97 protein-coding genes and 3 pseudogenes (2 of these 100 only partly in view) are annotated in these 114562 nt (G+C 69.6%); 49 read left to right on the forward strand and 51 right to left on the reverse strand.

Going from position 1 to position 114562, the window contains the following annotated elements:
- Window positions 1-2167, reverse strand: the 5' portion of a protein-coding gene (locus WMF45_RS40940; RefSeq protein ID WP_437711578.1) for a hypothetical protein. 608 nt of this gene lie to the left of the window's left edge; the window shows 2167 of its 2775 coding nt (coding positions 1-2167); it begins with the start codon at window positions 2165-2167; its stop codon lies beyond the left edge, outside the window.
- A gap of 329 nt (window positions 2168-2496) precedes the next feature.
- Between WMF45_RS40940 and WMF45_RS40945 the strand changes: the two genes are divergently transcribed.
- The gene (locus tag WMF45_RS40945; protein WP_437295277.1) at window positions 2497-2769 is read left to right on the forward strand and encodes a DUF2277 domain-containing protein; all 273 of its coding nucleotides are present in this window, start codon (window positions 2497-2499) and stop codon (window positions 2767-2769) included.
- Window positions 2770-2808: 39 nt separating this feature from the next.
- Here the strand turns inward: WMF45_RS40945 and WMF45_RS40950 are convergent, their stop codons facing one another.
- Entirely contained in the window at window positions 2809-3564 is a 756-nt protein-coding gene (locus WMF45_RS40950) for a TetR/AcrR family transcriptional regulator (protein WP_437711580.1), read from the reverse strand.
- Between the two features lie 68 nt (window positions 3565-3632).
- On the opposite strand from WMF45_RS40950, the gene WMF45_RS40955 reads away from it, so the two are divergent.
- From WMF45_RS40955 to WMF45_RS40965, 3 genes are all read left to right on the forward strand, one after another.
- A complete protein-coding gene (locus tag WMF45_RS40955) occupies window positions 3633-4340 on the forward strand; it encodes a TVP38/TMEM64 family protein (RefSeq protein ID WP_437711582.1) in 708 nt (235 codons plus the stop codon).
- A gap of 49 nt (window positions 4341-4389) precedes the next feature.
- Complete coding sequence (locus WMF45_RS40960; protein ID WP_437711584.1) at window positions 4390-4935, forward strand: AAA family ATPase; 546 nt, start codon at window positions 4390-4392, stop codon at window positions 4933-4935.
- 201 nt (window positions 4936-5136) lie between these two features.
- Window positions 5137-6030 carry a class I SAM-dependent methyltransferase gene (locus tag WMF45_RS40965; RefSeq protein ID WP_437711586.1) on the forward strand — a complete coding sequence of 298 codons (894 nt, stop codon included), beginning with the start codon at window positions 5137-5139 and terminating at the stop codon, window positions 6028-6030.
- An 18-nt stretch (window positions 6031-6048) separates the two neighbouring features.
- Here WMF45_RS40965 and WMF45_RS40970 read toward each other — a convergent pair whose 3' ends face one another.
- A complete protein-coding gene (locus WMF45_RS40970; protein ID WP_437711588.1) occupies window positions 6049-7332 on the reverse strand; it encodes a hypothetical protein in 1284 nt (427 codons plus the stop codon).
- A 282-nt stretch (window positions 7333-7614) separates the two neighbouring features.
- Here WMF45_RS40970 and WMF45_RS40975 point away from each other — a divergent pair, with 282 nt between their 5' ends.
- From WMF45_RS40975 to WMF45_RS40990, 4 genes are all read left to right on the forward strand, one after another.
- Window positions 7615-7842 carry a hypothetical protein gene (locus WMF45_RS40975; RefSeq protein ID WP_437711589.1) on the forward strand — a complete coding sequence of 76 codons (228 nt, stop codon included), beginning with the start codon at window positions 7615-7617 and terminating at the stop codon, window positions 7840-7842.
- A 183-nt stretch (window positions 7843-8025) separates the two neighbouring features.
- Entirely contained in the window at window positions 8026-8550 is a 525-nt protein-coding gene (locus WMF45_RS40980) for a hemerythrin domain-containing protein (RefSeq protein ID WP_437711591.1), read from the forward strand.
- A 49-nt stretch (window positions 8551-8599) separates the two neighbouring features.
- Window positions 8600-9067, forward strand: a complete 468-nt coding sequence (locus tag WMF45_RS40985; RefSeq protein ID WP_437711593.1) for a hypothetical protein — start codon at window positions 8600-8602, stop codon at window positions 9065-9067.
- A 75-nt stretch (window positions 9068-9142) separates the two neighbouring features.
- A complete protein-coding gene (locus WMF45_RS40990; RefSeq protein ID WP_437711595.1) occupies window positions 9143-10000 on the forward strand; it encodes a CAP domain-containing protein in 858 nt (285 codons plus the stop codon).
- 25 nt (window positions 10001-10025) lie between these two features.
- On the opposite strand, the gene WMF45_RS40995 is transcribed toward WMF45_RS40990, so the two are convergent.
- The 22 genes from WMF45_RS40995 to WMF45_RS41100 all read right to left on the reverse strand — a co-directional run bounded on the left by WMF45_RS40995 (window position 10026) and on the right by WMF45_RS41100 (window position 52597).
- Complete coding sequence (locus WMF45_RS40995) at window positions 10026-10718, reverse strand: tRNA-uridine aminocarboxypropyltransferase (protein ID WP_437711597.1); 693 nt, start codon at window positions 10716-10718, stop codon at window positions 10026-10028.
- A 72-nt stretch (window positions 10719-10790) separates the two neighbouring features.
- Entirely contained in the window at window positions 10791-11600 is an 810-nt protein-coding gene (locus WMF45_RS41000) for a thioesterase II family protein (RefSeq protein WP_437711599.1), read from the reverse strand.
- 211 nt (window positions 11601-11811) lie between these two features.
- Window positions 11812-13428, reverse strand: a complete 1617-nt coding sequence (locus WMF45_RS41005) for a (2,3-dihydroxybenzoyl)adenylate synthase (RefSeq protein WP_437711601.1) — start codon at window positions 13426-13428, stop codon at window positions 11812-11814.
- 36 nt (window positions 13429-13464) lie between these two features.
- Window positions 13465-14196, reverse strand: a complete 732-nt coding sequence (locus WMF45_RS41010; RefSeq protein WP_437711603.1) for a VOC family protein — start codon at window positions 14194-14196, stop codon at window positions 13465-13467.
- 30 nt (window positions 14197-14226) lie between these two features.
- A complete protein-coding gene (locus WMF45_RS41015) occupies window positions 14227-15372 on the reverse strand; it encodes a Gfo/Idh/MocA family oxidoreductase (protein WP_437711605.1) in 1146 nt (381 codons plus the stop codon).
- Window positions 15369-16559, reverse strand: coding sequence for a cytochrome P450 (locus WMF45_RS41020; RefSeq protein ID WP_437711607.1), 1191 nt, complete (start codon window positions 16557-16559; stop codon window positions 15369-15371). The genes WMF45_RS41015 and WMF45_RS41020 overlap by 4 nt, the downstream gene beginning before the upstream one ends.
- A complete protein-coding gene (locus WMF45_RS41025) occupies window positions 16556-18859 on the reverse strand; it encodes a methyltransferase (RefSeq protein WP_437711609.1) in 2304 nt (767 codons plus the stop codon). Before WMF45_RS41025 ends, WMF45_RS41020 begins: the two co-directional genes overlap by 4 nt.
- A gap of 20 nt (window positions 18860-18879) precedes the next feature.
- On the reverse strand, window positions 18880-21042 hold the full coding sequence (locus tag WMF45_RS41030) for a methyltransferase (RefSeq protein ID WP_437711611.1): 2163 nt from the start codon (window positions 21040-21042) through the stop codon (window positions 18880-18882).
- Window positions 21039-22148 carry a saccharopine dehydrogenase NADP-binding domain-containing protein gene (locus WMF45_RS41035; protein ID WP_437711613.1) on the reverse strand — a complete coding sequence of 370 codons (1110 nt, stop codon included), beginning with the start codon at window positions 22146-22148 and terminating at the stop codon, window positions 21039-21041. The genes WMF45_RS41030 and WMF45_RS41035 overlap by 4 nt, the downstream gene beginning before the upstream one ends.
- Entirely contained in the window at window positions 22145-23884 is a 1740-nt protein-coding gene (locus WMF45_RS41040; protein WP_437711615.1) for an ABC transporter ATP-binding protein, read from the reverse strand. Before WMF45_RS41040 ends, WMF45_RS41035 begins: the two co-directional genes overlap by 4 nt.
- Window positions 23881-25653, reverse strand: a complete 1773-nt coding sequence (locus tag WMF45_RS41045; RefSeq protein WP_437711618.1) for an ABC transporter ATP-binding protein — start codon at window positions 25651-25653, stop codon at window positions 23881-23883. Before WMF45_RS41045 ends, WMF45_RS41040 begins: the two co-directional genes overlap by 4 nt.
- Window positions 25650-31190, reverse strand: a complete 5541-nt coding sequence (locus WMF45_RS41050) for an amino acid adenylation domain-containing protein (protein WP_437711620.1) — start codon at window positions 31188-31190, stop codon at window positions 25650-25652. The genes WMF45_RS41045 and WMF45_RS41050 overlap by 4 nt, the downstream gene beginning before the upstream one ends.
- 257 nt (window positions 31191-31447) lie before the next feature.
- Window positions 31448-37993 carry an amino acid adenylation domain-containing protein gene (locus WMF45_RS41055; protein ID WP_437711622.1) on the reverse strand — a complete coding sequence of 2182 codons (6546 nt, stop codon included), beginning with the start codon at window positions 37991-37993 and terminating at the stop codon, window positions 31448-31450.
- A gap of 82 nt (window positions 37994-38075) precedes the next feature.
- A complete protein-coding gene (locus WMF45_RS41060) occupies window positions 38076-39455 on the reverse strand; it encodes a salicylate synthase (RefSeq protein WP_437711624.1) in 1380 nt (459 codons plus the stop codon).
- A gap of 670 nt (window positions 39456-40125) precedes the next feature.
- Window positions 40126-43530 (reverse strand): ABC transporter permease, encoded by a 3405-nt coding sequence (locus WMF45_RS41065; protein ID WP_437711625.1) that lies wholly within the window; start codon window positions 43528-43530, stop codon window positions 40126-40128.
- Window positions 43527-44414, reverse strand: a complete 888-nt coding sequence (locus WMF45_RS41070; protein ID WP_437711627.1) for an ABC transporter ATP-binding protein — start codon at window positions 44412-44414, stop codon at window positions 43527-43529. Before WMF45_RS41070 ends, WMF45_RS41065 begins: the two co-directional genes overlap by 4 nt.
- Window positions 44415-44434: 20 nt before the next feature.
- The gene (locus tag WMF45_RS41075; RefSeq protein WP_437711629.1) at window positions 44435-45751 is read right to left on the reverse strand and encodes a hypothetical protein; all 1317 of its coding nucleotides are present in this window, start codon (window positions 45749-45751) and stop codon (window positions 44435-44437) included.
- A gap of 175 nt (window positions 45752-45926) precedes the next feature.
- A complete protein-coding gene (locus WMF45_RS41080; RefSeq protein ID WP_437711631.1) occupies window positions 45927-46865 on the reverse strand; it encodes a ferric siderophore ABC transporter substrate-binding protein in 939 nt (312 codons plus the stop codon).
- Window positions 46862-47314 carry an ExbD/TolR family protein gene (locus WMF45_RS41085; protein ID WP_437711633.1) on the reverse strand — a complete coding sequence of 151 codons (453 nt, stop codon included), beginning with the start codon at window positions 47312-47314 and terminating at the stop codon, window positions 46862-46864. The genes WMF45_RS41080 and WMF45_RS41085 overlap by 4 nt, the downstream gene beginning before the upstream one ends.
- A 2-nt stretch (window positions 47315-47316) precedes the next feature.
- Window positions 47317-48075 carry a MotA/TolQ/ExbB proton channel family protein gene (locus WMF45_RS41090; protein WP_437711635.1) on the reverse strand — a complete coding sequence of 253 codons (759 nt, stop codon included), beginning with the start codon at window positions 48073-48075 and terminating at the stop codon, window positions 47317-47319.
- 88 nt (window positions 48076-48163) lie between these two features.
- Window positions 48164-50968 carry a TonB-dependent siderophore myxochelin receptor MxcH gene (gene mxcH, locus WMF45_RS41095; protein ID WP_437711637.1) on the reverse strand — a complete coding sequence of 935 codons (2805 nt, stop codon included), beginning with the start codon at window positions 50966-50968 and terminating at the stop codon, window positions 48164-48166.
- Window positions 50969-51205: 237 nt separating this feature from the next.
- Window positions 51206-52597: an MATE family efflux transporter gene (locus WMF45_RS41100; protein ID WP_437711639.1), complete on the reverse strand. Its 1392-nt coding sequence runs from the start codon at window positions 52595-52597 to the stop codon at window positions 51206-51208.
- Window positions 52598-53094: 497 nt separating this feature from the next.
- Here WMF45_RS41100 and WMF45_RS41105 point away from each other — a divergent pair, with 497 nt between their 5' ends.
- A complete protein-coding gene (locus WMF45_RS41105; RefSeq protein ID WP_437711641.1) occupies window positions 53095-53460 on the forward strand; it encodes a hypothetical protein in 366 nt (121 codons plus the stop codon).
- An 89-nt stretch (window positions 53461-53549) separates the two neighbouring features.
- Here WMF45_RS41105 and WMF45_RS41110 read toward each other — a convergent pair whose 3' ends face one another.
- Window positions 53550-54224, reverse strand: a complete 675-nt coding sequence (locus WMF45_RS41110) for an HAD hydrolase-like protein (protein ID WP_437711643.1) — start codon at window positions 54222-54224, stop codon at window positions 53550-53552.
- 521 nt (window positions 54225-54745) lie between these two features.
- On the opposite strand from WMF45_RS41110, the gene WMF45_RS41115 reads away from it, so the two are divergent.
- Window positions 54746-55441, forward strand: a complete 696-nt coding sequence (locus tag WMF45_RS41115) for a hypothetical protein (protein ID WP_437711645.1) — start codon at window positions 54746-54748, stop codon at window positions 55439-55441.
- 132 nt (window positions 55442-55573) lie between these two features.
- On the forward strand, window positions 55574-56587 hold the full coding sequence (locus WMF45_RS41120) for a formylglycine-generating enzyme family protein (RefSeq protein ID WP_437711647.1): 1014 nt from the start codon (window positions 55574-55576) through the stop codon (window positions 56585-56587).
- Between the two features lie 84 nt (window positions 56588-56671).
- On the opposite strand, the gene WMF45_RS41125 is transcribed toward WMF45_RS41120, so the two are convergent.
- On the reverse strand, window positions 56672-57337 hold the full coding sequence (locus WMF45_RS41125) for a TetR/AcrR family transcriptional regulator (RefSeq protein ID WP_437711649.1): 666 nt from the start codon (window positions 57335-57337) through the stop codon (window positions 56672-56674).
- Window positions 57338-57546: 209 nt separating this feature from the next.
- Between WMF45_RS41125 and WMF45_RS41130 the strand changes: the two genes are divergently transcribed.
- The 3 genes from WMF45_RS41130 (at window position 57547) to WMF45_RS41140 (ending at window position 61402) form a co-directional block, all read left to right on the forward strand.
- A complete protein-coding gene (locus WMF45_RS41130; protein WP_437711651.1) occupies window positions 57547-58764 on the forward strand; it encodes an FAD-dependent monooxygenase in 1218 nt (405 codons plus the stop codon).
- 75 nt (window positions 58765-58839) lie between these two features.
- Entirely contained in the window at window positions 58840-59220 is a 381-nt protein-coding gene (locus WMF45_RS41135; protein ID WP_437711653.1) for a BlaI/MecI/CopY family transcriptional regulator, read from the forward strand.
- A gap of 1 nt (window position 59221) precedes the next feature.
- Window positions 59222-61402 carry a penicillin-binding transpeptidase domain-containing protein gene (locus WMF45_RS41140; protein WP_437711655.1) on the forward strand — a complete coding sequence of 727 codons (2181 nt, stop codon included), beginning with the start codon at window positions 59222-59224 and terminating at the stop codon, window positions 61400-61402.
- Between the two features lie 57 nt (window positions 61403-61459).
- On the opposite strand, the gene WMF45_RS41145 is transcribed toward WMF45_RS41140, so the two are convergent.
- Complete coding sequence (locus tag WMF45_RS41145; protein WP_437711657.1) at window positions 61460-62653, reverse strand: FAD-dependent oxidoreductase; 1194 nt, start codon at window positions 62651-62653, stop codon at window positions 61460-61462.
- Between the two features lie 90 nt (window positions 62654-62743).
- Between WMF45_RS41145 and WMF45_RS41150 the strand changes: the two genes are divergently transcribed.
- Entirely contained in the window at window positions 62744-63754 is a 1011-nt protein-coding gene (locus WMF45_RS41150; RefSeq protein WP_437711659.1) for a LysR family transcriptional regulator, read from the forward strand.
- Between the two features lie 24 nt (window positions 63755-63778).
- Here the strand turns inward: WMF45_RS41150 and WMF45_RS41155 are convergent, their stop codons facing one another.
- The 4 genes from WMF45_RS41155 to WMF45_RS41170 all read right to left on the reverse strand — a co-directional run bounded on the left by WMF45_RS41155 (window position 63779) and on the right by WMF45_RS41170 (window position 66451).
- Window positions 63779-64747: an endo alpha-1,4 polygalactosaminidase gene (locus WMF45_RS41155; protein ID WP_437711661.1), complete on the reverse strand. Its 969-nt coding sequence runs from the start codon at window positions 64745-64747 to the stop codon at window positions 63779-63781.
- A 1-nt stretch (window position 64748) separates the two neighbouring features.
- Entirely contained in the window at window positions 64749-65372 is a 624-nt protein-coding gene (locus WMF45_RS41160; protein ID WP_437711663.1) for a glutathione S-transferase family protein, read from the reverse strand.
- Window positions 65373-65469: 97 nt separating this feature from the next.
- The gene (locus WMF45_RS41165) at window positions 65470-65961 is read right to left on the reverse strand and encodes a DoxX family protein (protein ID WP_437711665.1); all 492 of its coding nucleotides are present in this window, start codon (window positions 65959-65961) and stop codon (window positions 65470-65472) included.
- Between the two features lie 337 nt (window positions 65962-66298).
- Window positions 66299-66451, reverse strand: a complete 153-nt coding sequence (locus tag WMF45_RS41170) for a hypothetical protein (protein ID WP_437711667.1) — start codon at window positions 66449-66451, stop codon at window positions 66299-66301.
- 94 nt (window positions 66452-66545) lie between these two features.
- Between WMF45_RS41170 and WMF45_RS41175 the strand changes: the two genes are divergently transcribed.
- The 8 genes from WMF45_RS41175 to WMF45_RS41210 all read left to right on the forward strand — a co-directional run bounded on the left by WMF45_RS41175 (window position 66546) and on the right by WMF45_RS41210 (window position 73326).
- The gene (locus WMF45_RS41175) at window positions 66546-67493 is read left to right on the forward strand and encodes a hypothetical protein (protein ID WP_437711668.1); all 948 of its coding nucleotides are present in this window, start codon (window positions 66546-66548) and stop codon (window positions 67491-67493) included.
- A 229-nt stretch (window positions 67494-67722) separates the two neighbouring features.
- Complete coding sequence (locus WMF45_RS41180; RefSeq protein WP_437711670.1) at window positions 67723-68424, forward strand: hypothetical protein; 702 nt, start codon at window positions 67723-67725, stop codon at window positions 68422-68424.
- A 317-nt stretch (window positions 68425-68741) separates the two neighbouring features.
- Window positions 68742-68957: a hypothetical protein gene (locus tag WMF45_RS41185; RefSeq protein ID WP_437711672.1), complete on the forward strand. Its 216-nt coding sequence runs from the start codon at window positions 68742-68744 to the stop codon at window positions 68955-68957.
- Complete coding sequence (locus WMF45_RS41190) at window positions 68954-69361, forward strand: HNH endonuclease (protein ID WP_437711673.1); 408 nt, start codon at window positions 68954-68956, stop codon at window positions 69359-69361. Before WMF45_RS41185 ends, WMF45_RS41190 begins: the two co-directional genes overlap by 4 nt.
- Window positions 69362-69497: 136 nt before the next feature.
- Complete coding sequence (locus WMF45_RS41195) at window positions 69498-70652, forward strand: trans-sulfuration enzyme family protein (RefSeq protein ID WP_437711675.1); 1155 nt, start codon at window positions 69498-69500, stop codon at window positions 70650-70652.
- A 278-nt stretch (window positions 70653-70930) separates the two neighbouring features.
- Entirely contained in the window at window positions 70931-71689 is a 759-nt protein-coding gene (locus WMF45_RS41200) for a nucleotidyltransferase domain-containing protein (protein ID WP_437711677.1), read from the forward strand.
- Window positions 71690-71855: 166 nt separating this feature from the next.
- Entirely contained in the window at window positions 71856-72452 is a 597-nt protein-coding gene (locus WMF45_RS41205; RefSeq protein WP_437711679.1) for a dihydrofolate reductase family protein, read from the forward strand.
- A 76-nt stretch (window positions 72453-72528) separates the two neighbouring features.
- A complete protein-coding gene (locus WMF45_RS41210; RefSeq protein WP_437711681.1) occupies window positions 72529-73326 on the forward strand; it encodes an alpha/beta fold hydrolase in 798 nt (265 codons plus the stop codon).
- Between the two features lie 9 nt (window positions 73327-73335).
- Here the strand turns inward: WMF45_RS41210 and WMF45_RS41215 are convergent, their stop codons facing one another.
- The 5 genes from WMF45_RS41215 to WMF45_RS41235 form a co-directional block, all read right to left on the reverse strand.
- Entirely contained in the window at window positions 73336-74559 is a 1224-nt protein-coding gene (locus WMF45_RS41215) for an MFS transporter (protein WP_437711682.1), read from the reverse strand.
- A gap of 264 nt (window positions 74560-74823) precedes the next feature.
- The gene (locus WMF45_RS41220) at window positions 74824-75459 is read right to left on the reverse strand and encodes an HD domain-containing protein (protein WP_437711684.1); all 636 of its coding nucleotides are present in this window, start codon (window positions 75457-75459) and stop codon (window positions 74824-74826) included.
- Between the two features lie 81 nt (window positions 75460-75540).
- Complete coding sequence (locus WMF45_RS41225) at window positions 75541-76548, reverse strand: GlxA family transcriptional regulator (RefSeq protein ID WP_437711686.1); 1008 nt, start codon at window positions 76546-76548, stop codon at window positions 75541-75543.
- 179 nt (window positions 76549-76727) lie between these two features.
- On the reverse strand, window positions 76728-77348 hold the full coding sequence (locus WMF45_RS41230; protein WP_437711688.1) for a glutathione S-transferase family protein: 621 nt from the start codon (window positions 77346-77348) through the stop codon (window positions 76728-76730).
- A gap of 96 nt (window positions 77349-77444) precedes the next feature.
- On the reverse strand, window positions 77445-77864 hold the full coding sequence (locus WMF45_RS41235) for a winged helix-turn-helix transcriptional regulator (protein WP_437711690.1): 420 nt from the start codon (window positions 77862-77864) through the stop codon (window positions 77445-77447).
- Window positions 77865-78011: 147 nt separating this feature from the next.
- Here WMF45_RS41235 and WMF45_RS41240 point away from each other — a divergent pair, with 147 nt between their 5' ends.
- The 3 genes and pseudogenes from WMF45_RS41240 to WMF45_RS41250 all read left to right on the forward strand — a co-directional run.
- Window positions 78012-78818 (forward strand): SDR family oxidoreductase, encoded by an 807-nt coding sequence (locus tag WMF45_RS41240; protein WP_437719631.1) that lies wholly within the window; start codon window positions 78012-78014, stop codon window positions 78816-78818.
- A gap of 427 nt (window positions 78819-79245) precedes the next feature.
- On the forward strand, window positions 79246-79950 hold the full coding sequence (locus WMF45_RS41245; protein WP_437711692.1) for an NADPH-dependent F420 reductase: 705 nt from the start codon (window positions 79246-79248) through the stop codon (window positions 79948-79950).
- A gap of 57 nt (window positions 79951-80007) precedes the next feature.
- Window positions 80008-80173: pseudogene (locus WMF45_RS41250) on the forward strand (GFA family protein); the annotation flags it as partial.
- A gap of 468 nt (window positions 80174-80641) precedes the next feature.
- Here WMF45_RS41250 and WMF45_RS41255 read toward each other — a convergent pair.
- From WMF45_RS41255 to WMF45_RS41265, 3 genes are all read right to left on the reverse strand, one after another.
- Window positions 80642-80893: a hypothetical protein gene (locus tag WMF45_RS41255; RefSeq protein ID WP_437711694.1), complete on the reverse strand. Its 252-nt coding sequence runs from the start codon at window positions 80891-80893 to the stop codon at window positions 80642-80644.
- A 258-nt stretch (window positions 80894-81151) separates the two neighbouring features.
- Entirely contained in the window at window positions 81152-81640 is a 489-nt protein-coding gene (locus WMF45_RS41260; protein WP_437711696.1) for a nucleotidyltransferase, read from the reverse strand.
- 445 nt (window positions 81641-82085) lie between these two features.
- On the reverse strand, window positions 82086-82310 hold the full coding sequence (locus tag WMF45_RS41265) for an addiction module protein (RefSeq protein ID WP_437711698.1): 225 nt from the start codon (window positions 82308-82310) through the stop codon (window positions 82086-82088).
- Window positions 82311-82732: 422 nt separating this feature from the next.
- On the opposite strand from WMF45_RS41265, the gene WMF45_RS41270 reads away from it, so the two are divergent.
- Entirely contained in the window at window positions 82733-82987 is a 255-nt protein-coding gene (locus WMF45_RS41270) for a hypothetical protein (RefSeq protein WP_437711700.1), read from the forward strand.
- Between the two features lie 706 nt (window positions 82988-83693).
- Here WMF45_RS41270 and WMF45_RS41275 read toward each other — a convergent pair.
- Window positions 83694-84116, reverse strand: a complete 423-nt coding sequence (locus WMF45_RS41275; RefSeq protein ID WP_437711702.1) for an HNH endonuclease — start codon at window positions 84114-84116, stop codon at window positions 83694-83696.
- 514 nt (window positions 84117-84630) lie between these two features.
- On the opposite strand from WMF45_RS41275, the gene WMF45_RS41280 reads away from it, so the two are divergent.
- From WMF45_RS41280 to WMF45_RS41300, 5 genes are all read left to right on the forward strand, one after another.
- Complete coding sequence (locus tag WMF45_RS41280; protein WP_437711704.1) at window positions 84631-85707, forward strand: WYL domain-containing protein; 1077 nt, start codon at window positions 84631-84633, stop codon at window positions 85705-85707.
- Between the two features lie 668 nt (window positions 85708-86375).
- Entirely contained in the window at window positions 86376-86933 is a 558-nt protein-coding gene (locus WMF45_RS41285; RefSeq protein ID WP_437711706.1) for a DUF6431 domain-containing protein, read from the forward strand.
- Window positions 86934-87056: 123 nt separating this feature from the next.
- Window positions 87057-88448: a DDE-type integrase/transposase/recombinase gene (locus tag WMF45_RS41290; protein WP_437711708.1), complete on the forward strand. Its 1392-nt coding sequence runs from the start codon at window positions 87057-87059 to the stop codon at window positions 88446-88448.
- Window positions 88435-89256, forward strand: a complete 822-nt coding sequence (locus tag WMF45_RS41295; protein ID WP_437711710.1) for an ExeA family protein — start codon at window positions 88435-88437, stop codon at window positions 89254-89256. Before WMF45_RS41290 ends, WMF45_RS41295 begins: the two co-directional genes overlap by 14 nt.
- Before the next feature lie 562 nt (window positions 89257-89818).
- The gene (locus tag WMF45_RS41300) at window positions 89819-93064 is read left to right on the forward strand and encodes an FG-GAP-like repeat-containing protein (RefSeq protein ID WP_437711712.1); all 3246 of its coding nucleotides are present in this window, start codon (window positions 89819-89821) and stop codon (window positions 93062-93064) included.
- 46 nt (window positions 93065-93110) lie between these two features.
- Here the strand turns inward: WMF45_RS41300 and WMF45_RS41305 are convergent.
- Window positions 93111-93326 (reverse strand): annotated as a pseudogene (locus WMF45_RS41305) (phosphoenolpyruvate carboxykinase domain-containing protein); the annotation flags it as partial.
- Between the two features lie 126 nt (window positions 93327-93452).
- Here WMF45_RS41305 and WMF45_RS41310 point away from each other — a divergent pair.
- From WMF45_RS41310 to tnpA, 4 genes are all read left to right on the forward strand, one after another.
- The gene (locus WMF45_RS41310) at window positions 93453-93866 is read left to right on the forward strand and encodes a helix-turn-helix domain-containing protein (RefSeq protein ID WP_437711714.1); all 414 of its coding nucleotides are present in this window, start codon (window positions 93453-93455) and stop codon (window positions 93864-93866) included.
- 91 nt (window positions 93867-93957) lie between these two features.
- Window positions 93958-94755 carry a TauD/TfdA dioxygenase family protein gene (locus tag WMF45_RS41315; RefSeq protein WP_437711716.1) on the forward strand — a complete coding sequence of 266 codons (798 nt, stop codon included), beginning with the start codon at window positions 93958-93960 and terminating at the stop codon, window positions 94753-94755.
- A gap of 153 nt (window positions 94756-94908) precedes the next feature.
- The gene (locus tag WMF45_RS41320; RefSeq protein ID WP_437711718.1) at window positions 94909-95160 is read left to right on the forward strand and encodes an addiction module protein; all 252 of its coding nucleotides are present in this window, start codon (window positions 94909-94911) and stop codon (window positions 95158-95160) included.
- Between the two features lie 42 nt (window positions 95161-95202).
- Window positions 95203-95529: an IS66 family insertion sequence element accessory protein TnpA gene (tnpA, locus tag WMF45_RS41325; protein ID WP_437711720.1), complete on the forward strand. Its 327-nt coding sequence runs from the start codon at window positions 95203-95205 to the stop codon at window positions 95527-95529.
- 155 nt (window positions 95530-95684) lie between these two features.
- Here tnpA and WMF45_RS41330 read toward each other — a convergent pair whose 3' ends face one another.
- Complete coding sequence (locus tag WMF45_RS41330) at window positions 95685-96197, reverse strand: hypothetical protein (RefSeq protein WP_437711721.1); 513 nt, start codon at window positions 96195-96197, stop codon at window positions 95685-95687.
- Entirely contained in the window at window positions 96194-96598 is a 405-nt protein-coding gene (locus tag WMF45_RS41335; protein WP_437711723.1) for a hypothetical protein, read from the reverse strand. Before WMF45_RS41335 ends, WMF45_RS41330 begins: the two co-directional genes overlap by 4 nt.
- Before the next feature lie 624 nt (window positions 96599-97222).
- On the opposite strand from WMF45_RS41335, the gene WMF45_RS41340 reads away from it, so the two are divergent.
- Complete coding sequence (locus WMF45_RS41340; protein WP_437711724.1) at window positions 97223-97438, forward strand: hypothetical protein; 216 nt, start codon at window positions 97223-97225, stop codon at window positions 97436-97438.
- Between the two features lie 111 nt (window positions 97439-97549).
- Here WMF45_RS41340 and WMF45_RS41345 read toward each other — a convergent pair whose 3' ends face one another.
- Window positions 97550-99424, reverse strand: coding sequence for a metallophosphoesterase family protein (locus tag WMF45_RS41345; RefSeq protein ID WP_437711726.1), 1875 nt, complete (start codon window positions 99422-99424; stop codon window positions 97550-97552).
- 232 nt (window positions 99425-99656) lie between these two features.
- Here WMF45_RS41345 and WMF45_RS41350 point away from each other — a divergent pair, with 232 nt between their 5' ends.
- Together WMF45_RS41350 and WMF45_RS41355 are read left to right on the forward strand one after the other, a co-directional pair.
- Window positions 99657-99893, forward strand: a complete 237-nt coding sequence (locus tag WMF45_RS41350) for a DUF433 domain-containing protein (RefSeq protein ID WP_061616646.1) — start codon at window positions 99657-99659, stop codon at window positions 99891-99893.
- Entirely contained in the window at window positions 99893-100261 is a 369-nt protein-coding gene (locus tag WMF45_RS41355; RefSeq protein WP_437711728.1) for a DUF5615 family PIN-like protein, read from the forward strand. Before WMF45_RS41350 ends, WMF45_RS41355 begins: the two co-directional genes overlap by 1 nt.
- A gap of 255 nt (window positions 100262-100516) precedes the next feature.
- Here WMF45_RS41355 and WMF45_RS41360 read toward each other — a convergent pair whose 3' ends face one another.
- A complete protein-coding gene (locus WMF45_RS41360; protein ID WP_437711730.1) occupies window positions 100517-101521 on the reverse strand; it encodes a LysR family transcriptional regulator in 1005 nt (334 codons plus the stop codon).
- Between the two features lie 71 nt (window positions 101522-101592).
- Between WMF45_RS41360 and WMF45_RS41365 the strand changes: the two genes are divergently transcribed.
- A complete protein-coding gene (locus WMF45_RS41365) occupies window positions 101593-102090 on the forward strand; it encodes a DUF4260 domain-containing protein (protein ID WP_437711731.1) in 498 nt (165 codons plus the stop codon).
- 55 nt (window positions 102091-102145) lie between these two features.
- Window positions 102146-102583, forward strand: a complete 438-nt coding sequence (locus WMF45_RS41370; RefSeq protein ID WP_437711733.1) for a hypothetical protein — start codon at window positions 102146-102148, stop codon at window positions 102581-102583.
- A gap of 63 nt (window positions 102584-102646) precedes the next feature.
- Here the strand turns inward: WMF45_RS41370 and WMF45_RS41375 are convergent, their stop codons facing one another.
- Window positions 102647-104521, reverse strand: a complete 1875-nt coding sequence (locus tag WMF45_RS41375) for a cytochrome-c peroxidase (protein ID WP_437711735.1) — start codon at window positions 104519-104521, stop codon at window positions 102647-102649.
- A gap of 321 nt (window positions 104522-104842) precedes the next feature.
- Here WMF45_RS41375 and WMF45_RS41380 point away from each other — a divergent pair, with 321 nt between their 5' ends.
- The 3 genes from WMF45_RS41380 (at window position 104843) to WMF45_RS41390 (ending at window position 108180) form a co-directional block, all read left to right on the forward strand.
- Entirely contained in the window at window positions 104843-105685 is an 843-nt protein-coding gene (locus WMF45_RS41380) for a hypothetical protein (RefSeq protein WP_437711737.1), read from the forward strand.
- A 23-nt stretch (window positions 105686-105708) separates the two neighbouring features.
- Window positions 105709-106164, forward strand: a complete 456-nt coding sequence (locus tag WMF45_RS41385; protein ID WP_437711739.1) for a hypothetical protein — start codon at window positions 105709-105711, stop codon at window positions 106162-106164.
- Between the two features lie 717 nt (window positions 106165-106881).
- Complete coding sequence (locus WMF45_RS41390; protein WP_437711740.1) at window positions 106882-108180, forward strand: hypothetical protein; 1299 nt, start codon at window positions 106882-106884, stop codon at window positions 108178-108180.
- Between the two features lie 310 nt (window positions 108181-108490).
- Here WMF45_RS41390 and WMF45_RS41395 read toward each other — a convergent pair whose 3' ends face one another.
- Window positions 108491-108826, reverse strand: coding sequence for a cupin domain-containing protein (locus WMF45_RS41395; protein WP_437711742.1), 336 nt, complete (start codon window positions 108824-108826; stop codon window positions 108491-108493).
- A 677-nt stretch (window positions 108827-109503) separates the two neighbouring features.
- Between WMF45_RS41395 and WMF45_RS41400 the strand changes: the two genes are divergently transcribed.
- The 3 genes from WMF45_RS41400 to WMF45_RS41410 all read left to right on the forward strand — a co-directional run bounded on the left by WMF45_RS41400 (window position 109504) and on the right by WMF45_RS41410 (window position 111374).
- Window positions 109504-110196, forward strand: coding sequence for a hypothetical protein (locus WMF45_RS41400; protein WP_437711744.1), 693 nt, complete (start codon window positions 109504-109506; stop codon window positions 110194-110196).
- A 74-nt stretch (window positions 110197-110270) separates the two neighbouring features.
- A complete protein-coding gene (locus tag WMF45_RS41405) occupies window positions 110271-110879 on the forward strand; it encodes a GyrI-like domain-containing protein (protein WP_437711746.1) in 609 nt (202 codons plus the stop codon).
- A 108-nt stretch (window positions 110880-110987) separates the two neighbouring features.
- Entirely contained in the window at window positions 110988-111374 is a 387-nt protein-coding gene (locus WMF45_RS41410; RefSeq protein ID WP_437711748.1) for a VOC family protein, read from the forward strand.
- Window positions 111375-111496: 122 nt separating this feature from the next.
- Here WMF45_RS41410 and WMF45_RS41415 read toward each other — a convergent pair whose 3' ends face one another.
- Window positions 111497-112009 carry an NADPH-dependent F420 reductase gene (locus WMF45_RS41415; RefSeq protein ID WP_437711750.1) on the reverse strand — a complete coding sequence of 171 codons (513 nt, stop codon included), beginning with the start codon at window positions 112007-112009 and terminating at the stop codon, window positions 111497-111499.
- Between WMF45_RS41415 and WMF45_RS41420 the strand changes: the two genes are divergently transcribed.
- Entirely contained in the window at window positions 111986-112183 is a 198-nt protein-coding gene (locus WMF45_RS41420) for a hypothetical protein (RefSeq protein ID WP_437711752.1), read from the forward strand. The genes WMF45_RS41415 and WMF45_RS41420 overlap by 24 nt on opposite strands.
- Before the next feature lie 6 nt (window positions 112184-112189).
- On the opposite strand, the gene WMF45_RS41425 is transcribed toward WMF45_RS41420, so the two are convergent.
- Window positions 112190-112447: a hypothetical protein gene (locus WMF45_RS41425; RefSeq protein ID WP_437711754.1), complete on the reverse strand. Its 258-nt coding sequence runs from the start codon at window positions 112445-112447 to the stop codon at window positions 112190-112192.
- A 690-nt stretch (window positions 112448-113137) separates the two neighbouring features.
- Between WMF45_RS41425 and WMF45_RS41430 the strand changes: the two genes are divergently transcribed.
- Window positions 113138-114370, forward strand: coding sequence for a flavin-dependent oxidoreductase (locus WMF45_RS41430; RefSeq protein WP_437719632.1), 1233 nt, complete (start codon window positions 113138-113140; stop codon window positions 114368-114370).
- Between the two features lie 16 nt (window positions 114371-114386).
- On the opposite strand, the pseudogene WMF45_RS41435 reads toward WMF45_RS41430, so the two are convergent.
- Window positions 114387-114562: pseudogene (locus WMF45_RS41435) on the reverse strand (SDR family oxidoreductase) (its annotated part continues 189 nt past the right edge of the window); the annotation flags it as partial.

Raw genomic sequence — 114562 nt, forward strand, 5'->3', positions numbered from 1 at the left:
ACATGCCGATCTTCTGGTACATGTTGCGCAGGTGGGGGATCTTGAAGCTCTGGCCGTTCTCCTGGCCGATGCTCGCGCCGTCCGTCCCGAAGAAGCCGGGGAATTCGCTGGTACCGGCGTTCCCGTCCGGGTCCAGGGTATGGCAGGAATTGCATGAGAAGGTCCCGGCGCCGCCTTCGCGGAAGAAGTGATCGCGCCCGGCCTGTTGATCGGTGTTCAGCGAGTTGTCCAGGTTCCGGATCGGGTTCGGCGGATACGAGAGCTGGAGGATGAAGTCCGTGAACGCCTCCATGTCCTCGTCGGGGATGGGCGCGTGCCGGCCGAGCAGGTTGGTGAAGCCGCCCTGGAATTTCTCGAACGCCGCGCGCTCGTCAAAGGCCCCGCTGTCCGGCTGCGCGGTGGACGCGTCGTTGCCGCCCGTGCGGTCGCCGCGCCAGTGCATCGGGCCGTGGTTGGCCATGCCGCGCAGGCTCTGGGTCGTCATCGGCCCCTTCATGGGCTTCAGCGAGGTATCGGCGGGGAACGGCGGGTTGATGTTCGTGAACGGCCCGGGGTTCGTCACGGTGTCCCCGTCGGGGTTGCCGAGGTCCCATGCCAGGCTGTCGACGTCGCCGAAGACGTGGCAGCTCGCGCACGACGAGTCGCCGTGGGCCGACGAGAAGCTCGCGTCATGGAGGAACCTCCGCCCACGGACCACGCTCTCCGGCTCGGGGTTGTGGAGGGCGATGTGGGCCGTCTCGGCGTTCGTCGACGTGTTGACGATCGAGATGGAGTTGTCGAAGCGCGTGAGCACGTACAGGCGGCCGCGCGGCTGATCGAGCGCGAGCCCGCTCGGCCCGCCGCCGGTGACCTGGATCTGGCTCGCGAGGCTCGGCGTGAAGGTGTCATTCTCGATCTGGGCCGTCTGGAAGACCCCGACCTTGCTCGACCCGAACGCGGCGACGTAGAGCTTCGAGCCGTCGCTCGTCACCGCCATGTCGACCGGCGTGGCCAGGCTCTTCGCGTTCTCGGCGTTGGGCACCGGCGCGCAGCACGTCGCGTAATTGATGTGTTTGTTCAGGTGCCGCGGCAGGACCGAGCCGCCGCTGCCGAGCACGGAGATCCGGCTCTCGTGCAGGTGTCCCCGGACGCTCGTGCCGGCGAAGGTGCCCGGGCCCTCGAAGCGATCGAGGTTGAACGCCTCGGTGTTGGAGACGTAGACCTTCCCGTTCGCCGGGTTGACGACCATGTTGTAGAGGACGGTCCCGACGCCGGTGAAGAAGCCGGCGCTGCCGGGCCGCTGGACAGGGGGATTGGCCGTGGCGTCGATGACGAAGACGTCCTTGTCGGGCAGCGAGAACATGACCGAGTCGTCCCAGGGGTTGCCCCCGGCGTCGACCCAGTGGGTCCCGTCGTGCTGGACGATGAGCGACGTCGTCAGCTGCGGCTCCCCGAGGTAGTTGGTGAACGGCGGCAGCATCCCGCCTTCGTCCTCCACGATCGCGCGGTGCACGGCGGTCGTGCGGTTGCCGGTGTGGAAGCCTGCGGCGTACACCGAGCTCCCATCCGGGCTGACCGCGAGCGCCCTCGGCGTGTCGGTGAAGAAGGAGAGGATCGTGAGGGGCGTGCCTCCGAGCGATGGTTGGGTCGCGACGGCGTTCGCGTTGAACACCCAGACGTCGGCGCGGCCGACCCCGGGCGTCGTCAGCTGCGGATCGAACGGCGCGTTCTGGCCCCGGTGGGCGGCGGTGATGAACGCGCGCGACCGCCCGGGACCGCCGAAGACGATGTCCCGTGGTTCGTCGCCGACGAGGAGCGTGCGCACGACCCGCGGCCGCAAGGGGAACGAGACGTCGACGACGCTGACGCTATCGGAGAGGTGATTGACGACCCATACCTCGCCGTCGTTGCGCGCGGCGACGGCGACGGGCTCCAGGCCGACGGTCACGGATGAAATGTGTGTCAGACCACCCGACGAGACGTGGAAGATCTCCAGACGGCCGTCGGGTGTATTGGCCGCGAAGAGCAGATGACGGCTTGGTGAGAGCGCGAGCGGTCGGACCTGACCGCTCTCGAAGAGGGTGTACGACGGAGCCGCCTCCGCGCTTGCTCCGACAGCGAGGCAAACGAGCGTGGCGGCGGTGAAGAGCAGGCGATTCTGGGAGCGCAGTGCACGATGTGGGCGCATACCGACCTCCTTGCCAGGGGGCTTTGGCAAAAGGACTCCTCAGTGTAGAAGTGCACGGTTATCCTTGAGGAATCAAGAATTTCCTGATGCCGTTAGTGTGCTCCCTGTTGGGCAGCCAACAAGGGTGATGTCGTGATGCGGCCGTGTCGCGTTTGTCTCGTGTCTCGCCGGGGTTATCGCCGCGTATCTCGTCGTGTGTCTCGTCGTGTGTTTCGCCGGGCATATGCGCGAATTGCCTACACGGTGGCCGCGTCAACGACTGTGGTGTGCGCCGGCGTGGATCGAGACTAGGATCGCTCCCCCTACACATCGAGCCTCGGGAGATCGCCATGTGCCGGAACATCAGGACGCTGTTCAACTTCGAGCCGCCGGCGACGGAGGAGGAGATCCGGGCGGCGTCGCTGCAGTTCGTGCGGAAGCTGAGCGGCTTCAACCGGCCGTCGCAGGCCAACGAAGCGGCGTTCGCGCAAGCCGTGGAGGACGTCGCGGCCGCGGCGCGCGTGCTGATGGCGTCGCTGTCCACGACCGCCGCGCCGCGGGACCGCGAGGTCGAGGCGACCAAGGCGCGCGAGCGCTCGCGGCTGCGCTTCAGCCGGGGCTGAGGCGCGGGACCGCCGCGCCGAGCTCGGGTGGCCCTCCGGCTATCGTGTCGTGCCGCGCGCCTTGCGCGCCGCGCTGCCGCGCCCCTTGCCCTCGCGGCGAGGGCCCGGCGCGGGCGGCGCTCCTTGCCGTGATGGCGCCGATTGCGGTGATTGCGGTGATTGCCCCGCCCTCGCGTCCCGGGCGCGCCGCTCCGGCAAACACACGACGCGCGCGGCGATGGCCATGCCCTCGAGGAAGGCCTCGCGCGTCGCGGCGCCGTGCTTCAGGCCGCGCGCCGAGGAGACCAGGGTGTCCGCGAGCTGGCGCCCGGTGACCCCCGCGGGCGCGTAGGCGGCCGCGAGCCCGGAGGCGCGCAGGGCCTCGGCCACGGCCTCGACGAACCGCCCCTCGTGCTCGGCGACGAGGGGGCCGACGAGCTCGTTCGCGGCGGTCGATAGATCCGCCGCGTCGGCCCCGAGCGCGCCGACGAACCGGCCGATCCACGCGTCGAACGCGGCCACGAGCCGCTCCTCCAGGGGGCGCTCCGCGTCGGCGAGCGCGGCCGCGGCACCGGCGAGCGCGGTGTCGAGGAAGTACCCCACCGACGCGCGAAAGAGCTCCTCCTTCGTGGCGAAGTGGAGGTAGAGGCCCTGCCGCGAGACGCCCGCCGCGCGCGCGACCTCGTCCATCGACGTCTTCCGGAAGCCGAAGCGCAGGAACACCGTGAACGCCGCGTCCATCAGCTTGCGGCGGCGCAGATCCTCGGCGGGTCTGTCGGTGGAGCTCGGGCCGCCCTCGTTCACGATGGTCAGCATTGACAATAATAGACCAAATTGTCAACAGGAACCTTGACGGTGCGCAGGTGGGCTGTCAGTACCGTCGTGTGCGCCAGCCCGCCTCCCCGGCCGATCCCGCGCTCTCCCCCTCCCGCGCCCGCCGGGGGGTGAAGATCGGCGTGGTCGCCGCGGCCGCCGCGCTCCTCGTCGTCGCGCAGCGCATGGGGTTGTTCGAGATCTTCGGCGAGCCCGCGCGCATCAAGCTGGCGCTGCTCTCGCTCGGGCCGTGGGGGTATGTCGCGTTCGTCCTGGCCTACGCCGCGCTCCAGCCGTTCGGCGTGCCGGGCACGGTGTTCATCGTGGCGGCGCCGCTCATCTGGCCGTGGCCGGTGGCGTTCGCGCTCTCGATGGCGGGCACCATGGCGGCGAGCGTCGTGGGCTTCTCGTTCGCGCGCTTCGTCGCCCGCGACTGGGTCGCCGCGCGTGTGCCGGCGCGCTTCCGCGCCTACGACGAGGCCCTGAAGCGGCGGGCGTTCCTGACGGTGTTCTTGCTCCGCCTTGTCCTCTGGATGCCGCCCATGCTCCACGTCTTCTTCGGCGTCTCCGGGGTGCGCTTCTGGACGCATTTCTGGGGCTCGCTGGCCGGGTACGCCCTGCCGCTCCTTGCGACTGCCTATTTCGGTCAACGGGTCTTCGACGCCCTGCGCGACGCGCCCCCGTCGGCGTGGGCTGGAATGGGCGCCGCCGCGGCGGCCGTCATGGTCCTTGGTTGGCTCGCCAGGCGCTGCTCCAGGCGCGGTGTCGTCCCTTCCTGACACGCTTGGCATCACGAGAGGGCGTGTCTCGCGCGAACGTGCGCGCCGCTTGCTCGCCGACAGCACGGCGGGATACCGTCGGGTAATGGCGCGAATCCACCTGATCATCGGCCCCGTGGGCGCAGGGAAATCGACGTTCGCACAGCGGCTCTACCGCGAGCACGCCGCCCTCCGGTTGAACCTGGATGAATGGATGGCGCGGCTGTTCCGCCCCGATCGGCCCGAGACAGGGATCATCGAATGGTATCACGAGCGCACCGGGCGCTGCATCGAGCAGATCTGGAGCCTGACGAGGAGCTCGATCGACGTCGGCACGAACGTCGTGCTGGAGATCGGCCTGATCCGCCGGCGCGACCGCGAGCGGCTGTACAAGCGGGTGGACACTGCGGGGTACGAGCTCACCGTCTACGTGCTCGACGCGCCCCGCGAATTGCGTCGCGAGCGGGTCGAGCAGCGCAACCGCGAGAAGGGCGATACGTTCTCCATGGTGGTTCCACCGGACATGTTCGAGCTGGCAAGTGACATGTGGGAGCCGCCCGAGGAGCCCGAGCGCAGCGGGCGCGACATGCGGTTCATCGACACCACGGGCGGCTGATCCGAGCAGGGGAGTCCCGGCCGCCACGGGCGGCGCGACGCGGCCGGCGCGACCGGACTGGGCTCGGCGCAGCGGCCTGACCGCCGAGCCGCTCCGGACCGTGTCCGGCCTGGACGGCGACGGCGCCGCTCGGGGCTGCCGCGTCGGGCTGCCCAGGCCCTCGCGCGTTGAAAGCCCGCCGCCGGAGGCTATGCACGAGGCATGCGTGAGCGTCGCCCCAGCCAGACGGCATCCATCGTCGCCCTCATCCGGGCGCTCGCGGACCAGGGCCTGACCGACGTCCCGGGCTTCGAGGATCCGGTCGTCCACCGGCTCCTGTCGCGCGGGTGGAGCGCCGCGCTGGCGCTGTTCGCGCGCCGGCTCCGGGGCCTGGACCCCGCGAAGCGCGCGCGCGCCCTCGGCCGGCTCTCCGCGGTCCCGCTGCGCGTGATGGCCATCGACATCGAGCTCGAGCGCGCGGTGGCGCTCGGGTGCCGCCAGGTCGCGAGCCTGGGGGCGGGGCTCGACACGCGCGCTTTCCGGATGAAGGCGCTCTCGGCGACCCGGTTCTTCGAGGTCGATCACCCGGCGACGCAGGCCTTCAAGCGGCGCAAGGCGGCGGGGCTGCCGCCGCTCGTGGAGCAGCTGACCTACGTGCCCGTCAACTTCGAGCGCGACGCGCTCGCCGCGTGCCTCTCGGCGGCCGGCCATCGCGCCGACGAGCCGACCGCGTGGGTCTGGGAGGGGGTGGTGATGTACCTGTCGGACGAGGCGCTGCGGTCGACGCTGCGGGCGCTCGCCGACGCCTCGGCGCCGGGCAGCGTCCTCCTCGTGTTCTACATGGAGCCCCCCGAGCCGCGCCGGGCGCAGCGCGTCCTCCGCCTGCTCACGTGGCTCTGGAGCGAGCCGCTCATCGGCCTGCGCCGGCGCGAGGTGATGCTCGCGGAGGTCGAGCGGGCCGGGTTCCGAGCGCTGCGCGACACGGGCGCAGCGGACTGGGCTCGCCAGCTCGGCGCCCCGTTCGCGCCGTCCAACCCGGCCAGGAACACGCGGCTCCTCGTCGCCGAGCGGCCCGGCCCGGGCGCCGCCCCGCCGCCCGTGCGCCCGCCGGCCTGACCCGGCCGGCGCCGCGCCTCAGCTCCACGTCGCCGAGCGCCGCGGGTGGCGGGTCTCGATGGCCTCGGCGTGCCCCCGCAGCCCGCGCGCGGCCGGGAGGTTGCCGTGCTCCTCGAAGACGTCGGCAAGGGAGAGCCCGAGCACGACGATCTGCTGGGGCTTCTCCAGCGCGCCGACCGTCGGGGCCACGGAGCCGAGCAGCTCGAACGCCCGCCGCCACGCCATCGCCGCGGCGTCCGGCATGTCGGCGTTGAGCGCCGCGTGGCCGGAGCAGCGGTGCATGTCCGCCGCGAACTCGTGGCTCCCGCGGCGGTTCGCGAGCTCCCCCGCGCGCGCGTAGGCCTCCGACGCGTCCAGGAAGCGGCGCTGCTTGCTGTGCAGGCTGCCGAGCGAGGCGTAGGCCTCGGGCACGATCGCGAACAGGCCGCGCCGCTCCGCCTCCTTCAGCGCGGCGACGAACACCCGGTGCCCCTCCTCGACGACGCCCGCCGCGATCAGCGAGCGCGCGCGCTGCATGGCGATGTGGACGGCCTCCTCGCCCAGCCCCCGGCTCGCCAGCATCTCCTCGGCTTGCTGCTGGAGCTGCGCGGCGTCGGCGTGCCGCCCCGCGTGAAAACACGTGTCCGCCTCGTGCAGGAGGCGCCGCGCGGGGAGGAGCTCCGGGGCGCGGAGGGGCGACTCGGCGGCGATGCGCTGCTCCAGATCGGCGGGGAGGCGCCGCCCGCGCGCCGAGAGATCGGTGATCACGCGCTCGAGATCGGCGATGGCCGGGCCGTCGGCCTCCGGCCACACGACGCGCGACGCGCCCTCGCCGAGGCGCGCGAGCAGGTCGCCGACGCTCGAGTGGGCAGGGTCGACGAGGACCCAGCGCACGAGCGCGAGGTCGGGGCAATGCGCGAGCCAGAAGAGGTCGCGCGCATAGGCGCGCGGGTCGTCGATGTGCTGCGGCGCCAGCACGACGACCGCGGTCCCGTCCGGGGCGCCGGCGGCGACGTGCGCCGCGAGGGCGCTGGCGAAGGTGTCGAGCGGCTCGCGCAGCGGGCCGTCCTCGGGCGCCGCGAGCGCCGCCGGGGCGCCGAGCTCGCGCGACAGCGAGCGCTCTCGGGCCGCCCAGCCGCGGCTGGGCCCGTAGACCGGATCGGCCAGGACCCAGACGGGACGGGGCGCCGGGCCTGCTTCACCGAGCGCCCGCAGCAGCGCCAGCGTGTGGCCGTGGACGTGTGCCGGCACGATCACGTGCAGCAGGCGGGCTCGCTCGCCCGTGAAGATGGCGCTGAGCGCGCTGGCGAAGTCGTGGGTCATGTCGCGGTTCCGGGCGGAGTCTTGCTCCGATCGCCGCGGAGGCCAAGCGAAGGCGCCCGCGTTGCGGTGCGGGGCCTCCCCTGCCCCTCCGCCACGAGCGCCCGCTTCCCGGATCCTCGGCGGGCGGCGATTGCGCGTCGCAGTACGCCACGGTCGAGGCGATGTGTCTCAGGGGCGCGATCCCCTGGATCCGAGGGTGTGGTGACGAGGAGCACGCGCGGGCGCTGGGCGCGGTTTGGCCCGGGCATTGCTGACATGGTCGGGCGCGGAGGAGAGGATACCGTGAAAACAGGGATTCGATCGCTGCTCCTGGGCAGCATGGTCATCGGTTGCATCGGCGTGATCGGTTGCGGAGGCAGCAAGCCTCAGCCGGAGGGACCGGCCGAGAAGGCGGGCGAGGCCGTGGACGACGCCGCGCGCGACGTCAAGGACGAGGCGAAGGACGCCGCGGAGTCCGCGGGCGACGCCGCCGAGAAGGCGGGGGACAAGATCGAGGACAAGACCGACTAGCGGCCCCGGGCGATCTCGGGCCGTTCGCGTGGCGAGGGGCGAGCACGTGCGCTCGCCCCTCGCTGCGCCTCGAACCATGGCAAGGCTGGCCGGGGCAACCTCGCGCGCGAGATCGCCCGGCCGGCGATGAAACCCGAACAACCCCGGCCGCGCCGAGGCGCGGCGCACCATGGAGGAAGGAAGATGAAAGCGACGTCATTGCTCGAGAAGCAGCATCGCAAGGTGGAGTCCCTCTTCAAGCAGCTCGAGAGCGGCAGGTCGGATCCGGCGCTCGTGCTCGCCGAGCTCGCCAACGAGCTCGCCGCGCACATGGCGATCGAGCAGGAGACGTTCTATCCCGCGGTGCAGCAGATCAAGGAGGACCTGATCCTCGAGAGCTTCGAGGAGCACGCCATCGCCGAGCTCGCGCTGAAGCGGCTGCTCTCGACCTCCCCGGAGGATCTCTCGTTCAAGGCGCGCGTGACGACGCTGAAGGAGCTCATCCAGCACCACGTCGAGGAAGAGGAGAAGGAGCTCTTCCCGGCGGTCGAGAAGGCCGTGGACGAGAAGCGGCTCACCGAGCTCGGCAGGTCGATGAAGGCGGAGTTCGAGCAGCGGCTGCTCGAGGGCTACGAGACGCTCCTGCCGGCGGGCTACAAGAAGACGTCAGCGGACCAGGCGAGCCACGCGATCCACGAGAGCCACGCGAACGGCGCGGCCCGGGCCTGACGAGGCCTGATCGCGGAGAGAGGTCGAGCGGCGGTCCGGCGGTGGGACAATGGAAGACGCGATCGGCTGGGTCAGCTCTGGCATCCTCGTCCTGACGGTCGGCAATCAGGTCTACAAGCAGTGGAAGAGCAAGACGAGCCAGGGCGTCTCGAGGTGGCTCTTCGTCGGCCAGCTGGCCGCGTCGATCGGGTTCGTCATCTACAGCTGGATGCTCGACAGCTGGGTCTTCGTGGCGACGAACTCGCTCATGGTCGCGAACGCGCTCGCCGGCGCGACGATCGTCTATCTCCAGCGGAGGCGCCGCGCGCCTCGGCCGGCAGAAGATGAGGCCAGGGCCCGGCGGGTGTTCAAGTTCCCGCGGGCCGCCGGCCCGCGGGGGCGACATTCGAGAGCCGGTCGCGGCGCGCTGGCTGTCCTGTCTCGCACGAGTGGAATTCGAAGCAAACGAACACACATTCATGCGACACGCGCGCTTCTCTCCGCACAGACACGCGGGAAGCCCGCCAATCGAGCCTGAACCGAACAAGCATGCAAAAGTGAAGCAGGATCGGTCGATGTTGAGCATGCGTCGAATGCCCCCTAGACTCGACGGATGCTTAACACTCGGACTCCTTCATGCGCCGTCGCGCTCGCCGCGACGTTCATCGGTGCTGTGCTGTCGGGCTGCGTCGGTGAGGTGGGCGACGGGTCAGATGGCGAAGGCGGCGGGCCGTCGAGCGGCGCTGGCGTCGTGATCCACCCGGGAGACTCCGGCAGCGGGCCGAGCACCAGCAGCGGCGGCTCGACCGCGGCGGGCGCCGGCGGCTCGTCTGCCCAGGGCACCGGTGGCTCGGCCACGGCAGGCGCAGGCGGCTCGTCGGCCGAGGGCGCCGGCGGCGCCAGCAGCTCGGCTGCGCAGGGCACAGGCGGCGCTGGGGGCTCGGCCACGGCGGGCGCCGGCGGCTCGTCGGCCGAGGGCGCCGGCGGCTCCTCCGCGCAGGGCGCCGGGGGCTCGGCCACGGCCTCGACCACGGCCGGCACCGGAGGCTCGAGCGGCGAGGGCTCCGGGAGCGGCGCAGGCGGCTCGGGCGGCGCCACCGGCGCGGCGCAGCTGTGCGTCGATACGATCAACCAGCACCGCGCCACGCTCGGCCTGCCGCCCCTCGCGCGCTGGGTCGAGGCGGAGTCGTGCTCCGATGAAGAGGCCGAGTCCGACGGGAACACCGGCGAGTTTCACGGCGCGTTCGGCCTTTGCAAGGAGAACGCCCAGAACGAGTGCCCCGGGTGGGATGGCCCGCCGGACTCGATGATCGTCCCGTGTTTGCAGCTCATGTGGGACGAGGGGCCGGGCGAGGATTTCGAGAAGCACGGCCACTACATCAACATGAGCAGCACCCGCTACACGAAGGTGGCTTGCGGGTTCCACACCTTCCCGGACGGCAGCGTCTGGTCGGTGCAGAACTTCAAGTGACGGGCGCGGCGAGCGCTCACGGACCTCATCCGTCGAGCGCCGTCCCCCCGCGGGCACCGGCGGATTCATCTTCTTCTCCCAGGACCGCCGCGCCCTCCTCGAGCTTGCCGGTGAGCCGCACGCGCGTCGCGCGGTGCACCCACACGTCGAACGCCTCCATCATGCGCCGCTCGATGGCCGCGCCCTCGAGCAGGCCGAGCGCGCGCGCGACGGCCTCCAGCGTCGACAGGGCGCCCTCGTGCGGCGCGCGGCGCAAGCCATAGCGGCTCGGCGCGCCCTCGGGCAGCGTGACCGGCTCGGCGCCGCGCGCGTCGGCGTCCCGGTGGACCGCACGGCGCGCCTGGTTCCAGTTGCCGTCAGGGACGAGCAGCACCACCGCCTCGCCGCGCGCGTCGTCGGGCGTGAGGGCGCGCGCCTCGGGCGACGGGAAGAGCACGAGCCGGCGGCCCTCCGGCAGCGGCGGGCGCGGCCGCGGCGCGATCTCGCCGCGCACGCGCACCTCCGCGCCCTCGAGCAGGCGCGCGACGAGCCGGCCCGTGTTGGTGCTCCTCGTGCGCTCGATCCGGTGGGTGAGCAGCACGACGCGCGTGCGCACGGAGAGCCGGGGCAGCGCGCCGCAGAGGCACATCGCCTGCGGCAAGCCGCAGCCGCGGCAGCGCGGCGTCCCGCGCGCGCGGATGGGGGGCAGATCGGGCGGCTGCAGCGGGAGGAACGTCATCGCGTCCGGGCCGGGCGTTCTCCCACGCGCCGGCCGTCCCGGTCAAACGGCCCCGCACCGGACAGCGGGATCTCAGGGGAAATAGCTCCAGGGCATCTGCGCCTGTCCGAGGGAAGCCGTCGACCTGGAAGGGAGCCGGAACACGCGCAGCACCTCCGAGACGAACGCCCGTGGATCCTGCGTGATGTAGAAGTGATCGCCGGCCAGCGCGCGCAGCTCGACCTTCCCTTCCAGCCAGTGCTTCCACGCCTCCACCTCGTCCAGACGGGCTTCATCGTCGGCGGATCCGTGGAGCAAGAGGGTCGGCGTCCGGAGACGCCTGGTACAGCGGTCCAGCGCAAGACGGTAGCTCTCCGAGGCGAGGAAATCGCCGCGCAGCATCGGCAGGAACACCTCTCTGAGCTGCACGTCGGTGCGGAATTCCGCGGGACACCCTCCCAGGCGGATCAGCTCCTCGACGAACCCGTCGTCATCGAGCGGGCTGAGCATGCGGCGTGGGATCAGATGGGGAGCGTGGCATGCTGACAGGACGAGGCCGGCTGGCGCCCGGCCCCATTGCTCGAGCAAGCGGCAGGCTTCGAACGCGATCTGCGCCCCCACGCTGTGGCCTACGAGGAGCCACTGGCCGCTGGGGGGCTCCGCGCACAGCTCGTGCGCCAGCTCGGACGCGGCGTGCTGAACGCTCCGCATGCCGGACTCGTGCAGACGATGGTCACGCCCTGGGTAGGTCACGAGGGACGCCGAGACGTCCACATGCGACAGCGCCTTCCAGCTGCGGAAGGCGCTATGGCTCCCACCACCGAAAGGGCACACGATCAGGTGCGGGCTGGACGGGGCAGACGCGCTCATGATGCGGCGCAAACTTCGGGCAGATCTGTTCATGGGTTCTCGGGGCGGTGTGGATGTCTCGAGGAACGATCGGCATCTGAACCGAGGTCAAGCCGTCCATCAGGACACCGATCACGTTGATCGAGCGAGAAATGGGCCGCCAAGGCGCCAAGGACGCCAAGAACAAAGCACAATCTTGGCGTCCTTGGCGCGCTTGGCGGTTCAAATTCCTGCTCTTTTCTGGGGTTTCAACCCATTGGTCGCTCTAGGTGGGCATGGCCGGCGAGGGGCCGCAGACCTGCTTCGCCAGGGCCCGCTTGTTGACCTTGCCCACGCTCGTCTGCGGAAAGCTCTCCAGGACCTTCAAACGATCGGGCAGCTTGAACGCAGCCACCCCCAGGCGGCTGAGATAGGCGTTCACCTCGGCGAGCGTGGGCGCTTCGCCGCGCGCGATGATGCAGGCACAGGTGCGCTCTCCCATCGTGGCGTCCGGGACGCCGACGATGGCGACGTCACGGATCGCCGGGTGAGCCATGAGGTAGTTCTCGAGCTCCTCGACGGGGACCTTCTCCCCTCCCCGGTTGATCACGTCCTTGCTCCGGCCTTCCACCACCAGGTGCCCGCCGGGGAGCCGCCGCACCAGATCTCCGCTCCGATAGAAGCCGTCGACGGTGAACGCCCGGCGATTGTACTCCTCCGCGCAATAATATCCGCGGATTGTGTAGGGACCGCGGACCTGAAGCTCGCCGACCTCGCCGTCCGCCACCTCGACATCCGAGGCGTCGACGATCCTCACCTCGTCGTCCTCGGCCATCGGGCGGCCTTGCGTGTCGATCACGGCGGCCTCGGGGTCGTCGAGCCGCGTGAAGTTGAGCAGCCCTTCCGCCATGCCGTAGACCTGCTGCAGCCCGCAGCCAAGGACGGGCCGTACGCGCGCCGCCGTCTCGGCCTTGAGGCGAGCGCCTCCCGCCTGGAGCCACCGCAAGCTGCTCAGATCGGCCTGCACCCACTCCGCCGCCTCGAGCCAGAGCAGGACGAGCGGCGGGATGAGGGCGGTCACGGTGATCTTCTCCTGCTCGATCAGCCGAAACGCGGACTCGGGGCTCGGGTCCTTGCAGAACACCACGGTGCCGCCGGCGTACAGGGTGCCGAGCGCGCCCGGGCACCCCAGGGCGAAGTTGTGCGCGATGGGGAGGCTGACCAGGTACCGGGTAGTCGCGTCCAGGCCTGTCACATCGGCGCTGAGGCGGACGTTGCAAACGTAGTCGTCGTGGGTACGGGGGATCAGCTTGGGAGCGCCGGTCGTGCCGCCCGACAGCAAGAGCAGGGCGACATCGCGCGCGTCCGGCCCGGCCAGGATCTCCGGCGGCGCGTCCACCTCGGAGAGCGGCACGAACTCCTCTGCGTCGCCCACCACGAGGACATGCCGGAGGCTCGCCACCCGCTTGCATACCGAACGGGCGAGCGACCGGTAATCGAAGCCGACATGCATGTCGGCGATCACATAGGCGACCGACTGGGAGAGCTCTGCCAGATGCACGATCTCGGTCTCTCGATGCGCCGGCAGGGCCAGCACCGGGATGGCCCCGATCCGGAACAGCGCGAAGCACAGGGGAAGAAACTCGGCGATGTTGGGCAGCTGAACCAGGACGCGCTGCTCCTCCGCGATGCCGAGCCGGCGCAGCCCCGCGGCCATGCGATCCGCGCGCTCATCGAGCTCCTGGTACGTCCAGCGACGCGCTCCGTCGACGACGGCCACGCGCGCCGGCGTCGCTCGGGCCCGCGTGCGCAGCACCTCGCCCAGGCGCTCGCCTCGCCAGTACCCCGCTTCCCGATAACGATCCACGAACTCAGCGGGCCAATCGACACATCCACTCAACATGGGAGCTCCCTCGCTTCCACCGACGTTCGTCGGCGCTCACTGTCCTGCGCTTCGATGCGCGCGGCCCGGGTCAGCGTTCGGGCGGGCGGGCAGCACGGCCGCGCCGTGCAGGAGGGTCGGGTCGAGATCGGCGGTCAGGCCGGTGATCTCGATGGCGCGGACCCCCGTCACCTCGGCGGGCTCGAGCGCGAACGTCGGGTCGTCACCGACGATCCGGCGCACCGCCTCTCGATGCTCGGCGCGGACCCCCATGCGCACCCGGCTGAGCCTCCTGGCCCCGTTCGGATGGCGGTTCTCTCTCGGATGTTGAGGCGGATCGTAGGGGGTCACGATGAACGGGAGACGATCGTTCGCCGGATAGGCAAACTTGAAGCGGATCTCCTGGCCATCGGGCTTCGTCCGCCGCCACCCGATGGCCCTGCCGACGGGGATCCCTGCCTCCCGCAGCGCGGCGAGCTCACGGTCGAGAGCGTGCGTGTCCACCACGACCGCCACGTCGCAGAAGCCCTCACCGTGCTCGGACCAGCGGATCATCCGCCGGCCCGAGCCGCGCCCGGCCATCAGCTCGATCGGCCACTTGAACCACCGCGCGCTGCGCGGCGTCGTGAGCAGCTCGACGATGGGGCCTTCCGTGAACCAGATGTGCGCGTGCTGGGCTTTTCGCTCGGGTGTCGCGTAGTCCACCTTGAACCCGAGCTCTCTGTAATCACGCACGGCTTGATGAATGTCGCGCACCCATACCAGGACGTGGCTGCAAGAAGTCGCCATGTTCAGTTCTCCCGAGCGCCGGGCGCTCGATCAACGCGCGCCGCTCCCGGCTGCATCGAAGGCCGCAGCGCGCGCCGCCGCACGCAGCTCGCCGACAGGGAGCGGCTCCGGGGTCTCCGGACGGATGAGCTCGGGCATCCCGATCCGCTCCGTCAGATCACGCCACGCGAGCGACACGCCGAGAGCCCACTGGCCGCTGCGGATACGGCGGGGCGGGTCGGCGATGTCGCCGCACAGGTCGTGCAAGGCGACGACCACAGCATCGGGCCACGTCCGCGCGAACACGTCGTGATAGCTGCGCGTGTGCTGGTCGCCGAGGATCGACGTGCTCTCCACGGCGAGGCGGTCCGTGCCGGGGCCGCTCATGATCAGGCGCCCTGTCGGGTCGCGCGGCGAGTGCATGCGTGGATTCCAGAGGACGGGTCCGTGGGTGTCGGCCAGGGTCAGCACGCCGGCGTCGCATCCGAGCGAGATCCGGTGCATGAGCAGGGAGTGATTGTCTGGATCCTCGGGGTGGACCTGGTTCTGCACGCGGAGCGTCACGGGCACGCCGCCGAGGGTCGCGCTCAGGCTCTGGAACGGCTGGCCGGCGACCGGCGACGGCCGGTCGCCTCGCGGCGCGCATTCGGAGAACGACCACGGGCGCAAGTCACCTGCGGCGCGGCCGATCACGTCGAGCAACGGATAGGCGACCTGGCTGTTGCAAGCGGCGTCGATGAACTGGATGCGCTGGCGCTTCCTGATGTACTCAGCCGCCGCAAGGAACTGCCGGATCGGGCGCACGTTCGGGTACAGCGTGTTGACGGCATACGCGGCGCCCCCCCGCTTCGCGGCCTTCAGGCACGCGGTGATCTCCGCGGCGTGCACCGGATGTTCCTGCAGCACGTGGATCCCGCGCTCGAGCAGCGTCCTGGCCAGATCGGAGCCTGGGCCGCCGGTCGCCCCCGATCGCACCACCACGCAGACGATGTCGATGTCGCCGGGGATGTCCTCCACCCTGGTGTAGAGCGGCGCTCCGTAGCGCTCGGCGCACTTCCTGGAGAACTCGCTGCCGCGCCCGAGCACGCCGGCCAGCGTGAACGAGCCCTGCGCCGACGCGACCGCATCGAGGTAGATGCGCCCGAAGGCGGTGCCGGCGACGACGACGCGCTTCTTCTTGCCGCCGCCGGCGCTCACCAGGTCACCTGCATCGTGAGCGGCCCGCGGAAGAACGTCGCGGTCTTCCACTGGACGTCGGCGTCGAGGCGCAGATCCGGCAAGCGGGTCACGAGCGCTCTCAACGCTTCCTGGAGCTCGACCCGGGCCAGCGACGCGCCGATGCAATAATGCATCCCACAGCCGAACGCGAAATGCGCCCGCGCGTCCCGATCGAAGTCGAGCCGGTGTGGATCGGAGAACTTGCGGGGGTCGTGGTTGGCCGCGCCGACCGACGCAAACACGGGCTCACCCGCGCGCACCAGCGTGTCGCCCACCTGGACGTCCTCGGTGGCGTAGTGCGGAAACATCGCGGCGGACGCGAGCGGCACGAAACGGAGCAGCTCCTCGACCGCCTGCGCCACGAGGCCAGGATCCGACCTGAGGCGCGCGAGCTGCTCCTGATGGGTCAGGAGCGTGTAGATGAAGTTCGGGATCTGCGAGGACGTGGCCTCGTATCCCGCGATCAGGATGGCGATGCAGAGCTGGACCAGCTCGCGCTCGTTCAGGCGGTCGTTCACGTCGTGCGCCTCGATGAGCGCGCTCATCAGGTCGTCGCCCGGCTCGGCCCGGCGCAGGCGGATCAGCCCCATGATGTACTGGGATAGTTCGCCGAGGTTCCGCTGCGTCTGCTCCGCGGTCTGCGTGTTGGTCGAGAGCAGAGAGTCGTTCCACTCCTTGAACCTGGACTGATCCGCCACCGGAACGCCCAGGAGCTCGCAGATCACGGACATCGGGATCGGAAGCGCGTAGTCCCGCACGAGATCCGCTGGGGGGCCTTTGGCCACCATCCTGTCGATCAGCTCGTTGGCGAGGTCGCGGACGTGCGGGCGCAGCTGCTCCACGCGCCGGTTGGTGAACGCCTGGGTGACCAGGTTGCGGATGCGGGTCAGCTCGGGCGGGTCCATCATGACGATCCCGCCGGCGATGCGCGGGAGCGCCCTCGGCGCGTCCGCGCGCTTCGTGGCCTCCTCGCGGCTGAACCGGCGGTCGGACAGCACGAAGCGGACGTCCTCGTAGCGGGTCGCGAGCCACGCCGGCTCGCCGTAAGGCAGCTTGACCTTGAGCAGCCCGGGCGTCTGCTGAGCGCGGGAATACGCAGAGGCGAGCGCGATGCCGTCGAAGAGATTGAAAGGATACTGGATGGGGGGATTCGTCGCGGTGGTCATTGCGTTCGTCCTTGTGATGCCGCCGTGGAAAGCGGGCGGGAATCGAAGCGCCGGCGGCGCGCCGCCCAGTCGCGCAGCCGCTCGCGGTCGAGGGCGACGCCTGCGGCGAGCGGCAGCTCATCCACGATCTCGATGCTGGCGGCGGCTCCCAGGCGCTCGCCGAGATGCTCGGAGAGGTGCTCCGAGGTCAGCAGCGCCCGATCCATCTTGGTCCGGGCCGCGAACACACGATGGCCGAGCCGCTCCAGCGGGTGGCCGTCCCGGGGCAGCCCGAGGACGCGCTGGAGGCCAGCGCCGTCCAGCGCCGCGTTCCACTGAGGCAGCGTGAGGAACGTCGACTCCGTCTCGGCCCTGCCGTCGCTGGCGTCGTCCAGCATGAAGGCCTGGGAGGCCATGACCCAGAACTCTTCGACCGTGGGCTCGGTCAGGACGAGCCAGCCGCCGGGGCCGAGCAGCTCGTTGAGCCAGCGGAGGGAGGCATCCGTGTTCCGCGCGGCGTTGAGCACGCCCCCGCCGACGATCACGTCGAACGAGTTCGGGACAAAGCCCTGGTCTCTCGGCGCGACGTTGATGTCGTAGAGGCCAAAGCGCACGCACCGGTGCCCGGCGAGCCGCGGGGCGGCCTGATCAAGGAAGTACCTGGAGACGTCGGTGTAGAGGTAGTCGACCTCGGCACCCGAGAGCTCCGGTAAGAGCGACTCGGAGGTCGCCCCCGTGCCGGCGCCGACCTCGAGCAGCCGGATCGGCCTCTGCCCGGGCCATTCCCTGGCAATCCTGCTCACGAGGAGGCTCACGGCGCGGTGCTGGTACCGGGCGGCGATGCTCTCGCGATACAAGGCCCTGGCGAGGTCGGTGCGCCCTTCCGGGAACAACAGGTGGACGGCCCGCACCGCGCCGGAGATCAGGTCGGGCAATCGATCGGCGTTCCGGACCGCGTAGTCGATCGTGCCGGCCGCGCCGACCGTGGCCAGCCACTCGCCCTTCAGCTCGTCCCATGCGCGCGCCAGCGCGGCGTCCGAGAAGTCGCAGACCGGGCCCACGGCGCTCAGCCGATCTCCGTCCCGGCGCAGCAGCTTCTGCTCCGTGAGCACCCTGAGCCAGCGACGGATGAGGGGCCGATGCGCGGCGGCGACCCGCGCCCGCGCGAGCACCTCGTCCACGGTGTGCGCGGCGGCCGTGTCGGTAAACAGGCCGCTGCGGCCCAGCGCGTTGAGCATCGACAGCAGCGCTGTCTGTCCCAGCCGCTCCACGGCCGCGATCGCCCGGTTCAGGTCGGTCCCGGCAAACTCGGCGTCCAGCGCGGCGGTCGCCGTGGCGATCAGGCGCTGTCCGCTCGCGTCCCCGTCGGCATCGTCGCTGGCACGCTTCGCGGGGACGGCAAAGACGGCCCAGCCGTCGCCGTCGGAGGGGATCACCGCCGCCGCCGCCACGCCCGGATGGCTCATCACGAGCTCCGCGATGCGCGCCGCTTCTTGCTCGGCTCTGCGCAGCTCGCGCTCCACCGGTACGAGCCCGGCTTCACCGGCGATCCTGTCCACGAGCTCTGCGCCGAAGACGCGCCGCACGGCCGCGGACGACTCGGCGGACAGCGCTCCACCGGCGCCTGCGCCGGCGTCGTACACGATGCGCCGCAGCGCCCCGAGGTCGGCGAGCGCGATCGCCGGGTGGGCCAGGAGGCTGCGCAGCAGCGCCGCTGACACGATCGCGCAGTCCGGGGCCGCTCGCTCGAGGAACGAAAGAGCCTTGGCCGGGCTGACGGCGCTCGCGTCCACCACGTGATGGTGGACGGCGGCGCCGGCGCTCCAGCTCGCGAACACCGCATCCCCGCCGAACCCGGCCAGCGGCGAGAGCACCGCCGTGCGCGCAGGCGAAGGGCCGAGCGCGTCGCGCAGGGCAGCCACCGATTCGCAGAACACCGCTCTCGACCACACGAACGATCCGCGAACCACGGAGAAGGGCGCGTCGTCCACCAGGCGCGGCTCACAGGCGCTCGCCCCGTCGAGCGCAGACAGGTCAGCGTCGGTGATCCTCAGGACATCGCCGCCGTCGCTCGCTGGCTGCTCGGCGGAGAACCGCGCGCCGAGCAGCATCGCGGCCAGCCGGACGGGCAAGGCCTGAGGACTGTCTCCGGCGCTCCAGCTCAGCGCGCGGCCCGCGACGGCTCCGCGCCGGCGCAGCGCCGTGACAGCGCGGTACGTCGCGTCGAGCACATCGGCTCCGGCCCACTCGCGCCCGCTCGACACAAGCGCCGCTCGGCTCCCGAGGCGCTCCAGCCCATCGATGATCTGTCTCACGGTCATGGCACCTCCTCGGGTGGTCGTCAGCAGGCGGTGGCGAAGAACAGGTGCTGGCCTGCCACGGCCAGGGGTGATTCGAGCGAAGGAAGGACGAACCGCGGCACGAAGGCAGCGGCAAGGAGCTCCTCATTCCAGCCAGGCGCGTCGACGAACACCTGATCGGTCCCGGCGCGCCGGTCCTCGCTGCCGAGCGGCGGCGAGCCGGCCGCAGGAGACAGCAGGAATTGCATCGCCGTCAGGATCGCGCAGTTCTCTCGTGTGGAGTCCGTGAAGATGAGCCACCCGCCGGGGGCGAGCGCGCGGCGGATGCGGCGCAGCGTCCGACCCGTATGCGCGGCGTTGTGGAGGACATTGCCCGCGAGCACGACGTCCGCCGCGTGCGGCTCCACCCCCTGCGCCGTGAAATCGATGTTGATGTCGAGCACGGCAGTGCGCATCCCGCGATGGCGGCCGAACCGCTCCTGCGCTGCGGCCGTGAACGCGCGCGCGATGTCGGTGAACAGGTAGTCGACCGGCGCGCCGTCGAGGGCCCGCAGGGCGGCTGTCGTGGTGAGCCCGGCGCCTCCGCCGAGCTCGAGCACGCGCAGCGGCCGGTGCCGCAGCTCGGCGCAGCGGCGCACGAGGTGAGCGCCGGCGGCGCTCAGGTAGGCGGTGAAGACGTTGTCCTGGTAGGCGGCGATGGTGGAGAGGTCCTGCCGCTCGCGAAACAAGAGCTGCTGAATCGAGAGCTCGTCGCGCACGAGCGCGTGCAGGCGGAGCAGCGCGGCCTGGTGGACCTCCGCCATCGCGGGCGGGAAGCCGAGCGCGGCATACGCGTCGGGCAGGTCGGAGGCCGCGCCGGCGTCCCGCAGGGCCCGTCGCCACACGTACTTATCCGCGGCGTTGCTGAGCACACCGTGGTCGCACAGCGCGGCGAGCCACCGCCGGACGAGCCAGGCGTGCCGCGGCGCCGCGCCCAGCGCAGAGACGATCTCCTCCGCGGTGCGCGCTTCGCCGCCCGGATGAACGGCGCCGCTCGCGAGAAGCAGCTCCCCCAGGGCCCGCAGGCTGATCGCCTCGAGTCGCTGCATCGCCCCCGGCAGGTGCGCCAGGGCATCCCTCCCCGGCGCGGGCTCCAGCAGCCGAGTGAGCCTCAGCCCCGCCTCGTGTGTCTCGCCGGCCGACGGCACGCCGGGCGCCTCACCGCAGGCGTCGTCGGCGGCGGCATCCACCGCCGCCGCGGCCAGATCCGCGGTGGGGACGACCTCCGCGTCGGCGCGCGCCGTCGCCGAGCCGAGCGCGGCGAGGACGTCGTGCCGGAGCCGGCACAGCGTGAGCTGAACCTGAGCCTCGCTGACGGCTGCGCCTGGGCTCTCCGCCGCGTTGGCGAACGCCGTCAGCTCGCCGCGGGTCGCGCGCAGCCAGCTCACGGTCTCGCGCTCGGCCGGCTCGTCTGTTCCGCCGAGCAGCACGGCAGACCCCGTGGCGTGGGCGGTCCAGAGGACGTCGCCGTGAACCCCGGTCAACCTCAGTTCGCCGGCGTCGCTTCCCAGGGCGAGCTCGACGACCCTCTGCGCCTCTGATGACACCTCGTTGCGCACGCGCAGGACGATCGGAACACCCGCGAGGCTGCCTCCGAGCACGACAAGCCCGCTCCCGAGCGGCGCCGGCTCACGGATCTGCCAGGGGCGCAGGGCGCCGAGCGCGTCGCCCAGGAGGCGGAGGAGCGCCTGGATCGACGCTCTCGTGCACGTCGCCGCGACGTACCTGACCGGCGTGCGCGCACGCAACACCTGCGCTGCGCCGAGGAACCGCCGGGATGCCGGGGTGGCAGAGGCGACCGCTGCCACCCGGAATGCGGCTCGTGAAAGGCGCGATTGCCGCAGGCATGCGGCGAGCTCATCGTGCTCGAGCGGCGCCTCCGCCAGCACGGCGCTGCCGCGCCCCAGGAGGTCGACGGCGCGCTCGGTCACCGGCACGCCGTGCCCGGCCGCCGATACCCAGCAGCTCACGCCGGCGCCGAGAGGGGCCTGATCCGGCCGAGTCCAGAGCGCTATCCTGGCCTGATCGGCGAACCTCCGGGCGCCCTCGCTGTCGTCGGCGAGCTGGCCGATGAGGCGAAAGCGCCCATTCAAACGCTGGAGCGCGGCCAGGTGCAGAGGACCGAACCCGACGCCGCACAACACGAGAGGCATCCCGGCGGTCACAGGGAGCCCTCCTCGGTAGCGCCGAGCGCGTCGATCGACGTCTCCAGCAGATCGAGCGCGGTCACCGCGCCGCTCTCGCGAAGGCGACCGACCGTCGACAGGGCCTCGAGCGCCGCCGCGGCGAAGTGGCGCCCGGCGGGCACCTGGCCCTGGTCCACCGCCAGCGTGGTGAGCGCGGCCATGGTCCCTGTGAGCTCGGCGTTGCGCCGTCCGCGCATCACCAGCGTGCGCGTGACCGGGGCGCCGTCTCGCAGGCCGTCGAGCTGCGCGACGAGAAGGACGTGAGGCTCCCGTCCAGCGAGGTCGAGCAAGCTGGCCCGGCATAACGCCGCGACCGCCTCGCGGCGTTCGAGGCTGCGCGCGCGGTCGAAGGCCGTGAGGATGTGCTGGCCGGTGATGACAGTGTACCACTCTCCTCGAGCGAGCCGGAGCGACGCCGCGAGCCGCTCCCCTTCGGTGTTGAGGTAAGGCAGCAAGGTCGCCGGACCGGGGAAGAACGGGACTTCCACGTTGCGCGTCCGGATCAGCACCCCGGAGCGACGTCCCTCTCGCCATGCCGCGAGCGGCTCGCTCACCCCATCCGTGGCGGCCTGGAGGTAGTCGTCCGCGGCGACCTCGGTGAAGCGGTCCAGCACGCCGAAATAGCTGCGCATGCCGTGAACCTGGCTGAAAGCCCGCTGCGCCGCCCATCGCGGCAAGAGCGCGGTGAGGCCAGGCTGCAGCCCCGCCGAGAGCACGGCCACGCGCCCGCGGCTGCGGTACTCCTCGTCGTCCAGGAGCGCGTACAGCGCATCGTCGCCGGCGGCGTCCACGTAATCGGCGCCGGCTTCCACGGCTGCCCTCGCCGCGCGGTCCGCGATGGCGTGGGATGGACCGGCGCAGTTGAGCACGATCCGACACCCACCGACGAAGCGACGCAACGACGCGTCGTCCTGAACATCGACCGCCTGGTGCTCGACCGCCCCCACGGACAGCTCCTTCGCGAAGCGGCGGGCCGCTTCGAGGTTTCGCCCGCCGATCCTCAGCGGCCCGAGGCCGAGCGACAGGAGCCGCCGGGCCGCTTGCGCGCCGACGTCGCCATAACCTCCCAAGATGCCGATCGTCATCCCGCAGCCTCCACAAGCCGCCATCCGTGGGCGCGGCGGCGCTCGTTCCAGAACGCCGTGTACCGCCCGTTGCGCGCCAACAGCTCCTGATGCGTCCCCGCCTCGACGATGCGGCCGCCGTCGAGAACGAGGATCTGATCCGCGGACACGATGGTCGGCAGCCGGTGCGCGATGACCAGCAGGGTCGACCGGTTCATCAACGTGCGCATCGCGCTCTGGATGTAACGCTCGTTCTCCGGGTCGAGCGCCGCCGTCGCCTCGTCCAGCAACACGATGGGAGCGTTCTTGAGCACGGCTCGGGCGACCGACACCCGCTGGCGCTCGCCGCCGGACAGCGACGCTCCGCCCTCGCCGACCCGGGTCTTCAGGCCCTGCGGGAGGCGCTCGATGATCTCCTCCACGCCGGCCAGGCGGGCGGCCTCGCGCACCTCCGCGTCCGTGGCGTCCAGCCGGCCCACCCGGATGTTCGCCTCGAGCGTGTCATCGAACAGATAGACGTCCTGCATGACCAGCGACAGCTGCGCCATCAGGTCTTCCGTGGAGAGCTCGCGGACATCCACGCCGCCCACCCGCACCGAGCCCGCGTCGACATCGAAGAACCGCGCGATCAGCCGTGTTATCGTCGTCTTCCCGGAGCCGGATGCCCCGATGATCGCCGTCATCGTCCTCGGCGCACTCCGGAAAGACACATCACGGAGCACGGGAGCGCCCGGCTGATAGCCGAACAGGGCATCGGCGAACTCGATCTCCCCCGGCGCCGCGACGGGCCTGGAGCGCTCCGGCTCGGGGAGCGGCGCCTCATCGAAGATGGCGGACAGCCGCTCCAGATCGTTGCCTGCCATCCGCAGGAGCCCGCTCCGCCCCGCGGCCTCGGCCAGCGGCCCCACGAACCTGGCGGCCAGCGCCAGCAGCGCGACAAGCTCGATCGGATCGATCGACCGCTCGAGGGCGCGCACCACGCCGACCGCGATCAGCGCGGCGAACGCGAGCTGCACCGACAGCCCGCCCGCGAGCAACCTGGGGAAGGTCTGACGCAGCATCGACCCGCCCGCGGCGCGCTGCCCATCGATCGCCTCCTCCAGCGGCGCATAACCCCCCGTGGCCCGACCGAAGGCGCGCAGCACCTGCTGGTTGCGCGCGAACTCGACGACCCGGTTGCTGGCGAGCGCCCCCGCGGCGTCGACCTGCTCCTCGGTGCGGCCGATCCACGCCGACGACCAGCGGTGCGTCAGGTAGATCAGCGGCGTGCAGGCGATGGCCGTCAACCCGAGCTGCCAGTCGAAGAACAGCATGGCGACGGCGATCGTCGCGGGCGTCAGGATGCCGCTCACCACCGGGGTCAGGAGGTGGGCAAACACGTTGGTGACCATCATGGTGCCGCCCGTCGCGCTCCGTGAGAGACGGCCGACCTTCTCCGAGGAGAACCAGCCGATCGGCAGGCGGGCGACGTGGTTGCCGAGCCGGTCGTGCAGCGTGGTCAGGACGACCAGCGCGAGCGCAAAGCCCTTCATCGTCTGCTGGTAACGGGCGACGCACGTCACCGCGACGACCGCGGCCAGGAGGAGCAGCCAGCGCAGCGCCTCGCCCAGGTCCCCGCCGAGCAGCGCCTTGAGGACCGGGACGAGGAACGCCATCGCCACCCCCTGAACGACGGAGTAGACGATGAGCCAGCCGAAATAGACGTGCAGCGCCCTCGCGTGCTGCGGTCCCAGGATCTTGGTCAATTGCCGGATCATGAGGCCACCCCCACCGCTGCGCCGGCAACCGCCATGTCGTTCTCGGCGTAAACACGCCACATCCTCGCGTAGAGCCCGTCCTCGGCGAACAGCGCGGAATGCGTGCCGCGCTCGCGCACGCGGCCCTCGTCGAGCACGACGATCTGGTCGACGCCGGTGATCGTCGCCAGCCGGTGGGCGATGACGATCACGGTGCGCCCGCGCGCGACCGCGGACAGCGCGTCCTGGATCTGCGCTTCTGACTCCGGGTCCGCGTGCGCCGTCGCCTCGTCCAGGATCAGCACCGCGGTGTCCGCGAGCAGCGTGCGGGCGATGGACAGCCGCTGCGCCTCGCCGCCGGACAGGATGGCGTCCTCGCCGATCACGGACCGATATCCCCTGGGGAGCGCGACGAGCCGGTCGTGGATCTGCGCGGCGCGCGCGGCTTCAACGACCTCTGCGTCGCTGGCCTCGGGCCGGCCGAGGCGCAGGTTGTCGGCGACCGTTCCATGAACCAGCTGGACGTCCTGCAGAACGAAGCCGACGTTCCGGTACAGCACGTCCGGCGCGATGTTTCGTATATCCACGCCGCCGAGCAGGACAGCCCCGCCGGTCACGTCATAAAACCTGGGCACCAGCTTTGCGAGCGTGGACTTCCCCGCGCCCGAGGTCCCGACGAGAGCTGTCACCGTGCCAGGCGTGCAAGCGAAGCTCACGTCGGAGAGCACGCTCCTCGAGCCGTCGTAGCTGAACGAGACGTGATCGAACTGCACTCCCGCCCCGCGCGGCGCCTGCGGCGTCGTCGTGATGGGCAGCGACGGCTCGTCGAGCAACGAGGCGACGCGCTCCGCCGCCGCCACGGCCTTGCGCTGGGCCGTGAGCCCCTGGTTCAGCGTGAGCACCGTCTGCGGGATGACCACGGCGACGAGGGTCTCGGCGAGCAGGTCGATGGGGCTCACCCAGCCCTCTCGGATGAACCAGGCGCCGACCGTCAGGCTCACCAGCATGATCACGGGCACCGAGAGGGCCATCGAGGTCAGCGCCTCGAGCCGGAGCAGCGGCCGCACCCAGCCGGCGTACCGGTCGCTGAAATCGCTGACGGCGCGCTGGTAGCTCTGGTGAGCGCGGCCCGTCTGGCCGAACGCCTTCACGACCGCGATGCCGTGCACGAACTCGACGATCGCGGCGCTCACCCTGGCGAAGCTCGCGTCGAGCTGCATCATCTTCTCGGCGAAGCCCCGCATCATCCATGCGTAAGCGACGATGTAGATGGGCAGGGTGGCGATCGCGAGCAGCGCCAGCCGAACGTCGAGCCAGAACAGGTACAGGAGGCCGCCGAGCGGAAGGACTATCGCCGAGACGAGCTCGACATCATGGTGCGCGACGAGGTGGTGCAGGTCCTCCAGGTCGTCCTGGACCGCTTTGCGGACCACCCCTGACGTCTTGTCGGAATACCACCCCAGCGGCACCTCGCCCAGCTTGCGCACCAGCGCGCGCCGCAGGATGGCCTGAAGCCGGTGGTCCGCCAGGTGAGTCACCCACAGCGCGATTCCGGTGCATGTCCATCCGACGCCGAGGCCGACCACGATGGTCAGCGCGACCCAGGCCACCTTCGCGCTGTCGATCGGGCCTGACGCGACCAGGATCCGCGCGAGCTCGGCGATCCCGATGAACGGGACGAGCGTCGTCAGCGCCCCGACCCCGCCCAGGAAGATCCCGAACCGCGTCAGCCCTGCTATCGGGCGGCGCAGCTCGCGGAGCGCCGCGTCCTTCTGCTGATTCTCTCTCATGTGGGACGCAACGATACCGCGAGGTGCTCGGCCACGACATTCACATGCGGCGGCTCGATGACGCTGAAATGGTTGCCGGGCACGTCGATCAGCTTGAACTCGCCGAGGCAGACGCCTTCCCAGAACGGCGCCGTCAGGTGCCCGACGCCCGCGGTGATGCCGAAGGATTGCTCCTCATCGCACCGCAAGAACGTCATATCGCCGACGTACGGCTCGGGATCGAACCGCGCGGCGCGCATGCTATGCCTGCAGGTCCTGAACAGCGCCGGGATGAGCTCGGGTCCGACGGGCACCCCGGCCTGAGCGGCCGCCGCCTTCGCATAGCTGGCCAGGCGCTCGTCCTGGCTGCGCGCGGACTGCCTGCGCACCGCGGCGGCGACCGATTCCAACCCGGGGTCTCCGCCGAGCCTGGCCATTGCGCCGGCTGGAATCTTGCGGTCGTAGTCGACCATCAGCTTCTCGATGGCCCGGTAGACGTCGGCGCTGTCGACGTCGTCGCCGAAGACGGCCTTCACCGGATCCAGGTTCAAATTGGGCGCGAAGATCGCCTCGAACGCGAGCTCCTCGTCGGTCTCGATGAACATCGGAATGCTGTCGACGAGCGCCAGGTCCACCGACATGCCGCGCTCGAGCAGCCGGCGGGCCACCTCGGTGGCGAGCAGCCCGCCGAGGCAGTAGCCGATGAGCTGAAACCGCGTGAAGCCTTCATCGATGAGCCGCTGCGCGTAATCGTCGGACACGCGCGCCACGAGCTCCTTCGGGGGGATCGCGAGGTACAGCTCGGGGTCGGCGACGGCGAAGCCCAGGACGGGCCCCAGGTGCTGGGCGGCGAGCGCCCGCCCCAGGTGCTGGAAGTAATCCATGGTGCCCAGCGCCGCGTGGAACATCACGCGCGCCGGCCCGTCCCCGCCGCCGAACGAGAGGATCAACGAATTGCTGCCCTCGCGGCGCTGCGCGACCTGCGCGGTCTTGCCGCCGCTGGAGGACGCCTCCGCGCCCGTCCCAGCGCCGCTCGGCGCGTGCGCTGCGCCGTCTTGCCTGCGCAGCGCGCGCGCGAGCGCGTCGACCGTCGGCTCATTGAGCATCTGCCGAAGGAGCGTGTCGTAGGCGAACGGCGCCGCTTCCGGGACCTCCTCGCGCAGTCGACCTGCCACCCTGGCGAGGATCAGCGAGTCGGCGCCGCGGTCGTAGAAGTTCTCTCCCTTGCCGATCCGCGCGACGCCGAGCGCGCTCGCCCAGAGCGCACACAGCCGGCTCTCCAGCTCGTCCAGCGTCGCATCGGCCTCCTTCCCGGCGCTGTCAATGAACGCCGCGGGCCGCAGGGCGGCGAGCGCCTTGCGGTTGACCTTGCCGTTCGCCGTGAGCGGCAGCCGGTCGACGACCTGCAGATGAGCAGGCACCATGTGCGCCGGCAGCCGCTGCCCGAGGAAGCTCGTGAGCTCGTCGGTCCCGACCCGGGCCCTGTCGGTCTTGAAGCGCGCAGCGAACATGTGCATGCCATAGGCCGCCATCGGATGGTCGTCGTCCGGCAGGCGGAGCACCAGCTCACCGCCGCTCTTCGCGATCAGGCCTTGCCACTGCTCGGTGGACAGGAACTTGGTGGTGCCGCGTTCCCGGTCCGCGCCCGAGGGGTCCATCATGAAGCCCTGGGTGAGCAGGACGTGCGGGTGATCGGCGGTAGGCTCGGTGAACACGAGCCACCCCGACGGCCCGAGCAGCTCCACCGCGGCCGCCACCGCGGCTTCGACATTGCGGGTGCTGTTCAGCATTCCGGCGCACAGCACGACGTCCGCGGAGTTCGGCAGCAAGCCCTGGGCGCGGTAATCCTCGTTCAGGTCGAGCTGCCCGAATCGGACCCAGGGGCGCTCCCGGAACCGCTCGCGCGCGTCGGCCAGGAAGAAGGCTGTCAGGTCCGTGAACAGGTAGTCGACGTCATGGCCGTCGAGCATCGGGAGGACCACGCCGGTGGTGGCCCCCGTGCCGGCGCCGATCTCGATCACCCGCAGGGGGGCGCCGTCCGTATGCGCGGCGGCGATCCGGTACAGGAGCGCCGCGATCGCGTGGTTGTTGTAACGCGCGATCGCGTCGTCGCGGTACACCGAGAGCGCCACGTCGTGCTTCCCTTGCGGGAACAGCAGCTCGAACGGGTTCTGCTGGTTCTCGAGCAAGGCGTGCAGCCGCTCCACGTGCGCTCTGTGGTACTGAACGAACTCGGGCGTACACAGCCCGGACGACGACGAAAGCTCCTCGAACCGCCGCCAGGCCTCGTGGACCGCCGTCGCGTCGGCGGCCCTGCGCTGCGTGTAGCGACGGCTCTCCTCGTGGTACGTGAGCCATCCCGCCTCCGAAAGGAGCCCCAGCCAGCGGCGAACGAGCCAGTGATGGCGGTCGTGGACGCGCGCCTCGCGCAGGATCTCCTCGGCCGAGTGCGTGTCGCGCGGGCCGGCGAAGAGCCCGCGCTCGGAGAACGCGTTCATCATGGACGCGAACGAGGCGTCGCAGAGCGCTCGGGTCGCCTCGGTCACCTGGGCCGCGGTCACGCCGCTGACCTCCTTGTCGGCGAACTGCCGCGCCGCAGACACGACACGAGCCTGCGACGTGGCCAGATCCTCGTCCGCAGGCGCGCTGCGCCGCGCGAGCTCGACGAAGCCGAGCAGCGTGCGATCCGTGGAGTCCTTGCCGGCCACCACGGCCGCGGCGGCGCCGACCGCCGGATGCGCGAGCAGCGCGGCCTCGATCTCGCCGAGCTCGATCCGGTGCCCGCGAATCTTGACCTGGCTGTCCTCGCGTCCGAGAAACTCGATGGATCCGCCTGGGAGATAGCGCCCGAGATCTCCGGTCCTGTAGAGGCGCTGTCCATCGACGGGATGGTTGAAGAAGCGCGCTGCCGTGAGCTCCGGATCGCCCAGGTACCCGGCCGCAAGGCCGTGCCCGGTGATGTACAGCTCTCCAGGGACCCATACCGGCGCGTCGCGGAGCGACTCGTCGAGGACGCGGAAGCCCTGGTTGGCGAGCGGCACCCCGTAGGGGATGCTCGTCCACGCCGGGTCGACGCGCTCGATGCGATGGTAATTCGACCAGATGGCCGCCTCGGTCGCGCCCCCGAGCCCGATGAGCGTCAGGTCGGGAATGAACCGGCGGATCTGGTCGGGCAGCGTGACGGGGATCCAGTCGCCGGACAGCAGCGCCATGCGCAACGAGCGAATCGCGACCGGCTCGGTTTGCAGGTAGCTCGCCAGCATCTGAAGCTGCGCAGGCACGGAGTTCCACAGGGTCACCTCATGCTTCACGAGGAGGTCCGCCCAGTGGGAAGGATCGGCGCCGCGGTCGGGATCCGGGAGCACGAGCGTCGCGCCGAGGGCGAGCGTGCCGAAGATGTCGTACACGGACAGGTCGAAGCCGAGCTGGGCGAGGCCCAGCACCCGGTCCGATCCGGTCACCCCGAAGCGACGGTTGATGTCGTCGATCGTGTTCAGCGCCGCTCGGTGGGTGATCATGACCCCCTTCGGGTCACCCGTGGAGCCGGAGGTGTAGATCACGTACGCCAGCGCGTCGGGCTCGCCCATCGGCGCTTCGGGGAAGGTCTGCGCAGGCGCCTGCGTGTCCACGTCGATCACGCGCAGTCCGTCCGGCAGCTTGGCCGCCGCGGAGACCCATGACTGGGTCAGGACCTGTCGCACCGCCGCGTTCGACAGCACCTTCTCGATGCGCAGCCGTGGCTGCGTGGCGTCCAGCGGCAGGTAGGCCCCGCCGGCGAGCAGCACGCCAAGCACCGCGACGACCTGCTCGATCCCCTTGTTCATGACGACGGCGACCCGATCGCCCGCGGTACAGCCGCCGTCCCGCAGCGCCTGCGCGACCGACGCCGCCCTCATCGCGAGGTCGCGGTACGTCAAGCTGCCCGCGTGGCCGATCACCGCCACCGCGCCGGGGTCGCGGGCGGCCTGCTCCAGGAAACCTCGGTGCAAGAGGGAGTCCGGCAGCGGACAGCTTGTCTGATTGACCCGCTCGCGCTCCTGCGCCTGCCATCCGGGCAACGCGACCGGCTCGACGGCCTCCCAGGCCTCGGGGCGCTCCGCGAGATCCTCCAGCAGCCGCTGCAGCGCGCCGAACATGTCGTCGATGAGGCCGTCCGGGAAGATGCCCTGACGCACGTCCCAGTTGACCTCGAGCCCGTCGGCGTCATCCATGACCTGACAATCGAGGTAGACCTGCGGGGTCTGCGTGACGCCATGGCCGAAGCGCCGGCCGCTCGTGGGTCGTCGCCGCGAGCCGAGGCCGATGGCGCTTGTGAAGACGACCGGCATCAGCGCGGCTTCCCGCCCGCGCCGGCGGGTCATCTCGCGCAGCACCTCGACCCCCGTGAACAGCCGGTGGTCGAGATCGGCGAACATCTGATCGCCGAGCCGCGCAGCCCATTCCTTGAAGCTGCGCCCGGACGCCGCCTGCACGTCCATGAGGCTGACCGACGTGAAGTCTCCGACGATCCGGTCGACGTGCGGGTGCAGCGGCAGGCGGTTGAGCAGCGTGAGGTTGAGGCTGAACCGCTGGCGGCGGCTCCAGCGCTGCAGCACCGCCGCATAGGCGCCCAGCACGGCGATCGAGGCCGTGAGACCTCGCTCGCCGGCGCGCTGCCGGAGGCGCTCCCAGCGCTCGGCGGACAGGCGACCGTGGTGGCGGCGGAAGCGCACGGGCCCGGCTTCCGCGGCCGGCGGAAGCGTGGGGAGCTCCGGCGCGGGGGGCAGGTCGTTGACGCGCGAGAGCCAGTACTGGCGGTCACGCTGGTAACGCCCGGTCTCGCGCAGCCGCCGCTCCGCGAAGATGTAATCGCGAAAGCGGAGGTCCAGCGGTCGCAGCTCGTCGCTGCGGCCGGCGAGGATGAGGTCGAGCTCCTCGAAGAAGATCCCGGCGCTCGCCCAGTCGGCGATCAGCGAGTCGAGCGAGAAGTGCACGACGTCACCGCCGCTGGTGCGGGTATGCCGCAGCTCGAACAGCGGCCATGCGGTGGTCTCGTACATCCGGTGGTCCATCTCGGCGCGGATGCCGCATAGCGCGCGCTCCACCTCGGCGGCGGACGCGCCGCGGAGGTCCGTCGACTGGATGGGGTACCGAGGCACCGTGGGCAGGACACGCTGGTAGCCGTCCTGCTCGATGACGGCGCGCAGCATCTCATGCCGCTCGATCAGCAGGTTCCAGGCGTCGGCGAGGCGCGCGGGGTCGAGCTCTGGATACGTCACCTCCAGGTACCCGTGGCAGGCGACGCCGCCGTAACCGAAGGAGCTCTGGCGCCCCAGCAGGTAGGCCGTCTGCACGTCGGTGAGCGGGAACGGCTCATGACGCGCCTGCTCGTCCGCGGCGACGACCACCCCCTGGTTCGCTGCCAGAAAATCGATGATCTGCGCCTTGTGCGTGCGCAGCACCGTCATCTTGTCTTCCGTGAGCAACCCCTTGGGCGCACGGAACCGGAGCTGCCCCGATTCCGTCCACAGATCGACACCCAGCGTCTTCAGCTCTTCGATGATCCCGGCAACGGGCATGGACGTAAGCTCCTGTAGCTTGTTGACGACAAGCGTCACATCAGACGATGAACTCTCCGGCGAAGCGCTCTCCCGCGCGCCGGGCTCCGGCGCGCCACCGCGGCGGACGCCGCTAGGACACCGATCACGTTGATCGAGCGAGAAATGAACCGCCAAGACACCAAGGACGCCAAGATAATTCTCCATTCTTGGCGTCCTTGGCGACTTGGCGGTTCGAACTTCTGCGCTTTTCAGGCAGTTTCAACCCGTTTGTCGCTCTAGAGCACGCCCTCCTCGATCTCCTGGCGGGCCTCCTGCTCGGCGGCGAGCGCCGCTGCGACCTCGCGCAGCGTCGGTCCGTTGAACAGGCGCCTCAGCGGCAACATGATGGCGTGGCGCTGATTCACGGCCTCGATGAAGCGCGTCGCGAGCAGGCTGTCGCCGCCCAGCTGGAAGAAGCTCTGATGGCGGCCGACGCTGGCGACGGCCAGGAGCTCGCTCCAGAGCGCCGCGACGGCATGCTCCCATTCACCCTGCGGGGGCTCGACCTCGCGGGCGTCGGGTTCGGCTTCCGCCGAGATCAGCCTGACGATCTCGGCATGGTTGACCTTGCCGTTCGCGCTGAGCGGCAGCTGGGCCAGCACAACGATCCTCTCTGGCACCATGTGAATCGGCAGGCTCACGGTGACATGGTCGCGCAGCTGCTCCGCGCTGAGCTCCGCCGCAGCAGGGACCACGGCGGCGGCGAGGCGCCCGGAGGCCGCCACGGCCACCGCAGTCCGCACGCCGGGGTGCGACCTCAGAGCGGCTTCCACCTCGCCGAGCTCGATGCGATGCCCGCGGATCTTGACCTGAGTGTCGGTGCGGCCGAGGAACTCCAGCGCGCCGTCGGGCCAGTAACGCCCGACGTCACCCGTGCGATACCACCGCGCGCCGTCTCCTACGAACTTGCGAGCCGTCAGATCCGGCGCGGCGCAGTAACCGCGCGCCACCCCGAGCCCGCCGATCCACAGCTCGCCCGGCACCCAGTCCGGACAGTCGCGGCCATGCGCGTCCACCACGCGGAAGAGCTGGTTGCGCAAGGGATAGCCGTAGGGGATCGAGCGCCACGACGGCTGGACCCCATCCACCTCGAAGAAGTTGGACCAGATCGAGGCCTCGGTGGCGCCGCCGAGCGCGATGAACCGACACTCCGGCCGCTGCGCGGCGAGCCGCCCGGGCAGATCCGTCCTGATCCAGTCGCCCGAGACGAGCGCCAGGCGGAGGGCGCCCGGCGGCTCCGCCGTGCTGCTGACGATGAGCAGCATGTCGAGCAAGGTCGGAACGCTGTTCCAGATCGTCACCTCATGCCGGCACACCAGCTCATGCCAGCGCCTCGCATCACGCCGCGATTCCTCCTCGATCAAGACCAGCGAGCCGCCGGCGGACAGCAGACCGAAGATATCGTAGACGGACAGATCGAAATCCAGCGCAGACACGGCCATGACGCGGTCTTCCGGGCCGACGCCGAAGCGTTGATTGATGTCCAGCACCGTGTTCAGCGCGGCGCGATGCGTGATTTCAACGCCCTTCGGCTCGCCGGTCGATCCGGAGGTGAAGATGATGTACGCCAGCTGCTCTGCGTCGATCGCCGCCGGGCTCGGCGCGGGCGCGGATGCCATCGCCTGTCCGAACACACATGAACGAACGCCCTCGGGCCAGCACCTCGGCTCCGGGCCGGTGACGACGACGCGGACCCCTGCCTGTCCCAGCATCCGGTCGCGGCGCGCATCGGGTTGATCCACCCCGACCGGCAGGTACGCGGCTCCGGCCGCCAGCACGCCCAGCACCGCGGCGATCTGATCAGGCCCCTTGGGCAGGTTCACGGCGACGACATCGCCTGTCGCCACGCCTTGCTCGGCCAGCGCCGCCGAGAGGCGCAGCGCGCGCGACGCGAGCTCGCCGTAGCTCATCACCTCGGCCTCGCCCCAGCGCAATGCGATCCGCTGCGGCTGCTCGCGCGCCAGGTCGAAGAACGCGCGGTGCAGGCTTTGCCGTGGGCTCTCTCCGGCGGTCGCGTTGACGAGCGCGCGCGCGCGCCGCTGCGGCTCGGGCAGGAGATCGGGCACGGGCAGGTGCCATTCGGAGCTGCTCAGCCAGCTCAGCTCGCGCAGGTACGCGTCGAACATCGTGGCGATGAGGCCCGCCGGGAACAGGTCCTCGACCACGTCCCAGTTCAGGGCGACGCCGCCCTCGGCCTCTATCACCTGATGGTCGAGCCACACCTGCGGGGTCTGCGTCAGGCCCCACACCTGCTTCCTGAAGGGGCCGCTGGCCGGCGCAGCGGTGCCTCCGGGGACGCCGAGGGCGCTCGTGAACACCACCGGCATGGTCAGGCTCGGCGCGCCGCTCAGCCTTCCCAGCTCGCGAACGAGCGAGATGCTCGAGACGTCGCGATGGTCGAGCGCGTCGCCCAGCTCCCGCTGGACGCGCCGGGCGCGCGTCACCCAGCTCTCGCCGGCGGCGGGCCGGTATCCGACCAACGTGAGCGACGTGAAATCACCCATGACCGTGTGGATGTCGGGATGCACCTCGCGGCGATCGAAGAGCGTCAGGTTGAGCGTGAGGTCGGGGCGGCTGCACCAGCGGCTGAGCACCTCGGCGAACGCCGTGAGCAGGACCGTGGACGGCGTGATGCCGTGCTCGCCTGCGCGCTCGACGATACGGCGCCATCGGCTCGCGTCGACGCTGCCCTCGTGGCGCGTGAAGCGCGGGCGCCCCACCTCGGCCGGATCTCTGGCGAGCGGCAGCTGCGGCGCCGGCGGCAGCTCTGGCAGCTTCTTCGCCCAGTACGCCCGCGCGGCGGCGAGCGCCTCCGATCCCGGCGTGCACGTCAGCACGTAGTCGCGGAAGGACAGCCCGACCGGCGGCAAAGCAGCGTCGGGAGCCTCGTAGAGCGCGGTGAGCTCCGAGTAGAAGGTGAGGATGCTGAGCGCGTCGAGGATCAGGTTGTCGAGGCTGATACCGAGGCGCGTCCGGTCGCCCGACCGCACCGCCCGCATGCCGAACAGCGGCCAGCGGGTCGGATCGAAGACCCAGTGTGAGCAGTCGCGCCGCAGCGCCTCGTACGCCTGAGCCGGGTCCTCGCCGCCGTCGACGACCTCTATCGTGAACCGCGGCACGTCCGCGAGGATGCGTTGCTGGCCCTGCTCATCGAAGACGGCGCGCAACATCTCGTGCCGCCGCACCAAACCGTTGACGGCCGCCTCCAGCCGCGACACGTCGAGATCGACGACGTCGTACTCGCGGTAGAACTGGCAGGCGACGCCCCCGAGCGTGAAGCTCTCGTCACGACCCAGCCAGTAGGCCCGCTGCACCTCGGTCGGCGGGAAGGGCTTATGGCGGTTCTCCGGATCGGCGACCAGGGCCGGCAGCGCCGGCGCGCCCGCGCCGAGCGACAACGTGGCAGCGAACTCGGCCAGCGTCGGACGGGCGAACAGATCGGCCAGCTTGACGCCGTCGAGGCCGACCTCGCGCAGCCGGCGCACGAGGCGTGTCGCCAGGAGGGAGTCGCCGCCCGCGGAGAAGAAGTTGTCCTCGCGGCCCACCTCCGGCACCTTGAGCAGCTCGGCCCAGACGCCGGCGACCCGGCGTTCCACCTCGCCGACCGGCGCGGTCACGGTCGCCTTGGCCTGAAGGGCCATGGTGTTCACCGCTCGCTGCAAGGCTTTGCGATCGATCTTGCCGTTGGGCGTGAGCGGCAGGCTCCTGCAGCGCCACAGGTGATCCGGCACCATCACGGCGGGGAGGCGGTTCACCAGGAACTCGCGCAGATCCGCGAGCTCCGGCGGCGGTTGCCGCAGATCGATGATCTCGCCTGCCTCGGGCACATCGATCCTCGGATCCTCCGAGGTGATGGCCGCATAGAGCCCGCGTTCACCCAGCACCGCGACGGCCTGGCTGACGCCGGGATAACCTCCGACCGCGGCCTCGATCTCGCCGAGCTCGATGCGGTGCCCGCGCAGCTTCACCTGGAAGTCGGCGCGCCCGAGGAACTCCACGCTGCCGTCGGCCCAGTAACGCGCGCGGTCGCCGGTGCGGTACCAGCGCGTCCCGTCCGCCTGGAGAAACTTGTTCGCCGTTTTCTCTCGGTCGCCACGATAGCCGCGGGCCACGCCGGCGCCGCCGATCCACAGCTCGCCCGGGACGAAGTCCGGACAGTCGCGCCCCAGAGGATCGACGACGCGCAGCTGCACGTTGCCGAGGGGCTTGCCGTACGGCACCGACTTCCAGTGCGGAGGCACCTCGGTGACCTCGCAGATCGTGGAGTGGATGGCTGTCTCGGTGGTGCCGCCCAGCGCGATGAAGCGGCAGCGCGGAGCGCGCTGAGCGAGGCGGCCCGGCAGGTCGAGGGTCACCCAGTCGCCGCCCAGGAGCACCGCGCGGAGCGGCAGCGGACCGGGACCGTCGCCGGCCGCAGAGAGCGTGATATCGAGCAGGGCCGGCACGCAGTTGAGGACGGTCACGCGATGGCGGCGCAGCAGCTCGACCCAGACCGCTGCATCGCGACGCGCCGGCTCCTCGACGCAGACCACGGCGCCGCCGGCCGACAGCGGCGCGAAGATGTCGTACACCGACAGATCGAACTCCAGCGCAGACAGGGCGAGCGTCCGGTCGGCCGCGCCCAGCGAAAGGCGCTGGTTCAGATCATCGAGGGTGTTCATCGCTGCGGCGTGCGTGATCTCCACGCCTTTCGGCTCGCCCGTCGACCCCGAGGTGAACAGGATGTAGGCGAGATCCGAGTCCTCGCCGGCCAGCGGCTCCGCCAGCGAGGCCTGCCCCTCCGGGACTTCATCGAGCACGAGGGCGGCGCCGGCAGCGTCGAGGATGCGCTGACGGCGCAGCGCGGGTTGATCCACGCTGATCGGAAGGTACGTGGCGCCGGCGGCCAGCACGCCAAGCACGGCGACGATCTGGCCCGGCCCCTTGGGCAGCTGGATCGCCACCACGTCGCCTGCGTTCACGCCGTGCTCCCGCAGGTAGCCCGCCACGCGCAGCGCGCGCTGCCGGAGCTCTCCGTACGAGATCCCGCCGCCTTCGCCCCAGAGGAGAGCAGGCGCCTCCGGCTGTCGCTTCGCGAGCTCGAAGAACCCGTCGTGCAGGCGCTTGCCCGAGACGGCCGTCCTTGTCGCGTTCGCGGCGACACGCACCTTCAGCTGCTCTCCCGGGAGCAGCGCTGGCACAGGCTGCCGCCAGGCTTCCTCATAGGCCAGCAGGCGCTCCAGCAGGCGGCCGTGCGCGTCGAACATCGCGTCCAGCACGCCCGGCGCAAACGCGTCTTCACGCGCATCCAGGTTGACCAGCAAGCCGCCGTCGAGCTCCGTGACCTGCGCGTCCAGCCACACCTGCGGCCCCTGGGAGATGATCCAGGACGCCTTCCCGAAGCGCTGCTTCACCACCTCCGGAAACAGCTCGCCCAGACCGAGCGCGCTCGTGTACACGACAGGCGCCAGCACCTGCTCGCCTCGCTGCCGGGAAAGGTCGCGCAGCACCTCGACGCCCGAATAACCCACGTGCTCCGCGTCTGCATGGAACTGGGCCTGCAGGCGCTGCGCGCGTTCAGCGAAGGTGCCGGGTACCGCGCCGTCCCAGGCCAGGAGCACCGAGGAGGTGAAGTCGCCCACCAGCATCCCGACGTCCGGGTGCAAGGGCTCTCGGTCGAACATCGGCAGGTTCATCAAGAACCGCGGCTCCGCGCTCCAGGCGGTCAGCGTCTCCGCGAACACTGCCGCCATCGCCATGGCCGGCGTGAGGCCGTGGCGCGCCGCCAGAGACGCGAAGGCGCGCACCTGCTCCGGAGCGAGCCAGCGATGGCGCCGCACCACCGTCGTGGCGCCCACGTTCGCGTCGTAGGGAGCGGCGGGCAGCTCCGGCGCGGCGGGAAGATCGCTCAAGCGAGCTTGCCAGTACGCTCGGTCGGCGTTCCGCGACCGCTGGCCCTTGACGCTCGCGCGGCTGGCCTCGCGCTCCGCCAGGTAGCGCGGATAGCTCGTGTTGATCGGAGGCAGCGGCTGCGAGCCGGCATAGAGGTGCGCCAGGTCGGCCAGCAGCACCCGCAGGCTGAGCGCGTCGGCGGCCACCATGTCCAGGTTCACATGCAGGCGCGTGCCGCCCGCGCGGATCGCGTCCGGCAGGAGCGAGATCTGGAGTTCGAACACCTCGCCGGCAGCCAGATCCAGCGTCCGATGCGACAGCGTCCGGCGCAGCTCGGCGAGCGCCTCTTGCGCCGCCTCGGCCGACAGGGCGCGCAGGTCGTGGACTTTCAGCCCACGCCCGCGGCTGTCGGGCAGGATCTGCTGGCGGCCATCGCTCAGGATCTGCACGCGCAACATGCCGTGCCGCGCGAGCAGCTCCCGCACGGCAGATTCCAGCCGCGCGGGGTCGACCCGCTCGCCATCGAACTCGTTGTAGAAATGCGCGGCGACGCCGCCCAGCTGCTGGCCTTGCTCGCGGCCGACCCAGTACGCGTGCTGCATCAGCGCGAGCTCGAAGGGCGCCGCCTCGTCGATGGTGGCCGCGGCGGGCGAACGCTCGTCGCGTTCGCCCTTGCTACAGCTTCGCTCTCCTATCAGCGCCTTCCAGGCGGACACACGCGGGTTCGCCGCGAGCTCGGCGAAGTCGACCTCGATGCCTTGCCGCCGCCACCTGCCGGCGAGGCGCATCATCGTGATCGAGTCCATCCCGAGCTCGATCAGGTTGCTGTCTTCACGGACGGTCTCGGCCACCACGCCGAGCACGCTCGCGACCGTCTCCCTCAGATCCGAAGAGGCGACTTCGTCGTGCATTCGCTGTGTCTGTTCGTGCATTGGCTGACTCGTGAAAAGGCAAGCTCAGGTCCGGAGCACCATGTCCGCTGCGTCACACCGGCTAGCTGGCGAACTCCGACGGCACCAGGTGGCGCGCCACGCTCTGGAGCTTCTCGCAGGTCTCCTCCAGCTCTCGCTCGGGCGTCGACTCCGCGACGATCCCGGCGCCCGCGCGCAGCCAGACGCTGCTCCCCCGCTGGAAGATCGTCCGCAGCACGAGCGCCGCATCCATGGCGCCGTCGTGATCCAGCGTCAGGACCGCGCCCGAGTAGAGGCCCCGGCTCTCCGCTTCGTGCCTCCGGATCCAGTCGACAGCCTCCCTCTTCGGGATCCCCGACGCCGTGATGGCGGGGAACAGCACCTGGAACGCCGTCCAGGCCGTGTTGCCCGTCTCGAGCATGCCCGAGAGCCGTGAGGCGAGGTGCTGAACGGTCCCGCGGCAGGATATCGCCATGAACTCGTTCACGGTCACGCTCCCCTGCTTGCAGACGCGGCTGAGCTCCTCGAACGCCAGCTTCACGGACATCGCGTGCTCCGCCAGCTCCTTCGAATTGCTGAGCAATTCGGCCCGCAAGCGCGCGTTTTCGTTGTCGTCCGAGACGAGCGCCCGGGTCCCGGCGAGCGGCTGCGTCATCACCTGCCCTTCGGCGGTCACCTCGAGCACGGTCTCCGGGCTGAATCCGGCGAACTTCAGGTCGCGGCAGTTGACCACGAACGATCGGGCCGGGGTGTTCTGTCGCCGCCCGGCGACGTACGTCGCGATGAGATCGACCGGCGCGGCGACCGGGACGACGCGCGACGCGATGACCTTGTGGAGCTTGCGCGCCGCGATCTCGTTCGTCGCCGCGGCCACCAGCTCCTTGTATTTCGCTGCGCCGGTCGTCTCGAGCAGCCTCGCGGGGAGCACCTCCGGCAACGGGACGGGGGGGAGGCCGGCGACGTCGCTCATCCCGCGCGCATGGCGCCGGCTCGAGGACGCGAGGACGTCCACCATCCGCTCGAGCTCGTCCGAGGTCAACGCTCGAACCAGCGCCGTGCCGCGCTGGAGGCGGATCTCGACCTCCGGGATGGTCAGGTGAAGCAGGGGCTCCGTGCCGAGGTTCGCCTCGATGCCGTGCAGCAGGTACGCGAACTCGAACGACGCCGTGCCGTACGCGCGCCAGCCACGGAGCGGGATCGACGCGAGCGCCGCCTCGACCGCGGCGAGGCAGTCCCCGCCGGGACAGCTGTGCTTTCCTGTCGCGTCGACGCGGTGCACGCCGTGTACGTCTGCAGTGAGCTCGAAGGCCGCGCCGAGGGCGACGCTCCACTCGCCGTCGCGCTCGTAGACGAAGTACGTCGCGTGCGAGCCCGACCTTGCGAGCGCCGCCGCGAGATCGATGGGGTCTGCGCCGATCGAGACGCGGCGCTCGAAGTAGTGCCGTTGATGAGAGATGTTCATGCTCGCCCCGCACGTGAGTGACGCCGTCCCGGGCTGCCTGCGCCTCGATCTCTTCGAGGGGAGCGAAGGATGGCACATCCACCCTGTCGCTCCGCATCGGTCCTGTTGTTTTTACATAAAAGTTGCTTTTGCAACATAGGTCACCTCTGGTACGAGAGGCCGCAACCGAGACGTGAGGAGCAGGAGGAGCACGTGAGCTCTTCAGCCCACGCCCCGCTCGCTACGCGCAGTGTTCCAGGCGCGAGCCACGGTCGCGCCCCCGCTTCGTGCTCGGGTGGCGAGCCTTCGAATCGGGAACAGGCGTGGCCTCGCGAGCGCCGATAGGCACGACGCCGAGTCGCCTACATCTTGAAGATGCTTACTAAATGCATATACATACCAATTGCATCAGCGTCAAGCCGGGCGAACGGCGATTTTCGTGCGGCGGACACGATCGCTCCCCGGAGGCGCCTCCGCGCTGAATTTAAGTGGATCCGGAGGAAATCGACCTCTCAGATCACAATCGAACGTCTAACGAAATGAGTCGATGATGCGCTCGTCAGGCGCCTCCCTACTCAGCGCTCACGAGCGCAGCCAACGAGTCTTCCATGCCGCAGTGAAACATGTTCGTTGCACAGCCCTCATTCTCGTGACGCGCGGGGATGTGCAGGCGCGGCGCGGGCTCGCGCCATCAATGCCGGCCTGCCTTCCATGCGTTGTCCCGCGGCGAGCGTTCGAAGGAGGGCCACGCGTCGAAGACGACGAACTGAGCATCGCTCTCCAATCTTGCCGGCACGCGCGTCACGCGCGCCGGCGTCTCCTCGTCGTGGAAGCGTTGAACGATCTCGAACGAGCTGGAGACGGGCCGCCAGCCGCCCCCCTCCCACCGCGAGCGCTCGCCGCGAACCTCCAGCGCGCCGCCGTCGGCGATCGCGACCGTCACATCCGAGGCCGAAGGGGGACCCAGGAGGCGGTCGGCCATGATCGGGCCTGCTGCGCGCGCGAGCGCGCCTCGGACCGGCTCTCCGGAGCGCACCATGTCGGCGACCCGCGTCGCTGCGTGCAACGCCTCGGCGTCTCCGACGGCCTGCGCCCATGCGAGGGTCTCCAGCGGAGCGTACGCCATGACCCAGCTGGCCGCGCCGTCGTCGGCCAGACCCGACACGGGCGCGTCGAGTGCGCCGAGCGCATCCGCGACGTCGTCGCTGCGGCGATCCAGGAGCGCGAGCCACGCGTCACCGCCATCCGACCGCCGCACGCATTCGAGCCCGATCCACCCCGCGACGCCGTTGATGAGCCACCGCGCCCCCGGCTCCGCGCGCAGATCGGCGCGGTCCGCGAGCGAGCGCGCGGCGAGCGCCTCGGCCACCGCGGCCCGTCGCTTCAGGCGTCCGGCGCCGGACGCGGCCACGTCCCAGCCGTCCCCTTCCGGCAGCCACAGGACCGCGCCATGGGCCCGGATCTCGCCGAGATCGCGAGGCGCCTGCACGACCGTCGTCACCTCCGGGATGGCCCCGAGCCGCGCCTGAACACACGCGCTCATCGTCTGGACGTCCTCCAGGACCTCGCGCGCCGTATCGGCGCGGGACGGGCCATGCCACGCCGTGACGCCCTCCTGCCGCAGCTGTCTCGGCTCCGCCCCCCTCGGCAGCCACGCCACGGCGAAGTCGAGGCCTTGTGTCGTGCTCCCCTCGACAGGCGTGCTCACGCCTTGATCGGAGAACGACACCGACCAGCGCCAAAGGCCCGCCGGCGCCACGGCGAGGGCGGGTACCAGCGCATTCCTGTCGAGCGCGCCGGGGCGCTCCGCGAGCCCCAGCGCGCGACGTGTGGACGGAGATCGCAGCGCTCGCTCTCCGTCGTACCCGAGCCGCGGGACGAGATCGGCCGCGCGCGCCCACACCCCGGAGCCGTCCAGCCACGGCGCCTGCCCCTCGGCGAACCAGCGGGGCGACGCGATCCTGATCTCGAGCTCGACGTCGCACCCGCTCTGCGCGCAGCTGCCCAGATCGACCATGAAGTGCTCGCTCGCCGTGACGACCTCACGAGGGGAGCCGTCGACCTGGGCGCCGTCGATATCCATCCCGGTGCGCAGGCTCCCGTGCAGCTTCGCCGCGCTGGCCCGTACTCCCCGCAGCTTCCAGCGGACGTGGGCGGTGCGCGCGGACGGCGCGATCTTCGCCTCGACCTCTCCGCCCTCCACGGAGAACGCCGACGCTTCCGGCCAGAAACGGGCCTCCCAGGCCGCGTCGGCGGCGTTCTCCTCGCTCTTCGATGCGAAGCCGCTCTGCACCACGATCTGCTCGTGCAAGATCGTCGATGAGCAAGCGATCGCAAAGAGGCTGAGGGCCGCCAGGGCTCCCGCGCCCTGGGCCAGCTGCCGCGCTGCCCCGCGCCATCGATCGATCCTCCTCAGGGCCGTGCCGCGGGGGTAAGCGAGCCACGCCAAGGCCACGGCGAGGCCGACGCAGCTCAGCTTCAGGACGCCCATCTCGAGCACCGGCAGGAGCCACGGCGACCACCCCGAGAGCTCGGAGAGGGCGACATGCACCGGGATCCCCAGCTGCGCGGGTGGATACGAGACGATGTCGATCTCGTGATTCACGAGCGCGATGAACGCAGCCAGCATCGACGCGGCGTACCCCGTACCGGGCGAACGCACGAGCGCGTGGACGAGGAACGTGATCGCGCCGAGCTCCAGCAGGGCGGGCGCGGCGACGAGCGCGTTCACGAGCAGCGCATTCCACGGCTCGAAGCTCGAAGGGAGGGTGAGACCTGTCACGATCCACGCCGAGAGCGTCGGCGCCAGGGCCATGACCGCCGTCAGCAGGAGAGCGGCGACGGCGCGGCCAACCACGCGTGTGCCGAGCGGCGCCAGCGTCGCGTCGATCATCTCGTCGAACCCGGATTGCTGATCTCGACGAGCGAGCGCCCCCACGAACCCCGCCACGGCGAACACGGAGAACACGTAACAAAGGCGGATGAGGAACGGCGCGAGCAGCGCAGGCCGTGGGACCAGCGGCCCCTCGGCGTGCCCGATCACATGGTAGAAGGCGCCTGCCACGTTCATGAGGGTCCAGAGCGCGACCGCGGTACGGAAGGCCCACCCTCGGGTCGTCAGCGAGAGGTGCCAGCGAGCCTCGGACAGCGTCGCGCGGAGCCAGGATGGCGCCGTGATCGGCGGCAGCGCTGCGACGGCGGGCGCAGCGGGCGCGGCGGCACGAGAGGTCGCCTCGCCGCTCGGCGACGGCTTGCCGGGCCGCCCGAGCACGAGCGACTCGCGCCCGTGCCGCGCGAGCGCGAACGCCAGGATGGCGAGGGGGACGAGGCTCCAGAGGAGCCGATTGACGAGGAGCGGCGCGGTCATGGCCAGCTGCGCCGTCGCCTTTTCATGCGGCGTCCAGCGCTTCGTCTGCGCCTCCGCCTCCCCGAAGCCGCTCACGTCGACCACGGTCGCGATGTCCGTGTGCAGGTCACCGCCCCGCAGGACGATCATGGCCACCATCCAGATCAAGATGACCACCGCCGCCACGGCGAACGGACCGGCCGTGCTCCGGGTCCGGAGCGCCGCGGTCAGGTAGAGCGCCCCGAGGCCGATGGCCGACGGCACCACGAAGAGCGCCCACGACGACGCGATCGCCACGATCGGCGTGGGCCCGACCGCCTCTCTGGGGAACACCCCGAGCGCGGCGAGCCCGGGGACGAGCAGAAACCCGAGCGAGCTCGCCGAGCCCAGGATGCAGGCGAGCCCGACAGCGCCGATGTAGCGCGAGATCAGCAGCCCGCGAAGCGACACGGGCGCGGAGAGCACCAGCTCGTGGAGCCCCGCCGCGCGATCCCGCGTGACGACCTGCGCGAAGATCCACGCCCACGCGAAGATGAGCCAGAACGATTGCCCGGAGGTCATCAGGAAGACCACATGCGGGCTGTTGCGCGCGACGTCTGCCCCGCCCATGTCGCGCAGGTACTCCGCGCTGGAGAGCATGATGAACAGATAGCCGACGAGGCCGACGAACATGAGCGGGACGAGCGAGGTACGCAGCCCCGCCCGCAGCTCGTGCAACGCCTCGACGGCGTAGATGCGCGCGGAGCTCATGCGGCCTCCGCCTGTCGCGACTCGGCCAGCAGGTAATGATAGGCATCGTCGAGCTTGGGCGCGTGAGCGACGAAGCCGTCGCCGGGCGACACATCGCGCACCACGACGGCGCGGGTGCCGCTCGGCGTGGGCGAGACGTTCAGCGCGTCGTCGGGGATCGGCTCGCCCCGCGCGAACGTCCGGGTCCACAGGCGGCCCGCGAGCGGCGCGGTGAGCTCGGCCGGCGCTCCCTCGGCGACCACGCGCCCCCGGTTGACGATCGACAGCCGCCCGCAGAGGTTCTCCACGTCGTCCACGATGTGCGTCGAGAGCAGCACGACGGCCTCCGCGGCGACCTCCGCGAGCACGCGATGAAAGTGGTTGCGCTCGGCCGGATCGAGGCCGGCGGTCGGCTCGTCCACGATGAGGAGCTGCGGAGATCCCACGAGCGCGAGCGCGATGCCGAACCGCCGCAGCATGCCCCCGGAGTAGGTCGCGACCTCGCGGTGACCGACGTCGCTCAGGTTGACGCGCGCGAGCAGCGTCGAGATCTCCGCGTCGCGCTCGCGCCGGTCCGTGCGCCCCTTCAGCCAGGCGAACCGCTCGAGCAGCGACCGCCCCGTCACCCCCGGGTACGCGCCGATCTGCTGCGGGAGGTACCCGAGGCGGCGGCGGAGGAGGTCAGGAGATGCAATGACGTCGATCCCGTTGAACGTGATCGTCCCCGCGTCCGGCGTCTGGAGCGTGGCGAGGGTGCGCATCAGCGTGCTCTTGCCCGCGCCGTTTGGGCCCAGGAGCCCGTAGAGCCCCGGTCCGACGTCCAGGTCGACGCCGTTCAGCGCTCGAACGCCGTTGGCGTACGTCTTCATCAACCCCTTCACGATCAGCCCGTTCGAGTTGGACATGGGATCTCTCCGCTTCCGGTTCAGCGCACGCGCAGGACACCCCACGTGGCGCCAGGCATCGTCAGGGCGCGCGCGGGCGCGCCGTCCCCGGTCGTCCGCACCAGGGTGGTCGAGCCGAAGCCTGCCGTTGACTCGTTCTCGTAGGCCTGCTCGTCCACCTCGAACACCTTGATGCCGCCGGCGAGCGGCCGGCGATCGAGGCGCTCGGCCGCTCCTGGATCGTCGAGCGCGATGCGCCACGTCTGCCAGCCCGGCGCCGAGTAAGCCTCCAGGTGGGTGGCGTCGGCGCTGGGCGAGTAGATGCCGGTGTCCAGCACGCGCAGGTACGCCACGCCGTCGGAGCCGGGGATCAGGCCGCCGGTCGGGCCGCCGGTCACGTCGTTGAGCGCCACGACGTCGGTGTCGAGCTCGTCCTGGCCTGCAGCCATGCGCGCCATGCACGGCGCAGGGGCTCTCTCCGGGTCGATCATGAAGATCGAGGCGACATAGGGGTCGGACGCAAAATGGATATCTCCGCTCGGCGCCTTCACCGTGTAGTAGAGGCCTCCGCAAGGGGCGCCCTTCACCTCGATCGAGCCGTCGGTCGGATCGAAGAAGAGGACCTTCGATTCGCTGGCCACGCGATCGTACGCCGCGCTCGTGCCGTAGAGTGGAGCGACGAGCCGCCCGCCGTGCTCACGAAAGCCGGGCTCCCCGAGGAACGTGGTGTCCGCGGAGTCGATGCGCGCGTCCGACACGTCGATGCTCCGGGTGATCTCCATGGCAGCGAGATCGAGCTCGAGCGCCTGCCCCGAGACGAGGTCGAAGAGGAACCCTCGGTCCGGGCCGTCGAACACCATCTTCTCCCCGACAAGGAAGGAGATCCCGGCTCCTCCGAGTCCGAGCCGAGCTTCGAGCTCCGGCTTGCCGGCGGCCACCCTGTATTTCGAGACGGTGAGCTCTTCGGAGCTGACGACATAGAACACCTCGGCTCGCGGGACGCCCCAGATAGAGCCTCTCCCGGGGAGCTCGATGGCGTCGTCCAGGCTGACGGCCCCCCCGTTCACGTCGTCGACCACCCAGACGAACATGGTGGTATTCGTGAAGTCGCTGCTCTCGACGCGGCTGGCGACGGCGTAGCGGGGACCGCCGTCGTCCGGCTCCCGGGCGCCGCTCTCCCCGGGGTCGCTGCCGCACCCCGCCGCGAGCGGCAGGCAGACGAGGCACGACGTCGCGAGAGCCCAGCGAGCGCCCCCCATCCGGAATCGTTCCATGAGCCGCCCTTGCTCGCCGCGCCGTGCGCTCGGGCGTGCGGCGGCCTCGACCTCGAGGAGCCTGGTAGTACCTGATGAGCTCATCACTTGCTTCCTTTCTCGCGCCGGGCTTCGCTAGAGCGACAAACGGGTTGAAACTGCCTGAAACGCGCAGAATTTCGAACCGCCAAGTCGCCGAGGACGCCAAGAACGGAGAATTATCTTGGCGTCCTTGGTGTCTTGGCGGTTCATTTCTCGCTCGATCAACGTGATCGGTGTCCTAGGGCTCGCCTGTGGATCGCGGATGTCGCGTGAACCTCACGCGGATGGGCGGCGACGTCGCCGTGATGAGCTGGCCTCCCTCGTCGGCGGCGGGCAGGAATCGCTGCTTGCGAGCGCACGCGAGCGACATCTGGCCGAAGCCGTAGCCCGGGTCCGAGAGGAGCTCCGCCGAGGCGACGGTGCCGTCCGAACGAACGACCGTGCGAATGACCACCGTTTGCTCGTCCACCGAGAGCGCGTCCGCTTCGCGCGGCCAGGGGCAATTCCATTCCCGCGCGGGCTGCCCGACGGGCCTCGCGCGCGAGGGGCCTCCCTGCCGGCGCTCCGGAGGAGCGCTCGGGTCCACACGCGCGGCGTTCACCGCCTGCGCGCTCGTCCCCGCAGAGGAGGTGACGCCCCCGGCATACCGCTCTCCGCGGCCAACGGCGATGTCGAACCCGGTGAAATCGAGCGGCGCAGCCGCGTTCTCCGCCAGGGCGACCTGCCCTGCCTGCGCGGGCGGAGGAGGCGCCGCGGGCGCGTCAGGCGCCCGAGCAGCGGCAGGAGCGGCCGCGCGCGCGGGGGAGCGCTCGGCGGCCCTGGGCGCCGGAGCTTCCGCCTGCGGCGAGGGGCTCGGTGGCGACGGCGGTGGGGCCAGATCGACCACGTGCTCCACCTGCAGCGGCGGGCGCGCGTCGCGCTGGCTCGCCGTCGTGTCGTCCGGGCCCAGGCGGAACGCGATGATCCCGACCGTGCCCTGCATGACGGCCGCCGGCATGAGCGCGAGCACGAGCGCTCGGGCCGAATGTTCCTTGACGGCTCCCAGGACGATCCCGGCAGTGCTGTCGGCCGCGAATGCGCGGGCTCCTCCCCTCGCGCGCCGGGGCTGGACGTGGGAGCGCGCCCCGTCGAGGACGATGCCGGCGACGCTCTCGGGGTGGAATTCCGATTGAATCATGGATGGCCCGTCCTCTCCGCCGCATGGGCCTCGGCCTCCGGGCGGACGGCGCCGAAGGCGACACGCGCGATCCCCGCGGCTTTCAGCGTGTCGAGCACCGTCATCACGCGGCCGTGCGAGACGGCGCGGTCGGCCTGGATCACGGCCCGGAGCTGCGGATCGCGCGACAGGGCCGCCCGCACGCGCTCGCGCAGCGCCGCATCGTCGATCGCGGCCCCGTCGACCTGCGCGGGCCCCTCCGCGGGCAGCACCACGCTCAGCACCGCCTGGACCTCTTCGCTCTGCGACGCGTGCGGCAGATCCAGCGGGACGGCGGGCGCGACGACGATCTTCGCGGTGACGATGAAGATGATCAGGAGGACCAGCGTGATGTCGACGAGCGGCGTCACGTTGATCCCTTCGATGATCCCGCCGCGGCGGGATCTCGCGCTCTGCCCGGCGCTCGCCATGACTAGGCCGCCTCCGGGCGGGACGCCTCGCCGTTCATCGGCTTGTCGATCGCCGCGCTGCCATGGGCCGCGCGCGCGGGCTCGACACGAGAGGACTGCGGGGCAGCCTCTCCGGTCGCCAGGTAGGCGAGCACCAGGTTCGAGAGCGTCTCGGCGTCGTCGAGCATCGCGGCGATCCGGCGCTGCAGGTAGTTGTAAGCGGCCACCGCCGGCAGCGCGACGCCGATGCCCACGGCCGTCGCCACGAGCGCCTCCGCGATCGCCGCCATGACCGCGGCGGAGGCGACCTGGCTCGCGGCCCCGCCGCCCGCCGCCCCCGTGGCCTGACCGAGCTGCTCGAACGCCAGGATCACGCCGATGACGGTGCCAAAGAGGCCGACGAAAGGCGCGTTGTTGCCGAGGGTCCCGAGGTACGCGAGCCGCGCCTCGAGCGCCTTCCGCTCGGCGGCCATCGCGCTCTGCATCCCCTTGTCCGCCGCGGCCGACCCGCGCTGCGCGAGCCTCAGGCCCGCGCGGGCGACGCTCGCCCCGACCGATCGCATCGGCCGGAGCGCGTCGAGCGCGGCGGCGACCGAGCCATTCGACAGGTGGGCGTCGAGCTCGGCGGCGAGCGCTCGCACGTCGTCGTCCTTCGAGCGGAAGTAGAGCCAGCGCTCGATCGCGATGGCGATGCTGCCCGCCGAGAGCGCGAACAGGAGCCACAGGACCCAGGACGCGCCGGACTGAACGAGCAGGTTCTTGACGGCTACAACGGTGTGCATCTCATCTCCTCGAGTTCGTGTGCTCGGCGAGCCGCAGGGTCAGTTGATTCGTCGCGTGGCCGTTCATCCCATCACCTGCCCCTCGAGCTCAGAGCTCCGCCGTGGTCTTGACGTAGAAGCTCCTTCCCGGGCGCGGCGTGCGGAAGAAGTCGAACACACGCTCATCCGTGAGGTTCTGCATCTCGAGGGTCGTGCTCAGGCTCGCGCTGCCGCGCCGGACGACGTATCCGAGCCCGGCCGAGTGCACGAGCTGCGAGGGGATCACCTGCTTGGAGTCAGGCCGCCCGAGGCTCTCCCAGGTGCGGAAGTACTCGTGTACATAGCGGCTGTTCCACGTGAGCGCGACCTCGTCCTCCGCGGCGAAGACGCGGCGAAACAGGAGGCGCGCGGTGCCGTTGGCGAAGAGGTACGGGCGGTTCGGGATGCGATCTCCCTCGAAGGCGCCGAACGCCCCCTCGCTCGAGGTGTTGCGGAAATCGAGGTAGGTGACGTTGCCGTCGAGCGCGAGGTGCTCCCCGGGCGAGGTCCATCCGGCGGAGCCTTCGACGCCGAGCGACCGCGCGCCGTGGACGTTCTCGTGCTTCTGGTCCCGATCGTTGCCGAGCAGCACGATCAGCCGGTCCGCTGCGCGCAGGAAGCCATTGCCCGTCGCGCGAAAGGCGCCCGCCGGCGTCTCGCGGGCGTCGAGGGTGAGCCCGAGGTTGACGTTGTGGCTGACCTCGGGATCGAGCCCGAGGTTGGCCGCGATGAACGTGTTGTCGCCGAAGACCTCGTCGGGGCTGGGCAGCCGCGTCGCCCACTCGTAGGAGGCCTTCCCGTAGAGCCAGGGCGTGAACCTGTACCGGAGCGCGTCGCCGATACCGAAGCGGTGGGTGCTCCCGTCGCGGTCGCGCGCGAGATCACCGGCGACCGGGCTCTCGCTCGCGATGCGCTGCACGTACTGCTTGACGAACAGGACGTTATCGAGCCGGTCCTCGAGCAGGTCGAGGTCGTACTCCAGGCCGTTCACCAGCGCGAGCACGCTGCGGCGGTCGGCGAGCGGATCGGGGCTATCTGGATCGCTTTGCCGGCGCTCCTCCCCCGTCCGTGTCACGTAGGTCGGCGCGACGGCCAGGCGGACGGCGTGCGACCGCTGGATGCGCCATTCCACGTTGAGGCGCGCGAAGGCGGAATGGTCCCGGAAGACCTGGTCGTGGGGGACAGCGTCCGTCTCGCCAGGCTTGCTGTCCTCGGGGTCGCAGCGTCCCAGCCAGTCGTAGTCGCAGGTCGCGACGTCGAGGAAGCGCCCTCGGACGTACGCATAGCCGCCCACCGCGTCGAGCGACACGCCGCGCCCGAGCGGCTGTTCGTAACGGAGGTTCACGCCTGCCGAGGTCTCCCCGTACGTCACGCCGCCGTACGGGACCCTCATGACGAGCCTGTGCTGGTACTCCTTCTCGTAGTCGGTCACGAAGGCGCGCAGGCGCAACCGCCGCGCCCACGGCCGATCGACGACCCCGAGCTCCACGTGGCCTCCCGCGCTGCGGTACGCGTCGTGAAAGCGGTAGACGCGCGCCGGCGAGAAGCGCCCGCGCTCGTCCTCGACCTCGGTATCGACGGGGTAGTCGTTCTTCGCAACGTCGAAGAAGCCGCTCGCGCGGGCGAACAAGCCGCTCGGCCTGTGCAGGTGGCTGCCGGCGAGCGCCGTTCGGTGGGTGTCGAACGAGCCCACCTCGTAGGACGCGCCGGCGCGTGATTCGCAGAGGTCCTGATCGGTGACCAGGTCGACCGCCCCGCCGAGGGCGTCGGCGCCGAGGCGCACCGGGACCACGCCGCTGTAGATCTCGACGCGCTCGACGAGGCCTACCGGCACGTTCGAGACGCCGAAGGGATAACCGGCCAGATCGAGCGGCACGCCGTCGAGGAAGAACCGCACCTGATCGTCCGTCAGCCCGTTCAGCGAGAAGCGCGTGGCCGAGCCGAGGCCTCCCTCGCGGCGCACGCCGACCCCCTGCGTGCGCGCGAGCACCTCGCCCATGTCCGAGGACTCCCGCTTGACGCGATCCATCTCGACGACCGTCACGGCCTCGGCCGATTGCCGGCGCCGCTCGGCGTCCGACGGCCCGCGCACGGTCACCTCGATCGGGGCCTCCTGGCCGGATGGCACGAGCCGCAAGGCGATCTCGGCGACGTGCGCTCCGGCGATCTCGGTCTCGACCTCGGCCCGGCCGACGCCGCTCGCCTCGGCGATCACGACGCAGGGCCCGGGCGCGAGGCCCTCGATCTGGAAGCGGCCCTCGCCGTCGGTGTGCGTTCGCTCGGTGGAGCCATCCTGGTGCCGCACGAGCACCTCGGCGCCGGCGACGCCGTGCGAGCTCGCGCCGGGCAAGAGCACGCGCCCGCGGAGCGCGCCGCTCGCAGGCGCCTTCGGGAGGTGAAACTCGTAGGCGTAGAGGATGCGGGAGGCGACCGGGGTGTCCCCCCGTCGCGCAGGCGAGAACAGGAAGCGCTGCGCTGCGGCCTGCGCCGCCTCGTCGAAGCCGTGCCCCGCGGCCTGCGCCACGTCCGCCGCCGACACCCGCCCATCCGCCTCGATGGTGAGCCTCAGCACGACGGTCCCCTCCCGGCCTTGCGCGAGGGCGGCCGCCGGGTAATCGGCCTCGGCGAACGCGTTGAGGACCGGCGGGTGATTCTCCGGCGCCTGCCGGGGTTCATCGGCGGCGCCCGGAGGCGCTTCGCCGCCCGGCGCGGCGTCCCGGGCCGGCTCCGCCGGCGAAGCCGCGCCGGCGTCCTGCGCGTGCGCGGCCCCGCCCGCGAGCAGAGCTCCGGCCGCGACAAATGCGGCGGCGCCGGCGCTCCTTCGCGCCCGGGACGGGCGCGCTGGGCCTCGCCGCGCGGGAGCCTCGGTGTTCATGCGGCTCCATCTATAGCAACGAGATACATGTTGCAATAGTTTTGCATGTGCACTCAGGATGCCGTTCATGGCCGCGCGCGCGGCGCTCCGCGCGGGCTCTCTGGGCGGGCAAGGGAGGGGGGGACATCGCGCGCGGGGAGGGCGCCGCGCGCGTGGGTCGGCCGGTGCGTGCTGCTGCCTGGCGATCACCGGGTGATCGCCGCGGGCCGGCGGGAGATCTCGGAGGCCGGGCCGGGCTCAGCCGGCGGGCGCTTCCCTGAGCGCGGCGCTCGTCTCCACGTCGCGCCCGTCGAGCCTGCGGAACTCTCGGTTCACCATGACGAGCACGAGGAGGAACATCGCGACGTCGATGGCCGTGGTCCCCCAGTAGACCCCGCTCACCCCGACGAGCCTCGGCAGGAGCCACATCAAGGGGATGAAGAGCACCACCTGCCTCAGGAGGGCGACAACGCTCGCGAGCTTCGCCCGCTCCAGGCAGGGGAACAGCACCAGCGCGTTGAAGACATACGGCAGAAGGGGCAGCACGACGATGTAGATCCGGAAATCGAGCAGCTGCTGCGCGGTGAACTCGGACCCCGGCAGCAGGAAGCCGAGGACCGCGTTCGGGGCGAGCATCATCGCGAGCCAGAACGGCAGGACGAACGCGACCCCGGCGAGCCCGAAGAGGCTGAAGGCGCGCTTCACCCTGACGTGGCGCTGTGCCCCGTAGTTGATCCCTTCCACCGGCTGCAAGGCGCGCATCAGCCCGAGCATCGGGGTCAGCATGAACAGGAAGAGGCGGTTGCAGGCGGCGTAGAAGGCGACGTCGTTCTCCGTGCCCTGGCCCGAGACCGCGTTGTAGACAACGACGTTCTGGGCGATGCCCATGATGGTCAAGATCATGCCCGGCATGCCCAGGGAGACGATCTGCTTCCGGATCGCCGGATCGATGCGGATCGTGCGCCAGGCCGTGTCGAACGAGGCGCGCCCCCTCGCGAAATACAGGAGCCCCACGACCGAGTAAACGAGCATCGCCGCGTTGGTGGCCCACGCCGCGCCTTGGACGCCCCAGCCGAACGTGTGGATGAACAGCGGCTTCAGGGCGACGTCCACCAGCAGGCCGAGGGAGATCATCCACGCCGCGGTCTTCATCTTGCCTTCGCCGCGCACCGTCATGTTCACGGCCAGGCCGTGCACCCAGAACACCGAGCCGAGCGCCGTCACCTTGAAGTACTCGGTGCCGTACGCGAGGATCTCCCCGGTGCCGCCCATCATGCGCACCAGCGGCTCAGCGAACACGTAGGCGAGCACGGTGTAAGGCAGGCTGAGGAGCAGCGACAGCCCGTTCACGCTGCCCAGCAAGCTGTGGAGCTTGCTCTTGTCGCCGGCGCCCAGGTAGATGCTGAGCGCCGTGCCCGCGCCGGTCCCGACCAGGCTGCCGAGGCCGAGCGTGATCTGGGACAAGGGGTAGGCGATGCCGACGCCGGCCAGGGCGCTCTTGTTCATCAGCTGGCCCACGAACACGGCGTCCAGGAAGGCGTTGAGCCCGTAGAGCACCATGGCCAGCACCGCCGGCCACGAGAGCTCCCACATCACTCTCGTCAGCTTCCCCTCGAGGATGAACTGCTTCTGCGTGTCTCTATCGTTCATGGCACAGATCTCCGTCGATTCGGTGTCATCGACTCCACGCGGCTGGAACCGCGCCGCCCTCCACGCGCGCAACGACAACGCAGCTGGAGGAAATCTGTCTTCATGACGTCCCCACATCGAGGGCGCAGACGTGAGCGTCCGCAGGCGCCATGGTGCCCGCGAAGCCACCTCCTCGGACGAACGCGATCCGACAGGCAGCCCCAGGGCACACGGCGCCCCTGCTCCTCCCTCTCCAGCGTGCTTGCCATCTCCTAGCATGCGCACCGGCGCAGATGCAATTGATTTTTATTTTCATCGCATGGAGCGACCGGCGGGAGCAGCATTTCGACCGCGATCTGGAGGGATTTTCTGCCGATCGGCCGCGGAGCGCGCGGCGGCCTACCCCCGTTGCCCGAGGGCGATCGCGGGGCCCCGGCGTCGCGCCGCGCGAGGATCCTCTGCCCCGGGCTGCGCGCCGTAGTACATAGCCACGAGCACATCCCTGGAAGGAGCGCGCGATGGCAAAGCTGATGGTCTTCGAGACGTTCTCCAAGTCGGATATCGAGGCGCTGCTCGACGCCGGCATCGTCGTCAACCTCGCGTTCGACGCGTCGCACCCGAAGCGGGAGAAGACGGTCCACCTCGAGCTGCTCATCGACGCCACCCAGGAGGCGATCCTGCGGCTCAGGAGCCGCTACAACGAGACGTACATCAAGCTGAAGGGCGCGCTGATGCAGGGCGAGGGCACCTACAAGCTCGAGTGCCACACCTTCGATCAGGACATCGTCGACAGCTCGCCGAAGTCCTATGAGATCCGCCAGAACCGCGCGATCGTTCGGTACGGCGACGCCGGCACCGTCATCCAGGACATCGGCTGGTGGTGAGCGCCGGCGGGGGGTGGCCGGCCGGCGCCGGAATCGGTGGCCGCCTCCGGATAATGGGCCTCAGATAGCGACGCTGCGGAGCCGCGGCCTCATCGAGCCGCTCGGCCTTGAGCCTCCCTCAACCCACGCACCGCCAGCACCAGCTCCTCCAGCGTGTCGACGATGCGGTCGGCGCCCGCAGCCTCCAGCTCCGCGCGCGACCCGTATCCCCAGGTCACCCCGATCGCCACGAGGCCGTGCGCCTTGGCGCCGAGGACATCGTGTTCGCGGTCGCCGATCATGCAGGCGTCGGCGGGGGTGAGCGACTCGCGCTCCAGGGCGTGCGCGATGAGCTCGGCCTTGGTCGAGCGCTCGCCGGACAGCTCGGCGCCGTAGACGCGGGACACGTGCGAGCGGAGGTTGAAGTGGTCGACGATGCGCTCGGCATAAACGGCCGCCTTGCTGGTGACGAGGCAGAGGCCGTGGCCCGCCTGGCAGAGCTGCGCGAGCGCCTCTGGCACACCGGGATACACGCTGTTCTCGAACAGGCCGAGCGTGCCGAAGCGCTCGCGATAGACACGCACGGCCTCCTCGATGCGGGCGCTGTCGCGCGTCGCCAGGATCTCGGCGAACGCATCGCGCAGCGGCGGACCGATGAAGCGGCGCACCTCGGCGAGGCTGAGCGAGCCGTGCCCGAGCACATCGGCCGCGTGCACGAAGCAGGCGGCGATGCCAGGGGCCGGATCCGTCAAGGTGCCGTCGAGATCCAGAAACAACGTGCGCATGGCCGCGCACGTAGGGCACCGAAGGGGGCGGCGGCAAGGGTCGCGAGGAGAGGCATGGGCGGCGCGTCGGAGCCCGCGCGCCCGGCGCGCCCCGCGGTGACGCTCCCCTCGGAGAGGTGGGCATCGCGATGACGCTCCAGGTCGACGAGCGGGGGATGACAGATTTGTCCAAGGGGGGCGACGACGATCTCGCCGTCTATTCGAGCGGGTCGCAGCGGCAATAGAACAAGGACGGTCGGACGCGAGCCGAGAGTCCCCGCAGGTCCTGACCAACGCCCCCCTAACCGAAGGTGACGACGATGAACTATCCTGCCCTTTCATCCCGATTGGTGATCCGCTGCGCTCTTGGGATAACCGTGCTCTGCCTCGGAGCTTGCAGCTCGGAGAGTGACCTGAACGACGGTTCGGAGTCGGAGAGCGCCGCAACCGGAGGGACGGCGGGGACCAGCGGTTCCACGACCGGAAGTTCGACGAGCGGTGGGACAGGTGTTGGAGCCTCCAGCTCCGCCGGAGTGACCGCGGTGACGACCGGAGCAGGAGGAGCCCCGAGCGGCGGCACCGGCGGCGCAGACCCGAGCGGACCGGCGTCGGTGGGCAGCGCGAGCACGGGCGGCGATCCCGGAACGGGCGGCGGGGATGACGGCCTGCCTCCGACAGGCGACAACTCGGTTGCGTACACCGGCTGCTCGATGGCCAACAACATCGGCACCGGCTACAAGCGCGTCGGCGGCAAGATCATGTGGAACGCCGACAACTATCAAACGGGCGCCATGGTGGTCCAGAACTGGACCAGCCCGAACAGCTCTTCCTGGCAGCTCTTCGACCGGAAGATGGAGTCGATCGGGGGGAAAGACGTCGTCAAAGCCATCATGGTCCAGATCTGCATCCTGTCGCAGCGGGCGACCGACAAGGAGCTCCGTGACATGGTCAACGCGGCGCGCCAGCACGTCAACCCGGGCACCCATATCTACATCGTGGGCCAGCCGGTCTACAATGCAGGGCACGATTGCTTCATCGCGGGAGCGGGCGGCGCCGACTGGACGGACATGAAGGCGCAAGAGCTGGCCAAGGACCCGACCATCAACGAGAACATGAGCTACCTCGGGAAGTTCATCCTCAACAACGACGCGGGCGAGGTCAGCGACGGCTGCCACGCCAGCAGCCCGAAGGGCGAGAACGTGCTGGGAGAGCAGGCGAAGGCCTTCTTCGGGGGCTGATCGGGGCGCAGGCCCAACGAGACCGAGCTGCGATGTCGACAGGCGCGCGCATGTCCGCACAGATCTGCGTGCAAAGTAGCGGTGAGCCCTGCTCATAGGAGGGGAGCAGGAGCTGACCATCGTGGGTGACCTATGATTTCGCTTGCCACTCCCTACCACACCGTCGGCATCGCATGTTTCGGGCTGCTGCTCTCGGCAGGTTGCACCTGCGGAAACGATGACAGGACCGCGGCGGACGAGACGATCGCGAAGGACCGAAGCAGCGGCCGCGCGGGCGCCTGGGCTGGAACGGCGCCAAGTTGCACCGGGCTGCCGGCGACCTGCGGGCCATCACAGAACGAGGACTGCTGCGAGAGCTTGCTGGTCCCCGGCGGAACCTTCGCTCGGAGCTACGACGGCGTGGACTATCTGGACTGGAGCTACCCGGCGACGGTGAGCGACTTCTACCTCGACAGGTACGAGATCACCGTGGGCCGATTCCGGGCGTTCGTGAACGCAGGCATGGGCACGCAGGCCAGCCCGCCTGCGGATGGTGCGGGCGCACAACCAAAGATCCGAGGCTCTGGCTGGAGCTCGGCGTGGAACACCAAGCTGCCGCCGAACACGGCTGCCCTGAGAGACGCCCTGAATTGCTTTGTCCATCAGAGCTGGGCGGACACGGCGGGGAGCGACGAAAATAAGCCGATCAACTGCCTGGACTGGTACACGGCGTTCGCGTTCTGTGCGTGGGACGGCGGACGGCTGGCGACAGAGGCGGAGTGGAACTACGCGGCCTCCGGGGGCAGCGAGCACAGGTACTATCCGTGGTCGAAGCCAGCGACCTCAACGGCGATCGATGACAGCTACGCGGTCTACTGCGGCGGCACCTGCAGCCTGCGGAACGTCGGTTCGAAGTCGCCCAGAGGCGACGGGAGGTGGGGGCAGTCCGACCTCGGCGGGAACGCGTGGGAATGGACGCTGGACTGGGACCCGGTTCAGTACCCGATGCCATGCCATGACTGCGCCGCCGTGACAGCAGGCTCCTACCGGGCCTTCCGGAGCGGCAGCAACGACGACCTCGCCCCGACCCTTCGGTCAGCCACCCGCCACGTCTACTACCCCGAGCTCCGAGGCAACATCGGGTCGCGTTGCGCCAGAAACCCTTAGTTGGCCTGTCGGTCACCGGCATGCAGTGTCACGGTCGTCATCACGCTCTGGCCGTGACGCCGCGCGCCGCCGCGGCCGCCTGCGCTACGCGAGGGATCGAGGCTGGGCCGGGCCGCTGGGCGCGTAGGCTCGTAGAAATGCGCGCACCCCCTCGACGAGGAGCTCCCGCATGCGGGCGTCGTTCGGGGCGATCACCGGCCCGAACCCGCTGGCGGCGAGCAAGAAGGTCAGCGCGATGAAATGATCGGCCGCCTGCCGGGGGTTCGGCGCGTCGAGCAGCCCTGCACGCGCAAATTCGGCGAACCGCTCCGCGATCGCCTCTTCCGGAGCGTTCATCATCCAGTGGTCGCGACCGCGCAGCTGGGACAGCTGAGCGGACTCCATCGTCACCAGCCGCAGGAGGGCAAGGTAGTCCACCGAGCCGAGCATCTCGGTCACGACCCGCGCCGAGAAGGTGATCAAGGCGTCCTCCAGGTCCGTCACGTGCGTCAAGGTGTCCTCGATGGCCCGTCGGATCGCCGCCATGAGCAGGTCACCCGTGGACTCGACGACGGCCAGCAAGAGAGCCTGTTTGTCGCCGAAATAGTCATACACCGTCCTCTTGGAGACGCCGGCGCGCGCGGCGACGGCATCGACGCTCGAGCGGTCGAACCCGTCGGCCAGGAACAACTCCCGGGCCGCCACGAGGATGGCGGATCGCTTTTGCGCGGACCCTTCACGAAGAGCCTTCTGTGCGCCGGTGGAGGACATGCACCTCCAGGTATAGCCTATTTCGGCCATTTTTTGCCCTGGCCTTTGTACACTACACCGTGTAGTGTAGTCTACGTCAGAGCTCCCTGGGCCGAGTGGACCGCGGTCGGCAGCTGCTTGCCCTGCCTCGTGGCAGCGGGCGGGTCGCGCCGATCTCTCGCGGATGCGCCCTCCGCCGCTGCGAGCTCACACCGAAGGAAGGCGGACACATGGCGACTTCGCGGAACAAGAAGATCCTGATCTCCGGCGCGAGCATCGCCGGCCCCGTGCTCGCGTACTGGCTTCACAGGTACGGCTTCCAGGTCACGGTGGTGGAGAAGGCCGGCGCTGTGCGAAGCGGCGGCTACCCCATCGACATCCGGGGCACCGCGATCGACGTCGTGAAGCGCATGGGCGTGCTGTCGCGCATCGCAGCCGCGCACATCGACTCACGCAAAATCACGTTCGTCGATGGCGACGGCGCGCTCATCGGGTCGATCCGGCCCGAGGCGCTCACCGGCGGCAAGGAAGGCCGGGATCTGGAGCTGCCTCGCGGAGAGCTCACGACGGTGCTCTACGACGCCGTCCGAGATGACGTCGAATTCCGCTTCGGCGACTCCATCACCACCTTGAACGAGCACGGCGGCGGCGTCGATGTGCACTTCCAGAGCGGCCTGCAACGCCCCTTCGACCTGGTCATCGGCGCTGATGGATTGCATTCGAACACACGGCGGCTCGCCTTCGGGCCCGAGGCGCAGTACCACCGTTATCTCGGCTACTGCTTTGCGGGTTTCACCATCCCCAACACCCTCGGGTTCTCTCACGAGGCGTTCATCAGCAACACGCCCGGGAAGGCGGCCGTGCTGTTCGCGGCCGGCGACAGCGATCGCCTGCACGCCTTCCTGACCTTCGCCCGTCCCCAGCCTCCCTTCTCGGAGTTCGCCGACATCGAGGCGCAGCGAAGGTTGACCGCCGGTGTCTTCGCCGGCGCCCGCTGGGAAGTACCGCGGATGCTCGCCGCTCTGCAGGAGGCCACCGATGTCTTCTTCGACGTCGTCAGCCAGATCCGCATGCCTCGATGGTCGAAGGGAAGGGTCGCCCTTGTGGGAGACGCGGCCCACGCGCCGTCGTTCTTGTCGGGCCAAGGTACGAGCACCGCCATGGTCGGCGCCTATGTCCTGGCGGGGGAGCTGGCGACCCATTCCGACCCCAGCGCCGCCTTCGCCTCGTACGAGCGCGTCATGAGGCCGTTCGTCGAGGTGAACCAGTCGCTCGCCAGCGGCGGCGCGCTCAGTCTGATCCCCGCCACATCGCGAGCGCTGTGGATCCGGAATCAAGCGCTCCGGGTGGCACCATGGCTGGCGCGCACGGGGCTCCCCGGTCGCAAGGGCCGGAAGGCCTCGACGGCGCTCGCCCTCCCCCTCTATGGCGTGCAGGCCCGAGGATAGCTCGCGATCGCACGTGCTAAGAAATTAGCACGCGTTACTTGCTAATTTCTTAGCACCGGGCTACGGATGGACGTCATGCCGAAGCCGCCGCTCACGCGCCGAGAGCGCGAGATCATGGACATTTTGTACCGCCTGCGGCGCGCGACCGCGCACGAGGTGAAGGACAACCTCGAGGATCCGCCGAGCTACTCCGCGGTCCGCGCGCTGCTGCGCCTGCTGGAGGAGCGCGGGCACGTCAAGCACGTGGAGGAAGGGCAGCGCTACGTCTACATGCCGGTCACGGCCCCGAGCGAGGCTCGCAGGAGCGCGCTGGCGCAGGTCGTGCGGACGTTCTTTGGAGGCTCGGTCGAGCAAGCGGTCACCGCGCTTGTCGACACGTCGAAGTCCAAGCTATCGCGCGAAGAGCTGGATCGCATCGCCCAGGTGATCGAGCGCGCCAAGAAAGAAGGGGGTTGAAATGAGCCCGATCGAGATGAGCCCGCTGCCGTTCCTCGTCGATGCCGCGCGGGGCGCCGTGCTCCTCGGGCTCGCCCTCGCGGCGATGCCGCTGCTCCGCCGCGCGCCGGCCTCCACACGCCGGCTCGTGCTGGTGCTCGGGCTCGCGGCCGCGGCGCTGGTGCCGGTCGCCTCGCGGCTCGTTCCGGCGTGGCGCGTGCTGCCGGTGGTCGAGCTTGGCGTCGCAGACGCGAGTAGACCCTTCGCCGAGCCCATCGGGGATGCCATTGCCCCACCCTCCGTCGAGCGTGTTTCCCACGCTGTGATGCAGGCTCCGTTCACGCCGGTCGCCCCGGCAACTCAGTCCTTTCCGTGGGGCCCGGTGCTCCTTGCCGTGTGGGCGCTCGGGGCATTTGCGGTGCTCGCTCGCCTGGCCCATGGCCTCGCCAAGGCGCGTGGGATCGCCCGGCGCGCGACCCCGATCTCGTTTCCCGGGATCGCGGCGACCCTCGGCGAGGCGCGCATGAAGGCCCGCGTGTGCGTCAGCTCCGAGATCGATGTGCCGGCGGTGACCGGGGTCTTTTCGGCGGTGGTGCTGGTGCCGCGGGAGGCGCTCGAGTGGAGCCCGGCGCGCTGGCGAGCCGTGCTGTTGCACGAGCTGGCGCACGTCCGGCAGCGCGATTGTCTTGCCCAGATCGTGGGGCAGCTCGCCTGTGCAATGCACTGGTTCAACCCGCTTGCGTGGCTCGCGGCGCGCAGGCTTCGCATGGAGCGCGAGCTCTCGGCGGACGAGCGGGTCCTGGCGAGCGGGGCGCGGCCGACCGAATATGCCGAGCACCTGCTGGCCATTGCGACGAGCGCCGCGCGGCTCCGCGAGGTGCCGGGCGGAGCGCTCGGGATGGCGGAGCCCTCGCAGCTCCTGGCGCGGGTCGAGGCCATCGTGCGACCGCGGGCGGGGTCTCTGCGCACGTCGGCGGCGCGGGGCGTTGCGATCACCGCGTCGGCTGCGGCGCTGCTCGGGGTGGTGGCGTGCGTCACCGCCGGCAAGGAAGGACCTGTCGCAGCCGTGGCGGCCCATCCGGCCAATCCGTCCGGGAAATCGGAGCCTGTCGCTCCTGCTCCGGCGGGCTCGTCCGTTCCGACCGCTACCTCCGCCGTTGCCAGCGCCACGCCGGCCTCTCTGGCCCACCTGACCGCGGAGGTCGCCTCCGTGCTGGGCGCCCCGGCCGATCGCCTGGAGCTCACGATCGATCGCAACATCCAGGCGATCGTCGATGAAGAGATGAAGCGGATGGCGGACGAATGGCACCCTGTCGCCGCCACGGCGATCGTGCTCGATCCAAGGACCGGCGAGGTGCTGGCCATCCATGATCCGAGCACCGCCGCGGCGCCGCGCATCAGCGGCTCGACCATCAAGTCGCTCACCGTCGCGGCCGCGCTCGACGAGGGGGCCATTGCGGTGACCGACCGGTTCTTCTGCGACAAGGGAGCGCGGAGCTATGGCAAGGAGATCCTCCGCGACGCGAGTCCGAACGCGTGGCTCGACGTGCCGCAGATCCTCGCGCTCTCATCGAACATCGGGGCCTCGCGGATCTTCGACAAGCTCGGCGGCGAGGCGCTCGGGCGCTGGCTCCGGCGCTTTCATTTCGGCGAGGCGATGAGCATCCAGCTCCGCGGCGCGCCGGTCGGCGAGGTGCCTCCGGTCATCGCGGACGGCTCGCTCCGCGGCGTGGCCCTGGCATCGGGCCATGGCGGCGCGATGGCCAGCCCGCTGCAGATGGCCGCCGCTTATGCCGCGATCGCCAATGACGGCGTGTTCAATGCGCCGACGCTCGCCCGGCGCGCCCGGGGCGCGGACGGCAGCGTCCGCTTCGAGCACCACGTGGAGAACGAGCGCGTGCTCCGCCCGGAGACGGCGCGGGCCGTGATGGGCATGCTGGAGCGCGCCGTGAGCGACGAGCAGGCGACGGGCAAAGCGGCGCGTGTGCAAGGGGTGCGGGTCGCCGGGAAGACCGGCACCACGGACGAGCAATCGGCGGCGGGCGAGCCGCGCAATTACGCGAGCTTCATCGGGGTCGCGCCGGCCGAGCAGCCGCGCTTCGTCATCCTCGTCGGCGCGGTGGTCGCCGCGGAGGACGCGACGGGCGGCAAGGTGGCGGGGCCGGTGTTCGCGCGCATCACCGCGCGGGCGCTCGGGCGCTGATCCAGGCGCGTCGAGGGCGCCCACGTCGAGGGGTACACACCCCCGCCCTCTCCCCGGCTACGCGAGCCGCTCCTCCCAGTCGATCCGGTAGGCGTGCGCGCGCTCCTGCGCGGCGGCGCCGATCCGCAGGAACAGCGGCAGCGCCCTGTCGCGGAGCCACCCCGCGACAGGCCCCGAGACCGCCTTGCGGCTGCCGTTACGGCGCGCCTGGCGGACGATCGCCTCGACCCGCGGCCGCCGCAGCCGCTCGAACGCCGCGAACGCCCGCTCCGGCTCGGGCTCGTCCCGCAGGCACCTCGCGAGGAGCATCCCGTCCTCCATGGCCAGCGAGGCGCCCTGGCCGGCGTGCGGCGTCGCCGCGTGCGCCGCGTCCCCGATCAGGCAGACCCGGCCGGCGTGCCAGCGCGGCATCGTCAGGATGTCGTGCAGCAGCCACGGACCGAGCACCTCGGGCGTCGCGCGCACCACGTCCGCGATCCAGCCTGGATCGCCCTCGTGGAGCGCGAGGATGCGCTCGCGGAGCGGCCCCGGCGCGGCGGCGCCCTCGGGCGCGGGCTCCCCGCTGTTGTGGAACCACCAGACCTCGCCTTCGGGCGCCGCGAACGCGCCGAAGAACGCGCGGCGGCCAAAGACCATCACGCTCCACCCAGGCTGGAGCGGCGCGCCGGGGCAGCGCGCGAAGCCGCCGAAATCGAGGAGGCCTGTGTACCCCGGCGCCGGCGCGCCGGGCAGCGCCGCCGCCCGCGTGCGCGACCGGACGCCGTCGCACCCGATGAGCACGTCGCCGCGCGCCTCGCCGCCGCCCTCGAAGCGCGCCACGACCTCGCGCGGATCCGAGCAGTCCACCCCCTCGAGCCGCATGCCGTACCGGATCGCGACGCCCCGCCGGGCCGCCTCCTCCGCGAGCGCCGCGTGCAGCGCGCCGCGCCGGATCATCACGAGCCCGGCGCCGAACCGGCGCGCCGCGTCGCGCTGATCGATCACGCCGATGCGCCGCCCGCGGGCGTTCTCGAACCGGATCCCGTCGCACACCGCGCCCCGCGCCTGCACCGCGCGCGCGACGCCCAGATCCGCGAGCACGTTCATCCCGTTCGGCGCGACGCCCAGGAACGCGCCCTCCTGCTCCAGAGGGGCCGCGCGCGCCTCGAAGATCGTCGCCTCCACGCCGATCCGCTGAAGGAACATCCCGAGCACCGGGCCCGCGATGCCCCCGCCGACGACCACCACCCGCCGCACACCTCGCTGTGTCATCTCGCCACCTCCGACCTCGATTCCTGGCCAGCATGGGTGGGACTGACGCTCATTGCCAGTGATGATTCGTGATGGTAATCGTCACCCAACGTGAACTTGTCGACGCTCGATCTCAACCTGCTGCTCGTCCTGCACGCGGTGCTCGAGGAGCGGAGCGCGGCGCGGGCGGCGCGGCGGCTCCGCGTCACGCCGTCGGCCGTGAGCAACTCGCTCGCGCGGCTGCGCGCGCAGCTCGGCGACCCGCTCGTCGTGCGCAGCGGGCGCGGCCTCGTCCCCACGCCCCGCGCGCAGCAGATCGCGCCGCGGCTCCGGGCCGCGTTCGGCGAGATCACGGGCGCGATCGAGGGGGATCGCGCGTTCGACCCGCGGGCGACCACGCGCGCGTTCACGCTCGCGCTCTCGGACCTCGACCAGATCTGCAGCCTGCCGGCGATCGCGCGCGCGGCCGCGGCCGAGATGCCGCGCGCGACCCTCCGCGTCGTCAGCGTCGACCACCTCGAGGCGACCGGGGGGCTCGGCGGCGGCGACGTCGACGCGACCATCGCGCCCGCGCACCCGCTCCCGCCGGGCCACCACGCCGCGGACCTCTTCGAGCAGGACAGCGTGTTCGTGGTCCGCCGCGGTCACCCGTGCGCCCGCCGCCGGCTCACGCGCGAGGCGTTCAACTCGCTGCGCCACATCGACATCCACATCGCGCTCGGGCGCGGCGGCATCGGCAACCGCGCCGCCGTGGAGGCGCTCGCGGCCCAGGGGCTGCACCGCGAGATCGCCGCCGCCGTCCCGACCTTCTCCGCCGCCGCGGTCATCGCCGCGAACACCGACCTCGTCGCCGCCATGCCGCGCCGCATCGCCGAGGCGCTCGCGCGCCTCGCGCCGCTCACCCTCCTCGAGCCGCCCGTGGCCGCGCTCGTCTTCCGCATGCAGCTCGTCTGGCACGAGCGGACCCACGAGGACGAGGGCGCCCGCTGCTTCCGGGAGCTCGTCATCGCCGCGCTCCGCGACGGCCCCCGCGCGCGCGGCCGCGCGGCGGAGGGCACGAGGAAGAAGCCGAGTGGACCTCGGGACTCGAGGCCTACGTCCCGCTCGGCGACAAGGCGATGATGCGGGCGCTCGGAAGGCCGCGGGTCACCGGCAGGGCCACCGGCCGCCGTCGAGGTCGAGCGGCATCTCCATGCTGTTGAAGCCCCAGGCGTTCGCCTGTTCGCAGAAGAGCGACCTGTCGGTCATGTGACCGGAGAACGGATCGTCGTACTCCACCTCGAACACGGCCTTGCCGTTCGCCAGGAAGGAATCGACGAGGAGCTCACACTCTTCATACTCGAAGCACTGCTCGTTCAGCGTCCAGTCGAAGTACGGCCACAGGTCCGCCGCCTGCTCGATGTCGCCCTTGAGCCCCACGGACATGCCCAGCGAGTGGGCGAGATCCGCGATGAACACGTTGTAAGCGAGCTGGTCTCCATAGCGGAGGGGGAACCCGGAGTCGTTGGCGTAACCGTCGACCTCGTCGGGCTCGATGGCGTCGAAGCCCTTGTCCCTGCAGACCTGGAACCGGGCCAGCATGATCGGCCTGAGGACATCGATCTGCCGGATGTCGAGCCAGAACGAGCCCTCCCAGTGGTAGTCCGGGTTGCCTTTGACCGACTCCGGGAAGTCGCCGGCGTCTGGCCGATAGTCCTCGAACGCGCCGACGTCGACGTAGCAGATGACCTTGGCGCCCTTCGCGTGCAGCGCGGCCACCGTCTCGGCCGGCGTGAACTCCCAGTCGAGGTCGTAGACCGTGGGAGGCGGCGACTCGATGGGCGCTCCCGTGGGATCGACCAGGCCCATGTCCCTGGGGTCGTCCAGGTCGAGGGGGTGGTCGATCATCCAGTGCCACGACGTCTCGAGCGCCGGGATCCAGACGCCGGGGCCCCCGCCGGCGGTTGTCGAGGCGGCGGACGCCGATGAGGTGGACGTCGACGCCGGCGTGCCCGAGCTCTGGGGCGAGCCCCCTGCCCCGCCCGGATCCACGCCGGCGTCGCTGCACGCGGCGGGCACCGCCGCGAGGACGAAGATCAACGACTTGACCACCGCGGGCCACGATCGATTCATCATTTCAGCTCCTGTCCTCGCCACGGCACCTCGCGCGCGCGCGCTGGTACTCCGGCCGCGCGGCGATCCGCTCCTGGTAGGTGACGAGCTCGTCGGGCAGCGTCTTGCCGAGCGCGCCGCGATAGATTCCGATCGCGGTGCTCACGGAGATGTCGGCGAGCGTGAGGCCTTCGCCGGCGAGAAAAGGCATGTTGCCGAGCATGCCGGTCGTGAAGCGCAAGGCCTTCTCGATGCTTGCCTCGTGCGCGCGGACCGACCAGTTGCGCTTGTCCGCCTCCGGCGCGCCGAAATGTGCTGTCAGCAGGGCATTGACGGCTGCCCCGAGGGTCGCTTCGCCGAACACGGCCATTTGCAGCACGCGCGCGAGCGCCGGATCGCCCTTGCCGGGCAGGAGGGGCGTGGGCCCGTGGTGCTGCGCCACGTAAAGCATCATCGCGACGGACTCGTGGATCGCCACGCCGCCCTCATCCTCGAGGAACGGCACGGTGCCGAGCGGATGCAGCGCGAGGTAGGCTTCGCTCGGCGGAAACGAGACCATCTCGACCTGGTAGGGTAAACCCATCTCTTCGCACTGCCACATGATGCGCAGGCCGCGGGCCCCGCGCGCGAAGTTGTAGACCTTGATCATCGGTGGTCTCCTTGCTCGCGATCCATGGTTCGAGAGGCGGGCTAGCCGCGGCCCCATCTGACCATGCGGGCGGGGTGGCGGGAAGCCAATGTGAAGCTCATCGGTCGAGCGACGCCGGGCTCGCGAGCAGCGCGCGCGCGCGGCGGTCGCGCAGCCAGAGCCCCGCCCAGAGGAGGGCGGCGATGTAGATCGGAAAGAGCGTGTGGCTGAAGAGCGGGCTCCCGACCCGCACGTGGATCGCGATCGCGCCGCCCAGGTAACCGGTCCACAGGATCGCGCCGAGCACCGCGGTGCGCGGGATCAGGTACGTCACCAGACAGGCGATCTGAAGGTAGCCGAGGGTGGGGACGAGGCTGACCGGGAATCCGAGCTGGGCCGTGGCTGCATCCGCGGGGAACAGCTGCAGCACCTTCACCGCGGCATCGAACGTGAGGAACAGCACGCCCAGCCCGCTCAGGACGCGTCCCGCCCACAGCGCTCGCCGGGACGGCGCCGCGCCGGGCGCTGCGACGCTCGTCGGCGCCTGGGCCCGGGGCTCGGTGGTGAGATCCTGGTCACGATGATGGATGCTGGTGACGATCGCGGTCATGGGTGCCTCCGTGCTGGGATTCACCCCGTAGACCCCCGGCCCCGCCAGGAATCATCGGTCGCCGGAAAAAAAAACCGCCGCGCCGCCCCTGACCGGGCGCCCGGCCCGGCGGACGCGCTGGAAGGGCGGCCGCGGCCCTGCCGGAACGGCGCCTGCGGTGACGCCGGGAGAGCGCCGCGGCCCTGCCGGAACGGCGCCTGCGGTGACGCCGGGAGAGCGCCGCGGCCATGCAGGAAGGAGGTGCGGCAGCCGTCGGATACGCTACTTTCCCGCGATGCGTGGGGGCGGCACGAGCGGGTGGGGTCGGGGTTCAAGGCGCTCCACGCGGAAGCGGCGGTCAGCGCTCGAGAGGGCGGAGCGCGCCGAGAGGACCGCGGTCGACGATGTGGGTGTAGATCATCGTGGTCCGCACCTCCTTGTGGCCGAGCCATGTCTGAATCGTCCGGATGCCCTCGCCGCGGCCAGCCGCGAGAATACGGTGATCGGGCACGACGGTTCGCAGCCTACATGCAAAAACGCGAAGATATGTCGCGCAGCACAGCTGATTGCGAGTTGGGCCGACGGACGTAGACGCGGAGGATGCCATGCGGACGGGATACGCTCGGCCTAAGGAGGGACAGGATCGACCGCGCTGGCGGGCCAAGCTACGCCACCGATACGATCGCGCTCGGCTGCCTCTGTCAGATCCCCACGACCAACTCAACGCCTGGATCGATGAGCGCGGATGGGAGAAACTCGGCACGGCGGAGCTCGAAGCGCTCGATCTAACCGCCTACCTGCGCGAAACGGCCCACATCGGTCTTGCACCGACCGAGCGGCTTCGAAAGCTGGCCATCGCGCTGGAGTACCAGTTGACCCTGAGCGAGCAACCGCGAGGGTGGCTTGCCCTGGAACGGATCTATACTGCGGGGAGAGCGCTCGATCCCGATGATGCGGAGATCGAAGTCTCCCGAGCCGTCACGGCCGAACTTTGTGCGTCTTGCGTAGACGACCGCCCTGAAGTCCGACGCCGAATGATCCTCGCAGGCCGAACGGCGGCGGAGCGCGCCATCCAGCTCCGACCGAACGACGCGGGCGCACAGGTTGCCCTCGGGATGCTCCATTATTCGTTCCACTACGGATCGATCGAGTCGGCGCTGGCCTGCTTCGAGGCTGCGGCCGTCCTCGACCCGAGCTCTGGTTGGGCCCGGTTATACCGCGCACACGGTCTACACGATCTCGGCAGGTGGTCCGAGGCTGTCCAGGCCTACTTCGACGTCGATCCGTCGTTCCTCGTCGGCCCCCACGCCTGGCGGTACGACTTGCTCCGGGAGCAACGCGCATGGTGCCTCCTGCAAGCGGGAGAGAGGGACCAGGCACTTGCGGAGTTTCTCGGCATCATGCAGCGGTACGAGCTTCAGCCCGGGCTCGCAAGACACCAGCTGCTGAAAGAGCTGACAGCCGCTGCGGAAGGGCCACTTCGGACCGACTTATCGGACCGTCTCGCGCAGCTGCGCCGCAAGATCAACGCTGACGAATCGGAGGACCAGTGAACGCGCACGGCAATTCTGACTTGCAGCGCGGCGCAACGGGCCGTTGCTTGCCGGCGGCAGAATGGCTACTCGTTGGGCAGGCTGTTGATGACCATTTTCGCGCCTCAGCTTCGTCGTACGGGTCGCCCTACATCGATACGTGGCGACTCGTCCACGGAGGGCTCCCAGCACCGCGAGGCAATCCATGAGCATGTATTATTCTCATCTTCTCGTCCCGCTCGATCCGAGCTTGGCCTTCAAGGCGGAGGCGATGACGGCGTTTCTCGAGGCCGCGATCAGTGCTGGGTTCGTCGGGAAGAACCCCGAGCGGTTTGTGCGGACAGACCCCGAGCCCGTTGGGTCCTTCGTGTTCACCATGTCGCGCGGGATGCCCAAGGCCGGCAAGTACCGCGGGCGCAATCCGGGATCGTGGAAGCGTCCCGACTCAGCGGAGGAGCTCAGCCATTCCCTGGAGAATGATGACAACGTCCAAGCCACGATCTGGAGCGAGCTCCGACCGAAGCGATCGCCTCTGCTTGCGCTCGAAGCGCTGCAAGACGGGGCGCGGCTCGACATGACGCAAGCGCAGTTCGACGACGTCTACTACGTCGCGATCACATGCCATCGCACCCAGGTGCCCGTGTCGATGTCCGCCGACAGCGACTCCGAGGACGCGGCGCTCGGATTCGGAGCGCGCGTGGATCTCGGGCACGTTCCGCCGTGTGCTATCGCCAATTACCCCTACAAGGCCGGGCACATGGAGATCGCCGGAATCGCTGCCGCGCGGTCATGGGTGAGCATCACCTTTGGCAACTACGTTTTTCCGCCTGCCCAGCTCTTCGAAGACCTGTTCTCGCGCGAGGGAGGTCTTCCCTTTGCTGTGCCCGACTTCACGGCGCTCGCCGAGCGATGCCTCGGCTGCGATCTTCGCCAAACGTGCCATTTCTGCTGACGTGCCTCCCCGTGTCCAGAGATCCGGATCCGTGGCTTCCCAACCGGCGGCAGCAGCCGACGCCGCTACGCGGCTGAGCCGCAGGTCATTCGGCAGACGGGCTCGGTGCTCAGCGAGCTCTGCCCGAAGGCGCCGACAGGCGTAAGCAACGGCCCCGCGAGGCCAGGCTCCGCACCGCCGGCGCACGGGGTGGATCCTGCTACGAGCCGTACGGCCCCCGGGCCGTGGAGTTGCTTCGCCCGCCCGAGGCGGGCGGAGCTTGAAGCGACGGCTGAGGGATGGCATGCTCTCCGTGCCGACGTCGAACGGAGAACCTCATGGAAAGGCGAACCCTCGAACAGCTTGAGGCGGCGCTCGATGCTGTCAGCAGAGATCTCTCCCCACGCGCCGAGGAGCTCGCGCAGAAGAGCACCGAAGGCGCGCTCACCCCGGAGGAGCAAAGGGAGTATGCAGAGATCGTCCGCTTGAACGACAGGCTCAGCCTCCTCAAGCTGGAAGCCGAGGAGTTCTGGACGATGCGCGCAGCTTCGTGAAGCTCTCGAACGATGTGCGGGAGACGGTACAGCGGCGCGCCCAGGGGGCGTGTGAGTACTGCCGGCTTCCTCAAGAAGCTTCAATCCTCCCCCATCAAGTCGACCACATCATCGGGAGGCAGCATCGTGGCTCCGACGATGTTGCCAATCTGTGCCTCTGCTGCATCCATTGCAATCTGAAGAAGGGTCCTAACATCGCCTCCATTGATCCAACGACTGGGATCCTCGTGGCGCTGTATCATCCCAGGTGTCACTCTTGGCGCGAGCACTTCACGGTCGCGATTGAGGGTACGCTTCAAGGGCTGACGGCCGAGGGGCGCGCCACAGTCCAGCTTCTGGACATGAATGCCGAGGACCGAGTTCGCCTGCGTGCATTGCTATTGCGCCGAAACCGGTACCCGTGAGCCGACGCAGCGGCGCGTGCCGAACACGCCGCTGGTGCCGGCGGCACTCCGCGCTGCGGCACACCGGCAAGACGTTGGGCATGTAATGTAGAGACCGCGAACACGACATCGCCCCATGGCGTAGTTCAATGCAAAGATGAAAGATCCCACACGAGCAATTCGGCTCGAGTCGTGGCTCGTTTCGGCGGGTCGCGAGCGAGAACCCGGAGCGCCTCTGAACGTCCCGCCGGTCCCAGCGTCCAACTTCGTCCTGGGTGGCGGCCGCGAGTACGCCCGCGATGACGGCACGCCGACGTGGGAGGCGCTGGAGAAGGTCGTCGGCGGCCTCGAAGGCGGCGACGCCGTTGCGTTCGCGTCGGGCATGGCCGCCATCGCCGCCGTCTTCGACCAGATCGTTGCTGGGTCGGTCGTGGCGCTCCCTGACGACTGCTATCAGGGCGTCGCTGGCCTCGCCGAGGCCGGGCAGGCGAAGGAACGCTGGACCGTCAAGAGGATCGCCCTTGACGATACTGACGCGTGGCTCCGGGCTTGCGAATACGCAGACCTGATCTGGTTGGAGTCGCCGTCGAACCCGCTCCTCATGATCGCGGACCTCGAGGCGATATGCGCCGCGCCTCGAAAGCACGGGGCCATCCTCGCCGTGGACAATACGTTTGCCACACCGCTCAACCAGCGACCCCTCGAGCTCGGTGCCAACGTCTCCGTCCAGTCCGCGACGAAGCTCATCGGGGGGCACTCTGACCTCCTTGCCGGCGTCGCGACGACGAAGGCCCCGAAGCTGTGGATGGCCCTCAAGAAGGCGCGTGAGCTGGCTGGAGCCACGCCCGGCACCCTCGAGGCCTTCCTGGCCGTGCGGGGAGCGCGAACGATGGCGCTGCGGCTGGAGCGGGCCCAACAGACGGCGATGCTGCTCGCGGCCCGGCTCGAGGCCCACCCGCAGGTGACGAGGACCCGGTATCCGGGGCTGGCGTCCCATCCGACCCACGAGATCGCGCGGCGTCAGCTCCGAGGGTTCGGAACGATCATCTCCTTCGATGTCCGAGGTGACGCCGACGCGGCCAACGCGGTCTGCGCCTACCTCGGACTCATTCAGCATGCCACGAGCCTCGGTGCGGTGGAGTCCACGATCGAGCGGCGGGCAGCGATCCCTGGGCAGGAGCATCTCCCGCCTTCTTTGCTCCGGCTCAGCGTTGGCATCGAGGACGTCGAGGACCTCTGGGCCGACCTGGATCAAGCGCTGCGACGGACAGTGAGTGAGCCCTCGGTGGCTTCGACGCCTCAGGAGGCTTGACCCTAGAACACTGATCACGTTGAAACCCGGAGAATTTTCACAGGGAGGCGGGGAGGCGGGGAGGAAGAAAGAATGATTTTCTTTCTCTTGCCGTCTCTCGCTCCCCGCCTCCCCGTCTCCCTGTGAAATTCCTGCTTTTTCTCATGGTTTCAACCCGTTTGTCGCTCTAGGCATCTTTCCTTGACTTCGTCTGACAAGCCGATAAAGCAGATGGGCGCTTCGCGCCCGCAGCTTGTCGCCGCGTTGGGCCGGCAGATGAGACGACCTCGGAGAACCAGATGAGCCCCGACAAACTCGCCATGTGCAGCTGGCCCGACCTCCCGCCGAGGTATGCAACAGCGCTCCGCGCGGTCGTCGCGTTTGTATTCGAGACCTTCGAGCCGCGGGCGATCGTCGCCGCGGGGTCGGTCGTCCGCGGCGCAGGTGATCGAAGCAGCGATCTCGACGTCTTCGTCGTACAGGAGCATCCGTACAAGCAGCGTCTACAGCGGTGGTTCGGCGATGTTCCGGTCGAGATCTTCGTCAACCCGGCACGCGCAATTCGAGCGTACTTCGCCAGCGAGCATGAGCTCGGTCGCCCCTCCGCGGCGCACATGATTGCCACCGGCTTCCCTGTGTTCGGCGGCCAAGCGATCGATGCCCTGCGGGAGGAGGCCGCCGAGTGGCTGAAGAAGCGCGCCGTGCTCACTCGGGATGAGGACGCGTTCGCTCGTTATTCAGCGGCGACACTCCTGGAAGACGGCGAGGACGTCGTTGAGCGCGATCCCGCCATGGCCAGCGCGTTGCTCGGTGAGGCGGTCATGGAGATGCTCCGGTACCACCTCCGCGCCGAGCGCGGGACGGTGCCAGGGAACAAGAACCTGCTGCTTGAGGTCGAGCGCAGCGACCGTGAAGTCGCCGAGGCGGCGCGTCGCTTCTTCGGGGTCTCCACGATCGAGGAGCGCCAGCTCGCAGCGCGAGCCCTGGCTGACCTCACCATCCGTGCACGGGGCTTCTTCGCGTGGGATTCCGAAAGGGTCCCCGTGCCGGACGACTGACACGGAGCTCCGCCCACTGAGGGCCTGCTGACCGACGCGCGGGTGCGCTGCGCACCCCACACGCAGCGGAAGCCGCGTCCGCTCTCCAATGCGTCGCAGCGTTGATTTTCATGGTACTCTTTCCTGGCCCCTGAACGCAGCCCCCACCCTCCAGAGGAGCATCGCAATGTCGAAGGTCGTCGCAATCATGTCCATGTCGCTCGACGGTTACGTCGCCGACCTCAACGATGGCGTGGCCGAGGTGTTCGACTGGTACGCCAATTCGGGGGACGTCGAGATCCACACCGGAGGGTCGGATCCCATGACGTTCAAGGTGTCCGGGCCGAGCGCCGAGCACCTTCGCGGTCTCACGTCCGGACTCGGTGCCATGCTCACCGGTCGACGCACGTTCGAGGTCGCCCAGGGCTGGGGCGGAAATCACGCCTGGGGACCAGCGTTCGTGCTTACCCACGACATCCCCGCCGGATGGCCGCGACCCAACTCGACTGTCCACTTCGTGACCGACGGCATCGAGAGCGCCGTGCACCAGGCCAAAGCCGCCGCCGCCGGGAAGTCCGTCGGGGTCCACGGCGCCGACACCATCCAGCAGCTCCTGAATGCTGGGCTCCTCGACGAGATCCACGTCGACATCGCGGCGGTTCTTCTCGGCTCCGGAGTTCGACTCTTTGACCACCTCGCCCGCACGCCAGCCGTCCTCGGCAACCCGACGGTGATCGCGGGCGTCGGCGTCACACACCTGCGCTACCCGGTACGCAAGGCGTAGTCCTGCTGGCGAGGGCTGTCGAATGGGCGACGGGAGACATCCCACGTACGAGGCTGCGGCGGGCAGGGACAGTTCCATGACGACCTGGATCAGCGGAGTCTGCGAAACGGACGGCATCAACATCCACTACCTCCGAACGGGAGGCGCCAGGGTTCCCGTCGTCCTGCTCCATGGATTGATGGGGAGCGGCGCCTGCTGGACTCCCCTGGCGCGGGCGCTCGAAGGTGAATTCGACGTCGTCATGCCCGACGCCCGAGGGCACGGCGGCTCGAGCACGCCGCCCCACGGATACCGGTACGACGATCACGCGAGCGACGTCGTGGGCCTCATCCGCGGCCTCTCGCTCTCCCGTCCGGTCCTGCTTGGCCACTCGATGGGCGGCATGACGGCCGCGGTGGTGGCGAGTCGAGGGGCGGAGGTCCTCCGCGGCCTCGTCCTTGTCGACCCGACGTTCTTGAGCCCCGAGCGCCAGCGCGAGGTGTGCGACAGCGACGTCGCCGAGCAACATCGCCAGGTCCTCGGCTTGCAGAAGTCTGACCTCGTTGCGCGGGCCCGAGCCCGACACCCGCATCGCTCGCCCGAGATCATCGAGCTCCAGGCCGAGGCGAGGCTGAAGACCCGCATGGACGCGTTCGACGTCCTCACGCCGCCGAACCCCGCGTACCGCGACGTGGTGAGCGCGATTGACGTCCCGAGCCTGCTCGTCATCGGTGACGACAGCCCCGTCGTCACGCTCGAGATGGCGACGGAGCTGCGGAGCCTCAACCCACGCGTGCGAATCGAACAGGTGCAGGACGCCGGCCACGGCCTTCCCTTCGAGCAACCCGAGCGCCTGGGAGAGGTGGTCCTGTCGTTCTTGCGTGAGCTGGCGTAGCTGCTGCAGTCACTCCGGCTCGCCCTCGGCGAGCACGACGCGCCGGGCGCTCTCGGTCAGGACGCCGCGCCCGTGCCACACCATCAGCACCGCATAGAGCGCCGCGAGCACGCGAAAGCCGCTGAACAGGCCGAAGCGCTGGCCGAGCGAGCCGCCCGCCACCGCGCCGATCAGGCCCCCGGCCGGTCCCGCGAGCGAGAACAGGCCGCCCACCCGGCCGCGGCCGAGCTCGGCGGTGAGCGCCGCGAAGCGATTGACGCTCGTGAGGTGCTGCACGCCCAGCCCGAGCCCGAGCAAGACCGCCCCGACCCACAGCGACGCGACGCCGAGGGGGAAAGCGAGCAGGAGCTCGGTCGCGAGCAGCAGCGAAAAGGCGATCGCGTAGCGGGCAGCGTCGCGCAACGGCGACAGGGCACCCCCGGCGAGGAGCAGGGTCAGCACGAACACGGCGCCCTGGAGGGTCACGAGGGTCGCGGCCTGGGGCACCGAGAGGTGAAACTCGCGGATCCCGATCAACACAACGAATACGGCGAAGTAGGACATCGCCATCTGACCACACAGCTCGATGAACATGCTCTGGCGCAGCTCGCGGCGAGACAGGATGATCCCGACCTGCCCGCGCAGGCGCTCGAGGAGCGGCGTGGCCGAGCGCCCGCGGCCGGGAGGAGCCCCGGAGAGCACGCGATCGCCGACGAAGACCGTCGCCAGCAGCCCGAGCCCGGTCACGACGAACACGCCGGTGTAGCCGAGCAGGCCGAGGAGCTGCGCGCCGAGCATCGGGCCCACGAAGAACATGCCGAGCGAGTGGGACGCGCGCTGCCACCCTGCCTTGCGCGGGCCGAGGCGAGGAAGCAGGTGAAGAAACTCGGTCTGGGTCGCGACCATGCGAAACGGGTTGAGCAGCCCGAAGAGGATCACGCCCGCGATGAGCTGCCAGGGCCGATCCATGTGGGTGAAGCCGAGCAGGTACAGCGCCGCACCCGCGAGGCCGCCGAAGCGGAACAGCGGCCGGCTGCCGTGGCGGTCGATCAAGCCCCCGACCGGCATCGAGAGCAGCAGCATGCCGGTGAACTGCAGGCCGCCGACAAGGCCGATCTGCCAGGGGGAGGCGTGGAGCGAGGCGGCATACAGCGGCAGGACCACCTTGGCCACGCCGTTGCTCGAGCCCGCGAGCAGGCCGAGCACCATGAAGCCGAGGAGATAACGCTGGGGGAGAGGCGGCGAAGATGTCATCACGCGAACCGAGGCGAGCGGCCGGTCGATCGGCGCGTTCGTCCGCCGTGCCGAATCGGATGGTGCTGCCGCGCGGGCGCCTTGCAAGCCACGCTCCCGAGCCGGAGCAGGCCCATGGCGACCGCCTCGCCGCCCCTGGCGCCACGGCAGGAGGCCGGCGCCAGCCCACGGCCCGCCGCCTGCTGCTCCAGCAGCACACGCGCAGCACGCGCCTGCTGCTAGCGCAGCAAGGACGCATCGATCTTCATGAGCGCTCCGCCCAGCTCAGCTGTCGAAGGGGGCGCCCTCCAGCAGGGCGCTGGCGTCGAAGGGCTGAAAACCGGGCACGTAGCGGCGGCCATAGTCCGCGAGGAAATTGCCGGCCGTCGTGTGGGGCTTCCGCTCCACGACGCCGCAGAGGGCGCGCCGGAGCTCCTGCTTCATCTCGAGCCGCGGATAGGCCCTCAGGATCTCCTCGACCGCTCCGCGCGGCAGCGCGTCCAGCCCCATGCCGCCGTAATCGATCCCGATCCCGAGATGGGCGACGGCGACCTCCGGCTCCTTGTGCGAGGCGATGCCCAGGCTGGTGTGCAGCGCGATGGCGTCCCACACGAGGGACGCCTTCTCCCGGGGTAGGCCGCGGTCGACGAGAAAGGCGCGGGCGGCGTTGGCGCCGTCGACCTCGAAGCGCTCGGGGCCGGCGAAGCGCTCGGTCAGGCCGAGGTCGTGAAGCACCACGGAGAGGTAGAGCAGCTCGTGGTCGAGGGTGATGCCGCGCTGCCGGGCCGCGAGCTCGCCGAAGTAGTACGAGCGCATCACGTGGTGGAAGAGGTAAGGGGCCGAGACCTCGCGCGCGAGCACGGTCGCGTCCTGGGCAAGGCGCGTGTCAGGGGCGTGGATTCCGGCGATCTCTGTGGTCATGGCGGGGGCTCCTGTCTGCCGGCGAAGGCCAAGCGCCAGGAGGGTGCGCGCTCGCCGGCGGGGCGCCCCGCCGAACTGCGGTCATTTCCTGCCACGCGCGCGGGCGTTCCCGGAGAAGCGCTCCCGGTACTCGAGCGGTCCCACGCCGAGCCGGCGCAGGAAGGCGCGGCGCAGGTTCTGCTCGTCGCCGAAGCCGCACTGGTGGGCGATCCGCTTGAGCGGGAGGTCCGTGCCGGCGACGGCCTGGCAGGCGGCCTCGAGGCGCATGGCCGCGACCACCTTCGCCGGCGTCTCCCCGAGCGCGGCGGTGTACGCGCGCGCGAAGGTGCGCGGGCTCATCCCCGCCTGCGCGGCCAGGCGCTCGACGCGCAGATCGCCGGCGAGGCGGTCCGCCATCCAGGCATGCAGGTCGGCGAAGGTGCCGCCCTCGGCGGCCTGCGCCGCGAGCGGCGCGCTGAACTGCGATTGCCCGCCAGGCCGCTTGAGGAACACGACGAGCTGCCGGGCGACCGCCATCGCCGCGCGGTGCCCGAGGTCCTCCTCGATGAGCGCGAGGGCGAGGTCGATGCCGGCGGAGATGCCGGCCGAGGTCCAGATCGAGCCGTCGCGCAGGTAGACGGAGTCCGCGTCGACGCGGACGCGCGGGTGGCGCTCCGCGAGGAGCGGCGCGGAGCGCCAGTGGGTCGCCGCGCGGCGACCGTCGAGCAGGCCCGCTGCGGCGAGCAGGAAGGCGCCCGTGCACACGGCGCAGGTGCGGCGCACGCGCGGCGCGCGGCGGGCGAGCCAGGCGACGAGATCAGGCGGCACGGCCGGGGCCTCCGGCGGCCCGCTGCCCGGCACGATCAGGGTGTCGATGGCCTCGCCGTCGAGCGCCGCGAGCGGCTCGGCACAGACCGCGAGCCCGGTCGTGGTGCGCGCCGGCCCGCCGGCCGTCGAGGCGACGATCGCGCGATAAGGCGGAGGCGCGCCCGGCGCGCGCAAGGTGGTCGCCACGGTGAAGGCCTCGAGAGGCCCGGCGAGATCGAGCAGCGCGACGCCCTCGAAGGCGAGCAGGACGACGAGCCGGGGCTGGGTGAAGCTCGCTGGCATGAGGGGACAGGGAGATAGATCAAGGCGGGCCAGGCGGGAGCGCGGCAGAGCGGGAATGCGCTCGAACTCGCCGCCGCCCGCGCCGCGACGCTCCCGCCGTGCCCATCGCCGGCCGGGCGCTGCTCGGCGGCCCGGCTTTCCTGGTGATCTCCGCAGGAGTCAGGGCGAGGGCGGAGACGTCAGCCCGGCCTGACCCGCTTGGCCGCAGGCCGGCTCGTGCAGCGGGCGATCCACGCGTTCACGTTCGCGAAAGGCGAGAGGTCCACGCCGAAACGGGCCAGGAACGGCAGCGCCGTCACGAGCGACAGGTCGGCGAGCGAGAACTGGTTGCCCACGAGGTACTCCTTGCCCTCGAGCGCGCGGTCGAGGATCTCGACCCCGTTCGTGAGGTCCTGCTTCGCGCCCTCGGCGACCTTGGGGTTGCGCTCGTCGGCGGGGAAGCGGTCCAGGGTGTTGCGCAGGAGCCGCGTCGTCGCCTCGAACAGCGTGACATTGCCCCAGGCCATCCACTTGAACGCCTCGGCGCGATCGGCGCTGAGCGGCGGGAAGAGGCCCTTGTCCACGCCGAAGCGCTCGCCGAGGTAGAGCAGGATCGCGAGCCCCTCGAAGATGGGCTTCCCCTCCACGACCAGCAGCGGGACCTTGCCGTTCGGGTTGAGCGCGAGGTACTCGGGCTTGCGCTGATCTCCCGCCGCGAGGTCGAGCTTGACCTTCTCGTAGGAGACACCGAGCTCCTCGAGCGCCCAGTGCACCCGGTCTGCGCTCGTCATGGGGGCGTAATAGAATTTTAGGTCGGACATGCGGCGAGCAGAACTCCGCCGCACGCGAACCGCAAGGGGGCTTCGTTCGTCGCGCACGAGCTCGGTCTCGGTGGACGGCGCTCGACCTGGAGGACGTCACGCCCGAGGCGCCGTGACCCGACCGAGGTTGGGGGAAACGGGAGAGGACGCGCCGCGCTTGGCTGCCCATCGCAGCAGCGTGTCCAGCGCCGGGCAGAGCGCTTGTCCCCACTCGGTGAGCCCGTACTCGACCCGGGGCGGCACCTCGGGGTGCGTGACGCGCCAGATCATCCCGTCGCTCTCCATCTGCCGGAGCTGCTGGATCAGCATCTTCTGCGAGATGCCAGGGATGGCGCGCTCGAGCTCCGAGAAGCGCTGCACCTTCCCTCCGAAGAGGCGGAAGAGGATCACCAGCTTCCAGCGCCCCTTGAGGAGCTCGAGGGCCTGCTCGACACGCTCGGCGGCGATCTCGGGAGTCGCCGGCTCGTCGTACTCACCTTCAGGTGCGTACCCCACCTTTTCGTGCGTTCTTGCCACCCGATGAGCCTAGCCCAACTTTGCGCGCGAGAGGGCCCACGCGCCGGGCCCCGAGTCATCGTCCCTCAGGAGGAATCACCGCCCATGCAAGTACCTGAACCGCTCGCAGGGGACGTCGCCGCGCAGAACGCGCGGAGCGTCGATGCCATGCCCGCCTACTCCCGACGATTCTCGATCGATCCCGAGGAGTTCGCCGGCAAGCGCGTGCTCGTCACAGGCGGCACCAAGGGGGCGGGCGAGGCCATCGTCCGCCGCCTCGGCGCGGCGGGCGCCGTGACGGTGACCACGGCGCGCTCTGCGCTCCCGGCAGGCCAGTCGCCGAACGTCTTCGTACAGGCCGACCTCGCCACGGTGGCAGGGGTGGACGCCGTCGTCCGCGCGGTCCTGGGCGAGCTTGGCGGGATCGACATCCTGGTCCACTCCGTCGGCGGCTCCTCTGCGCCGTCCGGCGGCTTCGCGTTGCTCACCGAGGACATCTGGCACGACGAGCTGTCGCTCAACCTCATGGCCGCCGTGCGTCTCGATCGCGCGCTCCTCCCGCACATGATCGCGCGAGGCGCGGGGGTCGTCCTCCACGTTTCGTCCATCCAGCGCCGGCTCCCTCTCCACGACGCGACGATCGGGTACGCGTCGGCGAAAGCCGCGCTGTCCACGTACAGCAAGGCGCTCTCCAAGGAGCTGGGACCGAAGGGCGTCCGCGTGAACTCGATCGCCCCGGGATGGATCCGCACGACGGCAGCCGAGGCCTTCGTGAAGCGCCTTGCCGACGACGCCGGTACGGATGAAGACACGGCCCGGCAGGGCATCATGAACGCGCTCGGTGGTATCCCCCTCGGGCGTCCCGCATGGCCCGAAGAGGTCGCGGAGCTCGTCGCATTCCTTGCCTCCGACAGGGCGGCGTCCATCCATGGGAGCGAGTACCTGATCGACGGGGGCACTGTGCCCACCGTTTGACGGCAAACACCGGCCCCACTCGGCACAACAAGTGGAAAACCACCATCCGCCGACCTATGGAGTGATAGCTGACAGATCGTTCAAGCCGACGCCGCTTCGCGGCACGGCTCAACTCAGGCGTTGCGCGGGCGGACGTTTGAACTTGCTGCTCCCTCATCCCATCCCCGGGACGATGTCGCGCTGGCCGTGGACGACGCCTTGCTGCTCGTGAACGAGGTCGCCCTACCCTAAGGGCCAGGTCGTCATACCCCGAGGGCAAGCTCGTCCTGGGGCAGCGTTCTCCTGCGCGGGCCGAGGGCGGCTGGTCGTGGTACAGCCCATCCCCGACGTGAACGGCGCGAGCGATCGCCCGTCTGCGTCAGACGATGCACCTGGACCGCCGGCGTCCGCGCTCGATCGCGGGCGGCTCGGCTCGAAGGAGTGACGAATGCAGATCGGAATCATCGGCGCCGGCTCGATCGGCGGGTCGCTGGCGAAGCTGTTGGGGAAGCTCGGTCACCAGGTCGTGATCGCGAACTCGCGCGGGCCGGACACGCTCCGCGAGCTTGCCGCCGAGACCGGCGCCACCCCCGTCTCGGCCGCGGAAGCCGCGCGCGGCGGCGAGATCGTGGTCGTCACGATCCCCCAGCGCGCAGTCGTGGACCTGCCGAAGGATCTCTTCGCCGGCGTGCCCGCCGGCGTGGTCGTGATCGACACCAACAACTACTACCCGGTCCGAGACGGCAGCATCCCGGCCATCGAGGCGGGGCAGGTCGAGAGCGCGTGGGTCGCCGAGCAGATCGGGCGGCCGGTGGTCAAGGCGTTCAACAGCATCTACTTCGAGAGCCTGCTCGCGAAGGGCAAGCCGAAGGGCACGCCGGGGCGCGTCGCGCTCCCGATCGCGGGGGATCCGCCGGAAGCGCGGGCGAAGGTCATGCGCCTCGCCGACGAGCTCGGCTTCGATGCGGTCGACGCGGGCGGCCTCGAGGACTCGTGGCGCCAGCAGCCGGGTACCCCCTGCTACATCCACGACCTCGACGCGCCTCGGCTGAAGGAGGCGCTCGCCGCGGCCGAACGGAGCCGCATCCCCGAGTACCGCAAGGCCTCGGACGACTGGCTGCGATCGCTCATCGCGCCACAGAGCCCGAGCTGATCCGAGCGCAAGCGGAATCGTCGGTCGCAGCGGCTGCCTCGAGGACACAGCATCCTCAGATTGGCAGACGAGATCGAAGTGAACCCAGGATCCCTGGATGCCCCAGATCAACGGATGCCAACCTACGAAAGCTGGGATCGTTCGTCGCGAGTCCTGGTTGCCGCCGTTTCCACTCATGAGACGATACGACCGCGATCGTGACGCCACGGGTCGCTTTGAAGAGCAGGTCGCACGAACGGTGGGGTGCGGGAACGTGCCCTCACTGTCTGGGAAGCCTTCATGCTTCCGGAGGATGGTATCTTCCGGAGCCTTGACAACCAGCTCCTCTCCGCTGGCGCGGACCTTGACTTTCGCCGGCGACTGAACTCGACCTCATCGTAGGGGCTCGGCCCGAGAGCCAAGATATCGATCTTCGTCACCATCGGCAGGTAGAAGATGTTCGCTCAGCTTCCGCGGGTCAGGGCGTCGCGAAGCACGTCTTGATCCACCTCGAAGTCCGGGCCGAGCAGCTCCGCGAACGCGCGCATGACGGGGCATCATGGCGACGACCAGATCGATATCGTTCGTCGCGCGCGGCTCACCTTGGAGGGAGCTCGCGAGGCTGCCGCCGATGAACTACTCGCAGCCGAGGCTCTCGAGCGCGGCGGCCACGCGCAACGCGGAGACGACATCCGTCGAGCTGCTCATGACGTCACGCGGCGTCGGCCGGCACGTGACCGAACAGCCGGCGCGCGCAGTCGTGCCCGTACAGCCTCACCGTGAGGCGAACGCGAAGCTCCTGGTCGTCCGCGCCTGGGTGGCGAGCGCGGATGCTCGCGAGAGCGAGCTCACGGACCGCCTGGCTCAGCCGCATCGCAGCCTCGAGCCGCTCTTCCGGAGGCATGCGCCGGAGCAGCTCGTGGTAGCGTGCGTCCGCTTGCGGCGCGGTGTCGACCATCGACATGCAATATGAGTCTAGCAGAATCGCTCGCACGGGAAGGGCTCGCCGCCGGTCCCGTGCGAGGCGAGGTGTCGTTCCGGCAGGGTGCCTTCCCTCGCTCGACGCTCGCTCCCGGCCGACATCCGAGCTCCTTGCCAGAGCCAGCGGAGCCGACCTCCCACCCACCCTGCACGTCTCACGGACCCGGCCGCGGGCGTCGAGCGCCGCGATCCAGAGCTCCTCGTGCACAAGGGACGCGAGAGATGCCAATGGCAGCCGTGCTCAGGTCCGTCTCCGTTCGTCGAGCGTCGCACGGAGCACCTGGAGCATGAGCTGATCCTTGGGTCGGGTGAGCTTCTCCTTGATCACGATGAGCCGTTCGAGCGTGATGACACGTATCGAGATCCCACCGAGATCCAGGCCCTCGCTGTCGGCCAAGAGTTCGTCGTACGATGTCCCTTCCTCGATTGTGCCCAGCAGGTCCAGCGTTCCCATGTTGGTCGCCAGCAGCTGGTGCCCAGTGGAGGCCAGATGAGAGGCGGTTGGTGAAAGCCTCCTCTGGAGATCTATCCGGTAGACGGCATCGAGCTCACGCAGCGCACCGAGCAGCCGTTCGATATTGTCGGGCGTGCGAGCGTGTACGACGTCCAGATCGAACGTGTTGACGGGGGCTCCCTGGATCACGGCGGCGACGCCACCGACGACGATGAAGTCGACTCGATGCCGGGCGAGCACCCCGAGGAGTTCAGCGATCTTCGTCGGACCGGGCATGCGGTTCTCGCGCGCGCCTGCTCTCACGGGCGAGCGTGACGAAGTCGATGTGGGCCTGGAGGGTGGCGACCCGATCCGCTGGCGTGAGGCTTAGCATCCAGCGGATGAGCGTGAGGTCGACGCCGTCCTCATTGTAGACCGGAGGTGCCGCTTCAGGATCGACCATCTTGGGTGGAGCGTATCACGCACGGATGCGACGGACGAGCCCCGGCATCGCGGCGGGCTGTGCCGCACTCCACGCCATCCAGGCATACGGCGCCAGGCGTCTCGCCGGCCGTCATTGCGCGGATCCTGCCCGGTGTCGTGACCAGAGACTTCCGCGATGGGCATCCACCAGGCCGGACCCGATGGGGGCGTGCGCTATCCGTCAGCCTGAGCCGCCGATGCCGGAGGCTGGCCTCGTTCAGCTCGACCTCAGCCCGGTCGTGAACGATGACCGGGAGCGTCACGGGAGCCGCGCGCGGGCGTCACGAAAGACGTCCTCGGCCGGTCGCCCCCGGGACGGAGCTGCGTCGAGCTCTGCGTCCCGACGCGTCGCTTCCTCGGTCCAGAGGCGCCTGTGCTCCTCCTCGGAGAGCTCATCCAGGCTTTCCAGAAGCGTCTCTGCCAGACGTGCGCGCTCCGCGACGGGCAGCTTCAGGGCTTCGGCTTCCAGCTCGGGAAGGTTCACGGGGGGATTGTACCGCGCGGCTCGGAGGCTGCCCAGGCGCGCTCCCCCATCGGCGAGGAGATACCGCGGCGACGGCGATGGCCGACGTCGACTGGCGTGGCGCAGGCATGGAGCGACCTGGCCGAGCTCGGGCCAGCCAAGCCACGCGTGCGGCAGCGCCTCTGCCGCTGCCAACAGGTCTGCCATGCCGCCGAGCACCCGCGAGGTGGCCGACATGCTGGGCGTGACGAGTTCGCCGCTCAAGCCCGAGCAGACAGGCAGCTGCGCAAGGAGCTCAAGGAGCTGCCCGTGGTTGCGGATATCCTGGACGACATGGCCGCGTTGCTCGTCGAGGACGCAGCCGCGCTCGTTCCGCCTGTTCAACACATCTGCAACCGATCCTCGACTTCCTTCCTAGCTGCGGGGATGGCATCGTGCCGGGCATGACCGTCGAGCAGATCGTCGCCGCCATCCGCGCCCTCCCTGTCACCGATCGGCTTCGCGTGATCGAGCTGGTCGCGCACGAGGCCGCCAGCGACGTCCCTGCTGCAGATCATCCAGCTCGACGTGAGGGCGTCACCTTGACCGAGCGGCACGGCCTGCTGCTCGTCGACGCTGACGCCACCATGCCGGCCGAGGTGTTCGACCATCGCCCCGATCGCGATGCACGAGCAAACCGGATCCAGAGAGACTCGTGAAACTCGCCTTCGATACGAGCGTGCTCGTCGCCGGACTGCACCGGGCGCATCCGCTCCACGGTCGCGCCGTCATCTGGATCGGCGCGGTGGCCGAGGGACGGGTAAGCGGCCTGGCCACCTGGCACGCCCTCGCAGAGCTCTGGTCCGTGCTCACCCGCCTGCCGAAGCCGGCGCGAGCGAGCCCGGAGCAGGCGTTGCAAGTCGTCCGTCGGGTCCGGAGTGTGTACGACGTCCGCCCTGTGGATCCGAAGCACCATCTCGAGGAGGGCGGCATCGGTCGCGATCCGCCGCTCGGTCGCCGTCTCGGCGGGGGCGTCGGCGGGGAAGCGGCTCGTCGGGCTCATCGGGGCGATCCCCGAGAGCGGGTCAGGGCGCGGGCGAGGAGGCGGCGCGCGAGACGAAGGCGGGTGGCGACCGTGGGGCGCGGGAGCGAGACGGAGGCGGCGATCTCGTGCAAGGAAAGGCCGGTGGCGGCGAGCGACAGGATCTCGCGCAGCTCGGGGCGGAGAAGGAGGAAGGCGTGGCAGGCTACCGTGGCTTAGGGCAGCACGGCTCTCGGAAGAGGCATGTCGGCTCGGTGAGCGCGCTGGGCCTCGTGTAGCTGCGAGGGCGCAGCCGGCGCCGACCGCGGTGCCCCTCCTTGACCGGCCGTCCTGGGCCCGCAGTCGTAGCGGCAGCGCCAGTCAGACTGGAACACCGTACCGGCCTACTTCGGCACCCTCACGGAATGACCAAAAAGGCCACCGACAACAGCCCCAACAAGGACACCGGCCGGCCCCGCTACCAAACCTCCAGCCACAGCACCGGCCGTGAGCCCCTGAACGGTGTTGTTGCCACGAATCTGAGCTTTCTTCTCACGCGAGTACGGAGCCCGCGTCTTTCCGTGGAGGGCTCGAGCCTGCCACGTCGAGCCGTCGCGCTTCCGCCGGTTACACGAGACGTGGGCCGGGAGGAGGTTGTTCAGGCGATCCGTTCCACCCCGGGCTCTTGGCACCGAATGCTCCACCTCCCAGCCGCCGCGTGCGTATGGCCGCCCGTAGTTCTGGAAGGTGAGCATACCGTGGCAGATGTGGCAATTCCCGTCGGTTTTGATGAAAATATCTAGCAGCCGTTCAATGCTGTACGCCATGGTAACTCCGTCGGATTCGAGTCGGACGCCGCGATACCTCCGTCGATGAGGGGGGCAGCCGCGGGAGGCTTCTCCATTGTCGAAGCTTACTTCTTGGGTGCCCGGGTGGGCGACGGCGGCGATCGTCTATGTGGGTCGACGGGGACGGTCTTCGGTCCGGGCTTCGGGTAGTGCCGTTCGCCGGGCGGATTCGGTACAGGGGACGGTGGCGATCGTTTGTGCGGATTCACGGGCACGGTCTTGGGTCCGGTCATGTCGGGCTCCTCCTCACGATCGCCGAGACCTCGGTCACTCATCCTCGACACGCCCCGTGGCGGCACACGTGGTCCGCTGGAGCGAGGCGCTTGGGTCGCGTCGTCGCGCCTTGGAACCGTAAGCTCGGGTGCCCCGAGCATGCTACACGATTTCCCGATGTGATCGCCACGCGATCACACGATCGCCTCGCGATCGTGGTGGCACGGCAGATCATTTTTCTGTTGTGATCGCTATGTGATCACAAGATCATTCCGCGATCATGACAGCGCGTGGCGACGAGAAAGGCCGCAAGGGCACGCTCGAGCGTGTACTCGCAGTACTGGACGGGCTTCTTCAGGGCAAGGAACACGATCGACGGTCGATCGCGGAGCTCGGCAAGGTAGAACCGTCGACGGCGGATCGTGACATCCGCCTGCTCACGAAGGTTCGGGGCGTCAGCGCAGTCAAAGAGGGTAAACGCAAGGTGCTGCGCTTCGACCCGCAGAAACTCCTCTCAGGGTCGCCTGCTCCGAAGGATGCCGCGGTCATTGCGGCCTGCCTCGGCACGAGCCTCGCGAGCATCTTCGATGGCTCCAGCTACGAGCGCGGAATGCGCGACGCGCTCGCGTTCGTCCTGGATCGCGCCAAGAAGGGCAAGAAATTTCGAGATGTCGATCGCAAGTTCATCTTTGTGCGCCGAGGTGGTGAGGCCGCGCTCGCCGAGAAGGCCGGCGAACTCGACGACGTCATCGATGCGCTCCTACGTTCGCGGTATGCGACAATCGACTACTGCCACTTCAGCGGCAAGCGCGAAAACATCCGGATCATGCCGCTCTCTCTCGCAATCTACGACCACCAGCTCTACGTCATTGGGCGGTCTGACACCAAGCCACCCTACCCGTACCGCTTCTCGCGCATCATGGGCGTCGATGTCGACCAGACCGCCTTCTCGTACCCACCACGCTTGGACTATGACCCCGACCAGGTCTTCCAGCACAGCTTCGGCATCTTCATCGGCGCCGAAGCCGACGCTATCGACGTCGAAGTACTGCTCGCGCCACGATGGAGCACATACGCAGCAGCGCACCGCTGGCACCTCACGCAGAAGATCGAAGTTCGCGAGGACGGCGTTCTCGTCCGCCTACACGTGAAACCATGCCCCGAGCTCGAGAGCTGGATCCTCGGCTTCGGCGAGGAGGCTCGCGTCTTGAAGCCCGCATCGCTCGCGAAAGCGATCGCCGGACGCGTCGCTGCGATGGCAGCCGGGCACGGGCTCGTCTCCCGGACGGCCCCCCCGGTTGGGACGTCGCCTTCTCGGAGGCGCTCGCGCCCGCAGAAACCGCGAACACGACGGTAAGCGTGAGGCGGGTTCATCCGCACCAAGACGATGCGCTCCACGGTGAGGCGTCGTCAGAGCAGACAGCAGCGGGGATCGCCCGCTGATGCCGCCGGCGCGCAGGCGGTCGACGGAGGCGGCACGTGGGTGCGGGTTGACCTCAATGCGGTGCCCTGCGTCGGTCCCGCGGTGGATCGACGTGCTTCAGCGCCTCGTATTACCGCGCCCTCCCAGAAGTGGAGTTCGCCCCGATCTCGATCCCTGTTCGTGATGACGATCTCCTGAGTGGTCTGTGCCTCTCCATCATGGAGTCGGTGCGGACCAGGGAGAGGGAGCCGGGGTGGATGGATCGGCTCCGCCGTCGGCCGATGCTCGCCGTCGTGCATTCCCTAGTCCCACGAAAAATTCTCACAAAATCTTAGGTCTCAAGGCCGTGCCGCTTCGGTCGCCATGCATTCCGGTTCCACGCCCCAAATTACCGGTGCACTTTGCACCACGTCAGCGCTGTCGTTGACGTAAGGCCGGGCCGAGGGAGCGGAGCATCGGCGCGAGGCCGGCCACAAAATAGGTGACGAGGGGATGCGTGTTGTGGCGACCCGTCTTCCCCTCGTCGTGCTCCGAGCACCGTGCAGGAGCGGAGCTCATGCAGGATCGTTCAAGCCGACGTTGATATCAAGCGCTGGATGACGGTGCTGCCAGCAGTTGAGCACCTGCGGCCGGCGCGCTGTCCCTGCTGCGACGCGGCCGGCCGTCCCGTCGACGGCCCGCTGGTGATGCGCGGCCACGGCCTGCGCGAGCGCCAGGTGTACGGCCCGCTCGAGGCGGGCGGCGCTCCGCAGCAGGTCACGGTGCAAGCTCGGCGCTATCGTTGCAGCGCCTGCCGCGCGGTCGTGGTCGTGGTGCCCCGCGGGCTGCTGCCCCGGCGGCGCTACTCCGCAGCGGCGATCGGGTGGGTGCTCGCTCGCATCGGACTCGACGGCGCGTCCACGCCGGCCGTCCGCGCCGAGGTCAGCTGCTCCACGATCCTGGGCGTCGCGGCGGCCGAGCGGTGGCTCGCGCCGTCGCGATGGATCGAGACCAGTCGCCGCGGACAGCTGTTCCCCCGGCTCGGGCGCCATGGCGCGGAGAGCACCCGCGTGCAGGTTGCCGAGCGGACGGCGATGCAGCTCGTCGCGTTGTCCCCTCGGGGAAGCGCGGGTGAGGGTGCCGCTCACCTCGCGTTCCGCGGCGCCGCGCTCGCAGCGTGATGCCCATCCGCAGGCAAACGCGAGCTCCGGCGACTCCACCACACAGGATCGGGCACGGCGGGAGGCAGATGAGGCACGGGATCCACACGGGGCGTCGAAACGCACCCGTGGAAAGGACCGTTCATGGACATCCTCAAACCCAAAGATCACGCCGAGGAGATCGCCATTTTCCGCCACGGTGTCATCGGGCAGATCTGCGCTCGTGATCTCGATCACGGCGACCTCGCCGAAGCGCTACGCAGCCTCTCGCGGGAGCGCCTGCGCCCGCCCGGGAGCGCGTGCACGCGCTCCTTCTCGATACCGACGCTCGAGCGCTGGCTCTATGCCTACCGCCGGCGGGGGCTCGAAGGTCTCCGCCCTCGCGCCCGTCGCGACCGCGGGCGCGGCCGCGAGCTCGACCCCGTGCTGCGGCAGCTCTTGTGCGACATCCGGCGGGAGCACCCGGATGCCTCGGTGCCGCTCATCCTACGCACGCTGCGCGCCGACGGACGCCTGTGCACCACGGTCAGCGCCTCGACCGTGCGGCGCCTCTTCCGTCAAGAGGGGCTCGACAAGATCCCGCAGCGCGACGGCAAGGGGCCGACGACTCGGCTCAAGTGGCAAGCCGACCACCCCGATGCGCTCTGGCACGGCGACGTCTGTCACGGCCCGACACTCCATCTCGCCGGGCGCAGGGTCACCGTCCGAATCCACGCCCTGCTCGACGATGCTTCGCGCTTCATCCTGGTCATCTCGGTCGAGAGCGACGAGAAGGAAGACACCATGCTGCGACTGCTCGTCCGCGCCCTCCGGCTCTACGGCGTTCCAAACGCGCTATATCTGGACAACGGCGCTACCTACCGTGGTGACGCCTTGCGCCTGTTCTGCTCGCGCCTCGGGATCACCCTGCTTCACGCGCGCCCCTACGACCCGCAGGCGCGCGGCAAGATGGAGCGATTCTGGCGGACGCTTAGAGAAAACGTGCTCGACCACCTGGGCTCGATCACCTCGCTCGAGGACATCTCCTCTCGTATTCAGGCCTTCGTCGACGTCCACTACCACCCGTCCCCGCACGCCGGTCTGATGGGGCGCGCACCGGGGCTCGTGTACGCGCCCGGGCAGCGCGAGGTCGACCCCCTCTCCGAGGCTCGCCTGCGCGAAGCGCTCACGCTCCGGCAGCGTCGGCGCGTGCGCCGCGACACGACCGTCTCCGTCCGAGGTCGGCTCTTCGAGCTCGATCACGGCTACCTCGCCGGCCGTGTCGTGACGGTCGCCTACTGCCTGCTCGACGAGCCGCTCGCCCCAGTCGTCGAGATCGAGGGGCAGCGGATCCCGCTTCGCCTCGTCGACCCAGTGCACAACGCACACGTGAAGCGGCCTCCGCGCCGTGCCACGCAGAGCGGCGCGTCGCCCGCGGGGCAGCCTGTCGCCTTCGACCCGGGCGGTGCCCCGCTCGTCAAGAGCGCGCGCGACGCGGCTCTGGCGCCCGGCGCGGACGACGTCGACGCAGAGGAGGATCTCGATGCGATCTTCTGAGCTTGGCTTCTTCGGCCTTCGCACCGCCCCTTTCTCCAAGGAGCTCGACGATGCCGAGCTGTGGTTGCCCACGTCGAAGCAGGTGCTCGTCGACGATCTCGAAGCCGCGCTCCTTGAGCGCGCCAGCGTGCTCCTCGTCGGTGAGCCGGGTGTCGGCAAAACGTGTGTGCTACGGGCCTTGCGGCATCGGCTACCCCAGGCCGGATTCCGCCTGACCTACTGCCACAATGCGACGCTCGGCCGGCGCGACTTCTACCGCTACCTCTGCCACGCGCTCGGCCTGCAGCCGACCTCGAGCGCCGCGAACCTGTTCCTCGCCGTCGAGCGGCATGTCCACGACTTGCGCAGAGATCAGGTGCACCCGGTGTTTCTGCTCGACGAGGCCCATCTGCTCCACCCGGACATGATGGCGCATTTGCATATCCTCTTGAACCACGAGTGGGACAGCCGCGCTCTTCTGTCGATCATCCTTGTTGGCCTTCCGGAACTCGAGGGCCGCATGGCGCTGCGCTCCCACCGCTCGCTGCTCACGCGCATCCACCACCGCTTCATGATCGAGCCAGCAACGGTGGACGACACGGCGGAGTACGTGGCCTTCCGGCTGAAGGGCGCAGGCGCGGACCACGAGCTCTTCTCGCGCGAGTCGCTCGCCGCTCTGCATGAGCTCGCGTCCGGCTCGCTGCGCGAGATCGACTGCCTCGCCTCGGCGGCGATGCGGGAATCGGCGCGCCGCAAGCGGAAGTTGGTCGACCGCGACGCGGTCGCCCGCGTCGCGGAGACGCTCACGCTCTCCTCGTCGCTCGGCTAAACGGCGGCGTGCAGCCCGCGAGGCTCATCGGCCTCGCGGGCTGAGTCCCTCAGGTCCACGATGGTCATCGCCTCGCCTCAACGTGCGGTGGCCGGCAGGATGCCCATCGCGCCGTGCGGCGTCGAGGCAACGCCCGCGATGGCCATCGGCGCAGATGAGACCCTACCGAGCGGCCACGAGATGGCCATCATCCAGGCGGGGCGCAGCGCCATTAGCCAGTCGGCTCGGTAACAGCTGGCAGCGGCGGCGCTGAGGGCTCCGGCGGCGCTGGTGTCGACGGCGCTGGCGGTGCCGGCAGCTCCAGCAGCAGCAGCTCCACCGGCAGCGGCGGCGACGCTTGTGGCCCCCGCTCATCCATGTATCCTCTTTCTGTAGTCGACCATAGCGTGCCCGAGTGCGGCCTTGTCGCGGTCGCTGAGCGGGTACAGAAGGGTAGGCAAGGATGCGCCGCAAATGGATGGGACTCTGCGCGCCGTTGTGTGTGACGGTAGCCGTTGCAGCTTGCAGCTCGGATGATTTTCCGTCGGGGGTCGAGGCGCCTCGGGGGCAGGATGGCCGAGGGATGCAGCCTGCGACGGGATCGGATCGGATGCCTTCGGATCTGCGCGCGGCGTACATCGCTGCGGTTCAGCGGGAGGCTCCGCCGGAATACCAGATCGTCAGGGGAGGTGCGCTCGAGGCGCCGAACCAGGCCCAAAGGTTTCTATCGGAGTTCACGAACACGGGCGTCCGCGTCGCCCCGCAGCAAGGTGCGGGCGCGTGGAGCTTCCAGATGTCAGCTTCACGTTACGGATGCTCCGATGTTCTGACGCAGCTTCCGGTGGCCGAACCCGATGCTCGACAAAACCGAGTCGAATATCGTCGGGAGGGAACGGCCTCGAGCGACCCGGTCGTTGAATGGTATCACAATGGACCGCTCGGGCTCGAGCAAGGTTTTACCTTGGCGTCAGCGCCAGGCTGCCGCCAAAACGGCGGAGGCGAAGTCACCATCGAGATCGCCGTCGGAGGCAATCTATCCGCCGAGCTCGTGAAGGAAGGGACCGAGGTCCATCTGCGCGACGAGACGGGCCATGTCGCGCTCCGGTACACGGATCTCCACGTGAGCGACGCGTCGGGCGAGGTGCTCCCTGCGCGCCTCGACACGGGGCCTTCTGCCATCACCATCCGCGTGGACGATACCGCCGCTGCGTATCCGATCGTCGTCGATCCGCTGGTATGGGTCGAGCAATCCACCCTGCTGGCGAGCGACGGCATGATGTACGATGCGCTCGGCTACTCGGTGGCGATCGACGGCACGACGGCGCTCGTGGGCGCCATCGGAGGCGACGGCATCGGAGTAAACAGGGGCGCGGCCTATGTGTTCGAGAAAGTCGGCGGCACATGGACGCAGACAGCGAAGCTTTGGGGGAGCGATAGTACAACCCAGGCACAGTTCGGCTGGTCGGTTGGGCTCCGCGGGGACACGGCGCTCATCGGAGCTCGGTACGACAGGCCGCTGGGAATTTCGGTCGGAGCCGCCTACATTTTCGTGCGGAGCGGGGGAACATGGACGCAGGAAATGAAGTTCCAGCCGGTCAACCTGTCTTCAGCCGAGAATTTCGGCTATGCGGTGGCGCTGCCCTCGGCGGACAGGGCGATCGTGGGTGCCCCTGACGCGGATGCGAACAAGGGCGCGGTTTACGTTTTCACCAAGAGCGGCGGGGTATGGACGCAGGAAGCGAGGTTGTCCGCGAGCGACCCCGGCACCTATGACCGTTTCGGTCATGACCTCGCAGCGGACGGGGACACGATCGCCATCGCCGCCCCCACGGCCCAAGACTACGGCTATATTCACGGAAAGGCTTATATCTTCGACAAGGTTGGCGGCGTGTGGACGGAAACCAAGAAGCTTCTGCCCGCCGATCTGACCCAAACCTCCCATTTCGGCACTGGGATTGCCATGTCCGGCGATACGGTGGCGGTCGGGGCGAGCGCGGATCAAACTCTCGGCTATGCTTCCGGCGCAGTCTACGTCTTCGATCGCAATGGCGGCGCGTGGCCGCAGACTGGCAAGCTGTTTCCCTGGGATACGGCATGGGTCACCAACAACTATTTCGGTACCGCGGTTTCGATGCTCGGGGATACGTTGCTGGTGGGGGCCTACAACAATTCGCAGCAAGCCGCGGGCGCAGGTGCGGCATACATCTTCGACAAGGTCGGTGGTGCATGGACGCCGAGGCAGAAGCTCCTCCCATCTGCGGGAGAAGCGAACCGCATGTTCGGTTTTTCGGTCGCCATGAGCACGAACACCATGGTCATCGGCGCGCATGGCGATGGCCCTTCAGGGCATGCGCCCGGCCGAGCTCACATATTCGAATCGCAGTTCGCTTTCGCGGACGGCGATGCCTGCGCGCAGAGCGCAGAATGCGCCAGCGGTTATTGCGTCGACGGCGTCTGCTGCAACAGCGCATGCGGCGGAAACGTCGCCGGCGATTGCCAGGCATGCAGCGTCGCGGCCGGCGCCTCGGAGAGTGGCGTCTGCTCGGTCTTCTCCGCCGGGACGCTCTGCCGGGCGGCGACCGACGTATGCGACGTGGCGGAGACCTGCAGCGGTGTCAGCACAGCCTGTCCAGCCAATGGCTGGGCCTCTGCCGGCACGGTCTGCAACACCTCTGCCAATTCGTGTGATGCCGCGGAGACGTGCACGGGCTCGTCGGCCTTGTGCCCGCGGGATCTCGGTCCGGTCTTCACCTGCGCTACGCCGTGCGCGGCGCCGAGCTTCGGGGCGGCGACCACCATCTCGACCGGCGCTCATAGCCCGCAGGCGGTCCGATTGGGCGATTTCGACGGTGACGGGGACGTGGACATCGTCACCGCCAATTACAGTGGCAACTACCTCAAGATCTTCCTCGGCAACGGCAGCGGCAATTTCACGGCTTCGAGCACGATTACCGTCACAGGCGTTCCCCGCGAAGTGGTCGTCGCCGATTTCAACGAGGATGGCAAGCTCGACCTCGCGACGGCCAACTACGACGGGAACAACGCCGCGGTCCTCCTCGGCAACGGGAACGGCACCTTCGGCGCCCCGACGTATCATGCCGCGAACGTGAACCCTGCGGACATCGTAGCGGCGGACTTCGACGAGGATGGTCACCTCGACTTCATTACAGCGAACCGAGGGGACAACAATGCCACCGTCTTTTTCGGGACGGGAACAGGGAGTTTCCCCCGCTCCTCGACGTTCGCGACCGGTGGACTGCCGCGGAGCGTGGTGGCTCGAGACTTCAACGGCGACGGTCGAATCGACGCGGCCACGGCAAATACCTACTCGAGCAACCTCACGATCTTCCAGGGCTCGGGCACGGGAAGCCTGTCGTCCAAGCAGACGATTGCGGTGGGCGCGAACCCGAGGAGCGTCGCGGTACACGATTTCAACAGCGACGGGAGGGTGGACATCGCCACGGCCATCGACAAACAAGATGTCGTCAAGGTGATGTTGGGCAATGGCGATGGCACCTTTGGGTCATCGACGTCGTTTGCGACGGGCACGGCGCCCTACTTCGTGACGCCGGGTGACTACAACGGTGATGGGGTAACGGACTTCGCGATAGCGAACGAGAAGTCGAACGACGTCTCGATCCTGCTCGGGAACGGTGACGGCACCTTTGGCGCGGCCACGAATTTCGCTGTCGGTACGGCGCCGCATTCCCTCCGAGCGGCGGATTTTGACGGTGATTCGGATCTCGACCTCGTTGTCGCGAACAGCTCTGGCAAGAGCATTTCGGTCTTGCTCAATACCTGTAGCTGCTCTCTCGCCTGCGTGCCCTGAACGATTTGCGCCCCTGCCCTGCCCGCGATTACCGCGACGTAGCACCAGGCGGAAGGCATCCTACCGTATAGCTGTACCCTGCTGAGCTCGGGAACGCCGCGGCGACATACGTCTTCTCGCCCTTCGGCGACTCGACGTCCAGGATCAGCATGTGCTCGGCCAGCCACCCCTGCTCCCGGCCGAGCACCGAGGCGATGCGCAGCGCGAAGCACTTCTTGCCGAGCAGCGCATTGCCGCCATGGCCGCTCCCGAACGACCAGACGTGCGGTCTTCGACCCGCGCGACGTAGCCGCTCCGCTGACCGCGTCTTTCCCCTGGCCAGATTCGGTTACACGCTACGCGACGCCAGATGAGGGCCGTGCCCTCGTCGAGCGAAGAGGAGCGAGCGATGCCAGGGAGCAGGGAGCTGGTACAGCTGCGTGCAGAGCTGTCGAGGTATCGAGAGCAGAAGAGCCGTGGGAAATTCCCGGGCGAGCTGCGGGAGCGAGCCGAGGCGTACGCCAAGGCGCGCTCGCGCTCGGGGGCAACACCGACCGAGATCGCCACGGAGCTCGGTGTCCACAAGATGACTGCCGACCGATGGGTGGCTGGCGGTGAGCGTGCAGACGAGGATGCGTCGCCAAGAGCCCCCAAGGCGGCTCAGCAGATTCCGTTCCTACCCGTCGTGGTGCGCCCGGAGCGCCGCGAGGCGCCGCCTTTGCGGCTCAACGTCGCGTTTGCCGATGGGACGCGGATGCAGGTATGCGGGATAGGCGCGCGCGAGCTCGTGGAAGCGATCGAAGCGTTGCGGAGGGGACGGTGACCCCCGCGACGATTGCCGTCTATCTGGCGGTCGGTCCAGTGGACTTGCGTGGCGCGTTCGACCGGCTCGCCGCGATCACCCGGCAGGTGCTGTGCCTGGACCCGGCCAGCGGCGCGCTGACATCTCCAACGAACAGCTGCTCACCTTCGGCCGCAGCTTCGGCCCGCTCACGCCGGCCCACCCGATCGCGCTGGGGCTCCCCGAGCACCCGGAGATCTGGGAACGAAAGGCCGCCGAGTACAAGGAGAACCACCGGTCGGACCTCTCCATCCCCACCGCCAAGCCGCCGCGCGACTACAAGGGCTGGCACATCGACATCACCTTCGTCGCCAACCCGAACAGGTACTCCATCCTGCGCGGCGTGGAGATCCCGCCGTACGGCGGCGACACGCTCTGGAGCAACCTCGAGTGCGCCTACGACGGCCTGTCGCCCACGATCAAGGCGCTCGTCGACGGGCTCCAGGCCGTCCACCGCACGAGCAGCTACGATAACGGAGAGCCCAGGCCGGGCCGCAGGGCCGCAGGCCCGTTCGCCGCGCTTCACCCGCTCGTGCGCGTGCACCCGCGGACCGGCCGCAAATCGCTGTTCGTCAACCCGGGGACGACGAGCCACATCGTGGGCCTGCGAGAGCGCGAGAGCCAGGCGCTCCTCGATATGCTGGCCGACGAGGTGACGCGGCCCGAGTACGCGGTGCGCTTCCGCTGGACGCCCAACGCGATCGCCGTATGGGACAACCAGGCCACCGCCCACGCCGGCCCCATCGACTACGCCCACTTCGACCTGCCGCGCGTCGTCCGCCGCATCACCGTCGCAGGCGAGCTGCCCCAGGGGCCCGACGGGTTCCGCTCGCGGCCGCTCGAAGGCGAGCTGTTCGGCGTGCTCGGCTGACGCCGCGCCCCCACGCGTGACCTTCAGGCCGGCCCTCGCCGGGCAGCGGACCAAGGACCAGGGCCGCCGCGAGCCACGGCCCCTCGCCGAGGACCCGCGCCGAGGCGGGCCCGGCTCGTGACCCGACCGAACTCGCGGTAAGCTCCCTGCATCATGAGCGACGTCGAGAATGTCCTGGTCGCAGCGCTGCGTCTGTCGGCGGAGGACCGAGCGGCCGTGGCGGCCGCGCTGATCCGGAGCCTCGATGAGACCGAGCAAAGGACCGGGGAGGTCGAGGCTGCGTGGGCCGAGGAGATCCAGCAACGTCTCGCCGACGTCGACGCCGGGGTCGTCACGCCGGTCCCTTGGCCGGAAGCCAGGCGCCGCATCCTGGCGGCTGCAAACGGCCGTCGTGAAGCTCCTTGAGGTCCTGCCAGCCGCACTCGCGGAAGCCGAGGAGGCTGCGGCGTGGTACGCGGAACGGGATCCACGCGTAGCGGCACGGTTCGCCTAAGCGCCGAGAAGTTCGCGCGGCGCGAGGGGTGCACGCCGAAGCAGCTGTACTGGTGGCACTGGAAGCTGCGGGCTGACGGGCCCTCGCAGCCCTCGCCGTCGTCGTCGACCGAGCCGCCGCGGTTCTTGCCGGTGCACGTGGTGGCCGACGCGTCGCCGGTCGTGACGGAGCCGATCGAGATCGCGCCGCCCAACGGGCGGGTGGTCCGCGTTCGGCCGGGCTTCGACCCTGCCACGCTCGAGCGCGTGCTGACGCTGGCGGCCGAGGAGATGCCGTGCTGACGCTGCGCTTCAGCACCGCCGCCGTCAGGCTCGGGACCTCGACTCCCTCCTCCTCGCTCCGTCGCTTCGTCATCGCACGGCGACTCTACGCACGCGACCGCCTTCCACAAGCACGCGTCAGAACGCGCTCTGCGGAGCGGCTACGACTATTATGCCTAGCCCTGAACTTTTGCGGCAAGGGTCTCGAGTGGCTGCCTGAGCGCGCCGTATGCCTCGTCGGGCGTGGTATGGGCGAGCTCCTGGTGGAACCCTCCGTGAGCCAGTCGATTGCGCTCGTCACGAATTCGATTGATCTGACCCAACAACGATTCCGAGAAGCTTTGCGGCTCGAGGACGCGATACATCACTATCCATGTCGAGATCGCGTCCGGCAGCGTTTCTGTAACTTGCTTCTTCGACATCCCGCTGCGCTTGGCAATGTACTCGAAGAAGCCATCCTTGAAGTCCGCCTCGAACCCTGCAAACAGTCGCATGAGGGCTACTCGGTACAGGTCCTCGCGCTCCTCCTTGAGCCGCACCTTCCGCTCGCCCTTCTTGAAACGCAACAGGTCGCCAAGCAGCGCTCGCAAGTGAGTCTCCTGGTCATGCTCTTCACTGAGTTCCTGAATGTGTTTCAGCCGAGAAAGCTGAGCATCGTACCAGGCTTTAGCCTTGTCGAGGTGCTTCATCGTAGAAGCTCCGCGAGAACTTCGTCGCGGAAGGTTTCCTCGGTCAGAGGCTTGAGCGGGCCGTGAACCCCCTCCCAGGAATACATCCATCCGGACGCGCCAACATATTCCAAGAGGGCGGCGCGCGCGCCCGAGCTAACCTCGACCTGAGGTCGTCGCCCCGCTAGAAACGACCGCGGCTGCACGGTCACTTGGTCGTCTTTGAAGTGGATTGTAATCGCCGGCAGATTGAGACGTTTGTCAATGTGCTGCACGAGCACGCTCCACTCCTGTACCCCTAGCGGCAACCCCTCCACCCACTTACTGATGTCGCCCATCAGCGTTGTCGCGACCTTCTCGAATTCCTCGAGGTCGGTCGCCTTCTCTTCCCCACGCTGTTTTAGAACGTCTGCCAGGCTCATTGATGCACTGTACCATGTTCCGGTTTGCGATGCCAGATCACGCGGCCAGAGTCCGCGCCCGGACGCATTCGCGCCGGAACCACATCAATGGTCCTCTGCTGCGGAAGACGCAATGGGCTGCTCGACATCGTATTGCAGCAGCCGTGGCCATCGGTCGCTCGCTCCCTCTGGACCACGCAGCTGAATGCGGGGACGTTGGGCGGGCGGAGCGGCGCGGGACGCCGGGGCGGCGACCCCATCAACGTTGCCAGGGATCGGGGACACTTCGCCTGCCGCACAGGGATCGAGCATGCGGAAGACGGTGAGCTGCGCGGCGTGGTTGCTCCTCGCCGCCGTTTCTTCGGTCCATTGCGGCGGCACGGTCGGTCGTCCACCGCCCGCCGCCCCCGCCCGAGCCTCCCCTGCACGCCGCACACGCCGAGCCCGCCCCTGCGGCCGCCGCCTCCGCCGCCGCCCCGCCCCGGCGTGCCCGGGCCGCCGTCGCTGGCCCAGTCCGCCTCCCAGCCGGCCTCGCTGATGCGTTCGATGCTCGGGTGGGCTGCACGGCCGCCGATCCGTTGCGGACCTTGAACCGACGGCAGACCGATGACATCCTGACGCGAGGCGCTGAAGACGGAGACACTCATGGAGAAGCGAACCATCGAGCAGCTCGAGGCGGCGCTCGACGCCGTCAGCAAGGACCTGGCGCCCCGCGTCGAGGAGCTCGCTCAGAAGAGCACAAGCGGCGTCCTCACGCCTGAAGAGCACAGAGAATATACCGAGGTCGTCCGCTTGAACGACATGCTCAGCCTCCTCAAGCTTCAGGCAGAGGAGGTATGGAGCATGCGCGCGGCGTCGTGAAGCTGCCGAGCGACACGCGAGAGCTGGTCCAGCGGCGCGCCCAGGGGGCATGTGAGTACTGCCACCTTCCACGACCAGTTGCCGGAGGGTGAGCGTGGCGCGGGCGAGGCGTCATGTGCGGCGGGCGGTCGGGACCTCGTAGGCGAACGAGCCGCGCTCATCGAGGTGGTAGGCGGAGACGTCACGGTCGATCTTCCGCCCGCCGGCGCTCGTGAACATGCGCCGGGGAAAGACGCGCACGCGGGCCTGCGCGGCGCCGGGGAGCAGCTCGAAGCGGCCGGCGCTGAAGCCATGGAGGCGGGTGACGCCGCGGCCGCCGGGGCCGTCGTGCTCCTCGAGACCGAAGAGGGAGGCGCCCTGCAGGGCGTGACGCGCGTGGCCGCCGCCGTGGGCGGTCGAGGTGGCGGTGCCCTCGTGCATGTGGCCGAAGAAGTGGGCGGCGAAGCGACCGGCCGGGTCGACCTCCTGGCGGAAGTCCTGGCGTGCCTGCGGGTGGAGCCACTCGGGCGGGTGGTGGGTGAGCAGCAGGTTGATGTGGTGGCGCTGCAACCACTCGGGGGCGTCCTCGTCGCAGACGACGTGGAGCTGGCGCGGGTCCACGGCGAGGCGCTCCTGGTAGTCGCCGCCGGTGAGCTGCAGGAAGGCCGAGTTGAGACCGATGACGCCGAGCTCGAGGCCGTGGAGCGACAGCGAGGTCGAGCTGTCGCCCGGCAGGATGCCGAGCGTCCGGCGGTCGCGGACGTGCCACCGGCAGGAATCGACCCACGCGGTGTAGGGCCTGAAGATCTGCGCGAGGCGCTCGCGGTAGCCGAGGCTGTCATTCACGTCGAACACCTGGTCGCGCAGGCGCGCGTTGGCGTGCCACTGCGAGAGGGCGAGCACGTACGGATCGAGATCGCTGGGGCGCCTCAGGTCGTGGTTGCCGGGCACGGTGATCAGCCGCGGTTGCGAGCCGAGCTGGTCGAAGCGCCGCCACAGCCTGTCGAGGGTAGCGTCGAGCTTCTTGAACTCGTCGGCGCTGCCGCGCTGGGTCAGGTCCCCGGTGAACAGCACGAGGTCCCACGGGCCGCACAGGTCGTGCAGGCGCGCGAGGTCGTCGAACAGCGTGGCCATGACGTTCGGCCACAGCCAGCTCGTGCCGCCCATGCCCTGGTGGAGGTCGGTGAGGTGCAGCCAGCCGACCGAAGCGGGCCTCGCGGGCGTGGACGGCGCTGGCCGCGGGGCGCTCGGGTCTTTCTCGGGAGGGCGGGTCGAGCGCGACAGCTTGTCCGAGGAGTCGAGACCCCGAGCGGCCAGGTCGACGGTCGTGGCGTCGCGTCCGGCGGTCGGCCGCGCGGGCTCCGGCGCGGGGGTCGCGGCCGGGGATTCTTCGAGCTCGCCCGCGTCCGAGTCCGCGGCCTCTCCGGCGAGCTGGGCCCCCTGCCAGAGCAGCACGTCGGCGCCGTGTGGCGAGATCGTGTGTTCCTCGAGGAGCTTGCGGACGCGTGCGCTGTAGTCGAGGTACCCGGTCGGCTTGCCGAGCGCGATGGGCGGGCCGCCGTCGATCGCGGCGAGCCCCCGCGCCATCGTCGTGGTCGCCGGCGAGAAGCGCATGGGATCCCGGGTGTGCAGGATCATCGACGGGAACAGCCAGCCGCCGCCCGGCAGGCTGCCCCCGCGGCGGAGCGCGGCCAGGTGCTCGGCGAGCCAGGCATCGTCGGCTTGCCATAAAGAAGGCACCGCCGCGTTCACGCCGTCGAGCGCGGCGACCAGCAGGTTCGCGTTGTTGCCGACCAGGCCGGTGGCGAAGCGATTGTTCACGTCGCGGCCGTCGACGTGGTCGGCGTTGAAGAGCTGGAGGAGCCGCCGGAGGCCGGTCTCGTCGAGCTGCCCGAGGGAGCCCTCGATCAGCATGCGCGCTCGCGCGAGCGCGCCCTCCCGCCGGGCGATGCGCTCCGGGTGCAGGCGGGTCCGCGTCTGGTGCAACACCTGTTGGCGATCGAGCATAGGCGGCCACTATACCCGGGCGCGGCTCCCGTCGGCCGCCTCGCGCGAACGGGCGTCGCCCTGGCCGGGCGAGGCCCATCTGAGCGATCATGCCCTCGTGGAAGCTATGTCAGCGCACCACGAGCGCCGCGCCGAAGCACGCCGTCACTGGCGAGCGTAGCGGCCAGACTCGGCTGCGGGTCGGCAGCAGAGACCGCCGAAGCCGAGCCGAAGCTGTGGTAGAGTTCACGTCATGAACCACCGCGACCGAATCGTACGAGATCCTCTCGTCTGCGGGGGCGAGCCGGTCATCAAGGGGACGCGGGTCACGCTCCGCACGCTGCTCGCCAGCCTCTCTGACGGCGACTCGATCGAGGACATCCTCAGCGACTACCCGACCCTGACCGCGGACGACGTGCGCGCAGTGATCGCGTTCGCCGCGGATTCCGTCCGGGAAGACCTACCGGCGCCCAAGGTCGTCGGCTTCTGATGCGCATCAAACTGGATGAGAATCTGCCGACTTCCCTGGTCGAGGCGCTTGTGCAGCTCGGCCACGACGCGGACTCGGTGCACCAAGAGGGGCTTCAGGGGTCGCCAGACGCCGGCGTGTGGGCGGCGGCTCAGGCGGACAAGCGTTTTCTGATCACGCAGGATCTCGACTTCTCGGATCTGCGGCAGTTCGCCCCTGGAACACACCACGGGCTCCTGCTCCTCCGCCTCGCGGATCCAAGCCGGCGGGTACTCAAGGCCTACATCGAGTGTCTCTTCCGGACAGAGGACGTCGAGCGCTGGGCCGGGTGCTTCGTGGTTGCAACGGACACCAAGATTCGCGTTCGGTGGCCCGAACCGAACCGTTGATCTGACGCTCTCGGTCGAACAGGCCAATGCTGCTGACGTGCGCCCTTCCTCGCTTCGGCGGGCGCCCGCAGCAGATCACCCCCATGGCCGCCGCTGCACCCGGATTGGCCGCGGCGCCTCGCCGCCTGCATGCGATAACCCGCCGCCAGCCCTGCGACGCGACGGATCGCGACGTCCGGCGGGCGGGCGGGCGCAGTGTCAACGTGGGCCAGGTGGAAGACCCCACCTCGGTCGTCATGAAGGGTTCCTCGCCGCTCAGCCCGAGCTGCGCCTTCCCCGCGTGCCCGGGGGCCGGGCCTTCGCCGCCACCGGCCGTGTTTCGCGTGCCTGGGTCGCATAGGCACCGAGCTGCGCGACGAGGTGCTCGAAGACGAGGCGGACGCGGCGCACGGCGCGCAGATCCTCGTGCATGACGACCCAGGCGTCCAAATGGAAGGCGAGCGCGGGCAGCACGCGCACGAGCGGCACCGGCCGCCGGCTGAGCGGGAGCTGGCACACCCCGATGCCGAGGCCGGTGCGCACCGCGGCGAGCTTCACGACATCGCTGTCGCTGCGAAACGCATAATCGCGCGGCGTTGTGATGAGCCCGGCGGCGGCGAGCGCGTCGATGATGGCGCGGGAGCCGTCGGCGCCGATGAGGGCGTGGCCCTGCACGAGCCCCGCGAGCGACGTCGGGGCAGCGTGCGCGGCGAGGTACGCCTTGGTGGCGAAGAGGCCGAGCTCGACGCGCCCGGCGCAGCGCCTCACCAGGCCGGCCTGCGTCGGCTCCGCCATGCGCACGGCGACATCGGCGTCGCGGCGCAGGAGATCCTCGGTGCGATTCGTGGCGACGAGCTCGATATGAAGGCGCGGATGAGCGACGAGGAGCGGGGCGAGCATCGGGGGAAGCACCTCGGCGCCGACGACCTCGCTGCACGTGACGCGCACGGTGCCGCGGTCGGCATCGGTGGGGCTCGACACGGCGCGCACGAGGGCGCGCGCGCTCGCGGCGATGGACTCGGCGTAGGGCAGCGTGGCAAGCGCGAGCTCGGTCGGCACCAGGCCGTTCGGCGCGCGGGTGAACAGCACGACGCCGAGCTGCGACTCGAGCTGCTCGATCTGGCGGCGCACCGTGGGCTGCGCGACGTCGAGGGCACGCGCGGCGGCGGAGAGGCTGCCGGTACGCATGACGGCAAGGAAGGCACCGTAGAGGTCCCACGAGGGCTCGGCTGGGCTCATCAAAAGATGATGAGCGGATGGACGCATTTGTACAATGTTCATGAGCACCCGCAGCGACCATGCTCTCCACGTCGCCGGCACCCGCGCCGGTACGCTCGACGAGGACAACGACCATGACCACCGCCGCGATGCTCCCTGCGCTCGACCTCGCTCCCCCTACCCGCCGCCCCGCGCCGCAGCCCACCTGCGAGGTCGCGGCGGGCGGGGCCACGGGCACGCCGCGCGCGCTCCTGCGCCTCGAGGGCGCGCTCGTGCTCGGAGCAGCGCTGCTCGCCTACGCGCACCTGGGCGGGAGCTGGGGATGGTTCGCGGCGCTGTTCCTCCTGCCCGACCTGTCGATGCTCGGCTACCTTGCGGGCCCGCGGGTGGGCGCGGTGGCCTACAACGCGGGACACAGCCATCTGGCTCCGGCGCTGCTCGCGGTCGCGTCGGTCGCGCTTGGCTCGCCGGCGCTGCTGCTCGGCGCGGCGATCTGGGTCGGGCACATCGGCTTCGATCGGATGCTGGGCTATGGGCTCAAGTACGGGACGGCGTTCGGCGACACGCACCTCGGCCGCGTGGGCGCGAAGCGCTCTTTCAAGCAACGATGGTTTCAACGCTCGCCGGCCTGAAGACGGCTGCAGGAACGGCGTCGAGTTCCTGATCCCCGCGGACAGCAAGAACCACGTGGAGACCGAGCAGTTCATGGTCCCGGCCCCGGACTCGCCCGGCTCGCAAGAGATGCCGTTCCCGCCGGGCACGCGCGTCTATGGCGAATTTCTGCACATGCACTACCTGGGCTTCGACGAGAAGGTGACGGTCACGCGGGCGAACGGCTCACCCGATCAACCCAAGGAGGAGTGCCTGGCGCACGCGCCGAAGTGGGAGTTCTCCTGGCAGCGCTCGTACTCGTACGACGCGCCCATCGAGACGCTCCCGACGCTCGATCCGGGCGATGTGCTCCAGATCCGGTGCACGTACGATAACTCGACGGAGAACCCGTACGTGGTCAAGGCGCTCAAGGAGGCGAACATGATCTCGACGATCGACGTGGCCTACGGCGAGGGGAATACGTTCGACGAGATGTGCGTCGCCGGGCTCTCGCTCGTGTACCCGATGCCCTGACGGGAGCGGAGGCGGGCGGAGTAGAAGGCATCAGCGAGCCACGGCTGAGCGTCTTCCGTCGCGTCAGAGCGACTCGAGGTACGCCACGAGATCGTCGAGCTGCGCCGGGGCGAGCGCGGAGACGTCGCCGTGGCGGTCGCCGCCGCAGGCCGGGTCGAACCGGTCGCGGAGCGTCTTCGCGCAGCCGTCGTGCATGAACGGCGCTCGCGCGGAGAGGCCGATCAGCGAGGGCACCTGGAATGCCTCGCCGAACCCGACATCCTCGTTGAGGTTGTTCGTGAGCATCGGCCCAGCGTGGCATTTCGCGCAGCCTACCTGCGGGTCATGGAACAGGGCCTCTCCTCGCCGGACGGCGGCCAGGTCGTCGGGGGGCGAGGCAGGGAACGCCGGCACGCTGTCGAGGAAGCGCCCGAGGAGCTCGATATCCCGAGCTCCGGGCAGTAGTAAGCCGCGCATGCGCGATACGAAGACCTCCTGCATGAGGTGGGTGAGGTCGATCTGATCGCCGCTCCAGTGGAAGGGAGCTGTCTTGAGCACGCCGCCCGCGACCGTCTGGGTGCGCCGGAGGCCGAGCTTGTCGAAGCGCCACGTGTGACCGTCCTCGTGCGCTTCCGGATGGCAGGAGGCGCACGCGACGCCGCGGGAGCCGCTCGGCGGCTCGTGGAACAGCGCGTGTCCCGGGTCCGCCACGCTGTCGCCGGGGAGGTCGACGTCCCCGCGATCGAACGAGTAGTAGTGATCGCGCCCGTCGATATCGAGCACCTCGATCCTCGCCGGCTCGCGGGACTGGACGACTGCAGCGCCCCGCGCCGTGAAGGCGACGGCGATCGGCTGGATGGAGAGCTGCACCGGCCTGTTGATACGGCACGTGCCCGAGGCCTCCTCGCTCGTGACGGTGTCGAGGTCGATGAACTCGATGATGTAGCTGCCGGCGCTCACGACAGCGGCGCGCTTTCCGTCCGGCGCGACCGCGATGTCGACCGGGAGCGGCCTCTTCCAGAGGGCCGGCGTCGGGAGCTCGGCTCCGTCCCCTGGAGCGGCCGAGGCCGGGGGCAGGACGCTGACGGCGCCGTGCAGGATGTCGCTATCGCAGTAGTCACCCCCGTAGTAGCCCGTGGGGGCGAGCACGACGGGCGAGGTCGACGCGCGCTGGTGGACCATCGCCGCGCCGCCGCCGGGGAGGGCGACCATGCGCCAGGCGACCGAGGGGCGGTAGTCGCGGGCGACGCCGGCCTTCGCGGTGAACGACGGGAGCGACCGCCGCGAGAGCACCTCTCCGTCCGGGCCGATGACGAGGGTCTCCGCGGATCTGAACCGGCTGACGAGCAGGCGATCGCCCTCGACGATCACGTCGCGCAGGTCGGCGTCGAGCCGTAGCTTCCGGAGCGCGGCGCCGCCCTGGGCCGGGAGCGTCACGAGCTCGCCGCCGGCGCAGGCCACATGGATCGCGTCGAGCGACGCGTCGTAGGCGAGGCCGCGCGGCGCGGGGCAGACGGCGCGCCGGTCGAGCACCTTCGCCGTCCCGACATCGATCGTCGCGAGCTCGCCTGCGCGGCGCAGGGCGACGTGGACGCGGCCGGCCCCGTCTTCGACGACGCGCCCGGGCTCGTCGCCGCGCGCGAGGGGGATCGCGCGGGGCTCGCCGCCGTCGGTGTCGACCACCCAGACGCCGTCGCGATCGGGGTCGGCCGCCACGGCGGTGTGCCCGTCGCGGGCGATCAGCAGCGTGCCGCCGCTGATGGGCGGCGGGGGCGCGTCGCTCGCGGGGCCCGACGGCAACCGATTCCCGGAGTCGTCGGGGAGGGAGGAGCAGGCCGCGACGCCGGCAGCGATCGCGCTCAAGGCCGCGAGGGCCAGGTGGGTTGTCGTGCAGGAGAGGTTCCAATGCATGAGGCCTCCGGAGGTGGCGGGCTGCTCGGCGAGCGCGAGCAACAGCAAACCCAGAACGCTGTCGGGGAGTCGACGGCGCGCGGCCGAGCAAGAGCAAGACGCGTGCGCGGGGGCGGGGGCGCGGGGGCGCGCTGCGCGCCCGGGAGGCGCGGTGTTCGGAGGTACGGGGAGCGATGGGCGGCGGCAAGGTGGTGTGGTCGCCTGGCATCAGTGTCCTGGCATCAGTGTTACGGACAGCCACACGGGGGCAGCGCGGAGCGGGAGGGAGCTCCGGCGCGAGGGCGTGCGGCGGTGCCTCGCGCACCGTAGATCCCCTAGTTGAATCGCGCGCATGAACGCACGCGTGCAGATCTCGGGTATACCTCCCCCATGAGCAACCTGTCCGCGATCGGCTTCGCTGCTTCCTCCGAGGACGATTTGCGGCGTACGGTCGGCGCCGCGCTCGAGCGCGCCGCTCCGCCGCCCGACCTCGGCGCGTCCGCGGCGCACTACCTCTGGTTCCGCGACGCGAGCGGCGCCGCGCTCGCTGCCCGGCTTGACGACCAGAAGGCGATCGATTGCATCACCCCCTTCTTCGCCGCGCCCGACGGCGGCACGCGCTGGCGGGTGCACACGAGCGCGCCGCACCTCGATCGCGAATGCCTGCATTGTAGCGGCGCGGACTGCGACGTGCTCGACCCTTCGTCCGGCGAGATGTGCACGCGGACCGCGCTGCAATTCCTGTTCTTCGAGCCCTATCAGGCCTGGCTCGCGGACGAGCGGACGTTCGAGGTCGTCATCGTCGGCTTCGCCTCGTCCCTTTCACTCTGCACCACGCCCGACGACCTCGAGCGCGCGCAGGCGGCGCTCTTCGGCGAGGCAGAGCCCGGCGTCCCGCGCGAGCCCGGCAAACCCATGCGCCTCGCGGACCAGGCATTCCTGCCGCACGGCATGTTCGGCGCCGAGGGCGAGCTCGGCGCGCGCGCCCGCGCCCTGCTCACGGGGAACGTCGAGTCGGTCACCGTTGCACGCAACGAGCTCACCGGGAGCAGGTTCGTACATACGCGCGTCCGCACCCTCGGCGGTCCCATCGACATCGTCGCGCCGGCGGACGCCGTGGAGGTCCCGGAGCGCGCGACGCTCGTGGTCGCCGACTGCTGGCTGGTCGGGCGACCCGTCGAGGCGCCGCCCCCGAAGACCGGTTTCTTCCGCCGCATCCTCGGCAGGGCCTGAGGACGGCGGGCGGAGACGAATGCATGACTACCCGATGGGACATCGAAGGCACTCTGGCGCGCTGGTTCGCCGTCGATGCGGACTCCCAGCTGGGTGTCTTCACGGGACCGTACGCGGCGTGGCCTGCGTCGGTATTCGATGACTACCAGGCGGTCGAAGCGGCCGACGAGCTCCTCGCATCTGCTCCCCTCATCACGGAGGCCGTCGTCAGCGCTCGGTGGCGCGCATCAGGGGCATCTCCAGCACTCCCGTCGCTCGAAGCTTCCTGTGGCCTCTACTCCTTTGATGCAGACCTCGGTTACGGGGGACAGACGGTCTACTATCTCGACGCCGCACCCGTACGCCCTCTGCTGGAGCCCGAGGCGCCCCCCATCCTTCGTCGCGCTGCACGCCTTGTCTGCCTCCCAAGCATCCGATTTGCCACCGTCACGCAGATCGACCTCTCCGGCCTCGTCCCAATCGTGGTGGGCGGTGGTTGAGCCTGTGCCCATCCCGGCGGATTTCTCGCGGCACGGTGCCGCCCAACTCGCCGGCAGAACCGCAGTGGTTGGGCGGGGAAAGACCGGGGTACGGTCTCTCAGGCACAGGTTCCGGCACATCGCGCCGGGTCGAGCCGGCGCCTGCCGGAGGACCTACAGCGAGCGTTCGATGGCGAGACATGAGGTTGCTGCTCGACGCACACACTGCTGGCTCTGGCTCGTCGCCGCCCCTGAGAGGATCAGGCACGGCGTCGTGGAGATGCTCGTCGCAGAAGGTACCCGCACACGCGCCTTCGTCCGGTGCAGGGCCCGCGCGGTCGTGCGCCGACTTCCTTGACAAGGTGGGGCAGCCTTCGAATACGCTATCTTTCCACGATGCGTCGGAGCGGCACGAGGGGGTGGGATCGGCGTTCAAGGCGCTCCACGCGGAAGCCTGGCGCGAGTTGCGGCGGCCTGCGGATATTTCGGCCGCACAGCGGTCGCCCGAGGCAATCGATTGCAGGCGCGCATCTTGCTTCGCTGTGCGCCGCGAAGATAGGTCGCTCAGCACAGCTGATTGCGACGTTGGGGGGGCGGCTGCGACGCATTCGCGTGCAGTAGGTTGAGCCGAGAGGCTGTCGCGGAGCTGGCGCCTCGAGCTCCCGACGTTGTTCCCTGACAGGGGCTGAGTGAATGAGGCGTCGCTCCCTTTTCACCCTCACGGAAGGAACCAGCACGATGCGTTCGACTCGCCACCATCTCTTCGCCGCGGGCGCGCTCGCCCTGGCCCCGACGTGCATGCTGTTCCCCAGCGGATGCGCCGGCTCACCTCCCCCGCCCGAAACGGTCGCCGACCTGTGCCGCGCGCTCATCGATCTCGAAAAGCACGGCAACTTCAATGCAGGCAAGGAGTGTCACGACCTCATCGAGAACCCGGGCGGCGCGGGATCGCCGGGTGGCTCCCAGGGCCCGGGCACGATTGTCTCGCACGCGTGTGCCGCTGACGCGACGGCGTTCTGGCCCTCGACGGTGATGCCGATCCCCGTCTGCTGGGAGAACCCGACGTCCAATGATCAAGACGCCCGATTCCAGGTCCGCGAGGCCGTCCGCGACACGTGGGAGCGATGGTCGCAGGTCCGCTTCGCGGACGACTGGCCCAAGTGCGCGCCTGGAGTGAAGGGCATTCACATCATCATCGCCGACGTGAACCCGGCCTCCGGCGTCGGTATGACCGAGCTGAACGGCGTCACGGCCTCCCTGAAGAACGATCCGGCCGGCGCTCCGCTCCAAGTGCTTGACGGCGGCATGGTCCTGAACTTCGACATGTCGGCGTGGCCACCCGCTACCGCCGCTCATCCGACGTCGGGGGTCACGTTCAGCGACGCTCGTCCGCGAACGTGGTTCATCAAAGTGATCGCGACGCACGAGTTCGGGCACGCGCTCGGCTTCCTGCACGAGCAAGGGCGCGCATCCACGCCCGTGTGGTGCACCGATCGCGACACCAACGGCGAGCGTCCTTGCAACGCGGAGGAGGGGCAATGGGATGCGAACTCCATCATGAGCTATTGCTCGAGCGAATACACGAACGGCGGCGAGCTGAGCGAGATCGACAAGCGGATGCTCCAAAAAAAGTACGGCGCCCCCACGTCCGCGTGCCTTCCCGGGGAGACCGCTTGCGGTGCCGGGTGTGCCTACCTCGACCGTGACGTCGAGAACTGCGGCGCGTGCGGCAACACGTGTCCCGCGTCCCAGCGCTGCGATCAGGGCGCGTGCGCATGCCCCGTGAACTACGGGTTGTGCGGCGGCACCTGCAAATCGATCCGCAGCAACACGAACTGCGGTTCGTGCGGCAAGAAGTGTGGCTCGGGGACGCACTGCGACGGTAAGAAGTGCATCCCGAACGCTGCTTGCAACATCTGCACGTGCCCCGACGGCTTCGTGGCGGGGCCCGACTCCTGCGAAAACACGACCCAGTGCCGGGATCACATTTGCCGGGCGCACGGGCCCCGCTCTGGGCACGAACACAGCTCGGACTAACCAACCAGCCGCCCAACAAGGCGGTGGAGCCGACGGTCCGGGCAGCCTCGCTTCGCTCGGCAGCCCGGCCCGCGGCTCACCGCCAGGGGGTTCGGCGGGTCGGCATCATGCCAAGGCGGCCAGGGACCTTCCCGTCTTCCACGGCGACGCCGTCCCCGCCCGAGATCATCTTGCCCTCCTCGTCCCAGCGGATGCTGCCCCGCCCGAGCCCCCCTTGGACGCCGCGCCGCACATGCCGAGCCCGCCCCTGCGACCGCCTCCGCCGCCGCCCTGGTCCAGCGTGCCCCAGCGCCTGCGACAGCGCAGTCCACTACTTCTTGACGGAGAGCGGAACTCCCGGTGAGCCGGCATAAACGACCACGAACACCGCCGGCTCGTCACCGTCGTTCCGCCCGGTATGCCAGGCGTTGACGAGCTCGATAATCGCGTCCCCCGCGTGCAGCTGGCGCTCTCGGCCCGACTCCGTCACGACCGTGACGGCGCCGGAGACCAGATAGGCCGCGTTGATGCTCGGGTGCTTGTGGACCGGGAGCGCGCCGCGCGGGGGGATCGTGATACGTGCGACGGTGATTTCCGGTGCCGTCGTCGGGTAGGCCGGCAGCGCCGCGCCGTCCCACGACGCCTCGCCCTTCGCGATGATCTCCACGGCGGGTCCGTGCGCGTCGTGCCCCGCGCTCCGCGGCGTCCTTTGCGTGCAGGCGCTCGCGAGAAGACAGTGTGTAACGAGGAAAAAAGAAGGCCGCTCGCATCGTCCGTCGTTATTACCGATCTCGTGAGCGCAGCAAACCCTTCCAATGTCGTCTTTTTACGTCCGGCGCCTCCCGATAGGTGGATGCTGGCGACCAGTAGGCGCGACAGCGCGTACCTCGACGTTGCCCACCTCTACGGCGGGAAGTTGCCCCGGATCAGCAGAAAAACCGCCAAGCCGCCAAGGACGCCAAGGGGAGAGGGAAAGGGGGCCGCCCGGGCATCCCCCCTACTCCCCGGTCTTCTTGGCGCCCTTGGCCTCTTGGCGGTTCGCTTCCCCGGCCGACTTCCCGCAGTAGGGCTACCCGGAGCAGCGGGCGCCGTGGGTCGTGTTCGTGGAGGGGATGCCTGCCTGTACATCAACCTGTACCGGGACGGCCCTTGTGTGTCAGGCTCACAGCGCGAACCCCAGCAGGACCCCCTGGCAATCCGTCAACGGCGAACATGATCCTCCGCTCCGCCGCAGATCTTCAGAGCTGGCTCTCTGACAACGGTTGGCTTCAGGACGCGGTCGTGGAACGCCTCGATCCACCGCCGACGTCGGCCCCGGGCTCCTCGCTTCCAGGCAGCGTACGCATGTCGCTCTGGATCCAGGTTGGCGGCGGCTATCGCGCCGGGGAGCAGCGGGTCGTCCGTCAGCTTGAGCTCCGCGCCATGGACATCGAACACTACTCGGTCGCGGAGAGTGGCTATGTCCCCGGGCACTGCTGCGAAGGGTTCGAAGTGCTGGAACACAGCCCGGCGCTCGCGTTCGAGCTGGATGTACCCGGGTCGTTGCAGCTCAGGTGCTCCAGGATCGAGATACACGAGATCGAACGGGTGGAGACCGTGCCCGCTTGGTTCAGCGAGCGGGGCTTCGACGCTCACTTGCCAGCGCCTCCTCCGAGCCCCGCCGAGTGGCGTCGACTCTTCTCTGGCTACAGCGTCGCCGTGACCTGGCGATGCTACGGCGGGCCACCGGCGGAGCCTGATAGCGTACCCGCCGACTATACAGGATGGTTCATTCAGACAATCGAGCGGGTACCCATGACGACGGGCGGACTGTTCGTGTCCTCGTATCGCGATGCGCGGCCCGGTGGCATCACGCTGGAGCTGAACGACCCCGGCGCTCGCGTGCTCTGGGTCGTCGCGGGCGTGATCGTGAGCGAAATTTCAGGTGTCGAGGTCAGCTGCGGCAACGTCACCTTGACTGGGGCGGCGTGGCGGGAGCATCTTGCGTCGACGTACCCCGCGCTGGAGGAGCTTTGCCGGTCGGCAAGAGGCGCCTGACCGGCGCTTCCAGCCGACGGCGCTGAAGCGCCCTCCGCCGAAGCGCAACATGTTGACTATCATCAGGTGCATTCGTGTCGAAGGTTGATCTCAAGAGGGAACTCAAACATCTCTACCAGGCATCCGCGAAGGAGGTCGTTCAGGTTGACGTGCCGACATTTCAGTTCCTCATGATCGACGGCAAGGGCGATCCCAACACATCGCGGGAGTACGCCGAGGCCGTGGAAGCGCTGTTCTCCGTTGCCTACACGACGAAATTCATGGTAAAGAAGGGGGCGCGAGGGATCGACTACGCGGTCATGCCCCTCGAAGGCCTCTGGTGGTCGGATGACATGTCCGTCTTCACCTCCAACGACAGGTCTCGGTGGAACTGGACGATGATGATCATGCAGCCTCACTTTGTCGAGGAGGCGACGATTCAGGCTGCCATGGTGGAAGTGAAACGAAAGAAGGCGCTCGCCGCGCTGGACGCGCTCAGGCTGGAGAGCTTCACCGAAGGATCATGCGCCCAGATACTTCACATCGGCCCCTTCACTGAAGAAGGGCCGACCATTCAACGGGTCCACGATTTTATCGGCGCGCGCTCGGCGCTTGCAGGAAAGCACCACGAGGTGTATCTGAGCGACATACGTCGCGCCGATCCGGCCAAGTGGAAGACCATCATCCGCCAACCCATGGAGTGATGGCCAGCAGATCGTTCAAGCCGACGCCGCTTCGCGGCACGGCTCAACCCAGGCGTCAGGTCGCAGAAAACACGCTCTCCCTCACCACCACCCGTCCTCGGAGGTTCCATGAAGCGAGTCACTGGCATTGGCGGCATCTTCTTCAAAGCCAAAGACGCTCCGGCGCTACAGGCTTGGTACAAGCGGCACCTCGGGATCGATGTCCAGGAATGGGGTGGCACGGCTTTCAGCTGGACCGACGGTGAAGGCAAGCCGGTCGCCGGAACGACCGTCTGGTCCATCGCTTCGGCGCAAAGTGACCAGTTCGCGCCCAGCGCTGCGACGTTCATGGTCAACTACCGGGTCGAGGATCTCCACGCCCTCGTCAAGGTCTTGCGCGAAGAAGGCTGCAACGTCCTCGAGAAGATCGACGATTCCGAGTACGGAAAGTTTGCCTGGGTCATCGATCCGGAAGGAAACAAGGTAGAACTCTGGCAGCCGCCTGCCGGCCAATGACCAGGGCAACCGGCCTCGGCAGCCCTCTCGCGCTGCAGCCCTCGCCGCGCCGGGCCCCATTCCGCGCGCGCCGCCGACGATGACGACGCGCCGGCCCTGGAGAGATCCCTGAGAGTCGCTCGCTACTTCGCGAGCTTGCCGATCACCTTGAAGCCGATGTTCGCGCCGTACTTGGTCGCGCCGTAGCCCAGCTGGATGTTGAGAAAGCCCAGCGCTTCCAGGTAGCGGGCGTTCGCCAGCGGGCCTGCGTCGACGCCCTCGAAGCCGAGCGCCTTGCCGAGCTCGAGCACCTGCTTCTTGACATCGTCGTGGTCCCCCGCGACGAGCAGGCTCAAGGGCTCGCCGTCGACCTTCCCGCTGGCCATGTTCTGCGCGAACACGGTGTTGAACGCCTTGACGGCGCGCGCGCCCCGGGCCCACTCCTGGACCTGCTCGGCGCCGCTCTTGTTCAGGTCGCCCGCGTAGCTCCAGTCAGCGTTCAGCAGGTTGGTCGGGTCGACGAGGGTCTTGCCCTCGACGTCGCCGAGCTTCTCGATCGCGTCGGCGCGCGCCGGGGCCGGGACGGCCAGGACGATGATGTCGCCCCAGCTGCCGGCGGCCCGGACCTCGCCGTGCTGCCCGGCTACCTGGCACACGAGGACGTGCTCGCGGGGCGGCTGGTACGGCTGGTTCCGAGCTGGAAGCAAACCGTCGGAACGCTCTTCTTCGTCTACCCGCCGGCTCAGCACGTGCCGCGCAAGGTGACGGCCCTGCGCGACTACCTCGTGGACGTCATCGCCCAGCGGCCTCTCGCGCTCGCCGATGGATGAGCGCCGTCAAGACCGCTCAGGCGACCACGAGCCCGGCGCACGCCAGCCAACGAGGGCCGCGAGGATCCGGCCCAGCGCTGCCCCGAGGCCAGGCGAAGGCTCGTCGCACAGCGTCGGTGCGACCGAGAGTCCCAGCCGGTCCTTGAGGATCTCCTGGGCGCGGCGAATGGATCGTGGATCCCGGCGGTCAAACCAGATGGCTTCGCCAGACGACTCGCTGGCCTCCGGGCCTTCGTCCTCCGCCGGCCCGAGGTACAGGGTCACGGTGTTTCGTCCCAGCGTGGCAGGTGGGTCGCTCCGCATGTTCCACAGCATGCTCCGCGCTCGTGACAGATCAGTGGCGCAGGCGAAGACTCTCCGTTGCAGCGCGGCGCTCCCCCAGCCGCAGCGGCGCCCCTGGACGAGGCCGAGTGCCTGAAAACGAGCCCGTCACCCTCGCCGTGGACCGCGACGAGCACATGAGCCTGTCGGCGCCCCTGTCGGAGAGATGCGCAGTTCCTGAGTGTCATTCCGTCCACCGTACACGGCGCCTGGTCTCGTGAGATCCTCGCCGCTCCGAGGAGGCCTTGACATCGGCCCCCCCTCGGCTCGCCTTTCTGTACCATGCGACTTCCCCACGCTCGCCGCTTCGAGGCGGACGACCTGCTGTCGTTCAAGCTTGTCGCCGAGATGGTCCTCTCGCCCGACGGCCGCTGGATCGTTTATGTCCTCGAGGAGATCGACGCCAAGGCAGACACCTACGTCTCCAACCTGTGGCTCATCCCCGCGAGCGGAGGCGCTCCCCGGCAGATCACGTTCGGCTCGGACACGAACGAGAGCCCCCGCTTTTGTGGTAAGGAGCTGTGGACCGGTCGGCACGCTCGTTTGAATGCTCGGCAGCCGCCGTGCCGGCTATCGAGAGGGCGGCGGCTTCAACACGGGGCGGCGTCGAGCCGCATGTCTACGGGAGGACTTATGCAAGTGATCGTCGCGGGCGGTGGGATCGGCGGCCTGGCCGCGGCGCTGGCGCTGCACGCCGCGGGTCATGAGGTGACGGTGTTCGAGGCGACGCCCACCATCCTGCCGCTCGGGGTGGGCATCAACCTCCTGCCCCACGCCGCCGAGGTGCTGGGCGAGCTGGGTCTTTTCGAGGCCCTGCTGGCCCAGAGCGTGGCGACCCGCGAGCTCATCTATTTCAACCGCTTCGGCCAGCGCATCTGGGCCGAGCCCCGCGGCCGCTTCGCGGGTCATGCCACGCCGCAGCTCTCCCTCCACCGCGGCGCCCTCCAGGGCGTGCTGTTCGACGCCGCCGTCGAGCGGCTGGGCCCCGACCGGGTGCTCTGCGATCGGCGCCTCGCGGGCCACGAAGAGGGCGAGGGCCGCATCGTGGCGCGCTTCCTCAACCGCGAGGGCGTGGCCTGGAAGGTTGAAGCCGATCTCCTGATCTGCGCCGACGGCATCCACTCGGCGGCGCGCGCCGGCCTCTATCCGGACGAGGGGCCGCCGATCTATGGCGGTCACATCCTCTGGCGGGGGACCAGCCTGGCGGCGCCCTTCCTCACGGGCGCCAGCATGATCATTGCCGGGCATCAGGACCAGAAGTTCGTCGTCTATCCGATCTCCCCACCGGGGCCGGACGGCCGCCAGAAGATCAACTGGGCCGCCGATCTCGCGTTCGCCAGGAGCCTGCGACGGGAGGACTGGAACCGGCGGGGCGACCCCGCCGACTTCCTGCCCAGGTTCGAGGACTGGCGCTTCGGCTGGCTGGATGTGCCCGACCTGATCCGGAGCGCCGAGGCGATCTACGAGTTCCCGCTTGTCGACCGCGATCCGCTGCCGCGCTGGAGCCATGGGCGCATGACGCTGCTGGGCGACGCCGCCCATCCCATGTATCCGAACGGCTCCAACGGGGCGAGCCAGGCCATCCTGGACGCCCGCGCCCTGGTCCGCGCGCTCGCCGCCCATGCCGATCCGGTGGAAGCGCTGGCCGCCTACGAGGCCGAGCGCCTGCCAGCCACCGCCGCCATCGTCGCGGCCAATCGCCGCAACGGTCCGGAGCAGTGCTTGCAGATCGCCTATGAGCGCGCGCCCGACGGATTCGACCGCATCGAGGACGTCTTCGCCCCCGGCGAGCTGGAGGCCATCGCCGCCCGCTACAGGGTGCTGACCGGCCTGAAGCGCGCCTCGGAGCCCGTCACGCCGGCGTGAACCAGGCGCCGAGCGCTCAGACCTGCGCCATGCCGCCGTCGACGAAGAGCTCGCTTCCGTTGATGAAGCTGCTGTCCTCGGAGGCGAGGAAGACGGCGGCCTTGGCCACCTCTTCCGGCAAGCCGAGCCGCCCGAGGGGGATGCCGGCGACGAGGCTCGCCTTGATCTGCCGCGCCTGCTCCTCGGTCGCGC

The organism is Sorangium sp. So ce448 (genome assembly GCF_051520915.1).
In the GTDB taxonomy this organism is placed as follows: Bacteria; Myxococcota_A; Polyangia; order Polyangiales; family Polyangiaceae; genus Sorangium; species Sorangium cellulosum_B.

Coding starts and splice junctions, on each gene's coding strand:
- WMF45_RS40945 (WP_437295277.1), top strand. CDS start 2,497: ATGTGCCGGAACATCAGGACGCTGTTCAACTTCGAGCCGCCGGCGACG.
- WMF45_RS40950 (WP_437711580.1), bottom strand. CDS start 3,564: ATGCTGACCATCGTGAACGAGGGCGGCCCGAGCTCCACCGACAGACCC.
- WMF45_RS40965 (WP_437711586.1), top strand. CDS start 5,137: ATGCGTGAGCGTCGCCCCAGCCAGACGGCATCCATCGTCGCCCTCATC.
- WMF45_RS40970 (WP_437711588.1), bottom strand. CDS start 7,332: ATGACCCACGACTTCGCCAGCGCGCTCAGCGCCATCTTCACGGGCGAG.
- WMF45_RS40980 (WP_437711591.1), top strand. CDS start 8,026: ATGAAAGCGACGTCATTGCTCGAGAAGCAGCATCGCAAGGTGGAGTCC.
- WMF45_RS40985 (WP_437711593.1), top strand. CDS start 8,600: ATGGAAGACGCGATCGGCTGGGTCAGCTCTGGCATCCTCGTCCTGACG.
- WMF45_RS40990 (WP_437711595.1), top strand. CDS start 9,143: ATGCTTAACACTCGGACTCCTTCATGCGCCGTCGCGCTCGCCGCGACG.
- WMF45_RS40995 (WP_437711597.1), bottom strand. CDS start 10,718: ATGACGTTCCTCCCGCTGCAGCCGCCCGATCTGCCCCCCATCCGCGCG.
- WMF45_RS41000 (WP_437711599.1), bottom strand. CDS start 11,600: ATGAACAGATCTGCCCGAAGTTTGCGCCGCATCATGAGCGCGTCTGCC.
- WMF45_RS41005 (WP_437711601.1), bottom strand. CDS start 13,428: ATGTTGAGTGGATGTGTCGATTGGCCCGCTGAGTTCGTGGATCGTTAT.
- WMF45_RS41010 (WP_437711603.1), bottom strand. CDS start 14,196: ATGGCGACTTCTTGCAGCCACGTCCTGGTATGGGTGCGCGACATTCAT.
- WMF45_RS41020 (WP_437711607.1), bottom strand. CDS start 16,559: ATGACCACCGCGACGAATCCCCCCATCCAGTATCCTTTCAATCTCTTC.
- WMF45_RS41025 (WP_437711609.1), bottom strand. CDS start 18,859: ATGACCGTGAGACAGATCATCGATGGGCTGGAGCGCCTCGGGAGCCGA.
- WMF45_RS41035 (WP_437711613.1), bottom strand. CDS start 22,148: ATGACGATCGGCATCTTGGGAGGTTATGGCGACGTCGGCGCGCAAGCG.
- WMF45_RS41040 (WP_437711615.1), bottom strand. CDS start 23,884: ATGATCCGGCAATTGACCAAGATCCTGGGACCGCAGCACGCGAGGGCG.
- WMF45_RS41045 (WP_437711618.1), bottom strand. CDS start 25,653: ATGAGAGAGAATCAGCAGAAGGACGCGGCGCTCCGCGAGCTGCGCCGC.
- WMF45_RS41050 (WP_437711620.1), bottom strand. CDS start 31,190: ATGCCCGTTGCCGGGATCATCGAAGAGCTGAAGACGCTGGGTGTCGAT.
- WMF45_RS41055 (WP_437711622.1), bottom strand. CDS start 37,993: ATGCACGACGAAGTCGCCTCTTCGGATCTGAGGGAGACGGTCGCGAGC.
- WMF45_RS41060 (WP_437711624.1), bottom strand. CDS start 39,455: ATGAACATCTCTCATCAACGGCACTACTTCGAGCGCCGCGTCTCGATC.
- WMF45_RS41065 (WP_437711625.1), bottom strand. CDS start 43,530: ATGAGCTCCGCGCGCATCTACGCCGTCGAGGCGTTGCACGAGCTGCGG.
- WMF45_RS41070 (WP_437711627.1), bottom strand. CDS start 44,414: ATGTCCAACTCGAACGGGCTGATCGTGAAGGGGTTGATGAAGACGTAC.
- WMF45_RS41075 (WP_437711629.1), bottom strand. CDS start 45,751: ATGAGCTCATCAGGTACTACCAGGCTCCTCGAGGTCGAGGCCGCCGCA.
- WMF45_RS41080 (WP_437711631.1), bottom strand. CDS start 46,865: ATGATTCAATCGGAATTCCACCCCGAGAGCGTCGCCGGCATCGTCCTC.
- WMF45_RS41085 (WP_437711633.1), bottom strand. CDS start 47,314: ATGGCGAGCGCCGGGCAGAGCGCGAGATCCCGCCGCGGCGGGATCATC.
- WMF45_RS41090 (WP_437711635.1), bottom strand. CDS start 48,075: ATGCACACCGTTGTAGCCGTCAAGAACCTGCTCGTTCAGTCCGGCGCG.
- mxcH (WP_437711637.1), bottom strand. CDS start 50,968: ATGAACACCGAGGCTCCCGCGCGGCGAGGCCCAGCGCGCCCGTCCCGG.
- WMF45_RS41100 (WP_437711639.1), bottom strand. CDS start 52,597: ATGAACGATAGAGACACGCAGAAGCAGTTCATCCTCGAGGGGAAGCTG.
- WMF45_RS41105 (WP_437711641.1), top strand. CDS start 53,095: ATGGCAAAGCTGATGGTCTTCGAGACGTTCTCCAAGTCGGATATCGAG.
- WMF45_RS41110 (WP_437711643.1), bottom strand. CDS start 54,224: ATGCGCACGTTGTTTCTGGATCTCGACGGCACCTTGACGGATCCGGCC.
- WMF45_RS41120 (WP_437711647.1), top strand. CDS start 55,574: ATGATTTCGCTTGCCACTCCCTACCACACCGTCGGCATCGCATGTTTC.
- WMF45_RS41125 (WP_437711649.1), bottom strand. CDS start 57,337: ATGTCCTCCACCGGCGCACAGAAGGCTCTTCGTGAAGGGTCCGCGCAA.
- WMF45_RS41130 (WP_437711651.1), top strand. CDS start 57,547: ATGGCGACTTCGCGGAACAAGAAGATCCTGATCTCCGGCGCGAGCATC.
- WMF45_RS41135 (WP_437711653.1), top strand. CDS start 58,840: ATGCCGAAGCCGCCGCTCACGCGCCGAGAGCGCGAGATCATGGACATT.
- WMF45_RS41140 (WP_437711655.1), top strand. CDS start 59,222: ATGAGCCCGATCGAGATGAGCCCGCTGCCGTTCCTCGTCGATGCCGCG.
- WMF45_RS41145 (WP_437711657.1), bottom strand. CDS start 62,653: ATGACACAGCGAGGTGTGCGGCGGGTGGTGGTCGTCGGCGGGGGCATC.
- WMF45_RS41155 (WP_437711661.1), bottom strand. CDS start 64,747: ATGATGAATCGATCGTGGCCCGCGGTGGTCAAGTCGTTGATCTTCGTC.
- WMF45_RS41160 (WP_437711663.1), bottom strand. CDS start 65,372: ATGATCAAGGTCTACAACTTCGCGCGCGGGGCCCGCGGCCTGCGCATC.
- WMF45_RS41165 (WP_437711665.1), bottom strand. CDS start 65,961: ATGACCGCGATCGTCACCAGCATCCATCATCGTGACCAGGATCTCACC.
- WMF45_RS41175 (WP_437711668.1), top strand. CDS start 66,546: ATGCGGACGGGATACGCTCGGCCTAAGGAGGGACAGGATCGACCGCGC.
- WMF45_RS41185 (WP_437711672.1), top strand. CDS start 68,742: ATGGAAAGGCGAACCCTCGAACAGCTTGAGGCGGCGCTCGATGCTGTC.
- WMF45_RS41195 (WP_437711675.1), top strand. CDS start 69,498: ATGAAAGATCCCACACGAGCAATTCGGCTCGAGTCGTGGCTCGTTTCG.
- WMF45_RS41200 (WP_437711677.1), top strand. CDS start 70,931: ATGAGCCCCGACAAACTCGCCATGTGCAGCTGGCCCGACCTCCCGCCG.
- WMF45_RS41205 (WP_437711679.1), top strand. CDS start 71,856: ATGTCGAAGGTCGTCGCAATCATGTCCATGTCGCTCGACGGTTACGTC.
- WMF45_RS41210 (WP_437711681.1), top strand. CDS start 72,529: ATGACGACCTGGATCAGCGGAGTCTGCGAAACGGACGGCATCAACATC.
- WMF45_RS41215 (WP_437711682.1), bottom strand. CDS start 74,559: ATGACATCTTCGCCGCCTCTCCCCCAGCGTTATCTCCTCGGCTTCATG.
- WMF45_RS41220 (WP_437711684.1), bottom strand. CDS start 75,459: ATGACCACAGAGATCGCCGGAATCCACGCCCCTGACACGCGCCTTGCC.
- WMF45_RS41225 (WP_437711686.1), bottom strand. CDS start 76,548: ATGCCAGCGAGCTTCACCCAGCCCCGGCTCGTCGTCCTGCTCGCCTTC.
- WMF45_RS41230 (WP_437711688.1), bottom strand. CDS start 77,348: ATGTCCGACCTAAAATTCTATTACGCCCCCATGACGAGCGCAGACCGG.
- WMF45_RS41240 (WP_437719631.1), top strand. CDS start 78,012: ATGCCCGCCTACTCCCGACGATTCTCGATCGATCCCGAGGAGTTCGCC.
- WMF45_RS41245 (WP_437711692.1), top strand. CDS start 79,246: ATGCAGATCGGAATCATCGGCGCCGGCTCGATCGGCGGGTCGCTGGCG.
- WMF45_RS41255 (WP_437711694.1), bottom strand. CDS start 80,893: ATGTCGATGGTCGACACCGCGCCGCAAGCGGACGCACGCTACCACGAG.
- WMF45_RS41260 (WP_437711696.1), bottom strand. CDS start 81,640: ATGCCCGGTCCGACGAAGATCGCTGAACTCCTCGGGGTGCTCGCCCGG.
- WMF45_RS41270 (WP_437711700.1), top strand. CDS start 82,733: ATGACCGTCGAGCAGATCGTCGCCGCCATCCGCGCCCTCCCTGTCACC.
- WMF45_RS41275 (WP_437711702.1), bottom strand. CDS start 84,116: ATGGCGTACAGCATTGAACGGCTGCTAGATATTTTCATCAAAACCGAC.
- WMF45_RS41280 (WP_437711704.1), top strand. CDS start 84,631: ATGACAGCGCGTGGCGACGAGAAAGGCCGCAAGGGCACGCTCGAGCGT.
- WMF45_RS41290 (WP_437711708.1), top strand. CDS start 87,057: ATGGACATCCTCAAACCCAAAGATCACGCCGAGGAGATCGCCATTTTC.
- WMF45_RS41295 (WP_437711710.1), top strand. CDS start 88,435: ATGCGATCTTCTGAGCTTGGCTTCTTCGGCCTTCGCACCGCCCCTTTC.
- WMF45_RS41300 (WP_437711712.1), top strand. CDS start 89,819: ATGCAGCCTGCGACGGGATCGGATCGGATGCCTTCGGATCTGCGCGCG.
- WMF45_RS41310 (WP_437711714.1), top strand. CDS start 93,453: ATGCCAGGGAGCAGGGAGCTGGTACAGCTGCGTGCAGAGCTGTCGAGG.
- WMF45_RS41320 (WP_437711718.1), top strand. CDS start 94,909: ATGAGCGACGTCGAGAATGTCCTGGTCGCAGCGCTGCGTCTGTCGGCG.
- WMF45_RS41330 (WP_437711721.1), bottom strand. CDS start 96,197: ATGAAGCACCTCGACAAGGCTAAAGCCTGGTACGATGCTCAGCTTTCT.
- WMF45_RS41335 (WP_437711723.1), bottom strand. CDS start 96,598: ATGAGCCTGGCAGACGTTCTAAAACAGCGTGGGGAAGAGAAGGCGACC.
- WMF45_RS41340 (WP_437711724.1), top strand. CDS start 97,223: ATGGAGAAGCGAACCATCGAGCAGCTCGAGGCGGCGCTCGACGCCGTC.
- WMF45_RS41345 (WP_437711726.1), bottom strand. CDS start 99,424: ATGCTCGATCGCCAACAGGTGTTGCACCAGACGCGGACCCGCCTGCAC.
- WMF45_RS41350 (WP_061616646.1), top strand. CDS start 99,657: ATGAACCACCGCGACCGAATCGTACGAGATCCTCTCGTCTGCGGGGGC.
- WMF45_RS41355 (WP_437711728.1), top strand. CDS start 99,893: ATGCGCATCAAACTGGATGAGAATCTGCCGACTTCCCTGGTCGAGGCG.
- WMF45_RS41360 (WP_437711730.1), bottom strand. CDS start 101,521: ATGAACATTGTACAAATGCGTCCATCCGCTCATCATCTTTTGATGAGC.
- WMF45_RS41365 (WP_437711731.1), top strand. CDS start 101,593: ATGACCACCGCCGCGATGCTCCCTGCGCTCGACCTCGCTCCCCCTACC.
- WMF45_RS41380 (WP_437711737.1), top strand. CDS start 104,843: ATGAGCAACCTGTCCGCGATCGGCTTCGCTGCTTCCTCCGAGGACGAT.
- WMF45_RS41385 (WP_437711739.1), top strand. CDS start 105,709: ATGACTACCCGATGGGACATCGAAGGCACTCTGGCGCGCTGGTTCGCC.
- WMF45_RS41390 (WP_437711740.1), top strand. CDS start 106,882: ATGCGTTCGACTCGCCACCATCTCTTCGCCGCGGGCGCGCTCGCCCTG.
- WMF45_RS41400 (WP_437711744.1), top strand. CDS start 109,504: ATGTCGCTCTGGATCCAGGTTGGCGGCGGCTATCGCGCCGGGGAGCAG.
- WMF45_RS41410 (WP_437711748.1), top strand. CDS start 110,988: ATGAAGCGAGTCACTGGCATTGGCGGCATCTTCTTCAAAGCCAAAGAC.
- WMF45_RS41430 (WP_437719632.1), top strand. CDS start 113,138: ATGCAAGTGATCGTCGCGGGCGGTGGGATCGGCGGCCTGGCCGCGGCG.